A 115,343-nucleotide genomic window follows, 5' to 3' on the forward strand; every position below is an offset into this window, starting at 1 on the left:
GTTCCGACGATGGCGGCGGATCAAACAACATTGATGTCGCCTGATGCACCGCCATCGTCGGAACGCCGCCCGCAGCAAGCCGGCTCCTACAAAGGGATCGGTGTTTCACGGGCGTTGAAGGGCCTTGAGCAAGTTCTGCGCCAAGGGCTGGAACGCCCGCCCGGCAAGGGGTTGGGCGGGGTGGTGTTGCTGGGGAAGCAATGCCGGGGAGGCGACTGCTCGGCCAGCAGCAGTCGCCGCGCAATGCTGCTGGCAGGCCAGCAATCAGTGTCGGTTGTTTGCTCGGTGCCAGGCGCAAAGCCCCGTAAACCGGGCGTTTCAGCTCTTGGCACGGGCGCTGCAATAGCTCCGGCAACAGACACTTGCCCAACCACGGAGCTGCCCATGACGCTTGCTGCCAAACAATCCCGACCCGCTGCCCCGGCTGAACTGGAGCAGATCTGGTTCACCCGTTGCCCGGTGCCGACCGCTTCCGGCATCGCCTACAAACTCGGCTGGCTCAGCGAAGAATTCGCCGCTGACGGCCTGCCGGTGTCGACCTTGCAGGAGGCCCGGCAACTGGGGCATCACCACTACGATCACGAGTTGCCGGGCCTGTTTCGTGAAGGCGGCAACGTACCGGCCCTGGCGGCACGCGCCGCTGGTGCGCCGAGTCGCCTGATCGGCCTGACCTGGATCGAAGAGTGGCAAACCATCCTGGTTCGCCAGGACTCTGGCATTCGGCGTCCGCAAGACCTCAAAGGCAAGCGTCTGGCGCTGCCGGCCTGGGGTGAAACCCGCCCCGGCAGCATCGCTCGGGCCATGAGCCTGCACGGCTACAAAGGCGCGTTGAGCCTGGCGGGGCTGGGCTTCGATGACGTCGAACTGGTGGAAGTGGCGCTGCAAAACCAGGAGCAGGCGGCGAATCCTCAAGAGGGCTTGCAACGCCTGTGGTCGGGCCTCGATTACCTGGTGCGCGGTGAAGTCGACGCGGTGTACGTCAAAGGCGCGTCCGCCGCCGATGCCGCGCGGCGTCTGGGCCTGGTTGTGGGCATTGACCTCGACCTGATCGCCGAGCCGCGCTATCGCATCAACAATGGCACGCCGCGCCCGATCACGGTCCACCAGAGCCTGCTGGACAACCATTTCGACCTGGTCGTGCGCTTTCTCGCGCAAACCCTCAGTGCCGCCGATTGGGCAGCGAACAATCGCGAGGCGCTGAACGCGATTCTCGAAGAAGAAACCCGCGCCGGCAGTGCCGGTGTCGCCGAAGCCTATCGCGGTGAATTCCACACCACGCTGGCGCCTGACCTGTCGGCACAGCGTCTGGAATTTCTCGATACCCAGAAAGATTTCCTTTACCTGCACGGCTTCCTCGAACGCGATTTTTCCATCGCAGACTGGGTCGATCCGCGCCCGTTGCAAGCCGCCCATGAACTGTTGGCCAAGCGCCGCGCCTGACTCTGGAGAATTGCCATGACCGTCCTCATCAACGAACAACTGATCAGCGAAGAACTGAAGAACTTCATCGACAAGGTGCTGATCGAGGCTGAGGAAGCCTTCACCGTGTTCCGTGAAACCAACACCATTACCGCCAACGGCACCGTTGGTTTCATCGAGCGCGTACCGGGCCAGGAGCTGCTGGTGTCGGTGAACTACGGTGGCCCGTGGAATTACCGCAAGCCGCTGCAAGCCACGGTCACCGACTTCGAAGGCAAGGTGATCTTCGGCAAAGGCAAGGGAGGGTTGGGGCGTTACACCAAACTGTTCCAGCAACATGCCGATGTGACCACCGTGTCCCATGTGCACTCGCCATACCTCGGCGCCTGGGCGCAAACCCACCGCACGCTGCCGTTCCACTACGTGCCGGTGCAGCGTTATCAGCTCGCCCGGGAGTTGCCGGTGTACATCGACCGCCGGCAGCCGGAAGTCGATTTCATCCTCGACAAGATTGCCGAAAACCCCTTCAACCTGGCGATTCTCGAAGCCAACGGCGGCTCCACCGTGTGGGGCAAACAAGGGCTGCGCGCCACCGCCGAATTCATCCTGTTGCTGGAGGAGGGCGCGCAACTGCAACTGCTCGCCGACGCCCTCGGCGGCTCCCGTGGCTATGGCCCTGGCGTGTTGACCCAGCAATGGAAAATGAGCGGCCTGTACGACAAAGCCACCGAGCTGGGCCTGGTGCCAGCCATCGACCGGCGCAGTTAACAATCTCCAGGCCACCACCATCCCCTGTAGGAGCCGGCTTGCTGGCGATAGGGCCTCGAGCCTTGCACCGATTTCACTGACGCCATCGCCAGCAAGCCGGCTCCTACAAAGGTGCATTGCCCCTACAAGGAACACACCCATGGCTGTAAAAATTCTCTGGTACCTCACCACCCCCGACGGGCCTTATCCGTGGGAACCCGAAGGCCGCTGGACAACCGATTTCGAACATCTGAAACAACTCGCCGTGGCCAGCGACCGTCTCGGTTACTACGGTTCGCTGCTGGGTTCCAGCCCCAACGAAAGCCTCGCTGTCTCGGCCGCGCTGATCGACGCCACGAAACGCCTGCGCTTCCTGGTCGCGCAACACCCCGGCGAACTGTCGCCAGCCGTGTTGGCCAAGTGGGCGCTGACCTTCGATCAATTCTCCAACGGCCGCCTGCTGTTCAACGTGGTCAACGGCAATGACGCCGGCCTGGCCACCCTCGGCGTGCATTACCCCCACGACGAACGTTATGACTTCAGCCTCGAATACTGGCGTGCGTTCCAGAGCTTCTACGCCGGGGACACCTCGGGGTTCGACGGCCAGTACGTCAAGCTCGCCCCCCGTTCAGCGGCTGCCGCGAGTCATCCGTTGGGTGGCTGGCATCCGCCGAAGCAAAAGCCTGGCATTCCACTGTGGGGCGCGGGCACGTCGGGGCCGGGTGTCGCGCACTCGGTGCAACTGCTCGACGTGTACCTGAGCTTCGCCAACACCCCGCCGAAACTCGGCGAGAAATTCCGCAAGGTCGCAGCAGAAGCCGCGAAAATCGGCCGCGAGCTGACCTTCGGCACGCGCCTGCAAATCATCGTTCGCGAAACCGAGGAAGAGGCCTGGGCCCACGCCGAGAAACTCTTGCAACGTACCTCGCTGCAAACCGCGCGCACGGCCATCGAACGTCAATTGCCGCCCGGCGAAACCCTGGAAAACTTCCACAGCGACGATCCGCAGATCCAGCGCAACGTCGAGGCCATTCGCGCCGGCCGTTTGCCCAAGGCCCGGGATCTGGAGATCTACCCGAACGTCTGGCTCGGCCCGAGCTTGTTCGGCTTCAACATCCTCGGCCCGGCAGCCGGCACTTACCTGGTGGGCAGTGCTGAGCAGGTCGCCGAGCGAATTCGCGAATACGAAGCGCAGGGCACATCGGCATTCATTCTGTCCGGTTTCCCGCTGATCGATGAAGCGCACCGGGTGGCGGATCTGCTGTTCCCGTTGCTCGATCTGGATCACGGTTTCGAGGTGCCGAAACTGGGTGTCAGCACACCGGCACCACAGCGTGTAGCGCAGGCCGAGCGAGTCTGAGGAGACAGCGATGAACGAATTTTCCCGTCGCCGGTTTCTCGGCAATGGCCTGGCGGTCAGTGGCGGCTTGTTGCTCGGCAGCAGCCTGCTCAGCGGATGCGACAGCGGGGCTCAGGTCAACGGTGCGGCCGTTTTGTCCAGCACCCCGGTGCGCGGCGGTCGCTTGCGGGTCGGCATCATCGATGGCGATCAGTCGGGCAACCTCGACGCGCACAAACCGGTGGGCGGCGGGATCATTCGCGGCTGGGCGCTGTACAGCAAGTTCTGGGAATGGAACACCGACGTCAGCACGCGCCTGGCCCTGGCCGAGTTTGCCGAGCCGAACGCCGACGCCAGCGCCTGGACCATTCGCATCAAGCCGGGCCTGGAGTTCCATCACGGCAAGAGCATCGGCGCCGATGACATGCTGTTCTCGATCCTGCGCCTGACCGACCCGAAACTGGCGTCGCCGTTTGCCGGTCTGGTGGGCGCGATCGACCGCAACGCGTTGCGCAAACTGGATGCGCGCACCATCGAAATCCGCTTCAAGGAAGGCCAGAGCTTTTACCCGCTGGATGAAACCCTGATCAGTTTCGGCGGCATCGTCCCCACCGATTATGACCCCGTCAGCAACCCGGTCGGCGCCGGCCCTTACAAGCTCAAGAGTTTCATTCCCGGCCAGCGCTCGCTTTATCAGCGCTTCGAGAATTACTACAAACCCGGCCAACCCTATGCCGATGAACTGGAGATCATCGAGTTCAAGGACCAGGTGTCCCGCGCCGCCGCCCTGCGCGCCGGGCAAATTGACGTGGCCAGCGGCGTGCAAGCCGAACACAGCGCACTGCTCAAGGCTGACTCGCGGCTGAGGTTGTACGCCTCGCCGAGCACCTCGTTCACCGGGTTCAATCTGAATCTGGCGAAGCAACCGTTTCAGGATCAGCGGGTGCGCCAGGCGTTCCGCCTGTTGGCCGACCGTCGCGAGTTGGTGGACCGTGGCCTCAACGGTTTCGGGCGCATCGCCAACGACCTGTATTCGCCCCACGACCCCACCTACAACCACAGCATTGCCCAGCGTCCCTACGACCTGGAACAGGCGCGTTCGCTGTTGCGCCAGGCCGGGCAGACCGACCTGCGAGTGGAGCTGACCACCACGCCGGGGCCGGGTGTCAACGCGGCGCTGGTGTTTGCGCAACAGGCGAAAAAAGCCGGGGTCGAGATCAAGGTCACCCAGGTCGATGGCTCGGTGTTCAACGGTCCACAACGGGAAAACTGGCTGCTGTCGCCGGGCTCCACACCGGCCCGGGGTTTTCTCGCGTCGGCGCTGCACAACGATGCGCCACAGGCCATCTACAACCGCAGCAACTTCCACGATGAACGCTTCAGCGCGCTGTACCGCCAGGCGCTGGCGCAACCCGACCTTGAGCAACGCAAAGTGCTGGTGCACGAAGCGCAAGGCATTCAACACGAACGCGGTGGCTTGTTGATCTGGGGCTTCAACGATGTGCTGGACGCAGCATCGGTGCGGGTTGGCGGTTTGCAACCTGAACAGACCACATTTGCCTCTTGGCGTTTTGATGAATTGTGGGTGAACCATGCCTGAGCCTTCTTGCAAAGAACCCCGCACGCCAGCCTGGCTGTCGTGGTTTATCGGGCGCCTGGCTTACGGATTGCTGACGGCGTGGGTCATCAGCCTGGTGGTGTTCATCGCCACGCAGGCGCTGCCCTCGGACCCGGCCCGGGTGATTCTCGGCCCCGACGCGCCGCTGGAAAGCATCCTCACCTTGCAACGCCAGTTGGGTCTGGACCGGCCGATTCTCGAACAGTACCTGCGCTGGCTCGGGCATGCCCTGAGCGGCGAACTCGGTGTGTCGCTCGACTCCAACGCGCCGGTCGGCAGCATTCTGTTCGGCCGTTTCGGCTACACCCTGGCGCTGCTCGCCGGGGTCATTGCGGTGGTGGTGCCGGCGGCGTTGTTGCTCGGCGTTTCCCTGGCGTTGCGCCGTGACAGTCGGCTGGATCGCTGGAGCCTGTCGCTGCTGATCTTCCTTAAAGCCACGCCGGGGTTTCTGTTGGCCATCGGTCTGGTGCTGCTGTTTTCCATGCCGCACATGGACCTGCTGCCGGCGGTGTCGATCCTCGATCCGGACAAGTCGCTGCTGCGTCAATTGCAGTTCCTGGTGTTGCCGGTGTTGGCCCTGAGCCTGTCGGCATTGCCGTACCTGACGCGCATGGTGCGGGCATCGATGATCGAGGCGCTGGAGTCCGACTACGTAATCGCTGCGCGCCTGCGCGGCATTCCCGAGTGGCGCATCGTCTGGCGCCACACGCTGCCCAACGCACTGATCCCGGCGATTCAAGGCGTGGCGTTGACGCTGAGAACGCTGATCGGCGGCGCGCTGTTGGCCGAGGTGATTTTCAGTTACCCCGGCATCGGCACCTCGTTGAATTCGGCGATTCAGATGCGCGACTTGCCGATGGTCCAGGCCATCGTGCTGGTGATCACCCTCGGCGTGGTGTTGATCAACCTGCTCGCCGATCTGCTGACCGTGCTGCTTACGCCAAAACTGCGCACCGCCCGCCGCGTGACCATGATTCAGCGTAACCGCCGGGGCATTCAGCCGTGGTGGCGACGCTCCCCATCCAAGGCGCCTTGAGAGGTAAAACATGACTGACTCCCGATGTTCGCGCTGGCAGGTATGGCTGGCGGAACCGCAAACCCGCAAGGGCGCGCTGATCACTGCGCTGGTGGTGACACTGGCGTTGTCTGGCCCGTGGCTGGCGCCGCACAGCCCGACGGAAATGCTCGGTTCGGTATACGGCGCACCGGTTGGCGCGGCGTTGCTGGGTTATGACTTTCTCGGGCACGACGTGGTGTCACGCTTGCTCAGTGGCGGCCTCTCGGTGTTGTGGATGTCCGTTGCGGCGGCCTCGATTGCGCTGTTGACCGGTAGCACCTTGGGGTTGCTGGCGGGTTTTTCCCGGCGCCGGCTCGACCAGTTGATTACCTGGCTGGCGGACGTGTCGCTGGCCTTTCCCGACCTGATTCTGGTGTTGTTGATCGTCTCCATGCTCGGCCGCGCGCCGTGGTTGATTGTGCTGACCGTGGCCATCGCCTTCACGCCCGGAGTGATCCGCCTGGCCCGTGGCAGTGCGGTGGCGGTGGCGGGGCAGGAGTTCGTCGAGGCCGCGCAGATGATGGGCTACTCGCGGCGGCGGATTCTGTTCAGGGAGATCCTGCCAAACATCCTCACGCCGCTGCTGGTGCATTTCGGCAACATGCTGACCTGGGGCGTCGGCATGCTCTCGGGCCTGAGTTTTCTCGGCTACGGCGTGGCACCGCCGACCGCCGATTGGGGGCTGATGATCAATGAAAACCAGGCCGGTTTGCTGGTGCAGCCGTGGGCGGTGCTGGCCCCGGCGATCCTGATCGGCATTTTCGCCTATGGCACCAATATCCTCGCTGAAGGCATCGGCCGCAGCAGTTCACGGATCGGAGAAAAGCAGCCATGAATGCGATTGCCGGGATCGAGTCCCGCCCGCCGGTGACCACTGCCGGGGTGTTGCAGGTGCGGGATTTGCGGGTCGAGTTGGCGGGACAGATTGACGTGCTGTCCGGGGTTTCGTTCAGCCTTGAGGCCGGCGAAATTCTTGGGTTGGTCGGCGAGTCTGGCTCCGGCAAGACGACCCTGGCCACCGCGTTGCTCGCCCATGCCCGACGCGGGGCGCGGATTGTCGGCGGGCAGGTCGAGGTGTCGGGTCATTCGTTGTTGACGCTTGAGGGCGAAGCGTTGCGCCGGGCCCGTGGCAGCCTGATCGGCTACGTCGCGCAGGACCCGGCGACGGCGCTGAATCCGGCGCTGCGCATCGGCAGTCTGCTGCGCGAAACCCTCGGTGCGCATCAGATTGAACTGGATCGTGCGGCGCAACAGCAGCGCATCGTCGATACCTTGCGTGATGTTGGCTTGCCAGATGATGCAGCGTTTTTGCGGCGCTTCCCCCATCAGCTCTCCGGTGGGCAGCAGCAACGGGTGATGCTGGCGCTGGCGTTTGTCCTGCGTCCGCAGTTGATCGTCCTCGATGAACCGACCACGGCGCTGGACGTCACCACTCAGGCGCACATCCTCGCGACCTTGCGCCGCTTGTGCAAAAGCCTCGGCGTGGCGGCGGTGTACGTGTCCCACGACCTTGCGGTGATCAAGGACCTGGTCGACCGGGTGATGGTGATGTATGCCGGGCGCATCGTTGAAGTCGCCGACCGTGAAGCGTTATTCACGCGGCCGGCTCATCCGTACACCCGAGGCCTGCTGGCGGCGATTCCCGATGTGGCGCAGCGTCGCGATTTGCAGGCGATCCCGGGGCATGCCCCGGCACCGGGGCAGCGGCCGCACGGCTGTGCTTTCGCGCCCAGGTGTTCGCGTCGCGCCGCCGATTGCTCGCAGGCTGAGCCGGCCTTGCACGACCTGTCTTCAGCGCAGCGAGTGGCGTGTCTCGATCCGCATCTACAGGCCTTGCAGCTAGTTGCCCAGGCGCCGGTGTCGGCTGTCGGTGTGCCGGTGGAGCGGGCGCCGCTGCTGGAGATCAAAGACTTGAACGTGGCCTACGATCGACAGGTGTTGTTCGACGTTTCTCTGCGAGTGGCCGCCGGGGAATGCCTGGCGCTGGTGGGCGAATCCGGTTCTGGCAAGACCAGCCTGGCCCGGGCCATCGCCGGGCTCGGGGAAAACGCCGAGGGCGACTTGCACTATACGGGTGTGCCGCTGAGCTTGTCGGCCCGCCGACGTGACGGGCGGCAACGGCATCAGATTCAGTACATTTTTCAGAACCCGTACCGGGCGCTGAACCCGCGACAGACCGTTTACCAGACCCTGAGTGCGCCGCTGGAACACTTCTTCGGCATCAAGGGCAACGTTGCGCGCCAGCGCGTGGATGCGGTGCTCAAGCGGGTGTCGCTGCCAGCGTCGGTGGCCGATCTGTATCCGCACAGCCTGTCCGGCGGCGAGCGCCAGCGCGTGGCCATTGCCCGGGCGCTGGTGTGTGAGCCGAAACTGCTGATCTGCGATGAAATTACCTCGGCGCTGGACGTGTCGGTGCAGGCCTCGATCCTGGCGTTGTTGCGGCAATTGCAAATCGAAGGACTGACCCTGTTGTTCGTCACCCACGACCTCGGCGTGGTTCGCGCGATTGCCGACCGGGTGTTGGTGCTGAAGCTGGGAAGGGTGGTGGAACAGGGGGCGGTGGACGATGTGCTGGATCAGCCGCAGGCGGCGTATACGCGTACGTTGCTGGAGAATTCGCCGACGTTGGGCGGTGGATCTTTGTAGGCAGCTACCATCGCCATCGCCAGCAAGCCGGCTCCTACAGAGTATGTGTGTGTACGCAGAAATGTGGCGCGACACAAACCTGTAGGAGCCGGCTTGCTGGCGATGGCGATCGTCCAGACACATTCAGAACTGAACTTTGGCATCGATCATGACTTCCGCGCACTAGCCTTGTGTTTCTCCCAAAAACACAGGAGGGCAATGGAATGCCCGATCTTCCCCACGCTAACCACCTGCGCGCCGGGCGCTATTCCGAATCCGGTCAAATCTACCTGCTCACTGCCGTTACCCATAACCGTGATCCGGTCTTCGCCAATTGGCGCGTGGGACGCTTGGTGGTGGAACAGTTTCGCCAGTCCCAGACAGAAGAATGGGCTGACTCACTGGCATGGGTGGTGATGCCCGACCATTTCCATTGGCTGGTCGAATTGAAGAACAGCACATTGCCGGCGTTGATGTTGGCGACCAAATCGCGCAGTGCCAGGGCGGTGAATGCACGTCTGCAACGCAGGGGGGCGCTTTGGCAAAGAGGCTTTCATGATCGGGCGATTCGTCGGGAGGAGGATTTGTTGGCGGTGGCCCGGTACATCGTTGCCAATCCATTGCGCGCGGGGCTTGTCACGCGGGTGCATGATTATCCGCTGTGGGATGCCAAATGGTTGTAGCCGGGATAGTCGGTGGTGGTTGTCAGGCCGCCATCGCCAGCAAGCCGGCTCCTACAGAGTCCGTGTATGTACGCAGAGTTGTGGCGCGACACAAATCTGTAGGAGCCGGCTTGCTGCGGGCGGCGTTCCGACGATTCGATGGTGAACGTTACGTCACCCGCGCCTTGCGCCGCCGTGCTTCCTCGCGCACCGCCGGGATGATCCAGCGGCCGTAATCGACGGTGTCGTACAACGGGTCATAACCACGATTGAGGAAGGTGGTCACGCCCAGGTCGACGTAATCGAGCAACGCCTGGGCCACGGTTTCCGGGGTGCCGACCAGGGCGGTGGTGTCGCCGTAGGCGCCGACGGCGGTGGCGGTGGGCATCCACAGGGCGCGGTCGTGACGATCACCTTGTGCCGCAGCGGCGAGCAAGCGTTCGGAGCCGGTGCCCTTGATGCGTTTTTGCCAGGGGCTGCCGGCGGCGAACTGTGGATTGGCCTTGATCTGTTCCAGAATCTGCTCCGCCCGCTGCCACGCCAATTCTTCAGTCGCCCCCAGAATCAAGCGCACGGACAGGCTCACCCGTGGCGCCTCCACGCCCGCCGTACTTGCCGCCGCGCGCAGTTTGCCGATCTGTTCGGCGACGCCGCTCAGCGGTTCGCCCCACAGCGCATACAGGTCCGCGTGTTTCACCGCGATCTGATAGGCAATGTCCGACGACCCGCCAAAGGAAATCGGAATGTGCGGCTGCTGCAATGGCTTGACCGGCGAGAAGGCGCCCTTGATGTTGAAATACTGCCCCTCGAAGTCGAACGGTTCTTCAGCCGTCCAGATGCGCCGGACGATCTCCAGGTACTCATCGGTGCGCTTGTAGCGTTCGGTCTTGTCCAGCAGGAAGTCGCCTTCCTGGGGTTCGGCGGTGATGCCGGTAATCGCATGCAGGCGAATTCGCCCGCCGCCGGTGGTGTGATCGAGTGTCGCGAAGGCTCGGGCAGCGGCGGTGGGGGCGTTCAATGCCGGACGATGGGCGATCATGAAACCCAAGCGCTCGGTGTGCGCCGCCGCGTAGGCCGCAATCTGCAAACTGTCCGCGCTGCCCGGGCCGCTGGCGATCAGCACCCGGTCGAAGCCTGCGTGTTCATGGGCGCGGGCGTGATGGCGGATAAAGTCCAGATCGAAATCCGCGCTGCGAATGCCACGGGTCTCGGACCACTGGCGGGGGAAAATCATGCCGACAAATTCAATGGACATGGAACACTCCTGATAGCGATAGGTGCCGCTGCGTTAAAACTGGTAATCCACCTGGGCCAGCAACGTGCGGCCAGGCATGGGTTGCAAAAAGGTATTGGTGGAGCCGGCCAGGCCACTGACGAAGTTCAGCTCGTTGGTCAGGTTGAGCACCCGCAACGTGGTGCTCCATTGCGGCTGGCGGTAATACACCGCGAGGTCGAGGTTGTACTCGTCGGGGATTTTCACGGTCTTGCTCAGGTTCAAATACCAGCTGCTGGTCCACCAGCCGGACAGCTCGGCGCCGAAGCCCGAGTCGAAGCGATAGTCGACATAACCGCTGGCGGTGTACTCGGGAATCTGCACCGCGTCGAAGCGCCCGGACGGCCGCTGATTGAGGCTGTTGTTGTCGCCGAACACCGTGCCGTTGTCGGGCACAAACCCGGCCGAGGCGAAACCGGCCTGTGAGGCAAACTCGTTGTAGGCGCTGAGTTTTGACAGGTTGAGGCCGCTGCGCAGGTGATTGTCCGGCTGGTAGCGAAGGGTCGATTCCACGCCCTTGATCACCAGTCGGGCAATGTTGTTATTGCTGTCGGGCGATTGATCCCGAGCCTGCTTGAACGCGGCCAGGGTCATGAACAGTTCGTTGGGCACCGCTTCGACTTTCAGCCCGACTTCGTGCAACACGCTGAGGCTCTGGAAGGCCAGCGGGTTGAGCTGATTGGCACCGGCGCCGCTGCCCCAGCCGAGGCCGTTGGAGAAGAACCCGGTATTGACCGCCAATGAGCGATCGAAGGTGTAATACAGCGTGCTGTTTTCGGTCGGTTTGATGTACGGGCTGACCTGAAACGCGAACAGCCGATAATTGTCGCTGTCCTTGCGCGGATTGCCGCCGGCCAGCACGAACGGGTTCTCGATTTCAGCGTCGATCCAGCTGCGGCTGGCGCCAATGTTCAGACCGACACTGTCACCGAATCGCAGGTTGTGCTGGCTGAACAGGGTCTTGGTGGTCCAGGTGCTTTCGGCGGTGTAGGGCGCCACCGACTCGGCGTATAAACCGTGGCCCGCCGGGTACATTGCCGGCAGATTCAGCCAGCCGTAGTAGTTGGAAAACTGCGCCACGCCGGGCTGGCCGATCCACGCGCCATTGCCGCCGGCGGGATTGGAGCCGGTCAGGCCCAGCAAAGTGCCGGGATTCTTGCCCGACGGGTCCTGGGTCAAGTCATAGGCGTTGATGGTCGAGCCGAAATTGTTGTTGGCGGCGATCGACTGGTTGAACTCGCGGCGGTAGATCACCCCGGTGTTGCTGTCATCGCGCAGGGTCAGGCCGCCGAGCTGCACTTCGTTGCGCGAGCGGAATTCGAAGCGGTTATCGAACAGGTTGTCCTTGGACTGCACCTGGAAAGAACCGACCGCATCGGTCATGTCTTTGGAGCGCTGGTAGAAGGTGCTGTTGGCCAGGGTGATGGTTGGTGTCAGATCGGCTTCGACCCGCAGCTGTGTGGTGAAGCGCCGCGAGCTGTTTTCATCCTCGTCGCGCTGGCCGGTTTGTGATGACAGGCTGGTCAGGCCATTGCCCGTCAATGTCGGGTCATACACCCAGCCGCGCAAACTGCCGGGGTTGCTTTGGGTGTTGGGCGAGGCCGTCTGGAAGCTGCCGTTGACCACGCTGTATTGACCCTGTGCGTTGCGCTGGCGTTTGACCCAGCCGAGGGTCGGCGCATCGGCCGCGCCGGACGCCAGCACCGGCGACCACAGGGTGTTGCCGTTCTGGATGATCGGCGTGGCGCGCCCGGCGTAGTACTTGCCGCTGTCCACCAGTTCCTGGTTGGCGCGGTTCCAGCCGTGGGTGATGTTGTAGTCGTAGTAATTGTCGTAGCTGGCGTTCCAGTCGACCCGCACATTGTCGTTGCGCCAGGCGAGCGCGCCGTAGAACGCGTCGAAGTTGTTGTCGACGTTGTCGTAGAAGTCTTCCTGGCGCTGTTTGGTGATGCTCAAGCGATAGGCGAGGTTGTCGGTCAGCGGACCGGTGTTGTCGATGCTGAATTTACTGGAATCGCGGGATTCACCGTCCGGCACCCAGGCGCCCAGTTCGCCGCTGAGTTTGGTTTTGAATTCGTTGAAATTGGGCTTCTTGCTCAGGTAATTGACGTAGCCGCCACTGCCCGACACCGAACCGTAGGTCACCGAGGACGGGCCGGCGACGATGTCGGCGCCTTCGTAGGCGTTGAAGTTGGCCGGGTGGCGCACGCCGTATGCGCGTTGCCCGTCCTGGAACACTTCGGAACCCTGGGCGCGGAACTGCGGGGCGAGGCCGGCGTTCTGGCCGCCGCCGCGGGTAATGCCGGGGGCGTATTTCACCAGGTCATCGGCGCTGCGGATCGAGTCGCTGGCCAGTTGCTCGGCGTTGATCTGGGTGATGGAGCGCGGCGTGTCGAGCACCTTGGTTTCGATGCCGCCGTAGACCGACGTGGGTGGCCGGGTGGGCAGCGCGTCATCGTCGGAATCGCTGGCACTGGCCTGGACGGTGACGGTTTGCAGTTGGGTGTCGGCGGCGAAGGTCGGCATCGACAGGGTAGAAACCATGACCAACGCCAGGGCGTGGCCAGAAGCGGGACGAACGGAGCCGATAGAGGGCATGAAAATGTGCCTCGATAGATAAATTTATGGAATTGCCTAAACACAATTCGACTGACACTCCACCGACTCTGTAGGAGCCAGCTTGCTGGCGATGGCGGCCGTTATGACGCTATCGCCAGCAAGCTGGCTCCTACAGGTCCGTGTGGCATCAGGTGGACCACGCCGCATGATTCGCCGGGGTGTCAGGCAGGCCGTTTCGTGTCAATCTCCAGCGCTGGTGCGGATCAGGCGGTGTCTTTCAACCAGAGCTTTTCAAACCGCCAGGTGCTGAACAGCGACTCTTCCGCCGCCGCGCCGCCTACGCGGTTGGCCACGCTGTCGAGCAGGTCGGCGTAGCCCCAGATCAGCATGCCGCCGCGTTCGTACTGGATCTGTTGAACCTGATGCACCAACGCTTTGCGTTTCTCCAGATCGGGTTGGGCCATGGCCGCCAGAAACAGCTCGCTGAACTGCGCATCCTTGAAGTGCGTCTTGTTGGCCACGGCAAACGGCGCGTCGGTGTGGATCGCACTGGCCAGGAACGGCGCGCCGATGCTGCCGCCGGTGCTCAAGGTCCAGTCGGTGCGCAGCGGTCCCTGGAACGTGGCCAGGTCCACTTGCTTGACCTTGAGTGTGACGCCAATGCGCTTGGCCTGTTCGGCCAGCACCAGCGCCGACGTCAGCCCCGGCCCCGGCGTGGTCACCAGTTCCAGTTCAAGGTTTTCGTAGCCCGCCTCCTTGAGCAATTGCGCCGCGCGCTGCGGATCGTGGGGACGCGGCCCGAGCGTGTGGTTGAAGGTCGGATCGCTCGGCGCATACAGGTCGTTGGCCACGCGGCCCTGACCGTTGAGCGCCCGGCGCACCAGTTCTTCGCGATCCGCCAGCAGGCGAAAGGCCTCGCGCACCCGTGGATCGTTGAACGGTGGCTTGTCGAGGTTCATGTCGAACGACAACCAGTTGCCGGTCACCGATTTCAGCACCTTGAGCCGAGGGTCGTGCTGCAGCACTTCCAGCTGTTCGGTGGGCATCACGTTGGCCATGTCGATCTGCCCGGAACGCAGGGCCGCCAAGCGCGAAACCTGATCCTTGAAGTCGATGATTTCCAGTTCGTCGGCGTAGGGTTTGCCGTCCTTGTAGTAGTTCTCGAAGCGGGTGAACAGCGAGCGCTGGCCGGGGGTGAAGCTTTTCAGTTTGTAGGGACCTGCGCCCACCGGGTTGCTCACCGGGTGATAGTCCACCGGCACGATGCCGCCGAAGTTGACCCAGGTTTCCGCCAGCGGCATATAGCTGCGGCCTTCACGGAAGTTCAGGCGCACGGTGCGCGAGTCAAGCTTGACCAGATTGTCGCGGTCCACCCAGTGCAACAGCGCGGCATAGGGCGAGGCCAGTTGCGGGTCGGTGAGGCGGCGGATCGAGAAGATCAGGTCATCGGCATCGATGGTCTTGCCGTGGTGGAATTCCAGCCCGGGGCGCAGGCGCAACGTCCAGCTGCTGGCATCGGCATTCGGCTCGGCGAACTCGGCGAGGGCCAGGCGCGGCTGCATCTGTTCGTCCCATTCCCACAGCTTGCTGTACAGCGCAAAGCCGCGAACGATGCCGCTGCCGATGGGTTTGTGCGCATCGAGGTTGCCGCTCTGGTTGCCGTCGAGAATCCCCAGGCGCAGGCGTCCGCCATAACGCGGCTGATCGTCGGCAGTGGCAATCGTCGCCGCCGTTTTTTCGCCGCTCGGGCCACACCCGGCGAGCAGGCCGCCACCGAGCAGCAAACCGCCGCCGAGCAGTGCGCTGTGACCGAGAAAGTCCCGGCGACTGAACAATGAATGATCCTCGCTCATGGCATCAGGCTCCGGCCGGGCCGTTGGCGGAACGCAGTTCCAGCGGCGCCGGCAGCGGGCGGCTCAGTTCGGCGCGTTCGCCGCGAAAGTGCGGCAGGATGTGCTCTCCCAGGCGATAGGCTTCTTCCAGATGCGGGTAACCGGCGAGGAAGAACAGGTCGATGCCGATGGCGTTGTACTCGCGAATCCGCGCCACGACATTTTCATAACTGCCCACCAGCGCGCAGCCCGGCGGAATGCCGATGTAGCCGAAGCCGGTCCACACATTCGGGTGGATGAAAAAGTCATCGAAACTCTGGGTTTCCGTCTTCTGCGCGAACTCGTTTTCATAGCTAAGTTTGCGCGCGGTGCGCAGCCCGGCATGCGCGGCCACGGCCTTGACCGCGCCCCTGGCGATGCCTTCATCGAAGAAGCGCCTGGCTTCGGTGCGGGCCAGTTCCTCGGTTTCGCGGGTGATGACGTCAATCGACAGACCGAAGCGAATGTCGCTGCGCCCGTACTTCAGCGCGCGCTCGCGAATGTCGGCGATCAGCGCGGCAATTTCGTTCGGGTGCTCGGCGCGCATCAGGTAGAAATCAGCGTGTTTGGCAGCGAATTCCCGGGCTGGAATCGACGAGCCGGCGGTGCAGATCAGCGGCAGTTCGGCTTTCTTCAACGGCCCGCGCAGACCACCGCCCTCGGCCTTGTAGAATTTGCCCTCGTAGTGGAAATTCTCGTTGTGCCAGTAACCCTTGACCACGTCCATGAACTCGATGGCGCGCTCATAACGCTCATCGTGATCACTGAAATCGCCGACCTGGCGCTGAATCGCATCCGAACCGCCGTTGATGATGTTCCACACCAGGCGGTTGCCGGTCGCCCGTTGATAGGTCGCGGCCTGCTGCACCGCCACCCACGGCGTGTAGTGGTAGGGCTGGAACGCGGTGACGAATTTCAGCGTGCGGGTTTCCCGGGCCAGCAGCGAGCAGACCGTCCACGGTTCCTCGCCGGAGGGCGCGTTGACCATCAGCGCACCGCCGAAACCGTTGATCTCGGCAGCCTTGGCGATCTGCCCGAGGTAGTCGATGTAGGTGAAGTGATCGCCGACGCTGAACCCCGAGACGGCGCCGGTGCTCGGGCCGCCACGGTGCCAGTCGCCACGGTTGCGCGGGTCGCCGGGGAGGAATTGGGTTTCGCCATGCAGGGGCAGGCGGGTGAAGAATTCAATACTCATGTCGAAGGCTCCGTCTTACTGCACGCTGGGGCTGCAGATCGGGGTGATGGGCTGGTCGTTGATGACCTTGTGCGCGAACGGCACCGAGTCCTTGAGCGAGGCGTTGACCGTTTCGCTGTGGCCCAGCCCTTTGTAGAGATGGCCTTCAACCACCGAGCCGGTCTTGCAGGCGTCCTGCATCAGCGCGACCTGTGTCGAGGCGGCCGGGGTTTTGTCTTCGGCGCCGGTGCCGATGAAGATCGGCTGGGCCAGTTTCAGCGTCGGGTAGGAAACCTGTTTTTGCCATGCGGCGAGCTGGTCGCCCTTGTAGTCTTTCTTGGCATTGGCCGGGGTCAGGCCGACGCCGACCACATCGCTGACCAGCGCTGCCAGGCAACTGGTGCGCGCTTGCTCGAACAGCGGCAGGGCCTTGTCGGTGTAGAAATCCTTGGGGTTGATACTCGGGTCGTATTGCTGGGCCGCGAGCAGGGTGTAGAAGCCGTAGGCGAGGGACGCATCGACTTTGTTGACGTCCTGTTCGCCGACGTTTTTCGCGCCGACGGTGTAAATAACACCGGTGCCGATGCTGCCTTTGACGCCGAGGTCCGGCGCGTAGGTCGGGGCATAGGCCGCCGAGGCGAAGGCGCCCGCGCCACCCTGGGACTGACCGACGATCAGCACTTTGTTGGCCAGCCCCGGAACGCCCGCAACCACGGCTTTTGCCGCGTCGAGAATGCCGTAGGCGGCCATGCGATTGTTCAGCAGCGGGTGACCGCCGGGGACGCCGAGGCCCTGATAGTCGGTGGCGACGATGGCATAACCTTCATCCAGCCAGCGGCTGAGGTATTGCACGTCACGGTAGGAGCGACCTTGCCAGGACGGCGCGCACACATCGGCCACACCGACCGTGCCATGCCCCCAGCTGGCGACCGGCCAACCACCTGCGGGCGCCTTGCCTTTGGGCAGGAACAACGTGCCGGAGACCACGATCGGCGTCTTGTTGTCGATGCCGTCGGTGGAGGTGTAGAGAATCCGCTGCGCACTGGTAGCGTTGGGCAGGCTCAGGGTTTTTTCCAGCGGCTCGCTGCGCAGCAGTTTGCCTGGCGTGGCCGGGATCACCTCTTGCCAGGTGTAGAACGCCGAGACGCGGCCATCGCCTTGCTGCGGGTCGGGTTTGGGGGTGTGGGCACCGGCGGCCATGGCACTCATGGACAGCGCCAGGACGCTCAGACCGAAAACGAATTGTTGCGGCAGTTTCATCTGGATTTCCCTATTCATGGATTGTTGCTGACCTGGCCGCGCAGGGCCGGCCAGTAGTCGGTGAGTTTCAGATCGATCAGCGCCTGGTTGGTGAAACCGGTGGCCAGCGAAGGGGTGATGTCGTAGGTGTCGCGAATCAGGTGGTTGGCCAGCGCATAGGCGGTCAGCGCCTGATAGTGGGCCTTGAGTTGCTGGTCGCTTTTCGGCGCCCAGCGGTCTTTCCAGGCCACGGGATCGTTCTGGTCGTCACGGCGCAGCACGCTTTCAGCGGTGCCGGCGCGGGAGGAGAGTTCGTAGTAGGCGTCCTGGTTTTGTTCCTGGGAGATCCACCAGGCGGCTTTGATCCAGGCGGTCGCCAGCAGTTGAGTAATGTCCGGGTGCTGCGCGACAAAACTGTCGGTGCCCCAGAGGTCGGAGACCAGACGCCAGTCGTTGGCGCCTTGCTTGGTCGACCAGATGATCTTGCCGACGCCTTTGTCTTCCAGCGCATAGGCTTCGCTGAGCAATACGGCCGCATCGACTTTGCCGGCGGACACCGCTGCGGCGCCGACTTGCGGATTGAGGTTGGCGATCTTGAAATCGTCGAGCTTCAGGCCCTTGCTGGCGAGGAAGTTGCTGAACGCGAACTCCCACGGACGACCGCGATGCAGGGCCAGGCGTTTACCCTTGAGGTCGTCGATGCTGTTGGCGCTGGAACCGGCGGGCACCACCAGATAGATGTTGTTGCCGCTGCCCCCGGGCACGATCAGCTTGCCCGGCACGCCGCCAGCCCCGGCAATGACGGAAGGCAGGTCGCCGCGCACGGCAAAGTCGATGCTGTTGTTGCTGAAACCTTCGTTGATCTGTGGCCCGGCGCCGGCGTGGGGTAGGGCGATCCAGTCGAGCTTCACGCCGCGCTGCGCCAGTTGCTGTTCCAGCCAACCGTCCTCGATCACCCGCCCGGCGATCCCGCCGAATACCGGTTTGCCACCCTGCGTATACGCGACGATAGCGATCTTCACCGACGCCGGTGCCTGTCCGGCCAGCGCCGTGGCACTGAGCAGAAACCCGGTCAAGGCGACCAGGCTGTTGCGCCAGAAACGTTTCATTTAACTCTCCCTAAATGGCTATTGGCGAAACACGGTCTTTGTAGGAGCCGGCTTGCTGGCGATGGGGCCTTCAAACCTTGCGGCGTTTCTGCGGACGTCATCGCCGGCAAGCCGGCTCCTACAGGGTTTTGCGGTGTGCTCACGTTCCAGCGTTGTGAACCCAATCCTTGTAGGAGCCGGCTTGCCGGCGATGGGGCCTTCAAACCTTGCGGCGTTTCTGAGGACGCCATCGCCGGCAAGCCAGCTCCTACAGGGTTTTGCGGTGTCCGATGCTGCTGCGTTGTGAACACAGTCTTTGTAGGAGCCGGCTTGCCGGCGATGGGGCCTTCAATCCTGGCGGCGTTTCTGAGGACGCCATCGCCGGCAAGCCAGCTCCTACAGGGTTTTGCGGTGTCCGATGCTGCTGCGTTGTGAACACAGTCTTTGTAGGAGCCGGCTTGGTGGCGATAGGGCCTTCAAACCATGCGACGTTTCTGAGGGCGCCATCGCCGGCAAGCCAGCTCCTACAAAGTTTTGCGCTGTACATGGGAGAGAGCAGATTGCATGCCACTGCGCTGAAAACGCGCTGCAGGCCGCGCAGGGACTGGGTTTCAGGGCGAGGGGAGGGAACTGCCGGGAGCGTGGGGTGTTGATGTGCAAGCAGGCCGGTGCGTGCCAATTGCTGCTCCAGCAGCAGGCTGGCAGCAGTTGTGTTGCATATGGTTTTTGGGAATATATAAATACTAATTAAGAATTTTTTAGTCTAAACAACTTCATGCACTATTGAGCACGCGCTTTTACTGCCAGGAATGCACCATGTCGCTGATCACTCATCCAAACGCTCGCGAATTGACCAAGTCGGTGCGGGCCACCGTCCTGGTGTTCAAGGACCCGCGCTCCCAGGAATTGCTCAGCCGCATCGAGCGCCTGGCGCCCAGTGAAGCCAACACATTGATCATTGGCGAGACCGGCACCGGCAAGGAACTGGTCGCCCGGCATATCCACAATTTGAGCCGCCGCGGACGCGAACCCTTCGTGGCGGTGAACTGCGGAGCGTTTGCCGAAACCCTGGTGGAAAGTGAGCTGTTCGGCCACGAAAAAGGCGCCTTCACCGGCGCCACGACGAACAAGGCCGGGTGGTTCGAAGCGGCCAATGGCGGCACGCTGTTTCTCGATGAAATCGGTGATCTGCCGTTGAACATGCAGGTCAAACTGCTGCGGGTCTTGCAGGAGCGCGAAGTGGTGCGCCTGGGCTCGCGCACGCCGATCCCGATCAACGTAAGGCTGGTGGCTGCAACCAACGTCAACCTTGCGGATGCGGTCGTCGCCGGGCATTTTCGCGAGGACCTGTTTTACCGTCTGCACGTCGCGACCATTCGCCTGCCGCCTTTGCGCGAACGACCGGGCGACATCCTGCCGCTGGCCGAGTTTTTCCTCGAAGAACATTGCCAGCGTCTGGGCTACAACCGCGCGTCATTGAGCGTCGAAGCCGAACGCAAGCTGCTGGAGCACAGCTGGCCAGGCAACATCCGCGAGCTGGAGAACTCCATTCACCACGCGTTGCTGGTGTGCCGCAATCAGCGGGTCGCCCCGGCGGATCTGCACCTGGTGGACATGCGTTCCTCCGGCATCCGCCAGGAACAGGCCAGCCAAACCAGCCACGCCGTCGCCGGCCCGGTGGACCTGGAAGCCGCCCTCAACGCGCTGTTCGAACAGAACATCCCGGACCTTTACGAACATATCGAAGAAACCATTTTCCGCGCGGCGTACCGGTTCTGCCACGGCAACCAGTTGCAGACCGGACGCCTGCTGAACATCAGCCGCAACATCGTCCGGGCGCGGCTGGAGAAAATCGGGGAGTTGAACAAGACACTGGCGGTGGAGGAATAGTCCTCGTCGTCGCTTTATTTCTGATTCGTCCACTCACAGCGAGCATTTCATGGCAATTCCCTACAAGCGTTCAGCGTTGACCCTCCTGGCAGCCTCCCTGGCGGCGATGAGTGCGTTACTCAGTCCCGGCGCGCAGGCCGAAGGCAAGATCAGCATCGCCCAGCAATTCGGCATCGGTTACCTGATTCTGGATGTGGTCCGCGACCAGCAACTCATCGAGAAGCACGGCAAGGCCCAGGGCCTCGACATCAAGGTCGACTGGAACAGCATCTCCGGTGCCACGGCGATGAACGAAGCGCTGTTGGCCGGCGCGCTGGATGTGGTGTCGGCGGGCGTGCCACCGATGTTGACGATCTGGGATCGCACCAAGGGTAAACAGAACGTCAAGGCGATTGCCTCGCTGGGCTCGATGCCCAACTACCTGCTGACTAACAACCCGAATGTGAAGAGCCTGAAGGACTTCACCGAGAAGGATCGCATTGCCGTGCCTGCGGCCGGGGTAGGGTTCCAGTCGCGCACCTTGCAGATCGAAACGGCCAGGCAGTTCGGCAATGACCACTACAAGAAATTCGACGACATCTCGATCAGCCTAGCCCACCCGGATGCGACGGCGGCGTTGATCGCCGGGGGTTCCGAGATCAACGCGCACTTCTCCAGCCCGCCGTTCCAGTATCAGGAATTGCAGAATCCCAACGTGCACAAGGTGCTGAGTTCCTACGACGTGCTGGGTGGCCAGGCTACGTTCAACGTGCTGTACACCACGGAAAAATTCCACGACGAAAACCCGAAAACCTACAAGGCGTTTTACGACGCATTGGCCGAAGCGGAAAAAATCATCAAGGCCGACAAATCCGCCGCCGCCCAGACCTACATCCGCGTCGAACAATCGAAGCTGGCCCTGCCGCTGGTTGAGAAAATCGTCAACGATCCAGAGATCAACTTCACGGTGGTGCCGCAGCGCACGGCGGTCTACGCCGAGAAACTGCAGGAACTGGGTGTGCTGAAGAACAAGGCCGCCAGCTGGAAGGACTACTTCTTCGAAGAAGCACACGGCGACGCCGGCAGCTAAACACACCACAAAACCACTGTAGGAGCCGGCTTGCTGGCGATGGCGTCCTCAAATCCACCGCAACGTTTGAAGGCCCTATCGCCAGCAAGCCGGCTCCTACAGGTCCGTGTTTTCACGCTGTCGCGGTGGCAAATGCCGGCCATAAAACTGACCTGAATCAACCCGAATGGCACGGCAATACACAGGGGGATGGCCGTTTGTCATGCGTATGGTTATGCTCGCATCGTTTTGCATTTGCCAATCATTAACAACCACAGTGATGTCATGAGCCAATCAGAGACGCGTGCGACTGCCCTTGCGCTGTATCCGGAAGATTCCCGCGAGGCCGCGGCGCTGCTCAAACAAGCCATTCCGCTGATGGTTCGTCACAACATCCCGCCCAATCCGGTGCATTACGCGCTGTGGTACACCTACAGCAAAGGTCTGGACCCCGAACTCAATCGTCACCTGGACCGGGTGGTCAAAGACTTCGATTGCTTCCCGCCGGAATCCGCCACCCGGCTTTTCCGCGACTACATCATTCGCGACGAGCTGGAAGAGGCCCGCGCCGGGCAGCAACAAGCGATCAATCTGGTGGACGACATGCAGCGCGACGTTTCGCGCAGCGTCGAGGGCAATCTCAACTTTCAGAGCAGTCTGGGACGTTGCCTGGAAATGCTCGAGTCGCCCGTCAACGAGCGATTGCCGGGCATTTTGAGTGAGCTGCAACAAAGCACCCAACTGATGCACAGTCAGCAGGAACAGTTCCTCACCCAACTGCACTCCGCCCAGAGCGAGATCAAGAGCCTGCGCAGCAAGCTTGAGCGTGCACAACTGGCGGCCACGCTCGATGGCCTGACCGAACTGCTCAATCGCACCGCGTTTACCCGTTTGCTGGAGCAGGCGCTGAGCAATGAATCCCAGGGCGTCGCGCTGGTCATGCTGGATATCGATCACTTCAAGCAATTCAATGATCAGTACGGTCACCCATTGGGCGACCGAGTGCTGCAGCATGTCGGGCAGGTGTTGCGCAGTTCGCTGCCACCCCAAGCCACGGCGGCGCGTTATGGCGGTGAAGAGTTCTGCGTGATTCTGCAACACTGTGCCGACCTGGCGAGTGCCGCTGTTTTCGCTGAGCAACTGCGGGTGAAAATCCAGTCATTGCGGATCAAGGCGCGGGTTGATGGCAAGGTGCTCGATACGATCACGGCATCCTTTGGCGTGGCCTTCGCGCAACCCGGCGAGCACCTGGACAGCCTCCTGACCCGAGCCGATGACGCGCTCTACCAGGCCAAGCGCGCTGGGCGGAACCGGGTGCATCGCTAAGCACTGAAACGCCTTTCAAGCCGCCGACCCGATCCATTTGGTGACGGTGGGCGCTTGCCACTGTTCGAGCGCGTCGAGCAGTGCCGCCGGGTCGGTATTGAACATCAGCATCTGGCTGTGTTCGGTCTTCATGAAGCCTTCGTTCACCGCATGGTCTAGCAGGCTGCGCACCGGGTCGAAAAAACCGCCGATGTTCAGGCAAGCGACGCCTTTGTGGTGTTCACCCAATTGGGTCAGGGTTGCCGCTTCAAACAACTCCTCAAACGTCCCCAGCCCGCCGGGCAATGCGATGAACGCATCCGCCGATTCGCTCATGCGTGTCTTGCGGCTGCGCATGTCTGGCGTCACTTCGTGTTCGGTCAGACGGTCATGAAGATGCCCAAGGTCGAACAGCAAGCGCGTGATGATGCCGAGCACTTCACCGCCCTCGGCGAGTACGGCATCGGCCATCACGCCCATTAAACCCTTGTCGGTACCGCCATAGACCAGGCGTATGCCGCGTCGGGCGATTTCCCGGCCGAGGGCCTGGGCGCCTGCCACGTAGTCGGGGTTGAAGCCATAGTTGGAGCCGCAGAACACAGCGATGCTGTGGAGTGGGGAAGAGCTGGGCATCGGATTATTCCGGGTGGTGGTCGGTGGCCGATGATGCGGTGAGATGGGTAAGGCGGACAGGTCCATGAGTCAGCCGCTTGATTGGGCCATGACTGGTTTTTTGTGTTGTTCTCAAGGCCGCCTTCGCCAGCAAGCTGGCTCCTACAAGGGTTTTGCGGTGCACGCAAAACCCTTGTAGGAGCCGGCTTGCCGGCGATAGGGCCCTGGAATCTGGCCCCTACATCAACGCCAGTATCCGTTTTCCCAACTGCTCGGCAGTCTCTTGCGAATCAATGTTGGCAAACCCGAGCAACAGCGCGGAATCGGTCTCGTCATGCACACGCCAATCGGTCAACGCTTCAGCGTAGAGACCGGCCGCCAACAAGCGCTCGACCAGCAATCGGTCGGACTGTGCCTCCATCAGCCGCAGAATCAGATGCATGCCACCCGGCTGCGGATCGATGCGGATGCGTTCACCCAGGACTTTCTTCAATCCGCGCGCCGTCGCTTCCCGGCGTTCGCCGTAGAGCTTGCGCATGCGCTGGATATGGCGCGCGAAATGCCCCTCGGTCATAAACGTGGCGACGATGGCTTGGGTCAGTTCCGGACAACCGCCGAGAAAGGTCTCGCTGACGTGTTCGAAGCGTTCGACCTGCGCTGGCGGCACCACCAGGTACGAAAGGCGGATCCCCGGAAACAGTACCTTGCTGAACGTGCCGGCGTAGAGCACCCGGCCATCACGGTCCAGGCTTTTCAGCGCGGGCAGGGGACGGCTGACGTAGCGGTATTCGCCGTCGTAATCGTCCTCGATAATCCAGGCCTGCTGCCGGCTGGCCCACTCAAGCAATTCCAGTCGGCGCGGCAGTGACAGCGACACGCACAGGGGACTTTGATGTGCCGGTGTGACCACCGCCGCTCGTGCGTCCATCGCGCTGCTCACCCCTTGCGCGACCTGCATGCCGTCCTGATCCACCGGCACGGGGGCAACCTTGATCTGAAGATGCGCCAGCAACTGGCGGGTCGGCAGGTAGCCGGGGTCTTCCACGAGCACACGGTCGCCGGGCTTGAGCAGCGTGTGAGCGATCAGTGCCAGTGTGTTGCGGTATCCCGAGGTGATGAACACTTGCGCGGGCGAGCAGGTAATGCCCCGTGAGACTTGCAGGTAAGTGGCAATCGCCGTGCGCAACGATTCCAGCCCCAACACCGACGGATTGGCCATGTCGGGAATGCGCGTGGCGCGCACGCAGCGTGCGCCGATCTGCGACCAGATCTTTCGCGGAAAGGCATCCAGCGCGGGCAAGGCCATTTGAAAGGGCAGGACCGCTGCCTTGTGCCTGATCGAGGCGCTGGCGGTCGCATTAAACGGGTGTTCCGTACGCGCCGAAGGCTTCCTGCCGCTGACCCCCGGCGCCACCACGGTGCCCGCCTGACCCCGCGACAGCAGATAGCCCTCCGCCGTCAGCAGTGAATACGCGGTGTCGATGGTCCCCCGCGCCAGACCAAGCTCTTTTGCCAGTGCCCGGGCCGCAGGAATCCGGTCCCCGGGGGCGAGCAGTCCGTCACTGATCGCGCCGCGGAATCGCCAGTAGATTTGCCGGTAGATCGGCTCCGACGAGGTCGGATCAAGGGGTGAGAAGTTTTTGATTTGAAGGGTCATTGGCCTCGCCCGTGTCGTGCGCAGAAAAATGCGCTTGTAGTGCCTGGCCCGCCTTGTCCCTGGCGGCGGCGACGGCCTCCGGGCCCATGGCGGTTCCCTCTACGGAGAAAAAATTCACGTCGTGCAGCCCGATCATACCCAGCACGGCGGTCAGGTACGGCGTGAGAAAGTCCGGTTGCCGCGGGGTCATTCCGGAAAACCTGCCGCCAGAGGACACTGCAACATACACCGGGCGGTCCTGCAGTAGGCTGGTTTTGCCTTGCGCACCGACATTGAACGTGCGTCGGACCCGAGCGATGTGATCGATCCAGAGCTTGAGTGTCGAAGGCACGGTGAAGTTATGCATCGGCGTACCAATCACCAGCATATCGGCACTGTGCAGCTCCTCGATCAGCGCTTCGGATCGGGCGATAGAGCCTGTCTCTGTGACATCGGCGGACGCCTGTTGGGAAATCGCGTAAGGCTCGTCGATAGGGGACAGCGCGTCACCACCGACCACCCGCTCGATCACGGTTGCCGCTGGATGGGCCTTCAGCAAAAAGCCAATGATGTTTTTCGACAGCCGATAGCTTTCGGACGCTTCGCCGTGAGGGCTGCAAGTAACGTGGAGGATTTTCATGATTCACCCGGTTTGAACTGTGTGGAGGGAATCATTCTATGAAGCTCATGACCCAGGCCAAAGGTCCATGAATCCGGTTAATCACTGGGCCATGATTGCCGAATCATGGCCCATGACTCAAGGCCGATCATGGACCTTATCAACAAGGCCAAGACACGACACGATGAAGTCCCTCAACCAGCAAACACAAGGACTCATCATGAGTAATCGTCTCGACTACGCCAAGGCTTCACCTGAAGGTTACAAGGCTTTCGGCGGGGTTTATGTCTACCTGCAGAACAGCGGTCTTTCCCACGAGCTGATTGACCTGGTCTATCTGCGGGTGTCGCAAATCAACGGCTGCGCCTTCTGTATAGACATGCATTCCCGGGACCTGCTCAAGCTCGGCGTCAGCGTAGAAAAACTGGTGTTGGTGCCGGTATGGCGTGATGCCGGTTCAGTCTTCAGTGCCCGCGAACGCGTTGCGCTGAGCTGGGCGGAAACGGTGACTCGCGTGGCGGAAACCGGCGTTCCCGATGCCGACTATGCCGCTGCGTCTGCCGAATTCGGCGATAAGGAATTGGCAGACCTGACGTACGCGATCGGCCTGATGAATGCTTTCAACCGGTTCGGCGTGACGTTCCGGGCGAAACCCGCCGCTGCCAACAACGCCTGAACCATCCCCTTGAATCAATAGAACTCGCCGGGTGGTCACGCTCGGCGGGTTAACCAAAGGAGTTAACACCATGGCTTGGTCACTGCTTGGCATCGCCGGCATTCTCGAAATTGCCTTCGCGTTTTTCATGAAGGGCTCAGACGGATTTACCCGATTGACCCCGGGACTGCTGGCAGCCGCGACCGGTTTGTCCAGTGTCTTTCTGCTTTCACTGTCGCTGCGAACCCTGCCCGTCGGCACCGCCTACGCGGTGTGGACCGGAATTGGCGCGGCGGGCACCGCGATACTGGGGATGGCGGTGCTGGGCGACGCCACCACACTGCTGCGGATACTGTGCATCCTGGTCATCCTGGGTGGTGTTATCGGACTCAAGCTGGTCACGGGAAACTGAGAAGCTTTGAAATAAGGCATTTTGCTGGCCCCGAAGCCCGAAAGTTACAGACAGAATCACTTTAATTTCAGGTGGTTAGGGCTGGCTTTAAATGCGCAATGTATGGATTACGCTGATTTCGTTAGGCTTGGCTGGCATCGCCGTCTCCGCCCAGGCCAAAGACCTTCAAGCCAATGACCGGTATATGTGCAGCTGGGGCGCGGGCACTGCAGCCAGAGCCCAGGAACTCAAACTGGCCGGCGTTTCGCTGTACGCCGCCCGCCAGAAATTGCAGACCTACAAGTTCAGCAAACCGTGGATGCGCATGACGGCCATGGGTATTACCGAGCAAACCTACGACAGCCCGTCGCGGATAAAACCCGCAGCACTGCGCCAGAGTTTCTACGAAGATTGCGTGCGCTTTAAGTTGGCGCGCAAATGACTGAGTGACCTACAACCCGTCTTCCATCAGCTTCAGATACTCCGGGCTGTCGGAGATCGAATTGTGCCCCACGCCCGGAATAACGTTCAGGGTCGCCACACCTTTGGCGAAATGCCCGTAGAGTTTTTCCGTGCTGGAGGGCGGGATGACTTCATCTTGCCCGGCCGCCAGCAACAGCGTCGGTATCGAGATGTGCTCGGCGTATTTCCACGATTCGAACTTGTCCTGCAACAGCCACTTCACCGGGAATATCGGGTACTGGCGGACGGCGAGCTCTTCAAGGCTGTTGTAGGGGGTGATCAGGATCAGTCGGGAGGCCGGGCGCTGGCTGGCGAGGCGCACGGCGACGCCCGAGCCAAGGCTGCGGCCGACCACGGCGATGTGGGGATGGGTGTCGTAGACTTTGTCGAACAAGGTCAGGGCATCGCGGGAAATCGCCTCTTCGGAAGGTGAGCCGGTGCTGCCACCGAAGCCCCGATAGTGCAGCAAGTACAGGGCATGGTCGGGGAATGCCTGGGAAAATACGGGCAGGTTGCGCGAAACGTCCTCGGCATTTCCACCAAAATAGATCAGTGCATTTGGTCCGTCGTGCGGTTTGACGGTGACCTGCACCTGTGCGTCCGCCACCGATAGCGTGAGCAGCGATTCGGGCGCTCCGAGCGCGGCGGGTTGCGGGAAGTAGATGAGGGCACGCTGGAACACGAACAGCGCGATGCAGAGCGCCAGGTACAACGCGGTAACGATGACGATGAGATACATCAGGGTGCGTGACATTCGGCTAGCGTGAGTGGGTGGCATTGACTGCTCTGGGCCTGACGACCGCGACGGCTTGATCGCTTTCAGAGTGTAGTTGAATCATGGCGGGGCCCTTTGGGGTGTGGTTTTTGAGGGGGCGGGGCATATCCGTTGCTGCGGTAACGGCTGCGTATGGTTTCGCCCTTACGGCGAGTCACTTTCGAAAAGCGCGAAAGTAACCAAAGCGCTTTTGCCCCTTTCGTTCGGTGGCTCGCTAATGCTCGCCATGCCCTCGCTCCGGTCCTGCTCCGTGGGCCCGCCGCGATCGGCCATCCCTGGCCGTGCGCGGCTAACCCGGCATCCATGCCGGGTTGCCCACTGCGCAGAACCTCCACTCGGCCTCTCGAGGGGGCGACTACCGCCACCGCCGCCGAGGCGGCCTGAAAGCCGACCTGGCTCTTTGGTGCACGCGTTCCCTCATTCCGGATATGTACACCGATCCCCCTGTAGGAGCCGGCTTGCTGGCGATGGCGTCCTTTCAGGCGATAGATGTGTCGACTGACCCACCGCTATCGTCGGAACGCCGCCCGCAGCAAGCCGGCTCCTACAAGGGATCGTATTTATCCAAACACCTATGCATTTTCCTTGTAGGAGCCAGCTTGCTGGCGATGGACGCCAACGATAACGCGGGGTGTCTGAATGAACGCGTTGTCCAATCGCTTTTCGCCAGCAAGCCGGCTCCTACAGTTGATCGTATTTATCCAAATGAATATGCATTTCCCTTGTAGGAGCCAGCTTGCTGGCGATGGACGCCAACGATAACGCGGGGTGTCTGAATGAACGCGTTGTCCAATCGCTTTTCGCCAGCAAGCCGGCTCCTACAGTTGATCGTATTTATCCAAATGCATATGCATTTCCCTTGTAGGAGCCAGCTTGCTGGCGATGGACGTCAGCGATAACGCGGGCTGTCTGAATGAACACGTTGCCCAGACGCTTTTCGCCGGCAAGCCGGCTCCTACAGTGGATCGTATTTATCCAAATGCATATGCATTTCCCTTGTAGGAGCCAGCTTGCTGGCGATGGACGTCAGCGATAACGCGGGGTGTCTGAATGAACGCGTCGCTTAGACGTTTTTCGCCGGCAAGCCGGCTCCTACAGGGAATCGCGTTTGCTTTTGATTTTCACCACTCATCAGGCCGAGCGTTAGCTCGCCTTCCGCTTTTGATCTGAGCGCCCCCTCGAGAGGCCGAGTGGAGGTTCTGCGCAGTGGGCAACCCGGCATGGATGCCGGGTTAGCCGCCCCCGGCCATGGATGGCCGATGGCGGCGCGCCCACGGAGCAGGACCGGAGCGAGGGCATGCCGAGCACTAGCGAGGCACCGAACGAAAGGGGCAAGAGCGCTTGGTTACTTGGCGCTTCTCCAAGTGACTCGCCGTAAGGGCGAAACCGCCAGCCGCCATCACAAAAATAATGGATATACACCCAAGCAATTGCTGCCACCCCCCAGCACTTGAGACCTCGTTGTATTTCAAGCAAGGACGAATTGCCGCCGGCAGCTATTCTCTTGGCTAGCAGAGGACTCGTGACGCTGGTGATCGCGCCGTTTGCCGCGCAACAAGCGCAAAAGAGTGGAAGGACACCACCATGAGCCACACTGATGGATACACGCGTCGACGAATACTCACGCTGGCTGCCGGTGCTTCGGCGGTGCTCACTTTCGATCCGGCCTTTGCAGCCACCGCGCCGTCGAAGGAAACAGGAGGCAAGAACATGCTGACCCGCGCCATTCCTTCCAGCAACGAGCCATTGCCCCTTGTCGGCGTGGGCACCTATCGCGGCTTTGATGTCGCACCTGCCGATCCGGCCTACAAAAACCTGCCGGCCGTTCTCAGCGCGTTATTTGAAAAGGGCGGCACGGTGATCGACAGCTCACCCATGTATGGCCGCGCCGAGCAGACCATCGGCGAACTGCTGTCGATCCACAAGCCGCGTTCACCCGCGTTCCTGGCCACCAAGGTGTGGACCCGTGGTCGCGAAGAAGGCATCGCGCAGATGGAGCAATCCTTCAAACTGCTGCAGACCGACCGGATCGACCTGATGCAGATCCATAACCTGCTGGACTGGAAAACCCATTTGCCTACATTGCGCAAATGGAAGGAAGAAGGGCGGATTCGCTACATCGGCATCACCCATTACACCGCGTCGGCATATGAGGAAGTGGAAGCGGTGCTCAAAGCCGAGCCACTGGATTTCTTGCAGATCAACTATGCGCTGGACGATCGCGGGGTCGAGAAACGCATCCTGCCGCTGTGTCGCGAACGCGGCGTGGCGGTGATCTGCAACCGGCCATTTGGCGGCGGTGATTTGCTTGCCCGCTTGAAGGGCAAACCGCTGCCCGGCTGGGCCTCGCAAGTCGGCGTCACCAGTTGGGCACAGTTGGCGCTCAAGTATTTGCTGGCGCATTCGGCAGTGACCTGCGTCATCCCCGGCACCGGCAACCCGCGTTACATGGCGGACAATGCCGGTGCCGGTTTCGGCCCGATGCTGACGGGGGCGCAACGCGAGCAGTTGATCGATGTGGTCGGATAACCGCAGGTGCCGTCAGTTTTTTTTCTTGATGAGTTTGTTGAGGTAGTACTTGAGGCTCAAGCGATCCTTGGGCCTTGGTTTGTAGTGGGTTTTGTTTCTTTGCGCAGGATCAGCCACCACGGTTGCTGCGGTGTAGTAGTACAGCGCGATGGACCGGCGTGTAATGTGCTCCGGCGTCGTCAGAGGCTCCGGGTGTCCATGATTGCTGTCCTTGTCGGTGTTGAAAATGACACAGCGGTTGTAGATCGGCAGGACTTTCTTGAGGCACGTCTTCATCCCGACGTCCCATAGTTCCAGGTTGCCGCCGTACGCCTCTTGCCAATCCTGATTCAGATAAATAATGGCATTCAGTCTGCGCTCGATATTCAACTTTTTGTTGAGCCGGAAGTCCGAGTGCACCCCCAGAAACCCACCCTTTTTCGTTTCGTGCAGTCCGCCGCCGGTAAAGTAAGGATCGGGAATCAAACCCTCGATACCTGTGAGTTTTTCAAGAAACTGCAACATGGGCGCCGAGTTGAAGGCGTTGAAAACCGTCTTCAAGTAGGGATCGCACTCGTTGGGGCTGACTTGCCGTTTGTGCTGACCCTTATAGCCACGCTCATAGAGCATTTCGTTGTTGGTTGGCTCGACGGGAAAATGCGCGCAGATGCTCGCAATCAGGTCCTGCGGTAAAAAATCGTCAATGACGATGTGTGGAAAGGGGGTGGCTTGAGCATAAGTACTGGCTAGCGAGTGACCGAAAGTGCTGGCAGCGTTCTGGTCAAAATCCAGCTCCGGGGTGGTGACGATGGGAAGTGTCTGAGTGATCGGTGTCATTACCGCTCCAATAGTCTGTTCATAACAACCTGCGAGTGCTTCCTGCAAGAGGGGCGCGCTACTTGTGACGCGCTGCCGATACCTGGTTGTTGTCGCCCTTCAAACGTTTAAGGATGTCGTTGTACATCTTCGTTCGTCTGTGCGTTGTCGCATAACCGCCAGCGGCCGCGACGGTGCCCGCTTGAATATGGTCGAGGTAGCTGAATATCTTGCGCGGGGACAACAGTTCAACAACATAGCCCAACTGGGTCATGCGGTCCTGGAGGGTATAACCGGGTACGCGCTCATCCATCAGGAAATGCATGCCGTGTTGCTTCATCAGCTTGCAGTTCCATAAGGTACAGAAGCTTTTCAAATAAACTTCCCTGTAGGGCTTTGGCTCTCTGGAACGTAGTCCCAGGGACAGTTTCAGGCGTCTGACGTGATGTTTTACCAGTCGTGAGCTAAAGCGCCAAAGGGTTCTGGTGGTGCCGCGGTTAAGTTGTTCTGTGCACCCGACGGCCACGACATTCGGGTTTTTAATGCACTTGTTCAACATCATTGAAAATACATTTTTGTCGAAAATAAACGTATCGGTGTGCAGCAGGAACAGAAAGTCGGTCTCAACCCGTTCCAGCACCAGGTCGAGTGCTTTGCCATGCGCGATATGACCATGCTCCGGCTCGGGAGCTTTTCGCTCAATCAGGTTGATCCAGTCCAGTGTGCGCAGATAGTCGGTGCTTTCATCGGCCGAGTCGTTATCAACCACCCAGACCGGAATGTTGCTGTCGCCCAGGTGCTGATGTAGCAGGTCGAGGCAAATCCGGGTTATTTCGATGGTTTTGTAGTTGACCAGGACAATGCTGAAGGGTGGTTTCTGTTGCGACAGAAAATCATTGTTATTCATGTGTGATGCACTCTTTAAAAACCTGGAAACAGCAATAAAAATTCAAGACCACTTATTGCTTGCGGCGCTAAGACAGGTATCGCCGGAACCAGTTTAGCGTCCTTTCCCAGGCAAGTTTGGCTGCGGCCTCATCGAATCGAGGCGTGGAATCGTTATGGAAGCCGTGGTTGGCACCGGGGTAGATGTAGGCTTCATAGGTTTTGCCGGCTGCTTTTAATGCCTGCTCGTAGGCGGGCCATCCTTCGTTGATGCGTGTGTCAAGTTCGCCAAAGTGAAGCATCACCGGCGCCTTGATCCGGGGGACATCCCTGGCGTCTGGTTGCCGTCCATAGAAGGACACGGCAGCCCCGAGTTCGGGATAGGCCACGGCAGCCGCGTTGGCGACGCCACCGCCATAGCAGAAGCCGGTGATGCCGACTTTTCCGGTGGTCGTATCGTGTTTCATCAGCCACTCGATCGCGGCGAAAAAGTCATTCATGAGCTTTTCAGGATCAACGGTCGCCTGGAGTTCCCGGCCTTTGTCGTCGTTGCCGGGATAGCCGCCCACTGACGTCAGGCCATCGGGGGCGAGGGCGATGAACCCGGCCTTGGCCACGCGTCGGGCAACATCTTCGATGTAGGGGTTGAGCCCGCGGTTTTCATGCACGACGACCACGGCCGCCACTTTGCCGGTGGCTTTTGCCGGACGCACCCGATAGGCCCGAACCTGCCCGTGGCCCTTGGGCGAGGGGTAGGTGATGTACTCGGCGATGATGTCCGGGTCGGTAAACGCCACTTGTTCGGCCAAGGCATAGTCGGGACTCAGGGCAGCGAGGAGCGCACTGGCGGTCAGGCCACCAAGGGTGAATAACGCCGCCCGGTCGAGAAACTCTCGCCGGTTGATCTTGCCGTGGGCGTAGTAGTCGTAGAGTTCGAGCAGCTCAGGGGCAAAGTCTTTCGCAGTAAGACGATTCATCTTTGCGCTTCCTTTGAAGTGGGCGGTTGCTCTGTCAGTTCGAAAAAGCGGCGACAACTATCAATTCTAGCCGCGCATAAAAAAAGAGACGTAAGTCTCTTTTTTGTTTCTTCTGATTACGTTCCTCGAGCACGGTTCACTTCAGGCATTGCGCCCCGGCGCTCGCCACTTGTGCATCCTGCTCGGCTTTTACGCCGGACACGCCAACCGCACCCACCACCTGACCGTCGACGATGATCGGCACACCGCCTTCCAGGGATGTCAGCAAGGGGGCCGACAAAAACGCGAAGCGCCCGCCGTTGACCATGTCTTCATAACCTTTGGATTCGCGCCGGCCCAACGCCGAGGTGCGCGCCTTTTCGGTGGCGATGTACGCGCTGATGGGCGCGCAGCCGTCGAGGCGTTCGAGGGCTAGGGGGTGGCCGCCGTCGTCGACGATCACGATGGTCACGGCCCATTGGTTATTTTGTGCTTCGGTGCGTGCGGCCGCGAGGATCCGGCTGACTTCGGTCTGGCTCAGGACGACTTTGCTTTTCATGGGGAGTCTCCGGTGATCGATGAGGGCAGCGCCGCGTCGAGCAGTTCGATCCAGTGCCGGACCGGGGTCCGGCCCGCGCCGTCGAGATGCGACTGACAGCCGATATTGGCGGTAACGATAACTTCAGGATGGCCACTTTCCAGCGCATTCAGTTTGTTGTCGCGCAGTTGCCGGGACAGTTCGGGTTGGGTGATCGAATAAGTGCCCGCCGACCCGCAGCACAAATGGCTGTCGGGCACAGGTGTGAGGTTGAAACCGAGGCGAGCAAGGAGCGCTTCCACCGCGCCGCCGAGTTTTTGCGCGTGCTGCAAAGTGCAGGGGCAATGGAAGGCCAAGCGCTGGTCACTGTGGATGCCGAGTGTTTCCAGCGGTTCGTCGCGCAACACTTCCACCAGGTCCCTGGCCAGCGCGCTGACCCTTTTTGCCTTCTCGGCGTAGGCCGGATCGCGTTCGAGTAAATGGCCATAGTCCTTGATGAAGGCGCCACAGCCACTGGCGGTTTGCACGATGGCTTCTGCACCGTTCTCGATACTCGGCCACCACGCATCGATATTGCGGCGAGCGCGGTCGAGGCCGGCTGCCTGAGCGTCGAGGTGATAATCCACCGCGCCGCAACACCCGGCTTCGCTGGACGGGGTGACACTGATACCCAGTCGATCCAGCACCCGCGCCGCTGCCGCATTGGTGTTGGGCGACAGGCTCGGCTGTACGCAGCCTTCGAGCATCAACACCTGACGGGCATGGCGGGTGGTGGGGCGTGGCCGGGGGAGATAAACATGGCGAGGCAACTTTGCCTGCAAGGTGTTGGGCAGCAGTGCCCGAAAAACCTGACCGCTGTTGATCAGTGCTTTGAACAGTCCCGGATTAAGGACGACGCTGCGCAATCCCTCACGCAACAGGCGTTGGTCGATGGAGCGCGGCACCGCCGCATCGACCACTGCCCGGCCGATGTCGAGCAAGTTGTGATAATCGACTCCGGAAGGACAGGTGGTTTCGCAATTGCGGCACGACAGGCAGCGGTCCAGATGCTGTTGGGTTTTCTGCGTGACCTCGTTGCCTTCCAGCACCTGTTTGATCAGGTAGATGCGGCCCCGTGGCCCATCGAGTTCATCGCCGAGCAATTGATAGGTCGGGCAGGTGGCATTGCAGAAACCGCAGTGCACGCAGGTGCGCAAAATGCTTTCGGCTTCTTCGGCGCGGGGCAGCTGCCGGGCGGTTTCGCTCAGGGTTGTCTGCATGGTTCAAAGCTCCGCGTACAAGCGTGCCGGGTTGAAAATGCCCCGTGGGTCGAGTTGTTGCTTGAGGCTGCGGTGGTAGCGCATCAACGCGGCAGGCAACGGCTGGAACGGGCTGTCGATCAGGCCATGGCTGTAGCAGGTTACATGGCCGCCGACCTCATCCACGACCTGGCGAATGAACGCCGCTTCGGCGTCAGACTTGAGCCAGCGCTGGGCGCCGCCCCAGTCGAGCAGTTGCCGGCCGGGCAGGGACAACCGCGGCGTGTTGTGCGGCACGGACAGGCGCCACAGTGGCTGGCCCTCGTCGAAGAAACTCAGTCGGTGCTCGTTGAGATCCGCCCAATATGAGGCGTCCAGAAGCTCACCGCCCAAACGGTCATGAGCCGCTGCCACCGAGCCTTCGCCGCCCTCAAGCCGCAAGTGCAGGCGTTGCCCGTCGTGGCACGCGGCACTGATCGGCAACGGCTGCTGGCCCCATTCCGCGAGACGCAGCAAGGCACGATCGCTATCCATTTCCAGGCTGATGCTCAGGGTTTGCCGTGGTTTGGGCAGGACCTTGAGCGAGACTTCTGTGATCACCCCAAGGGAGCCGAAACTGCCGGCCATCAGGCGCGACAGGTCGTAACCGGCGACGTTTTTCATCACTTCGCCGCCAAAGCGCAAATGCTTGCCGTACCCGGTGATGACCCGTGTGCCGAGGACGAAATCGCGCACCGAGCCTGACCAGGGACGACGCGGTCCCGACAGGCCACTGGCGATCATCCCGCCGACGGTGGCATCGTCGCCAAAGGAAGGCGGCTCGCAGGGCAGCATCTGCTGCGCTTCATCCAGCACGTGCGCCAGTTCGGACAAGGGTGTGCCGCAGCGGGCGGTGATCACCAGTTCGGTCGGGTCGTAGCTGACGATGCCTCGGTGGCTGCGCGTGTCGAGTACTTCGCCCGCAACGATGCGCCCCAGAAACGCCTTGCTGTTGGAGCCCTGAATGCGCAGCGGCGTGGCGTTTTCCAGCGCTTGATTGACCTGCTCCAGCAGCACGCCGCTGTCATCGATATCGAGTTCGCTGCGCATCAGAATCGCTCCAGATCAGGGAAGGGCAACTGACCCAGGTGCACGTGCATGGCGCCAAATTCGGCGCAGCGGTGCAGCGTCGGAATGTTCTTGCCGGGGTTGAGCAAACCGCCGGGATCGAACGCGGCTTTGACGGCATGAAACAGCGTCAGCTCATCGGCGTTGAACTGCGCGCACATCTGATTGATCTTCTCGCGGCCCACGCCGTGCTCGCCGGTGATGCTGCCGCCGACTTTCACGCACAATTCGAGGATCTTGCCGCCCAGCGCTTCGGCGCGGTCGAGCTCACCCGGTTGATTGGCGTCGAACAGAATCAGCGGGTGCATGTTGCCGTCACCGGCGTGGAAAACGTTGGCGACGCGCAAGCCATACTCGGCGGACAACGCGGCAATGGCGCGCAGCACGCCGGGCAACTCGCGGCGCGGGATCGTTCCGTCCATGCAGTAATAATCCGGCGAGAGCCGACCCACCGCCGGAAAGGCATTCTTGCGTCCGGCCCAGAAACGCACGCGTTCGGCTTCATCCCTGGCCTGGCGCACTTCGGTGGCGCCAGCCTGTTCCAGCACCTGGCGCACGCGGTCGCAGTCATCGTGGACATCGGCTTCGACGCCATCGAGTTCGCACAGCAGGATGGCTTCGGCGTCCACGGGGTAGCCGGCGTGGATGAAGTCTTCAGCGGCGCGAATCGCCAGGTTGTCCATCATTTCCAGACCGCCCGGAATGATGCCGGCGGCGATGATGTCACCTACTGCTCGCCCAGCTTTCTCGACGGAGTCGAACGCCGCCAGCAGCACCTTGGCGGACTGCGGTTTGGGCAGCAGTTTGACGGTGACTTCGGTGATCACCCCGAGCATGCCTTCGGAACCGGTGAACAGTGCCAGCAGGTCGAAGCCGGGTGAATCGAGGGCATCGGAGCCCAATGTCAGGTGCTCGCCGTCCACGGTCAGGATGTCGACCTTGAGCAGGTTGTGCACGGTCAGGCCGTACTTCAGGCAATGCACGCCGCCAGCGTTTTCGGCGACATTGCCGCCGATGGAACAGGCGATCTGTGAGGAAGGGTCGGGCGCGTAGTACAGGCCGAAGGGGGCTGCTGCCTGGGAAATAGCGAGGTTGCGTACGCCGGGCTGGACCCGTGCGGTGCGGGCGGCGGGGTCGATGTGCAGGATGTTGTTGAAGCGCGCCATGACCAGCAGCACGCCTTTTTCCAGCGGTAACGCGCCACCGGACAAACCGGTGCCGGCACCACGGGCGACCACCGGCACATGCATTTCATGGCAGAGCCGGAGCACGCCTTGTACTTCGTCGAGATGGCGTGGCAGGACCACCAGCAGGGGCGTGGTGCGATAGGCCGAGAGTCCGTCGCATTCGTATGGCTTGAGTTCTTCTTGCTGATGCAGCACTTCCAGGGCCGGCAAACGGGTTTGCAGGGCTTGCAACAGTGCTGACTTGTTGACGTCGGGCAGCGCTCCGTCAACGCGTTCATCGTAGAGAATGTTCATGGTCGTTTTACGATACTCCGTTCGTGTGCGGCCGGGCAGCGGTCTGTTTACTTAGGTTTTGTGTGTGTATCCGTTATTTTGGTGATGGCTGATATTGGTTTCGCCCTTACGGCGAGTCACTTTCGAAAAGCGCGAAAGTAACCAAAGCGCTCTTGCCCCTTTCGTTCGGTGCCTCGCTGTGGCTCGGCATGCCCTCGCTCCGGTCCTGCTCCGTGGGCCCGCCGCGATCGGCCATCCTTGGCCGTGCGCGGCTAACCCGGCATCCATGCCGGGTTGCCCACTGCGCAGAACCTCCACTCGGCCTCTCGAGGGGGCGTGTACCGCCAGATCAAAAGCTGAAGGCGAGCTAACGCTCGGCCTGATGAGTGGTGAAAATCAAAAGCAAACGCGATTCCCTGTAGGAGCCGGCTTGCCGGCGAAAAACGTCGGGGCAACGCGTTCATTCAGACAGCCCCGCGTTATCGTTGACGTCCATCGCCAGCAAGCTGGCTCCTACAAGGGAAATGCATGTGTGTTCGGAACATACACGATCAACTGTAGGAGCCGGCTTGCTGGCGATGGCGTCCGTTCAGTCAACAAACAGGTGTCTGACCCTCCGCCATCGCCAGCAAGCCGGCTCCTACAGGGGAATGTGCAAACATCGAAAATTAGTGCGGCAGCCACAGTGCGGGAGTGTGCACACGTCAGAAGAGCCAGGTCGGCTGGCAGGCCGCCTCGTTTTTGCTTTTGCGGTACACGCCCCCTCGAGAGGCCGAGCGCAGGTTCTGCGCAGTGGGCACCGCGGCAAGGATGCCGCGGTAGCCGCCCCCGGCCATGGATGGCCGATGGCGGCGGGCCCACGGAGCAGGACCGGAGCGAGGGCATGGCGAGCATTAGCGAGCCACCGAACGACAGGGGCAAGAGCCCTTGGTTACTTGGGGCTCTTCCAAGTGACTCTCTGTAAGAGCGAAACCGCCAGCCGCCATCACCGCAGAAACGGATATGCCCCCAGCGCTCAATGCCCACCCACCACCATATGACTAAACGGCGCCACATAAGCCTGCAACGTCACCAACCCCCCCACCAGAATCGCCAGAATGACGGAATGGAAGAACACATAACGCAGAATTTCCCCCTCATGCCCATACCAACGCGTAGCAGTGGAAGCCACCACGATCGACTGCGCATCGACCATCTTGCCCATGACCCCACCGGAACTGTTGGCAGCAGCCATCAACACCGGACTAAGCCCCAATTGCTCAGCCGTCACCCGCTGCAGCCCGCCGAACAACACGTTGGACGCCGTGTCCGACCCCGTCAGCGCCACGCCGAGCCAGCCGAGCAAGGTGCCAAACATCGGGTAAAAGATGCCCGTCGCAGCGAACGCCAGGCCCATGGTCGCGTCCAGCCCCGAATAACGGGTGAGGAAGCCGAGCGCGAGCATCGCGACGATGGTAATCAGCGAGTAACGCACGACCCAGATCGTGCGCAGATAGTGTTTGACCAACTGCGGGATGGAGTAACCCATCAACAGTCCGCCAAAGATCGCCGCCAGCAAGATGCCGCTGCCGGTGCTGGTCAGCCAGGTGAACTTGTAGACCGCGTCCTCGGTTTTAGGCGCAGGCACCACCGGCGGGACCTTTTCGATTTGCTGGTGGATCGTGCCGAAGGTGACGACCGGCGCAAAGATCGGGTTCGCTTCGCGCAGCGGTTTGCCTTGGGGATCGAGCTTGGCCGAGTGGGTCACGGGATCAATCGCCGGGCGGGTATCGAACAGGTTTTTGAAGCCTTGGGTGCCCCAGGCGAACACGAACACCGTGAGGATGATCCACGGCATCCACGCGCGCATGACCGCAGGCTTGGCATCGCTGGCGAAGGTCGCGCTGGCGATGGGTTTCTCGTCATGTTCTTCGGCTATTTTGGAGTTGTCGACGCGCCCGGACAGCGCGGCGGAGGTGTGCACGGTCGCGGGTTTCCACACCTTGAGAAAACCGGTGAGGCAGGCCATGGAAATCAGCGCGGCGATCACGTCCACCAGCATCGGCCCGTGATAGTTGGACACCAGGAACTGCGGCACGGCGAAACTGACCCCGGCGACCAGGATGGCCGGCCAGATTTCCAGCATCTTGCGCCACCCGGCAAAGGCCCAGATCAACCAGAACGGCACGATCACCGAGAAAAACGGCAATTGCCGACCGACCATCATCGACAGTTCCATTTCGTCCAGGCCGGTCACTTTGGCCAGGGTAATGATCGGCGTGCCGAGGGCGCCGAACGCCACGGGCGCGGTGTTGGCGATCAACGCCAGGCCCGACGCCGCCAGTGGCGAGAAGCCCAGGCCAATCAGAATCGCGCCGGTCACCGCCACGGGTGTGCCGAAACCGGCAGCCCCTTCGAAGAAGGCACCGAAGCAGAAGGCAATCAGCAGCAGTTGCAGGCGGCGATCGTCGGTAATGCGCGCCAGCGAGTCCTGCAGCACTTTGAATGAGCCGTTTTCGGTGGTCAGCCGGTGCAGGAAGATGATGTTCAGCACAATCCAGCCAATTGGCAGCAAGCCGTTGGCGGCACCGTATAGGGCGGCCGAACCTGCCATGTTCGCCGGCATGCCGAAGGCGAAAATCGCGATGACCAGCGCCGAGGCGAGGGCGAGCAAGGCTGCCAGATGGGCCTTGATGTGGAAAAAGGCCAGGGCTGCGAGCATCACCACGACCGGCACAGCGGCCATGATGGTTGAAATGACCGGGTTGCCGAACGGATCGTAGATTTGCTGCCAGACCATGTTCCACCTCTGCTTTTTATTGTTGGGATTGCAGACCCCGAGGGGGCGGTGGCTTGTAGTATAGGTGGCATTACGCCGCTGTCTTGTGCCCCATAAATCACGCCTTTTGGCGGATGGGTCGAACTTGAAACAGGGACGGCAGATCGCCTTTACTGGATTCAATCACCCGGAGGAACGCGATGATGACTGAGCGCCACATGGTTCATACGGAAACGCTGTCGAACGATTGCAGCATCAAGGTCAAGGCCGAGATCCTGCGAGACGGTTCGTTGGGAATGTTCATCGGGGTATACCGACCCGATGGCTCTGCCATTGAGGAGAATGATCACCCGGCGTTGCATTTTCTCGACATGGAGGCCGCGATGGAGTGGGGGATCGAGAAAGCCAAGGATATCGGCAATGGCCAGCGGACGCTGTAGGGCCTGACTCCGGATGTGCGGTATGCCGGGCCCCGTGATAAAGGGGAGCTGACTGGCGGGCCTTGCCATAAAAAAGTCAAAAGAGTACAAATGTACTCCATGACGACTTTAACTCCCCGCCGTACTGCCATCCTGACGTTTATCCGTGATCGAATCGCGGAGCACGGTCAGTCCCCGAGCCTCGCTGAAATCAGCGAGGCCTTTGGTTTTGCCTCCCGCAGCGTGGCGCGCAAGCATGTGCTGGCGCTGACCGACGCCGGTTTTATCGAAGTCAATCCGCATCAGGCCCGAGGCATTCGTTTGCTTGGGCAACCGGCGCGCCCCGAGCTGCTGGACATTCCGGTCCTCGGCCGGGTGGCGGCAGGGGCGCCGATCGGTGCCGATGCCGAGGTGCACAGCCGCTTGCTGCTCGACCCGTCGATCTTCTCCCGGGTGCCGGATTACATGCTGCGGGTACAGGGTGATTCGATGATCGAGGACGGCATCCTCGATGGCGACCTGGTGGGCGTGCATCGCAACCCCGAAGCGCTCAATGGCCAGATCGTCGTGGCGCGGCTTGACGGTGAAGTCACCATCAAGCGTTTCGAGCGGGTCGGCGATGCGGTGCGCCTGTTGCCGCGCAACCCGGCCTATAAGCCGATCATCGTCGAGGCCGATCAGGACCTGGCCATCGAAGGGGTGTTCTGCGGTCTGGTGAGGCAAGGGTGATGGGCGCCGTCGTTGCGCTGGACACGCTGTTCAATGGCGGCCAGGTCTGGAAGGGCCGGCCTGCGCCACCGACGGTCAGCCCGCAACCCACCGGGCATGCGGCGCTGGATGCGGCGTTGCCCACTGGCGGCTGGCCGGAGGCGGCGCTGACCGAAATTCTCCTGGCCGGGCAGGGCGTCGGCGAGTTGCAACTGGTGTGGCCGGCGCTGGCGCGGTTGTCGGCGGCGGGTGAGCGCATCGTGCTGGTGGCGCCACCGTACGTGCCGTATCCGCAAGCCTGGCAGAACGCCGGGGTTGATCTGCGCCAGTTGTCGATCATCCAGGCCAGCGAGCGTGATGCGCTGTGGGCGGCGGAACAATGCCTGCGTTCGGGCAGTTGCGGCGCAGTGCTGTGCTGGCCGCACAAGGCGGATGACCGCGCCTTGCGGCGCTTGCAGGTGGCGGCGGAAACCGGCTCGACCCTGGCATTCGCCTACCGCTCGATCCATGAAGCGATCAACCCGTCACCGGCCGCGCTGCGCATCGCCATCGATGCCAGGCCTGCGCAATTGCGCGTGCTCAAGTGCCGGGGCGGGTTGGCCCGCTCGGCGCCGATTGCCTTCCCTGTGGGGCATTGAGGTTGCCATGCGCTGGGTGTGCATTCTCTTCCCGCAATTGGCGCTGGACGCGGTACTGCGTCAGCGCCCCGATCCCGATGAGCCGCTGGCGCTGCTGACCGGTCCGGCGCAGCGTCGGGTGTTGCAGGCGGTCAACGCTTCGGCGCGGGCGCTGGGCTTGCGCCCCGGCATGTCGATGACTGCCGCGCAGGCCTTGAGCAAAGACTTTGTCACGGCGGAATACGACGCCGCCGAGATCGAGCACTGGCAGCAGTTTCTCGCGGCCTGGGCCTACCGCTTCAGCTCCCAGGTCAGCGTGCATTACCCGCGTGCGGTGGTGTTTGAAATCGAGTCCAGCCTAGGATTGTTTGGCGACTGGCCGCAATTCGAAGCGCGCTTGCGCACCGAACTCGGCGAACTGGGCTTTCGTCATCGGATTGTTGCCGCGCCCAACCCGGTGGCGGCGCGGGTATTGGCCAATGCGTATGACGGTCTGGTGGTGCCGGACGCTCAAGCCTTGCAGCATCATCTGGGGCAATTGCCTGTCGACCGGATCGCTCTGGAGCCAGCGGTGGCCACGGCATTGTCGCGTATGGGGTTGCGCACCTTGAGCCAGGTGCAGGCGTTACCGCGACAGAGCCTGGCGCGGCGTTTCGAGGCCCAGGTGCTCAAGCATCTGGACGCGCTGTCTGGCGAGCGACGGCTGGCGTTGGCGTTCTACCTGCCGCCGGACCGCTTCGATGTGCGCATCGAGCTCAATTTCGACGTGCAATCCCATCAGGCGCTGCTGTTTCCGTTACGCCGGCTGACCGGCGATCTGTCGGCGTTCCTGTGCGGTCGCGACAGCGGTGTGCAGCGTTTTGACCTGCACCTGGAACATGCCGGCTTGCCGGACAGCGTGATCAAGGTCGGCCTGCTCAGCGCCGAGCGCGATCCGGCGATGCTCTTCGAACTGGCCCGAGGGCGGCTGGAACAGGTTCAGGTCGAGGCGCCGGTGCGCGGTTTTCGTTTGCGTGCCGAAGACTTGCCGGCCTTCGTTCCGCAGTACCAGGAACTGTTCGATGATCGCCCGCAGCAGTCCTTGCCCTGGGAACAACTGCGCGAACGCTTGCGCGCACGGTTGGGGGATGACGCGGTGCAGGGCCTGCGGTTCCAGGCCGATCACCGGCCGGAGTGCGCGTGGCAGGCCAGTGCCGAGAGCCAGCGCTGCGCGGTGATGCCTGGCGTGCAGCGTCCGGGCTGGTTGCTGACGGAGCCGCAAGCGGTACACGAAGGTTCGACGCGCATCCTCATGGGGCCGGAGCGCATCGAGTCCGGTTGGTGGGACGGCGCCGACGTGCGCCGCGACTACTACTTGGTCGAAACCCGTTCCGGCCAACAGGGCTGGGCCTATCGTACGGTCGGTGAGGACGGCCCGTTGTGGTTGCAGGGCTGGTTCGCATGAGCATTGATTATGCCGAGCTGCACTGCCTGTCGAACTTCAGTTTCCAGCGTGGCGCCTCCAGTGCCCTCGAACTTTTTCAGCGGGCGAAAAAACTGGGCTATCAGGCGCTGGCGATCACCGACGAATGCACGCTGGCGGGCATTGTCCGCGCCTGGCAAGCGGCCAAATCCGTGGAGCTGTCACTGATCATCGGCAGCGAAGTGCGCATCGAGGACGGTCCGAAACTGGTGCTGCTGGTGGAGAGCCTTGAGGGCTACCAAAACCTGTGCCGGCTGATTACCCGGGCGCGGCGTCGTTCGCAGAAAGGCCGGTATCAGGTGTTGCGGGAGGATTTCAGCGCGCCTTTGCCGGGGCTGTTGGCGTTGTGGGTGCCGGATGCGCCGGATGATTTTCAAACCGGTCACTGGCTGAAGCAAACCTTCGCCGAACGCCTGTGGCTGGCGGTCCAGTTACATCGCGGCCAGGACGATACCGGGCGATTGAGTGCGCTGATGACGTTGGCAAGGGAGCTGCGAATCCCGGCAGTGGCCAGCGGCGATGTGCACATGCACACGCGTGGGCGGCGCGCCTTGCAGGACACCATGACCGCAATCCGTCATCACCTGCCGGTGGCCGAGGCCGGGTTGCGCCTGCACCCCAACGGCGAACGGCATCTGCGCAGCCTCGACGTGTTGCAATCGATCTACCCGCAAGCATTGCTCGATGAAACCTTGACCATCGCCCGGCGTTGCACCTTTGACCTTGGCCAGTTGCGATATCAGTATCCCCGCGAACTGGTGCCCGAAGGCCAGACGGCCTCGTCCTGGTTGCGTCATTTGACCGAAGAGGGGATCACATGGCGCTGGCCAAAAGGCCCGCAAGCCAAGGTGCTCAAACAGATCGACAAGGAACTGGAGCTGATTGCCGAACTGGGCTACGAAAGTTACTTCCTGACGGTTCACGACATCGTCCGGTTTGCTCGTGAGCAAAAAATCCTCTGTCAGGGCCGTGGTTCAGCCGCCAACTCGGCGGTGTGTTATGCCTTGGGAATCACGGAAATCGATCCGGATCGCACCACGCTGTTGTTCGAGCGCTTTCTCTCCAAAGAGCGCAACGAGCCGCCGGACATCGACGTCGATTTCGAGCACGAGCGACGCGAAGAAGTCTTGCAGTACGTGTTCCAGCGTTATGGCCGGACCCGTGCGGCGTTGACGGCGGTGGTCAGCACCTACCACGCGGCCGGCGCGGTACGCGATGTGGCCAAGGCGTTGGGTTTGCCGCCGGACCAGGTCAATGCCCTGGCCGATTGCTGCGGCCACTGGAGTGATGAAACACCACCGGTGGAGCGCCTGCGTGAAGGCGGTTTCGATCCCGAGAGCCCGGTGTTGCGCCGGGTGCTGAGCCTGACCGGGCAACTGATCGGTTTCCCCCGGCACCTGTCCCAGCACCCGGGCGGTTTCGTCATTTCCGAACAGCCGCTGGACAGTCTGGTGCCGGTGGAAAACGCCGCCATGGCCGAGCGCACCATCATCCAGTGGGACAAGGACGATCTGGACGCGGTCGGTTTGCTCAAGGTCGATATTCTTGCGTTGGGCATGCTCAGCGCCATCCGCCGCTGCTTTGATCTGCTGCGACGGCACCGCAACCTTGATTTAAGCCTGGCGACGATCCCGTCCGAAGACCCGCAAACCTACGACATGATTGGTCATGCGGACACCATTGGCGTGTTCCAGATCGAGTCCCGGGCGCAGATGTCGATGCTGCCGAGGCTTAAACCCCGGAAGTTTTATGACCTGGTGATCGAAGTGGCGATCGTCAGGCCGGGGCCGATCCAGGGTGGCATGGTGCATCCGTACCTGCGACGGCGGAACAAACAGGAGCCCGAGACTTACCCGTCTCCAGAACTGGAAGCGGTACTCAAGCGCACGCTCGGCGTACCGCTGTTCCAGGAACAGGTGATGCAGATCGCCATCGTTGCTGCCGACTACAGCCCCGGTGAAGCCGATCAATTACGCCGTTCCATGGCCGCCTGGAAACGCCATGGCGGACTGGAACCACACAAGGATCGCCTGGCCGCCGGAATGAAGAAAAACGGCTACACACCCGAATTCGCCGCGCAGATTTTCGAGCAGATCAAAGGCTTCGGCAGCTACGGATTTCCCGAGTCCCACGCCGCCAGTTTTGCCTTGCTGACCTATGCCAGTTGCTGGTTGAAATGCCACGAACCGGCGGCCTTCGCCTGTGCGCTGATCAACAGCTGGCCCATGGGTTTCTACAGCCCGGACCAGATTCTGCAGGATGCGCGCCGGCATCATTTGCAGATCCGCCCGGTGGACGTGCGTGCCAGCGACTGGGATTGCAGCCTCGAACCCGTCATCGGTGCGCAGCCGGCGATTCGCATGGGGCTGCGGATGATCAAGGGTTTTCGCGAAGACGATGCGCGGCGTATCGAAGCCGCGAGGTCCAAGGGGGCGTTTATCGACATCGCCGACCTCGGCGAACGGGCGCGGCTCGATGCCCGTGCGCAGGAGCAACTGGCCGATGCCGGCGCGTTGCGTGGGCTGGCCGGTGATCGTCATCGAGCACGCTGGGAAGTGGCGGGGGTGCAGAAGCAATTGGGGCTGTTCGCCGGTTTGCCGAGCCAGGAAGAGGACGCGGTGGCATTGCCCGAACCCACGGTGGGCGAAGACCTGCTGGCGGATTACAACAGTCTCGGCACCACCCTCGGCCCGCATCCACTGGCCCTGTTGCGGGGTGAGTTGAAAGCCCGGCGCTGTCGCAGTTCGCGGGAGTTGCTGGACGTCGAGCATGGCCGCCCGGTCAGCGTCGCCGGGCTGGTGACCGGTCGGCAGCGTCCGGGCACCGCCAGTGGCGTGACTTTCGTCACCCTCGAAGACGAGTTCGGCAACGTCAACGTGGTGGTCTGGCGCGACCTGGCCGACCGGCAACGGCAGGTGTTGGTCGGCTCGCAGTTGCTCAAGGTCGACGGGCGCTGGGAGAAGGAAGGCGAGGTGCGGCATTTGATTGCCGGACGCTTGAGCGACCTGAGTCCGCTACTGGATGGCATCAACGTACGCAGCCGGGATTTCCACTGAAGTAATCACACCTGTAGGAGCCGGCTTGCCGGCGATGGCGTCATCACGGCCACCACCGCTTCGCCAGCAAGCTGGCTCCTACATGATTGTGGGTATGCCGTTAATATTTCGCACAACACCGAACCTGTAGGAGCCGGCTTGCCGGCGATGGCGTCATTACTGCCAACACCGCTTCGCCAGCAAGCCGGCTCCTACAGGTTGTGGTGACTTTCTGATTATTTAGCCTCTGGCCAAAACCGTTCGCCACCGCCCGGCGCATCCGTCCACGCCTGCAACGACCGGGTCGGCAAATCGAAATAATCCCGCGTACGCGCATACCCATGTCCACCCATTCGCCCGATCGCATCAAGCCCGAGCTGATCGATGTACAGGGTTTTCGGGTCGATCAGTTCATCCCGCACATGCGCCATCAGCACTTCGCCGAAAATAATCTCCCGCGACTGCCCGATGGACAGCGCCATCATCCGTCGGCATTCCAGCGCCACGGGCGCCTCGCCGATCCGCGGGCATTTGACCGTGGTGCCGGGAATCGCGGTGAGTCCGGCGGCGGTCAGTTCGTCGAACCCGGGAGCGAAAGGCACGGCGCAGACATTCATCGCTTCCACCAGCGCATCACTGACGATATTGACGGTGAATTCCTGATTGAGCTGGATATTGCGCGTGGTGTCCTTGGGGCTCTGGTCCCCATAGTTTTCCACGCCCAGTGCGAGGATCGGCGGGTCGGCGGACAGCGCATTGAAGAAGCTGAACGGCGCGGCGTTGATCCGTCCTTCGCCATCAATCGTGGTGACCAGCGCGATGGGCCGAGGCACTACGCTGCCGATCAGAATCTTGTATTTGTCCCGCGCACTGAGGGTGCTGAAGTCGAAGCTTTGCATGGGCAGAAATCTCTAAGGAAGGGGATCAATCGCGCTCAGCGGCGCTTGTGCGCTGTAGTCATCGGCGAACGGGATGGCCGGTTTGAACAGGCTTTTCCAGTCCGGTCGACCGAAGGCTCGATCGCTGTGGCTGCGCATCAGTGTTTCGAATTGTCGTTGGGCCTGGCGTTGCAGGGCGGGGTAGTCGGCGCCTTGAACCTGTCCGTCCTGCATCACGCAGCGGCCATCGATGTAGCTGGCGATGCAGTCGTCACCGCGTCCGGCCAGCACCAGGTTTTTCAAGGGGTCGAATAGCGGCCCGAGGTGCAGACCGCGAAGGTTGAACACCGTGATGTCGGCCTTGGCTCCCGGTGCCAGACGACCGATGTCGTCACGCCCCAACGCCTTGGCGCCCCCGAGTGTGGCCGCGTTGTAAAAATCCAGGGCGCTGGTCAGCGAACCGCCGCCCTCCATCAAGCGAGCGATGTTCAACCCCTGACGCATGTTCTCCAGCAGGTCCGCCGGCCAGGTGTCGGTGCCCAGCGCAAAGTTGATGCCCTTGGCCCGATAGCGTCCGAACGAGTTCAGCGCCTCGCCGTCCCGGGCAAACACCACCGGGCAATGCACCAGGCTCGCGCCGCCATCCACCAGCCGTTGCAGGTCTGCATCACCTTGGGTGTAAATGCCGTGGGGCAGCAGGCTGCGCGGGGTCAGCAGGTTCAACTGCTCCAGCCAGGCCAGCGGCGAAACGCCCCGCAACTGGTCGACCATCGCCACTTCGCCGAGGCCCTGACAGCAATGCAAGCGCATCGGCGCGTTCAGTTCGCGGCTCAGCGCGGCGGTGCGTTGCAGCAGCGCCGGGGTGCAGGTCTGGATGCGATCCGGCAGCAGCGCGCCGCGAATCAAACCGTCATGTGCACCGTCGAAATCCTGGAAAAAACGGGCCGCAGCGTCGAGCCCGGCCAGGCCCCGCGCTTCATCCCAGTGATGCCCGAGGCTGCCATTGGCGCGCCAATAACTCATGCCACTCATGTAGCAGGGCCCGAGGTAAGTCCGCAGTCCCAGCTCGGCCGCCACGCCAGCCACCGCAGAAAATTCGTCGTAGGTCTCGGCCCACTCGCGGTAATACATCGAGGTGATCGGCATGGCGGTGGTGATGCCATTACGGATCAGTTGCGTGAAGGCGTAGCGGTATTTGAAAACCTCTTCATCCGCGCTGTAACTCTCCCGCGGACCTGCCGCCAGATAGTCCTCGGACCACATCCGCCCCATGTCGCGTTCATCGCCGTTGTCCAGCGTCAGCACCGTGGAATCGAGGTCGCCGAGTGCATCCAGATCGATGAAGCCGGGACCGATCAGCGCGTTGCCGTAATCGATCCACTGATCCACCGGCCCCGAATAACCACGCCCGACAAACACAATGCGCGAGCCCTCGAACACCACTTCGCCGTCGCGCCACAGCACATGCTGCGTGCCGTCGAAGCCGACCACGCAGCTGCTTTTCAGGGCGATGCGCTTCACAACCGGCTTTCCAGCAGTCGACCACCTGCGGCAATCAGCTCGCCGCGCCGATAGACCTGTCGCAGCGGTCGAGCCACCACGGCTTCACCCAGCGTCTGCACCGGCATCAACAGGAAGTCCGCCGGTTGACCGAGCTCCACGCCATAATCCTCGCAGCCCAACGCCAGCGCACCATTCACCGTCGCCGCTGCAAACGCCGCCGCCAGTTCCTCGTCCTTGTTCAAGTCGAAACGGAACGCCAGCAGCATCGCCCGTTCCAGCATGTCGCCGTTACCCATGGGCGACCAGGCGTCGCGGATGCCGTCCGAACCCAGGCACACGTTCACCCCGGCCTCGCGCAACGCCAGGAACGGCGGCACCGCGCAATCGGCCGGTGCCGAACTCATCAACGAAATGCCCAGCGCCGCCAAGCGTTCGGCCACGGGTTTGACCTGGCTCCAAGGCAACATCCCGAGGCAATAGGCGTGGCTGATCATCACTCGGCCATGGCGCCCGAAATGCTCGGTGTAATCGGCGATCAGCGCGATTTGCCACAGGCCCAGTTCACCTTTGTCGTGCAGGTGAATATCGACACCACGGTCGAATTCGCTGGCCAGTTTGAACACGAAATCCAGTTGGGCGACGGGGTCGTTGTCGATGCCGCACGGGTCGAGCCCCCCGACGTTTTCCACGCCCAGGGCCATGGCCTCGCGCATCAGCTCGGCGGTGCCCGGGCGGCTGATCAGGCCGGTTTGCGGGAATACCACCAGTTGCAGGTCGATCAGGTCGCGGTAGCGTTCGCGCAGTTGTTGCATGGCTTCGACATGACGCAGGCCGAAATCCGGGTCGATGTCGACGTGGCAACGCATGGTCAGCGAACCACGGGCGATGCAGTTTTCCAGCAGGGCGCCGGCTCGCTCGGCGATGGGGCTCTGAACTTCACGCAGCACGCGGCGCTCGTTGGCGATGTAGTCCTTGAGCGTCGGCCCGGCGCTGTTCGGGCGCCAGGGTTGGCCCCAGAGGGTTTTGTCGAGGTGGACGTGGCTTTCCACCAGGGCCGGGGTGAGGAGCTGGTTCTGGCCGTCGATGTCGGTGGCGGTCAGTGGTGCGGACGATGCCGGGCGACGTTGTTTGAACAGGCCGTTTTCGATCAGCAGGTCTTCAGCGTTGGAACCGTAGGGCCGCACGTTGCGCAGCCAGCGGGGGGCATTCATTTCAAACCTCAAGCTTTGTGGTGTTTGGGCAGGCCTCTTCGCGGGCAAGCCTCGCTCCTACAGGTCCTGCGCTGCTCTTGTAGGAGCGAGGCTTGCCCGCGAAGGCCGCAACTCGGTCTCAAGCCGAGCAATCAGCCCTTGAGCTTCGACCAGATCCGGTCCTGCAGCTCACGCGCCTTGTTGCTGCACTCTTTCTCAGGGCGCAGGCGCGAGGCGAACTCGTCGGGCATGTTGATCGCGTCCATCACCCGCCATTTGGCGTCGATCAGCTTGTCGCTCTGAATGCCGTTGGCATAGGCGATCGCATTGGACACGGCGGCGGCGTTTTCCGGTTTCATCATCCAGTCGATGAAGATCTTCGCGTTGCCGGGGTGCGGCGCGCTTTTCGGTACGGCGAAGTTGTCCTGGAACATCGCCAGGCCTTCACGCGGATACACGTACTTGATGCTGCTCTTCTGCAACGTGGCCCGGGCGGTGGAGCCGTTCCAGTTCTGCATCATGATCACTTCACCAGAGGCCATGCGGTCGACGGTGTTGTCCGAGCTGTACATCTTCAGGAACGGTTTCTGCTTTTGCAGCAGTTCCAGAATGCGCTTGGCGTCCTGCGGGTTTTCGCTGCATTCGTCGACGTTCAGATAGTGGCTGGCGGCGTTGATCACGCTGCTGGAGGTGTCGAGCGCGGCGAGTTGGCCTTGCAGTTCCTTGCGTGGCTCGAAGAACTCCTTCCACGAATCGTCCAGTTTGCCGCCCGGCACGCGTGCGCTGTCATAGGAGAACCCGGTGGTGCCCCACAGGTACGGCGCCGAGAACTTGCGACCGGGGTCGAAGCTCGGGTCGCGGAACGCCGGTTTGACGTGCTGGAAATTGGGCAGGGTCGATGCGTCGATTTCCAGCAGCAGGTTCTGATTGATCAGCGTGCGCATGATCGACTGCGACGGCACGATCACGTCATACGCCGCACCACCGGCCTGCAATTTGGCCAGCAGGGTTTCGTTGCTGTCGTAACCGTCCATGGTGACCTTGATGCCGGTCTCCTTTTCGAATTTGGCCAGCAGGTCCACCGGGTAGTAATCGGTCCAGTTGTAGAAGAACAACTCCTTGGGCTCGGCGGCCTGTACGCTGAACGCGGTGAAGCAACTCAGGGCCAGACCGGTGACGGCGAAACACAGTTTTTTCATTTTCATGTTTTTGTGCGCTCCAGGATTTATTGGTTTTTGCCGCGCTGTCCCAGCCAGAAGGCCAGCACCACCAGCACGATGGAAATCACCAGCATCAGGGTCGAGATCGCATTGATCTCCGGCGTCACGCCGGCCTTGATCGCCGAGAAGATGTACACCGGCAAGGTGGTTGAACCCGGCCCGGCGACAAAGAACGTCATGATGAAATCGTCGAGGCTGACCACGAACGCCAGCACCGAACCGGACAGCACCGCCGGCCACAGCAACGGCAGCGTCACCCGGCGAAACACCTGCCACGGGTTGGCGTACAAATCGTTCGCCGCCTCCAGCAGGCTTTTGTCGAGATCATTGAGCCGTGCACGAATTGGTAGGTACGCGAAGGGAATGCAGAAGCCGACGTGCGCGACAATCACCGTCAGCAAACCGAGCTTGATCCCCAGCGCCATGAACAGCAGCAGGGTGGCAACAGCGGTAACGATCTCCGGCAGGATCAGCGGCAGGTTGATCCCGCCCTCGACCATTTTCTGTCCATAGAACGGCCGGTAAGTCGCCAGCGCCGCGAGCAGCGCAATGGCCGTGGCGCAGACCGTGGCGATGCTGGCGACGATGATCGAGTTCAGCGCTGCGGTCTGGATCGACGGGTTGGCCAGAATCCGCCCGTACCAGGCGAATGAAAACTCGGTCCACACCGTCGCCGAGCGGTTGGCGTTGAAGCTGTAGGCGATCAGCACGAAGATCGGTACGTACAGGTACGCGAGGATCAGCAGGCTGACTTCGCGGGTCAGCGGCAGTTTTTTCAGGTGCAGGGCGATCATGCGGTGGCTCCCCGACGTAGAGTTTTGGCGGCGCTGCGGCTATAGAGGGCGTACCCCACCAGCGACAGCAGCAGAATCCCCAGCAACAGGAACGACAGCGAACTGCCCAGCGGCCAGTTGCGCGCGGTGCCGAACTGTTGCTGGATCAGGTTGCCGATCATCAGCGTCTTGCCGCCGCCGAGAATCGCCGGGGTGATGAAGGCGCCGAGGCTCGGCACGAACACCAGCAGCGCGCCGGCAATCACGCCGGGCATCGACAGCGGCAGGATGATTCGCTTCAGCGCGTGCCAGCGGTTGGCGCCCAGGTCGTAGGCCGCTTCCACCAGGCGCCAGTCGAGTTTTTCCAGGGTCGAATAGATCGGCAAAATCATGAACGGCAGGAAGCTATAAACCAGCCCGACGCTGACGGCGAAGTCGTTGTAGAGCAGGGTGATGCCGCCCGCCTGCGGGAACAGCGTGTTGAGGCTCTGCGCGACCCAACCGTGTTCACGCAGGATGATCAGCCACGCGTAGTTGCGGATCAGCAGGTTGGTCCAGAACGGAATGGTGATCAGCAAGACCATGAGGTTGCGCCGGCGCGGGGTCAGGCTCGACATCCACAACGCCACCGGGAAGCCGAACAGGAAACACAACAACGTCGTGCCGCCGGCCTGGAACACCGAGCGCAACAAGGCTTGGGCGTAGACCCAGTTCAGCTCCAGTTCACCGTCGAATCCTTCCTGGAAAAACAGCTGCACGTAGCTTTGCAATTGCCAGTTGGCTTGCCAGTCGACGCCGCCGTAGACGTTGCGCGGCAACAGGCTGATGTAGCCCATGATGCCCAGCGGAATTGCGATCAGTGCCAGCAAAGTCAGAACCACCGGGCTGAGCAACAGCGCGCGGTTGAGAGCGGGGGAAGTGCTGCTGACGCTCATCTCAGGCCTCCATCAACAGGCAGGCGTGGGGCGGCAGATTGACCGCGACACGATCACCCACCACCCGGCCACGGTTCAGGCCTTCGTTGTTCTCGCGCAACATGACCTTGATGTCGTTGTTCAAGCGGCACTGATAAAGCGTCGCGGTGCCGACATACAACACTGCTTCGATCACGCCGCGCAGGTGATGAGGCTGCCCGACGTCGACCAGTTGCGAGCGCTCCGGGCGGAACGCCAGTTGCACGTTGTTGCCGTCGAAACCCTGGGCCGGGCAGGGGATCTCCACCGGCATGCCGCTGGGCACGAAGAGCTTTTCGTTCTGCTGGCCGCGCTTGAGATGACCGGGCAGAAAATTGATGTCGCCGATGAACTGGGCGACGAACTGATGCTGCGGCCGTTCGTAAATATCGTTGGGGGTGCCGATCTGCAGGATCTTGCCGGCGGACATCACGGCAATGCGGTCAGACAGGGTCAGGGCTTCTTCCTGATCGTGGGTGACGAAAATGAAGGTGATCCCGGCTTCCTTCTGCACGCGCTTGAGTTCGACCTGCATCTCTTTACGCAGCTTGAGGTCGAGCGCCGACAGGGGTTCGTCGAGCAGCAACACTTTCGGTTTTGGCGCCAGGGCGCGCGCCAGAGCCACGCGTTGTTGCTGGCCACCGGACAACTCGGCGGGTTTGCGCCTGGCCAGGTGTTGCATTTGCACCAGCGCCAGCATCTCATCGACACGCCGAGGAATAACCTTGTGATCAAGGCCCTGCATCTCGAGCCCGAAGGCGATATTCTGCGCGACGCTCATGTGTGGAAACAGCGCATAGCTCTGGAAGACGGTATTGACCCGGCGCTTGAACGGCGGCAGGTCGTTGACCGGTTCGCCGGCGAGACGGATCTCGCCATCGCTGACGTGTTCGAAACCGGCGATGGTGCGCAGCAGGGTGGTTTTGCCACAGCCGGACGGGCCGAGCAGGGTGAAGAATTCGTTGTCGGCAATGTCGACTGACACGTTGTCGAGGGCTGGAGCCAGCCCCGGATCGTCGGAATACCGCTTGGAGACGTTACGCACTTCGATAGCTATTGGTTGACCCATAATGGTGCAATCCTCTAATTATTGTATGCAATATCTGGATGCAATCTACAAATAACCGGATTAATCTGCTCGTGCAACCCCCTTTTTCAAAGGCTGCTCATCGCCTGGGGCCGGTTGTTTAGCGCTAAAGGAGTGTTGAGATGACCGAGAAGAAACTCGAGACCACGGTCGACCGCGTCTACCAAGGGGTTTACGAGGCGATCAGTAAGCGTTCGCTGCGTCCTGGCATGAAGCTTGGGGAGACTTCGCTGGCCGAACTTTTTAATGTCAGCCGAACGTCGGTTCGTGCCGCGCTCAAGCAATTGGAGGCGGATGGATTGGTGACGACCGAGCCCAATAAGGGTGCATCGGTGTCGTTGCCCAGCGATGAAGAGATCCGTTCGCTGTTTGAAACGCGACGCCTGATCGAGATCGGCATCGTCACTGAGCTCTGCCGGCGTCGTGACACCGCCGTGACCCGGGACCTGCGCGATCACCTGTTGCTCGAGGATGAAGCGCATCGCAACGGCGACCATGAACGGCTGATTCATCTGCTCGGCGAGTTCCACATCAAACTCGCGCAAAGCCTGAACAACCCGGTGTTGCTGGACTGGTTCCGCAAACTGATCTCCCGCGCCTCGCTGTACGCCGCCGCGCTGGACGACGACAGCCACGAAGCCTGCCGCGACGATGAGCACCTGCGCCTGATCGAGTACATCGAGGCCGGCAACCAGAGCGCCGCCATCGAACTGACCTGCATCCATTTGAACGGCATCGAGAAGGCGATCCTGGACGTCGCCGCCACGTTGAAGACTGGGTATCACCCGCTCAAACACCTGATTGAGGTTTGATCACAAAACTCAAACCTGACTTGGTACCTGTGGGAGCGAGCCTGCTCGCGATAGCGGTGTAACAGTCGATGAAGATGTCGAGTGTCACGCCCTCATCGCGAGCAGGCTCGCTCCCACAGGGATTTGTAGCAGCCGCAGATTCCCGGTCCCTGAGGGGACCGCGAGAATCAGCTAACCTCTATGAAACCATTGGCATCCGCAGTGCTCGAAACAAACGGGCGCCAATCACAGGACACAGAGCCAGTCGATGCAGTTTCTAGACGATAGCCACGGGTGTGCTGGATGGAACGGTGAAATGGCCGGACGCATCCGTGCGTTCGACTGGAGTCGCACCGAACTGGGAAGCCTGGAGACCTGGCCCGCCAGCCTGTGCAGCGCGGTGCAATTGCTGCTCGCGTCGCCGCTGCCAATGGTGATGCTCTGGGGCCGCCCCGGCTACATGATCTATAACGATGCGTACTCGTCGTTCGCCGGTGGCCGACATCCTTATCTGTTGGGCTCCCCGGTGGAGCTGGGCTGGCCGGAAGTCGCCGATTTCAATCGTCATGTGGTTGACACCTGTCTGGCGGGTGGCACGTTGTCCTATCGCAACAAAGAGCTGGTGCTGTTGCGCGACGGCGTCCCCGAAAACGTCTGGCTGGACCTGTATTACAGCCCGGTGGCGAATGACGAGGGGATGCCGGCCGGGGTCATGGCGATGGTGGTCGAAACCACGGAGCATGTGATCTCCGAACGCCGGCGCCAGGAGGCCGAAGACGCCTACCACGCCGACAATGAACGGGTGCGCCTGGCGTTGAACGCCGGTGCCTTGCTCGGCTCGTTCGTCTGGGACATCAAAGGCAATCGGCTCTCCGGCGATGAACGCTTTGCCCGGACCTTTTCCTTCCCGGCCGAGCATGACCTGGGCAACCTGCCAACGGAATTCGCAGAAGCGCGGATTCATCCCGACGACCGCAGTTGGGTCAATGAGCAAGTCAATCAATCCATCACCACCGGTGAACCTTTCAACGCCGAATATCGGGTCCTGCGTCCCGACGGCAGTTACCTGTGGGTGCAGGCCAGCGGTTGCTGCGAATTCGATGAGCAGGGTGAGCCGTTCCGCTTTCCCGGCGTATTGATCGACATCCACGAACGCAAGACCGCCGAAGAGTCCCTGCTCAAATTCACCCGAAACCTGGAGCAGCGCGTCGCCGACGAAGTCGAAGCGCGGCTGGCGGCGGAAGAGCAACTGCGCCAGTCGCAGAAGCTCGAAGCCATTGGCGGTCTCACGGGGGGCGTGGCCCATGACTTCAATAACCTGCTGCAAGTGATCGCCGGCAACCTGCACCTGCTGGCGCGGCATGAACCGGACAATGCCAACGTGCAGCGTCGGGTCTCGGCGTCGATTGCGGCGGTGGAGCGGGGCGCGAAACTGTCTTCGCAATTGCTCGCCTTCGCCCGCCGTCAGCCGTTGTCGCCGGCGGTCTGCGACCCACGACAGATCTTCGAAGGCCTGGGCGAGTTGCTGCAACGGGCGCTGGGCGAAACCATCCAGATCGATGTGCGGTTGCCTCAAGCGTCCTGGCACATCAACGTCGATCGAAACCAACTGGAAAACGCCATTCTCAATCTCGCGATCAATGCCCGTGACGCCATGGCGGGCGAAGGCACCATTGAGTTGAGCGCCGAGAACGTTACCCTCGACCGCAAGTTTTGCGCGGGCAAAGGTATTTCGCCTGGCGATTACGTGCGTGTCGCCGTCGCGGATACCGGCCTCGGTATGCCACCGCAAGTGCTCGCGCAAGCGTTTGAACCGTTTTTCACCACCAAGGCCGATGGTCAGGGTACGGGGTTGGGGTTGAGCATGGTGTTCGGTTTCGTCAAACAGAGTGACGGGCACATCGAGATGTCCAGCGTCGAGGGGCAGGGCACGCGCGTGCAGTTGTATTTTCCACGCAGCCTGCGCCCGTTGCTCAGTGAAACAGCGACCCATGACACGCAGCAACGCGGTGGGCATGAAACCATTTTGGTGGTCGAGGACAATGAAGCGGTGCGCGCTTCGGCGGTGGAATTATTGAGCGAGGAGGGCTATCAGGTCCTGACCGCCGCCAACGGTGATGCCGCCATGCAGATGTTGCTCGATGGCGTGGTGGTTCAGCTGATTTTCACCGACGTGGTCATGCCCGGCCTGATCAAAAGCTCGGACCTTGCCGCCTGGGCCAAAGTGCAAACGCCACCGGTGGCCGTACTGTTCACGTCCGGCCACACTCGTGACATTATTTCGCGCAATCACCAGCTCAGCCCCGATACCTTTTTGCTGAGCAAACCCTATGGTCCCGAGGCGCTGACCCGAATGGTCCGCACCGTCCTCAACGGCTGAACCCCGATCCAATTGTAGGAGCCGGCTTGCCGGCGATGGCGTCCTGCCAGCCGATAAAGATATCGCCTGACACACCGCTATCGCCGGCAAGCCGGCTCCTACAATTGGATTCGCGTAAATTCCTGGCAATGCGTTAATCCTTCGAACTTTTTGATCAAGGCCACCTGATGACTTCAAAGCGCACCTCCAATCCTCCTTCCGGCATGGTCAGGGTACGCGGGGCCCGTGAACACAACCTCAAGAACATCGACGTCGATATCCCCCGTGATGCGCTGGTGGTGTTCACCGGCGTCTCCGGTTCCGGCAAGTCATCCCTGGCGTTTTCGACCCTGTACGCCGAAGCGCAACGCCGTTATTTCGAATCCGTGGCGCCGTATGCGCGGCGTCTGATCGACCAGGTTGGTGTGCCGGATGTCGACTCCATCGAAGGCCTGCCGCCAGCGGTCGCCTTGCAACAACAACGGGGCACGCCGAGCACGCGGTCTTCGGTGGGCAGCGTGACCACGTTGTCGAGCCTGATCCGCATGCTGTATTCGCGCGCCGGCAGCTATCCGCCGGGGCAACCGATGCTCTACGCCGAAGACTTTTCACCGAACACGCCCCAGGGCGCCTGCCCTGAATGTCATGGTTTGGGCCGGGTCTATGAAGTCACCGAAGCGCTGATGGTCCCGGACCCGAGCCTGACCATTCGCCAGCGCGCGGTCGCTTCCTGGCCCACGGCGTGGCAAGGACAGAACCTGCGGGACATCCTCGTGACCATGGGCTACGACGTCGATAAACCCTGGCGCGACCTGCCGAAAAAGCTGCGCGACTGGATTCTTTTCACCGAAGAAACCCCGACCGTTCCGGTGTATGCCGGGCTCACACCCGAAGAAACCAAAGTCGCGCTCAAGCGCAACATGGAGCCGAGTTACCAGGGCACCTTCACCGGTGCCCGGCGCTACATCCTGCACACGTTCACCCACTCGCAAAGTGCGCTGATGAAGAAGCGCGTCTCGCAATTCATGCTCGGCAGCCCTTGCCCGCTGTGCGACGGCAAGCGCCTGAAACGCGAGGCGTTGTCGGTGACCTTTGCCGGTTACGACATCGGCGAGTTGGCGCAAATGCCGTTGCTGCAAGTGGCCGACGTATTGAAACCAGTGGCGGCGCACAGTTACCTCGACCAGGCCGATGAGGCGGGCGAGGTCTTGACCCACGAGCAGACCCGCGAGGCCCGTGAGCAGCGAGTGGCCCACGGCGCCAGTGGTCACGCCCATGCACCGGATGTGCGCCATACGCCGAACCTGTCGGTGGAAAAACGCCTGGCCGCGCAACGCATCGCCCAGGATTTGCTGGAGCGGGTCAGCACGTTGACGGACCTGGGGCTCGGTTACCTGGCACTGGAGCGCAGCACGCCGACGTTGTCGTCCGGCGAGTTGCAGCGCCTGCGTCTGGCGACGCAATTGGGTTCGCAGTTGTTCGGGGTGATTTACGTGCTGGACGAACCGTCGGCCGGTCTGCACCCGGCGGATGGCGAAGCGCTGTTCGAAGCCCTGCAACGTTTGAAAGCGGCGGGCAACACGCTGTTTGTGGTCGAGCATGATCTGGAAACCATGCGCCGCGCCGACTGGCTGATCGATGTCGGGCCGGCGGCGGGTGAGCATGGCGGCCGGATTCTGTACAGCGGTCCACCGCAGGGCCTGGCCGACGTAACGAACTCGCAGACCCGCGCCTACCTGTTCGCCGATCAGGTCAGGCTGCCGCGAGCCAGCCGCAAGCCGGCCGATTGGCTACGGCTGGAAGGCATCACTCGCAACAACCTGAATAACCTCAGCGTCGAGTTTCCGCTGGGCTGTTTCACCTCGGTGACCGGCGTCTCGGGCTCCGGCAAATCAAGCCTGGTCAGTCAGGCATTGCTGGAAATAGTGGGCGCGCATCTCGGGCGCGCCGCCAGTGACAGCGAGGCAGAAGAGTTGAGCCTTGAGGACGATGCACCGCAAGTCAGTGGCGGTCAGGTCAGCGCAGGGCTGGAGTCGATCAAGCGGCTGGTGCAAGTCGATCAGAAACCCATCGGCCGTACGCCGCGTTCTAACCTGGCGACTTACACCGGGCTGTTCGACAACGTGCGCAAACTCTATGCCGCCACGCCCGAGGCGCAAGCCAAGGGCTACGACGCCGGTCAGTTCTCCTTCAACGTCGCCAAGGGTCGCTGCCCGACCTGCGAAGGCGAGGGTTTTGTCAGCGTCGAATTGCTCTTCATGCCCAGCGTCTACGCACCATGCCCGACTTGCCATGGCGCCCGCTACAACCCCGAGACGCTGGCGATTACCTGGCAGGGATTGAGCATTGCGCAGGTATTGCAATTGACGGTGGATGAAGCGGTCGAAGTGTTTGCCGAGCAATCGGGTATTCGCCGCTCACTGGAAGTGCTGCGCGATATCGGCCTGGGTTACCTGCGGCTCGGCCAACCGGCGACCGAGTTGTCGGGCGGCGAAGCCCAGCGCATCAAACTGGCCACCGAACTGCAACGCAACCAGCGCGGGGCAACGCTTTACGTGCTTGACGAGCCCACCACCGGGTTGCACCCGCGGGATGTCGATCGCCTGCTCGAACAGTTGAACACGCTGGTGACGGCGGGGCACACGGTGATCGTCGTCGAACATGAAATGCGCGTGGTAGCCCAAAGTGACTGGGTGATCGACATCGGACCGGGGGCCGGGGATCAGGGCGGCAAGATTGTGGTGGCGGGCCCGCCGCAGAAAGTCGCCAGCAGCAAAAAAAGCCGGACCGCGCCGTTCCTCGCCAGAACCCTCAATACGTAGTGCCAGGACGACGAACGGACACCGCTGGTCTGATAGGCGGTCGACAGAACCCGCTAACCGAGGCCATTCTGATAGTTGGTGAACGCAATCGATCGCGTTTGCCGCCGATCAACAAACGGAGGTGTTCCATGCCGGTGCCACACGACCTTTATCAGGATTTGAAACTTTCAAAGGAAGATATCCAGCAAAAACGCACCAAGGATCCGTTACTGGATTCACTGATCAACAAGTATTCGCAGGCGGATGCCGAAGTGGTGAAGGCAGAGCAGGCCAAGTCCAGCGATGACTCAGTGAAGAAGCTCAAGGAGAAGCGCTTTCAGGTCAAGGAGAAGATCGTCCAACAGCTTCAGGTCCCGTCCTGACGTGTCGCTCCCGAAAGGAAACCGACAACGCAGAACCCCATAGCGAATGGATCCCCGTTAACTTTTGAACGACACCGAACCTGTAGGAGCCAGCTTGCTGGCGAAGCGATGGTGGCCACGATGACGCCATCGCTGGCAAGCCAGTTCCTACAGGTCAGTTCGACAACGCGGTGGCGAGCGGCAATCGCACCATGTGTCTGGCCTTCAACGAGCCGAAATACAACCACTCCCCATATTCACGCACCGTGGTGATCGGTGAGTAGTTGCCGCTGCTGCCATCCTGCAGATTGGCGATCACCTTTCCCTCCAGATCCAGTCCCAGGACAAACCCACGTTTCTCTATGGGTTTGGGCAGGACCGTCATCGCCCGCACAATCATCTTGCGCACGAAGGGATGCGGCGCCGTGGCATCGAGCAGGGCGTTGCGCGGTGCATACAGCGCCACCCAGAAACGGTCTCGGCCATTGAACGCCAGGTTGTCCGGCAAGCCCGGCAAATTGTCGATAAACAGATCGTGGGTGCCTGCCTTGGGTCCGCTCAGCCAGTAACGGCTGATGCGATAGGCGCCGGTCTCGTTCACCAGCACAAAGGCATCGTCCGGGCCCAGCGTCACGCCGTTGGCAAACTCCAGCTTATCCAGCAGGACCGTGGTTTTACCGGTCTGGAAGTCATAACGCAGCAAGCGACCGTCGCCGCCATGCTCGATGATCGCGTCGCCATCGCTGCCATAGCCGAAGCGGCTGGAAGCATCGCTGAAATAGGCGTAGTGCCCCGACTTGTCGATGACCACGTCATCAGTGAAGCCGAAGGGCACGCTGTTGGCCTCTGTGGTCAATGGAATCAAGCGACCCTGGGCGTCCAGCGACAGCAAGCCCTTGATCCCGTCGGCGATCACCAGCAAACCATTGGGGTGACGCGCCAGGCCCAGCGGTCGGCCGCCGGTATCGGCCAGCACCTTGGTGGCTTCGCCGTCGAGGCTGGTGCGGATCAGACGGCCGTCATGCAGGCCCGTAATGAGCGCATTGTTCTCCAGCAGCAACGCTTCCGGCCCGTCGATATCCGCCGCGCCGACACGCTCCACACCTTTGAGGCGTTGATTGTCGGCGTAGGGGCCGCTGGTGAGGGACGGTGCCGGCGGCGGAGTCCAGGCCACCGGTTGCACCTTGGTCGGCATCAGCAGCAGAAAGGCCGCGATGGCCACGATCACCAACAACACGACATGACGAAACTTGACGGTTCGACTCACGCGTTGGCTCCTGCGGTGGCCAGGTGTTTGTGCGTCATCTCGCGCAAGGCCTGCATCGATGCTGCCGATTCACGGTCAATGCGCCGCTTGAGCAACAGTCGATTGGCGATGCGCATTGCCAGGCCGCTGAACTGATAATCCAGGGTACGGACAAACCGCGTGCCATCGCCCTCGGCCGTGCATTCGTAAGTCACCACCAGCGACAGTCCGTTGTCACCATGAGCCCGCGCGATCCAGCGGCGACCGGGCAGGTACTCGTCGACCACCCAGCTCAGATGCCCCTCGCGCCCGCCGGCGCGGATGTCTTCCTCGAACCGCGCCCCGGCATGCAGCGAGCCGCCCGGACCATCGACCTTGAGCGACGACGGGTGCCATTCGGGCCAACGGGTCACGGTGCTGGCGTAGGCGAGCACGTCAATCGGGTTGCCGGCAATGTTGATCTGATGCTGCATGCTGGTCATGGGCGCTCTCGTCAGGTAGGTCGGCTCGGGCTCCCAATAGAGCGTGCCGAACAGGTAGTCCATCAGCGGAAAAACGATGTTGAAGTTGCGTTCCTGCATCAACTCGCGACGGTGATGCAGCTCATGCAGACGGCGCATCTGGCGGATCCACGGCAAGCGTGTGACCGGGTTCTCGGGCGGCAGGTGCTCGCAGGCATGAAACACTTCATAAGTCAGGTAACCAAGGACCAGGCAGCCACCGAAAAGCCCGGCGACGTTGGCATCGAACTGCTCAAGCAGCCACCAGACGGGCAGGGTAATGACGAGTGTGTGGACCACGATCAGCCACGCCGGAAACAGGATTACCCGCCAGTCACGGGCACTGTCGTAGGTCATGTGCCCGGGCGCAAAGAAGCTGTGATGGTCACCGGCGTGACGGGCATAGAACATCCGCGCGAAGCTCTTTTTGTGATGCCCCAGGTGGCGATGCACCATGTACACGCCAAAGTTGAAGAACAATAACGTCAGCGGCACCGCCAGCCATTCCAGCGGTTGCACCTGGTGCACAGTGCTCCAGAACAACCCGATGGCCAGCAAACCGAACAGCAGCACAAAGGCGCCGTGCAACCAGGGGTTGTAGAGGGGATGAATGTCTGCGCGATAGCGGTTGCGAAAAGCCTCGGTGGTCTGCCTCACTGCGGTCACCTGTGGTTATTGTTGTCCCAGCAGATTAGACGATCCCGCCGTGCAAGGCGGGCCGAAGCTTGAGGACACAAACGCCATGATCCGGTGTAAAGCGGACTCAGGTCAGCGGGTTCCAGCGTTGCGACCAGTCTTCATCGGACTGGATGACTTGACGCAGCAGGTCGAAGGCCCGTTGCAGGGTTGCCGAGTCGCGGTCGCGGGAATAGACCAGATAGGTCGGGTAGCTGAATTCCGGGGCCTTGGGCACCTGTTCCAGTACGCCGCTTTCCAGATAACTCTGCACCACGCGGGTACGGAAATAGCCACTGCCGCCGTTTTCAAGGATGTATTGCAAGCCCAGCGGGCCGAGGTTGAAGCTCAGGGCGGCCTTGGCTTTTTCCGGTAGGGCCGCATCGTGCTGGCGACGGAAATCCGGGCCCCAGTCGATGTAGACATAGGGATCGGGTTTACCGGGAAACCGCACGAGGACCAGTTTTTCCTCCAGCACCTGTTCTACTTGCAGGCGCGGCCAATACTCCGGTTGGTAGACCAGCGCCGCGTCCAACACCCCCAGTTCCAGTTGGCGCAGCAGGTTTTCGCCGTCGCGGATCTCCATGCGCAGCGCGTGGCTGGGAATCTTCTCCCGCAGCTCGCCGGCCCAGCTGAGCATCAGCGGGTTGCACAGGCTGACTTCGCCACCGATGTGCAATACGTCGTGGTAACCCTCAGGCAACGGCAAGTCCCGTCGCGCGGCGTCCCAGGTTTCGACCAGTTGATTGGCGTACACCACAAATGCTTCGCCGTTCGGAGTCAGACGGGCGCCGGCGCGGTTGCGCACGAACAATGTGCTGCCCAGTTGGCTTTCGAGTTTCTGCACGCGTGCGGTGATCGCGGTCTGGGTGACGTGGAGTTTTTCAGCGGCCGCGGCGAGGCTGCCGTGGCGGACGATTTCCAGAAAGGTGCGGGCGAGGTCGATGTCCATGGGGCGGCCGGTGCGGGAGGTGTGGGCATTGTAAACGGATACTGTGGGGCTCTCATTTTTTGATTGGGTGTATATCCGTTGTTGGGGTAACGGCGGCTATTGGTTTCGCCCTTACGGCGAGTCACTTTCGAAAAGCGCGAAAGTAACCAAAGCGCTTTTGCCCCTTTCGTTCGGTGCCTCGCTAATGCTCGGCATGCCCTCGCTCCGGTCCTGCTCCGTGGGCCCGCCGCCATCGGCCATCCATGGCCGGGGGCGGCTAACCCGGCATCCATGCCGGGTTGCCCACTGCGCAGAACCTCCACTCGGCCTCTCGAGGGTGCGCTTAGATCAAAAGCGGAAGGCGAGCTAACGCTCGGCCTGATGAGTGGTGAAGATCAAAAGCGCACGCCGATCCCTGTAGGAGCCGGCTTGCCGGCGAAAAACGTCTAGGCGACGCGTTCATTCAGACAGCCCGCGTTATCGTTGACGTCCATCGCCAGCAAGCTGGCTCCTACAAAGGAAATGCATATGTATTTGGATAAATACGATCAACTGTAGGAGCCGGCTTGCTGCGGGCGGCGTTCCGACGATAGCGGTGGGTCATCCAACATATTTATTGACTGAACGGACGCTATCGCCAGCAAGCCGGCTCCTACAGGGGGATGCGTACGAGCAAAGAACCAGGTCGGCTGGCAGGCCGCCTCGCTTTTGCTTTGGTTTTTGATCTTGATCTGCCCCGTCGGAAGGCCGAGTGGAGGTTCTGCGCAGTGGGCAACCCGGCATGGATGCCGGGTTAGCCGCCCCCGGCCATGGATGGCCGATGGCGGCGGGCCCACGGAGCAGGACCGGAGCGAGGGTATGGCGAGCCTTAGCGAGCCACCGTACGTCAGGGGCGCGGGCGCTTGGTTACTTGGCGCTTTTCCAAGTAACCCGCCGTAAGGGCGGAACCAATAGCCGCCGTCACCCCAGTAATGGATATGTACACCATCAAAAAACTCGTCGCCTGATACGCAGCCATCGCTGGCAAGCCAGCTCCTACAGGGTCCAAGGTGACCCCCGTGAGAGCAACGCCAATCTCAGGCCAGGCTTTCGCCGTTCAATTCAAAACGCAAAACACGAACAACCAAACGCCCCCCAAAATCCCTGAAAATCACTCACCGGCGCCGAAGACAACCGCGCCCGCTCATGGCTATGGGCATGCACGGCGCAAGCCCCGACACACTGATGAACCTGCGCCGTCATCGGCGCCAACGGTTTCCAATGGCCCGGCACGTTCACCACCGGTGACCATTCCGGCACCACCGGCACAGGCGGCGGCCCGAGTTTCTCGAACTCGGCGGTGCCATAGACAATCTTGCCGTCGACAATCGTCAGCACCGACTCGATCCATTTGACCGCTTCATCCTCGATGTGGAAATAGTCCGCCGACAGCGCAATCAGGTCCGCCAGTTGCCCGACCTTGATCTGGCCTTTCTTGCCCTGCTCGGAAGAGAACCAGGCGCTGCCGTGGGTGAACAACTCCAGCGCCGTGTCGCGGCTCAAGCCTTGCGGGTACAGCGCCAGACCACCGACAGTGCGGCCGCTGACCAGCCAATACATCGAAGTCCAGGGGTTGTAGCTCGACACCCGCGTGGCGTCGGTGCCGGCACCGACCGGTACACCTTCGGCGAGCATGCGCGCGATGGGTGGTGTGTGTTCGGCAGCCTTGGCGCCGTAGCGGTCGACGAAGTACTCGCCTTGAAAGGCCATGCGGTCCTGAATCGCAATGCCGCCGCCCAAGGCTTTGACGCGCTCGATGTTCTGCGGGGTGATGGTTTCGGCGTGGTCGAAAAACCATGGCAAACCGTCGAACGGGATGTCGCGATTGACCTTCTCGAACACATCGAGCATGCGGCTGATGGATTCGTTGTACGTGGCGTGCAGGCGGAATGGCCAACGCTGCTCCACCAGATGCCGGACCACTGGCTCCAGTTCCTGCTCCATGGTTTGCGGCAGGTCCGGGCGTGGTTCCAGGAAGTCTTCGAAATCCGCCGCCGAAAACACCAGCATTTCCCCGGCACCGTTGTGCCGCAGGAAATCGTCGCCCTGGCCGTAATGCGACGTGCCGGTCCAGTTTTTGAAGTCGGTCAGCTCTTCCTTGGGTTTCTGCGTGAACAGGTTATAGGCGATCCGCACCGTCAGCTGTTGGTCTTTGGCCAGTTGCTGGATCACCTGATAGTCGTCCGGGTAATTCTGATAACCGCCGCCGGCGTCGATGGCGCTGGTGACGCCGAGGCGATTGAGTTCGCGCATGAACTGCCGGGTCGAGTTGACCTGGTACTCCAGCGGCAGTTTCGGGCCCTTGGCCAGGGTCGAATACAGAATCATCGCGTTAGGGCGCGCGATCAGCATGCCGGTCGGGTCGCCGTTGGCATCTCGCTGGATTTCACCGCCCGGCGGGTTCGGCGTGTCGCGGGTGTAGCCGACTACTTTCAACGCGGCGCGGTTGAGCAGGGCGCGGTCGTAGAGGTGCAGCACGAACACCGGCGTATCCGGCGCGGCTTTGTTCAGTTCATCAATCGTTGGCAGGCGCTTTTCGGCGAACTGGAATTCGTTCCAGCCGCCGACCACCCGTACCCATTGCGGCGTGGGTGTGCGGTCGGCCTGATCCTTGAGCATCCGCAAGGCATCGACCAAGGACGGCACGCCTTCCCAGCGCAACTCAAGGTTGTAATTCAAGCCGCCACGGATCAAGTGCAGGTGCGAGTCATTGAGGCCGGGAATCACCGTGCGACCGTGCAGATCAATGATTTGCGTGCCGGGACCTTGCAGGGCCATGGCCTGAGCGTCGCTGCCGACCACCACGAAGCGTCCGTCTTTGATCGCGACGGCGCTGGCCTGGGGTTTCTTGCGATCGACGGTGTGCAGGCGTCCGTTGTACAGAATGAGGTCGGCCGGGGCATCTGGCATGGTTTTACTCCCTGCGATTAGCGGGCTGATCCAGGCGCCGACGGCACCTGCCGTAAGGCCTTGCAGTACACGTCGACGGTTGAAACCGTCGTGCTCGTCAGGTGGGCTCATGCAGTGTTCTCCGCTCGGTTCTTTCATAGAAGAAAAAGGGGACAGAACAGCCGATGTCTGACGCATGCGGCCAGAAGGAATATAGACCGCAAATTCACCGACAGCCGTTTTCCAAAGGTGAAAAACGACGAATCCCGCCACAAGGGGCGGGATTCGTATGCAACCAGAGAGGCTCCCGAGCGCGGGAACCGCCGTCTTAGCTTGGGAACAGCTCGGACAGTTTCATGGCCAGCATCATGTCGCCTTCAGCGCGCAGTTTGCCGCCCATGAACGCTTGCATGCCGTCGGTCGAACCGTCAACGATGCCTTCCAGGGTTTCGCCGTCCATCACCAGAGTGACCTGGGCGTCCGGGTTTTCGCCTTCTTGCAGTTCGCAGGTGCTGTTCTTGACGATCAGCGAGAAGTTCTTGGTGTCGTCGATGCGGAAACCGAAAACCAGGTCCAGGCCGGCAGCAGCGGCTGGGTTGAACTTGGCTTTCATTGCTTGTACGGCATCAGCTACGGAGGTCATGGTTCGATCCTTTCTTGGGTAATTAGAGCTGGGTGATTACAGCCAGGGTCACAATAGTCCGGACTCAGCGAAACGTGATGAGTTCCGGTGCTTTCAACAGTTGCAGGTGCGCATGACTGTTGAAAGAAGCCAGTGCCACCTCGCGGCCACGGAATTTCAGCTGGTTGAGCGAGGTGTTGACGATTTGCCAGTTCAGTTCAAAGGCCTGCCTGGCGGGCATTTGCGTAATGAGGTGGAGCAGGGCAGTGATGGTGCCGCCGGAGGTGAACACGGCGATTTTCTGGGTGTTGTCGGCGCTTTCGAGGATGCGATGCAGGCCGGCCTGCACCCGCTCGACAAAGCCCAGCCAGCTTTCCAGGCCCGGCGTGTCATACGTACCGGCCAGCCAGCGCTCGATGATCAGCGCGAAAATACGCTGGAACTCGGCGCGGTTTTGCGCGGCATTGCGCAGGATGTCCAGCGCTTCGGGCTCATCATCGAGCATGGCCGGCAACAGCGCGCGGATGACCGCGTCGGCGTCGAATTCGTTGAACGCGGAATCGATTTCCACGGTCGGCACCGGCAGGCCCACGGCCGCGAACTGTTCCAGCGCGCTGTTGGCCGTATGCTGCTGACGGCGCAGGTCGCCCGACAGGCAGCGGTCGAAGCTGATACCCAGCTCGGCGAGGTGCCGGCCGAGGACTTCTGCCTGGCGAATACCGGTCGGCGACAGGACGTCATAGTCGTCTGCACCAAAGGAGGCCTGGCCATGTCGAATCAAATAGATAGTGCCCACGTCCGCGTCTTCCCGGTACGTTGAAGGTTCGGCGAGGTTATGAGGATGGCGGTGAGCTGTCAATGAAAAAACATACGCTTGTTTGAAATGCCCGTTACAGGCCTGTTGCCAGAGGTTTCACGGCTGGCCGCCGAGCCGGCGCATGGGTATGCTGATGGTATCCCGCGCGCGTTTATGCAGCGCATTGTATTGAAGGAGTGACTGTGGATTTTCTGTCCGAGTACGCCAGTTTCCTGGCTAAAACCGTGACACTGGTGATCGCCATTCTGGTGGTCCTGGCCAGTTTCGCGGCATTGCGCAGCAAAGGTCGACGCAAGTCGGCCGGCCAGTTGCAAGTCAGCAAACTCAATGATTTCTACAAAGGGCTGCGCGAACGCCTGGAGCAGACCTTGCTCGACAAGGACCAGCTCAAGGCCTTGCGCAAGGTCGAGGCTAAATCCGAGAAAAAGCAAAAGAAGAAACCCGAAGCAAAACCGCGGGTGTTCGTGCTGGATTTCGACGGTGACATCAAGGCATCGGCCACTGAAAGCCTGCGTCACGAGATCACCGCGCTGCTGACCCTGGCCACGCCAAAGGACGAAGTGGTGCTGCGTCTGGAAAGCGGTGGCGGCATGGTTCACAGCTACGGCCTGGCATCCTCGCAACTGGCGCGCATCCGCGATGCCGGCGTGCCTTTGACCGTGTGTATCGACAAGGTCGCGGCCAGTGGCGGTTACATGATGGCGTGCATCGGCGAGAAGATCATCAGCGCGCCGTTCGCGATTCTCGGCTCGATCGGCGTGGTGGCGCAGTTGCCCAACGTCAATCGCCTGCTGAAAAAGCACGACATCGACTTTGAAGTCCTGACCGCCGGCGAGTACAAACGCACCCTCACCGTGTTTGGCGAAAATACCGAGAAGGGCCGTGAGAAGTTCCAGGAAGACCTGGACATCACTCACCAGCTGTTCAAGAACTTCGTTTCCCGCTATCGCCCGCAACTGGCCATCGACGAAGTGGCGACCGGCGAAATCTGGCTCGGCATTGCGGCGCTGGACAAGCAACTGGTGGACGAGCTCAAGACCAGCGATGAATACCTCGCCGAGCGCGCGAAGAAATCGGAGCTTTATCACCTGCACTACGCCGAACGCAAAAGCCTGCAAGAGCGCATCGGCATGGCGGCCAGCGGCTCGGTCGATCGCGTATTGCTGAGCTGGTGGAGTCGGTTGACCCAGCAACGCTTCTGGTGATTTTTCAAAACACCGTCGCCTGAAAAATGAAACCGTGGATAGCCTCCACGGTTTTTTTTTGCCTTTCGCAAGGCCGCGCTTTCCGTGCGCATGCAGCGAAATTTCCTATCGTCACTGTCAATCGGTCCGGCTTTTTCGGCAGCCCGGGTTGGGTAGGGTGGTGTTCCTGAAATGATTGCAATGGAATGCACCATGAAAGAGCTCCCTCATAACAACGCTGCCGGCCCGCATCCTGCGCCCTCTGCACGAATGCGAGACGAACTGAAAGCCGCGCTGGATATCGCGCTGCCCCAGACCCCCGGTCAGTTTGGCGAACACCTGATCAAGGAAAAATGGGGCCAGGGAATTGATCCGCAGACAGCCTTGCTGGTTACGCTTGATTACAACTACAAGGGCCATCCAGCAGAAAACGGTATCGAGCAAGGGCAAGTGGCGAGTTCCCGCTCGCTGCTGCAAACGTTGTTATCCAACTATCAGACTGTGGGTGACGGGCGTTTCGCTGAAACAGCGTTCGGCCTGTACACGCCGCCGGATATCGGGCCTGCCGTACGCATTGTGAAAAACGTCGATGAGTTCGCCGATCACGGCAGCGGCAATCACCAGATGTATGAAGGCATCTATCGCCAAACCACACCGCAAGTTTACGGGCCTTCAACACAGATCAACCTGAGGCCTGCCGATTATAAGAAATGGGTCTGGGAACTGGAACTGAAGGACTTGTACGAAGCGTATCTCGGTCAAGCCTGGCCAGCCGATGACGTACTTGTTGCAGCCGAACCTTACGCGCTGAGGACGTCGGTCAAAGCGGCGTTCGCCATGGCCGCCTGGTTGCAGTTTCACGAACAACGCCTGTCGCCAAAAGGCCTGGAACTGGCGATGCGAGCGGCGGGTTTACCGCCCGATCAGCCATGGGAAACACTCACCACCGAGCAACTGCAAGCACCGACTCACGCGCCTTCCTCGGTCAGGATCGGCCGGTTAAAGCTCTACCGTTATACCGCGACCGATATCTGGGCCTTTCGCGACACAGCAAGCGCCAGAGTGCTGTTGTACATTCCCGGCAACTCTTCTCCGCTGCACGAATTCGTCGATGCCAATCAACTGCACCAGTGGATTGCCACTCAAGGCCGGGTGAGTGAGACCAGGCAGGCATTGGCCGCCCACTTTGTTGAAGATGACCGCGAAGACGGTACGTTTCATGCCGGTGTTCTGACGGCGCTGGATGGCATGGCGTTGTATCCGGCAAAACACTGGCTGACGAACAATGCCGGTTTTTTCAACAACGACGGCTACTGGGACCCGGACGAGTACATTGGCTACGACGATCCGGCATCTGACACCGATCCGTTTGCCCAGTGCGTGCTGACGATGAAGCAGGCAGCCCGGGCCAGCATCAAAAGCATCCGTGACGATGCCCAGGTCAATCGTGACAATCTAAGCGCGGTCGTTGAGCCGCTTGTGCAGTGGGTCAACCGCTTTGGGCCCTTGGCGTTGTTCGTTCCGGGAGGCGAGGGGATATTGGCGTTGGCCGGGCTTATCGATGCGGGCTACGGCATTGATCAGGTGGTCAACGCTAAGACATCCAGCGAACGGTCTGAGGGCGTGACGCGCACTGTTTTTGGCTTGCTCAATGCCTTGCCGATCGTCGCGGAGGTGGCGCAAAAAGGTGACGCAGTCATCGTCGATTCAGTAGAGGAAGGCGCAAGGCCCGTGCCGGAAGTGGCTGTTGCTCCAACTCCAGGCCCTTCGAACGTGGTGCCGGCGACCCGCGTCGAACTCATTCGCGCAATTGGCCCCTCTGTGGCGTCGTTCAGCGATGAAGTGCTGGCGCAGATCGGCAAGGTCAGCACGATTGACGACGACATGCTGCGGTTGATCCAGACTGGCCGCTCGCCGACGCCCTTGTTGGCTGACACCATCAATCGCTTCAGGATCGATCAGGAGCTCGGGCCGGCCGGGGACCCGGTGCTATTCGGCCAACGTTACGCTGAACTGCAACGTTCAGAGCTTGAATGGGTCCGGTTGTTCCAGGAGCAGTACCCGGACCTGCCAACCAGCGCAATCGAACAAATGCTCGACCGCTATGGCGTGGATATCCAAAGAGCGCCCGAGATGGCCGAGGCCAGGCAGGTTTTCGCACGTCTGGACAGCAAGGCACGGCAATACCAACAGCATGTGCGGCTCAATCGCGCCTATGAAGGCTTTTATCTGCGCTCGGTGGTGAACGCCGAGATGGACAGGCTGGCGTTGCACTCCCTGAAAAACCTGCCCGGCTGGCCCTTGGACTTGCGGATCGAGGTCCTCGACGGTTCGTCCACTGGCCGGGTGCTTGACCGTTGCGGTCCCCTCGATACCCCGCACTTCCGATACGTCATCAAGGTGGGAAACCGTTACCTGCGGCAAGGCCGGCAAACGGATTTCTACGACGCGATCCTCGGCGTGCTGTCGGAGGAGGAGCGCTCACTGTTGCATCTCACGTCGCTGGATCCAGCCAGCGAGTTGCGGCTCAGCCTCAGCGATCATGCATTGTCCCGAACCGAAACCCTGCTTGGCTTGCAAAGGCTCGACTCCGGGTTGACCTTCGAGCGGCAGGGGCTGCGCGGTGGAGGCTACCCGACGACGCCTCAGGGTGACGCCATGAAACTGCAGGCCACCCGGTTACAGATCAAGGACATTTACCCGGACTTCACCGACGCGGACGCGGATCAGGTCATACAGCGTGCGGGTGTATCCGTGCAGGCGCACATCGACGGGCTGAATCTTCAGTTGCACCAACTCAACACCGAGTTGATGGAATGGGTCGATCAAGCCGCGCAAGACATTGAACACATCGAACTTCCCTTGCTGGCCATGGGCGACGAAGCCGCTGCGGGTATGAGCCATGCGCAAATCGCCGTGCACAATGCGCATGTCCTGCAAACGGGGTTGAATGAGGAGCGAGCGATCAGGACTGAGCTTGCCGTAGAGCTTGTCGCTATCTGGCAAAAACGCGGGCCACCGCTAAATCGCCTGTACTCAGGCGAGCAGCTGCACGGCGTCAGGCTCGATCTTGCCTTTGAGAACTATCACCGATTGCCCACCCTGAGTGTCCGGTTGGACGATGTGCTCGAATTGTCGATGCAAGGCTTCCATCTGACCGAGGAGGGCAGTTTGAACGGCTTTCTCGAAAGCTTCCCGAATCTTGAGACGTTAAATCTGGAAAACGTCGACTTGCGTCATTTCTCCGAGGACGGCCACGAGGGGTGCGCCTTGCCTCCTTCCCTTTGCGGGTTGAGACACCTGTCCTCACTCAATCTGCGCGCCACCCAACTGGTATTCAGTGAGCGCGCCGCTTCACAACTGACCGATCTGACCAGTCTGCAAAGCCTCGACCTGAGTGACAACCCGTTGGGCGTACCGCCGATGGTGCTCGGCTTGAATAACCTGCGTCAGCTCAACCTGAGGAATACCGGAATAAGTCGATGCCCGGTCGGGATCACGCATGAGCCGTACCTGACCTCCCTGGATTTGCGCGATAACCAGATCACGCGGGTCCCCCAGGCGGTGCTGAACCAGGCCATCGCCAGGGATCGAGTGCTGCTGTGGAACAACCCGTTGACCGACGAAGACACGTTGCGGCGTCTGATTACGCATCGAGAACAAACGGGGATCAACTTGTGGTTGAGTGCGGCGGGGCCTGACTATGGGAATCCGGCGGCCTGGTTGAACGGGACTGAAGCAGGGCTGCTCGATGCCCGGCTGCAAATCTGGCAGCGATTGGCGCTCAAGCCAGGTGGCGGGCGGTTTTTAGGGACCATGAACACATTGACGCTCACCCCGGATTTCCAGGTCAACTATCCGGACCTTCAGGCACGGGTATGGCGACTGTTGACGGAAGCAGACGCTTCGGACCAGTTGTGGGGGCGATTGAGCAGGAATACACCTATGCCGGAGGGCGCTTTCGACAACCCTCTTGCGGTTTTCGCGGTGCTGGAAAACCGTGCGCAGCTATACCGGGACTGGGTGGCCTTGGGGCAACCGATTCCGATCGAGCGATAGCAGATTGGTGGAGCTGATAAAGCCCTGATCCCATGGGGTCAGGGCTTTATGTGGTCAGCGGCGACGGAACAGCGGCAGCGGTTCGTCGGTGGCGGCCTGATAGGTCACCGAGAAGTCCTTGAGACCTTCCAGGGCTTCGTACGGGTCTTTATCGGCGCGCACTGCAAAGGCGTCGAAACCGCAGCGATGCATGTAGAACAACTGGTCGCGCAGCACATCGCCGATCGCCCGCAGTTCGCCTTTGAAACCGTAACGGTCACGCAGGAGGCGGGCGTTGGAGTAGTTGCGGCCATCGGTGAAGGCCGGGAAGTTCAAGGCGATGACCTGGAAACTCGCCACGTCCTCACCAATTTCTTCGGCTTCTTCATCGGCATCCAGCCACACGCCCAGGCCGCCATCGCGGGCCTTGAGCATACGGCTGTGCTCGCGCCACAGCTGCAAAGGGACGATGTAATCGTCGCAGTTGGTGATCTCGTCGATACTGAAATCCTTGGGCAGCAAGTGCCAGGTTTCGTCGACGACTTCGTTGTTCTTAATTATTCGCTGCATAGACGCGTTCCTTGAAGAGGTCGATGCCAATACGCTGATAGGTGTCGATGAAACGCTCGTCTTCGGTACGTTGTTCGATGTACACGTCGATCAGCTTCTCGATCACGTCTGGCATGGCGTCCTGGGCAAAGGACGGGCCGAGGATCTTGCCCAGGCTCGCATCACGGCTGGCGCTGCCGCCGAGGGATACCTGGTAGAACTCTTCGCCTTTCTTGTCCACCCCGAGAATACCGATGTGGCCGACGTGGTGGTGACCACAGGCGTTCATGCAGCCGGAGATGTTCAGGTCCAGTTCACCGATGTCGAACAGGTAGTCCAGGTCGTCGAAACGGCGCTGGATCGATTCGGCGATCGGGATCGACTTGGCGTTGGCCAACGAGCAGAAATCGCCGCCAGGGCAGCAGATGATGTCGGTCAGCAAACCGATGTTCGGCGTGGCGAAACCTTGCTCGCGCAATTCGCCCCACATGGCGAACAGTTGGGACTGTTCGACGTCGGCCAGAATGATGTTCTGCTCGTGGGACGTACGCAGTTGACCGAAGCTGTAGCGATCGGCCAGGTCGGCCACGGCATCGAGCTGCTTGTCGGTGATGTCGCCCGGCGCAACGCCGGTCGGCTTCAGGGACAGGGTCACGGCAACATAGCCCGGCTTTTTGTGCGCCAGGGTGTTGCGGGTACGCCAGCGGGCGAAGCCCGGGTGCTGCTTGTCGAACTCGGCCAGCTCGGCGGTCTGGTTGTCCAGCGCCTTGTAGTCCGGGTCGACGAAGTGTTTGGCGACGCGATGCACTTCGGCTTCGGTCAGCGTGGTCTGGCCACCGCGAAGGTGTTCCATTTCCGCGTCGACTTTCTGCGCGAAGACTTCAGGTGTCAGGGCCTTGACCAGGATCTTGATCCGCGCCTTGTACTTGTTGTCCCGACGGCCATAGCGGTTGTACACGCGCAGGATGGCGTCGAGGTAGCTCAACAGGTCTTGCCACGGCAGGAACTCATTGATGAACGCCCCGACCACCGGCGTACGACCGAGGCCGCCACCGACCAGCACACGGAAACCCAGTTCGCCAGCGGCGTTGTGCACCGGCTCAAGGCCGATGTCGTGGACTTCGATGGCCGCACGGTCGGAAGTCGAACCGTTGATGGCGATCTTGAACTTGCGCGGCAGGTAAGCGAATTCCGGGTGGAACGTGGTCCACTGGCGGACGATCTCGCACCATGGGCGCGGATCGATCAGCTCGTCGGCAGCGACACCGGCGAACTGGTCGGTGGTGACGTTGCGCAGGCAGTTGCCGCTGGTCTGGATCGCGTGCATCTGCACGGTCGCCAGTTCGGCAAGGATGTCCGGGATGTCTTCCAGCGCCGGCCAGTTGAACTGCACGTTCTGGCGGGTGCTGATGTGGGCGTAGCCCTTGTCATAGTCGCGGGCAATCTTCGCCATCATTCGCGTCTGGCGCGAAGTCAGCTGGCCGTAAGGCACCGCCACTCGCAACATCGGCGCGAAGCGTTGGATGTAAAGCCCGTTTTGCAGACGCAGAGGGCGGAATTCTTCTTCGCTCAGCTCGCCTGCCAGATAGCGTCGGGTCTGATCACGGAACTGCTTGACGCGGTCCTCGATGATCCGCTGATCGTACTCGTCGTATACGTACATATAAGTCCTGTTCTCAGGCTTGGGCCGGTCGGATCCAGTTGCGTTTTTCGCCTGGAAAGTCTCCGATACTGCCTCGGCAATTCTGCGCGCACGGCCGCGCACTCCCAACGGAGCCGGGGCAAGATACCAGTTTGGAGTTATGCGCAAAAGTGATGTTTGAGTATATGTAAAGAACCAAATCGACTAACGAGAATCGTTATTACTAAACCCGTATTTGTGGTGTGGGCAATCATCGTCTTAACTGTGGTCGAGTCTTTATGCAATCACCGATAAAACCGACAAGAGGCGATGCAATGAGCAACCCTACCAAAGCTTCAAAGCCTGACAGTACGGTCGATGCTTGGGCCATTCTGTTTCTGATCATTCTGGTCGTGGGGACAGCGGTATTCTGGGTCAGCCATCAATAACCGACCCCGTCCGGGCCCGGCCCCGACAATTGTCGGACAAAAACTGTAATAAACGCCGTTTTACGGGTGTTCGCTGGCTATAATGCGCGGCGAATTTCCGGGGGCTCGGACGATCCATGTTGAAGTTTTTCTACACCTTTCTGTTGCTGCTCGGCACGGTTTACGGCCCTGCTGCGCGAGCGGAATCGGTGTTGTTCCTGAATCCCGGGGAAACTGACGAAGCCTTCTGGGTCAGCTATTCGCAATTCATGCAAGCGGCCGCCACGGACCTGGGTATCGACCTGCGGATTCTCTATTCCCGGCGCATGCCGGAACTCACGCTGGCGCAAGCGCGCCGTGCGCTGCAAGGTCCCGATCGTCCGGACTATCTGATTTTCGCCAACGAACAGTACATTGCCCCGCAAGTGTTGCGCCTGGCGCAAGGCAGCGGCGTGAAACTGTTTATGGTCAACGCGTCGCTGACGGCCAACCAAATGAGCCTGCTGGGTGAACGCCCTGATCGACTGGGCAGCCTGGTGCCCAACGACGAGGAGGGCGGTTACCTGATGGCCAAGGAGCTGATTCGCCAGCATCCGCCCGTGGCGCCCGGCCAGGTGATCGAGTTGCTGGCGTTCTCCGGTCTGAAGATCACGCCGTCGGCGCAACTGCGTGAGCAAGGCATGATGCGAGCGCTGGCCGAGCACCCGCAAGTGCGTTTGCGGCAACTGGTTTACAGCGGTTGGACCCGCGAACGTGCGTATGAACAGGCAAAGTTGCTGTTCCGGCGCGACCCGAAAGTCTCGCTGGTGTGGTCAGCCAATGACGAAATGGCGTTTGGCGCCATGCAGGCCTATTCGGAGACGGGCGGTGTGCCCGGAAAGGACGCATTGTTCAGCGCGGTCAATACCTCGACGGCCGCGTTGCAGGCAAAGGTCGACGGAAAGTTGAGCGTATTGTTGGGCGGACATTTCACTTTGGGCGGTTGGGCGCTTGTGCAGGTGCATGACCTTGATCGGGGCGTGGACATCAGCCAGTACGGCGGCCGTGACCGCCAGATCCCGCTGCTGCAACTGGTCGACAGGGCAACCGCCAGGCGAATGCTGGCCATGGGTGAGTCGCCGGACTACGGCGTGAACTTCCGCCGAATGTCGGCCAAGGGCCGGCCTGTGTCCTATCGTTATCCGTTCAGCCTGCAAACCCTGATGCGCTAAACCCCGGCCAGCATGATCACCAGTTGCACGATGCCGTAGAGCGTCAATGCAAACACCGCCGTGAACAGAATCCCCAGAATCACGAAATGACTCGGCTTGCCGTGGGTGAAATCCCGCGCACGGTTCTTTCCGCTTTGCACCCCGAACGCCGCCGCCATGACGCTGTGCAGCATCTGCCAGAAAGTAGGCGGCTTGTTGTCGACTGGATCGTCCATAAACCCCTCGTCACTTGTGTGTGAATCGTAAGCATAGACATTCCAACCGGATCCTGTTGGAGCGAGGCTTGCCCGCGAAGAAGCCACCGCAGTCCTACAGGAAAACCGCGTCATCGTTCTTCGCGGGCAAGCCTCGCTCCTACAGAGGCGATGCTCAGCGCGAAGAGTGGTTAGTTGTCGTAACCCAGGTTCGGCGCCAACCAGCGTTCGGTCACGCTCAACTCCTGACCTTTACGCGAGGTGTAGCTCTGCACCTGATCCTTGTCGATCTTGCCCACTGCGAAGTACTGCGCCTGCGGGTGAGCGAAGTACCAGCCGCTGACCGCCGCCGCCGGGAACATCGCGTAGTGTTCGGTGAGGAACACGCCGCTGCGGCCGGCGCGCATTTCGGCGGCTTCGGGGTCGAGCAGCGCAAACAGCGCGGCCTTCTCGGTGTGATCGGGGCACGCCGGGTAGCCCGGAGCAGGGCGGATGCCGGTGTATTGCTCTTTGATCAGCGCCTCGTTGTCCAGCGTCTCGTCCTTGGCATAACCCCAGTAATCCTTACGAACCTGCTGGTGCAGCCATTCGGCACAGGCCTCGGCCAGACGGTCGGCCAGGGCCTTGACCATGATCGAGTTGTAATCGTCGCCGGCGTCCTGATACGCCTTGGCCACTTCTTCGGCACCGATGCCGGCGGTGGTGATGAAACCTCCCACGTAGTCGGTGATTTCGCTGTCCTTCGGTGCAACGAAGTCAGCCAATGAGAAGTTCGGCTTGCCGTCGGTCTTGATGATCTGCTGACGCAGGTGATGCAGCTTGGCCAATGGCTTGCCGTCATCGCCGTAGACTTCGATGTCGTCGTCACGCACCTGGTTGGCTGGCCAGAAGCCGAACACTGCGCGGGCGCTGATCAGTTTCTCGTCGATCAGTTTGGCGAGCATTTCCTGGGCATCGGCGTACAGCGCGGTGGCGGCTTCACCGACCACTTCATCCGTGAGGATGCGCGGGAACTTGCCGGCCAGGTCCCAGGAGATGAAGAACGGCGTCCAGTCGATGTATTCGGCCAGGACTTTGAGGTCGATGTTGTCCAGCACTTTGGAGCCGGTGAACGTTGGCTTGACCGGCGCGTAGGTGCTCCAGTCGAACTGCGGCTTCTTGGCGATGGCTGCCGGGTAGCTCAGGCGTTCGGTGCGGGCGCTGCGGTTGGCAGTGCGTTCGCGAACGTCGATGTATTCCAGACGGGTCTTCTCGACGAAACCGGCTTTCAATTCCTTGGACAGCAACTGCGTCGCCACGCCCACGGCGCGGGAAGCGTCGGTCACGTAGATCACCGCGTCGTTGCTGTACTTCGGCTCGATCTTCACCGCCGTGTGTGCCTTGGAGGTGGTCGCGCCGCCGATCATCAACGGCAGGTGGAAGTCCTGGCGCTGCATTTCGCGGGCGACGTGGACCATTTCATCCAGCGACGGCGTGATCAGGCCGGACAGGCCGATGATGTCGCACTTCTGCTCCTTGGCCACTTGCAGGATCTTCTCGGCCGGCACCATCACGCCGAGGTCGACGATGTCGTAGCCGTTGCAGCCGAGTACCACGCCGACAATGTTCTTGCCGATGTCGTGCACGTCGCCTTTCACCGTTGCCATCAGGATCTTGCCCTTGGCTTCCGGCTTGTCACCTTTTTCCAGTTCGATGAACGGGATCAAGTGGGCCACGGCCTGCTTCATTACACGAGCGGATTTCACCACCTGCGGCAGGAACATTTTACCGGCGCCGAACAGGTCGCCGACGATGTTCATGCCGGACATCAGCGGGCCTTCGATCACCTCGATCGGGCGGGCGAACGACTGGCGCGATTCTTCGGTGTCTTCGACGATGTGCGTGGTGATGCCTTTGACCAGTGCGTGCTCAAGACGTTTGTTGACCTCCCAGCCGCGCCACTCTTCGGTCTCGGCTTCCTTGACGCTGCCGTCGCCCTTGTACTTGTCGGCGATGGCGAGGAGGGCGTCGGTGCCTTCCGGGGTGCGGTTGAGGATCACGTCTTCGACGGCGTCGCGCAATTCCACCGGGATCTGGTCGTAGATCTCCAGTTGGCCGGCGTTGACGATACCCATGGTCAGGCCGTTGCGGATCGCATACAGCAGGAACACCGAGTGAATCGCCTCACGCACCGGGTTGTTGCCGCGGAACGAGAACGACACGTTCGACACGCCGCCCGAAGTCAGCGCGTACGGCAGTTCGTCACGGATGTAGGCACAGGCGTTGATGAAGTCCACAGCGTAGTTGTTGTGTTCTTCAATACCGGTGGCCACGGCAAAGATGTTCGGGTCGAAGATGATGTCTTCCGGCGGGAAGCCGACTTCGTTGACCAGAATGTCGTAGGAGCGTTTGCAGATTTCTTTCTTGCGCGCTTCGGTGTCGGCCTGGCCGGCTTCGTCGAAGGCCATCACGACGACTGCAGCGCCATAGCGCTTGCACAGCTTGGCGTGATGGATGAACTGCTCGACGCCTTCTTTCATGCTGATCGAGTTGACGATGCCCTTGCCCTGGATGCATTTCAGGCCGGCTTCGATCACTTCCCACTTCGAGGAGTCGATCATGATCGGTACGCGGGAGATGTCCGGTTCGCCGGCAATCAGATTGAGGAAGGTCACCATGGCCTTCTTCGAATCGAGCATCCCTTCGTCCATGTTGATGTCGATCACCTGGGCGCCGGCTTCGACCTGCTGCAGGGCGACTTCCAGGGCTTCGGTGTAGTTGTCTTCACGGATCAGGCGGGCGAATTTGGCCGAGCCGGTGATGTTGGTGCGCTCGCCGACGTTGACGAACAACGAGCTGCGATCGATGGTGAACGGCTCCAGGCCCGAGAGGCGGCAAGCCTTGGGAATGTCCGGGATTTCACGCGGTGCATAACCGGCCACGGCTTTGGCGATGGCTTCGATATGGCCCGGCGTGGTGCCGCAGCAACCGCCGACGATGTTGAGGAAGCCGCTTTGGGCGAATTCTTCGATGACCTTGGCGGTTTGCGACGGCAGTTCGTCGTACTCGCCGAATTCGTTCGGCAGGCCGGCGTTCGGGTGCGCCGAAACGTGGGTGCCGGCCTTGTTCGACAGCTCTTCCAGGTACGGGCGCAGTTCGCTGGCGCCGAGGGCGCAGTTCAGGCCGACCGAAATCGGTTTGGCGTGGGCCACGGAGTTCCAGAACGCTTCGGTGGTCTGGCCGGAAAGGGTACGGCCGGAGGCGTCGGTGATGGTGCCGGAAATCATGATCGGCAGCTCGATGCCCAACTCTTCGAACACCCCTTGCACGGCGAAGATCGCGGCTTTGGCGTTCAGGGTGTCGAAAATGGTTTCGATCAGGATCAGGTCGGCGCCGCCTTCGATCAGGCCTTTGGTGGCCTCGGTGTAGTTTTCCACCAGTTCATCGAAGGTCACGTTGCGATAGCCGGGGTTGTTCACGTCCGGGGACAGCGAGCAGGTGCGGCTGGTCGGGCCGAGCACGCCGGCGACGAAGCGCGGCTTGTCCGGGTTCTCGAGGGTCTTCGCATCGGCGATCTTGCGGGCCAGGCGAGCGCCTTCTACGTTCAGTTCGTAGGCCAGTTCTTCCATGCCGTAGTCGGCCATGGAAATCCGCGTGGCGTTGAAGGTGTTGGTTTCCAGAATGTCAGCGCCGGCATCCAGGTAGGCTTTTTCGATGCCACCGATCACGTCCGGGCGCGTCAGCACCAACAGGTCGTTGTTGCCTTTGACATCGCTTGGCCAGTCGGCAAAGCGTTTGCCACGGTAATCCTGTTCTTCGAGCTTGTAGCTCTGGATCATCGTGCCCATGCCGCCATCGAGAATCAGAATGCGCTCTTTGAGGGCGTGCTTGAGGGCTTGAAGGCGAACACTGCGATCGGACATTGGGACTACTCGGAAAGACCATGACGAAGGGGCGGAATCATAGCAAACCTGTGCGGTTTTAGAGCATGTCGGGGAATTGCATGAATATCGCTCATGTTGGTCGGCGCGCTGTCCCGGTAGAATCGCTGCGTTTTTTCAAGGATCGGGAACAGGGACATGTCGTATCGCGTCGTCATCAGCAGCGTACTGCTGTTTTTAAGCTGGGGCGCCGTGGCGCAGGGCCTGGCGCCTTCCGCTGGCATTTCCTACACCCGCGACATCCAACCGATCTTCACCGAAAAGTGCGTGGCCTGCCATGCCTGCAATGACGCCGCCTGTCAGCTCAACCTGGGCAGCGGCGAAGGCGCGGCACGCGGTGCGTCGAAAGTCCCGGTTTATGACGGCGACCGCAGCCAGGCGGCCGCGCCGACCCGGTTGTTTTATGACGCCTTCGGCAAGCACGCCTGGCAGCAAAAGGGCTTCTATCCGGTACTCGACGCCCAGGGCAGCCAGGCCGCGTTGATGGCGCGGATGCTGGAACTGGGTCACAAAACGCCTTTGACGCCCAATGCCAAATTGCCGGAAGACATCGTCCTGGGCCTCAATCGTGAAAACATGTGCGCGATGCCGGCCGAGTTCGACGGTTACGCGGGCGCTCATCCGAAGGAAGGCATGCCGCTGGCGGTCACCGGCCTGACCGATCAGCAGTACCAGACGCTGCAACGCTGGCTGGCCTCGGGTGCGCCGATCGATGAACAAGGCCTGGTGCCTTCGGCGAAAGAAGCCTTGCAAGTGGTGCAGTGGGAAAACCTGCTCAACTCGCCGGGCGCCCGGCAGAGTCTGGTGGGGCGCTGGTTGTTCGAGCACTGGTTCCTTGCCCACATTTACTTCAAGGACGGTGAGCCGGGGCATTTCTTCCAGTGGGTGCGTTCGCGCACGCCGACCGGCCAGCCGATTGACCTGATCAACACCCGCCGCCCGAATGACGATCCGGGCACGCAGGTGTATTACCGCTTGTGGCCGGTGCAGGGCGTGATCGTGCAGAAGACCCACATCACCTACCCGCTGAGTGCGGCGAAGATGGCGCGGGTCAAAAGCCTGTTCTACAACGGCAACTGGCAGGCCAATGCCTTGCCGGGCTACGGTCCGGAACGCCGGGCCAATCCGTTTGCCACGTTCGAGGCGATTCCGGCGCAGGCGCGCTATCAGTTCATGCTCGATAACGCCGAATACTTCGTGCGCACGTTTATCCGTGGGCCGGTGTGCCGTGGGCAGATCGCCACGGATGTGATTCGCGATAACTTCTGGGCGCTGTTCCAGGCGCCGGAACACGATCTCTACATCATCGACCCGATCTACCGCGGCCAAGCCACGCCGTTGCTGGCCATGCCGGGGCAGAACGACGATGTCGGCAGCGTGCTGAGCCTGTGGCATGACTATCGCGACAAACGTAACGAGTATGAAGTGCTGCGCCGCGACAACTACGCTGACGCGCCCGCGCCGAGCTGGTCGACTTTGTGGGCCGGCAACGACAATGCATTGCTGACCATCTTCCGGCATTTCGACAGCGCCTCGGTGAACAAGGGCCTGATCGGCGATGTGCCGCAAACGATGTGGCTGTTCGATTTCCCGTTGCTGGAGCGCACGTATTATCAGTTGGCGGTCAACTTCGACGTGTACGGCAACGTTTCCCATCAAGCGCAGACGCGCCTGTATTTCGACCTGATCCGTAATGGTGCCGAGCAGAACTTCCTGCGCCTGATGCCCGCCGATTCACGCGACGACTATCTCGACGACTGGTACCAGAGCAGCGGCAAATTCAAGATGTGGCTGGATTACGAGGCCATCGACAACGACAAGCCGACGGCACTGAACCTCGACGAAAAAGACCCGAAACGCGACTTTTCCATGCAATTGCTGGCCCGTTACGGCGAGCTCAATGCCAAGCCCGATCCGATCAACCGCTGCGACGGGGCCTATTGCTCGCGGCCGAACATCGACCCGGATTTGCAGAGCGCCGAGCAGGCCTTGAGTCGCCTGACCTCACGGCCCGCCGCCGGGTTGAAGGTCATTGATCAACTGCCGGAAGCGACGATGCTGCGTATCGAAGCCGCGAGCGGCAAACGCGAGGTTTACAGCCTGTTGCGCAATCGCGCGCACAGTAACGTCGCATTCCTGCTCGGTGAGTCGCTGCGTTATCAGCCGGGGCTCGACACGCTCACGATCTTTCCGGGTGTGCTCAGCAGCTATCCGAACTTCATGTTCAACATTCCCGCCGATCAAGTGCCAGCCTTTGTCGAGGCGATGGAAAACGCCAAGGATGCCAATCGCTTCGAGAAAATCGTCGAACGCTGGGGGATTCGCCGCAGTCATCCGCAATTCTGGTTCTACTTCCATGACCTGAGCCGGTACGTCCACGAAACCGATCCGGTGGAAGAGGGCGTGCTGGACATGAACCGCTACGAGAATCTTTGATTGGTTACAGTTCCCCCCTGTGGGAGCGGGCTTGCTCGCGAATGCGGTGTGTCAGACACATTAATGTCAACTGACACACCGCATTCGCGAGCAAGCCCGCTCCCACAGGGGGTATTGTCGTAATCTTTCCCGACAAAAATACTAGGACTTTGTGCGGCGCGATGATTGGCGTAAACTGCGCCCAAGCCTGCGAGGAGTTTCCATGACCGCTATTACCATTACCGACGCCGCCCACGATTACCTGGCTGATCTGCTCTCCAAGCAGAACACCCCGGGCATCGGCATCCGCGTCTTCATCACCCAGCCTGGCACCCAGTACGCCGAAACCTGCATTGCTTATTGCAAGCCGGGCGAAGAAAAACCCGAAGACACCGCGCTGGGGCTGAAAAGCTTCACTGCTTACATCGATTCGTTCAGCGAAGCTTTCCTGGACGATGCGGTTGTCGACTACGCCACCGACCGCATGGGCGGCCAACTGACCATCAAGGCGCCAAACGCCAAAGTCCCGATGGTCAACGCCGACAGCCCGATCAACGAGCGCATCAACTATTACCTGCAAACCGAGATCAACCCGGGGCTCGCGAGCCACGGCGGTCAGGTCAGCCTGATCGATGTGGTCGATGATGGCATCGCCGTGTTGAAGTTCGGCGGCGGTTGCCAGGGCTGCGGCCAGGCAGACGTCACCCTGCGTGAAGGCATCGAGCGCACCTTGCTCGAGCGCATTCCCGAGCTCAAGGGTGTTCGTGACGTGACTGACCACACGCAGAAAGAAAACGCCTACTACTAAGGCGTTCGCTGCGAAATGAAAAACGGCGCCCCGTGAGCGCCGTTTTTTTATGGGTGAAATTCATTGGCCCCATCGCGAGCAGGCTCGCTCCCACAGGGGATTTGTGTCCGGCACAGATCTAATGTGGGAGCGAGCCTGCTCGCGATGGGGCCCTATGGCCGATACAAATGCGCATGCCCGGCACGATACAGCGACGACTCACTGAACTGATCACTGCCCAACACCCGACCCACCAGAATCAACGCCGTGCGCCGAAACCCCTTCGCCTCAACCTTTCCGGCAATATCCGCAATCGTCCCCACCACCCAATCCTGATCCGGCCAGGTCGCCCGGTGAATCACCGCAATCGGGCAGTCCGCGCCGTAATGCGGCAGCAATTCAACCAGGATTTTCTCCAGGTGATTCACCCCCAAATGAATGGCCATGGTCGCCCCATGCTGCGCCAGGCTGCCCAGCTCTTCACCGGCCGGCATCGCGGTCTTGTCGGCGTAGCGAGTCAGGATCACGCTCTGTGACACGTCCGGCAACGTCAGCTCCGCACCCAACAGCGCCGCACACGCCGCCGTCGCGGTAACACCGGGAATGATTTCAAACGCAATATCGAGTTCGCGCAGGTAACGAATCTGCTCGCCAATCGCGCCATACAGGCTCGGATCGCCGGAATGCACCCGCGCCACGTCCTGACCGTTGGCATGGGCGGTTCTGATCAGCTCGATGATCTGTTCCAGGTGCAGTTCGGCGCTGTTGACCACCTGTTCGGCGTTGTGGCCTTCCAGTACGGCGGCGGGCACCAGTGAGCCTGCGTAGATGATTACCGGGCAGCTGCGGATCAGCCGCTGGCCTTTGACGGTGATCAGTTCCGGGTCGCCAGGACCTGCGCCAATGAAATAGACGGTCATCGTCGTTTCCTGTCAAAAAAGAGGGCTGGGCAAGGCTTCAGATGAAGATTGCTCATGATCGAAGGCGAGGATTATCGGGGATTTTGCGCCGCGCAGGCCAATGCCAGGGTCGCCTGGGCATATTTTTGTCGGGAAATCAGCAGTTTTGCCGGCGCCTGGGCCAGTTGTTCGGCAAGGGCGAGGGCGGCGCTTTCTGCTACGCCGTAGCAGCCGGTGCGCTCAAAAGCGATTTCCGAACGGTGGCTGAGTTGCGGTTGATAACCGGCCAATTCTTCACTGCTGAAGTACGTCAGCGGCAATTCGAGTTGCGCGGCAAGCTCGATCAGGCCCGGTTCGTCGCGCTTCAGGTCGATGCTGGCCAACGCCGAGATCTGCTGAAGTCCGATTTGATGCGCCTGTAATGCCTGATCGAGTAACGCCCGAAGCGTGCTGACGGGGCAGCCGCGCTGGCAGCCCAGGCCGACCACTAACGTCGGCGCTGTGCTGGTGTCGCTCATGCGTGGTATTGACCATCGCTTTTACGGCGGAACAACCAGGCACTGATCAGGCCCAGGGCCAGCCAGAATCCGAGGTTGGTCAGCTGCGAAGCGATTTTGAACTGCGTTTCCAGGGCTTGGGGCGCGAGCATCGAGTGCACTTCCGGTTGTGGTGCACCGATCACGTGAGGGACGGCGAGAATCGCCACGCCCAGGATCTTCATCAGCCAGTGGCGGCTGAAAGCGATCAGCGCGATGCCGACGGCGGTGGACGCTGCAGTGCCGATCCACCAGATTTGCCGTTGTGCCAGGTCAGCCGCAGCTGTGCCCGGCAGTTCCGGCGGCAGGCCGAGGGTCGGTGCCAGTACAAACGTCGCGTAACCGGCCAGGCCCCAGAGCAAGCCCTGCGAGGTTTTGGTCGGCGAGCGCAGCGTGTAGAGGCCCGCGAGCATCAGGGCAAAACCGACAGCCACTACCAGGTTGCCGCCAGTCGTCGACAGCACGCGCTGCCAGCCGTCTTCCGGCTCCCAGGCTTCTGCATCGTGGGTGTGAGCGGCGGCACCGGCGGCGTGTTCATGAACTTCAACAGCGGCCGGCTCGGATTTTTCGTAAGTCTCGGCCTGCAGAATCAGCGGAGCGACCCAGAAGCTTTGCAGCAGGGTCAGCAACAGGGCGGCCAGCAGCCCTGTGAAACCTGCGGTTTGCGCAATACGCTTGATCATGTCGACAGGTCTCAATGGCACGGGAAGGCGGAGCTGTGTCGGGTATCGTGCGCAGCGTTGTGCACCGCTTCGATGTGCGAGAAACCGGCGAAATACACCAGGCACGCGCCTAGGATCGACGCGCAGACGGCGGCGGTCAGGCGTTGAGCCAGGGTGGTCGTGGTGGTGCTGGTGGATGTGTGGCCGGTGCTGCTGATGATCGACATGGCGCTTCCCTCTGGTCTGTCAGCGGGTGAATAGAGCGCATGGAAGACCCCTGCGAATCGGGCTCGCAGAGATTCAAACAGCGCCCGCCCACCGCGGGTTTGTTATTCAGTGAACGTAAATCGTCACTTTGTGTTGCGGGCCGGTCTCCGGGCTCACGAGGGGCTTTGGCGTCAGCCGAAACCTGCAAGCGTCACCTTCCCATGCCGAACTGCTGGCACAGTGGATCTGACGCTTCGCTCGCTTACCGTTGCGGGGGCAGCACCGGACTGACATGGCTTTGAGTAAAGCACATGAATCACCGGTTTCCCGTTTCACCCTGTGAAGGGCACCCGTAACAAGGTGTGTAGGAGAGCATGGGCGGGGGTTGGGCGTCAATTGGCAAGGGTTCTCAACTCCTAACCGAGTCGCCCCTTTCGCGGGCAAGCCTCGCTCCTACAGGGGATCGCATTTCTCTGTAGGAGCGAGCGATGCGGTGACCCGACTTGCCCGCGAAGGGGCCCGTGCGGCTACCACAAGACATTGACCCGCCCCCACACCATGCGTAGCCTTGCGCATTCGAGGTTCTTCGGCGTTTGCCGGAGCTAAGAAGGGAACGCGGTCGATGCCGCGGCTGCCCCCGCAACTGTGAACGGTGATGTTCGCTGCCACGCCACTGCAAACCTGTCCAACGGGTTCGCGGGAAGGCGCAGCCAACGCCAGTCTCGCGACAGGCACACCGTCAGCCAGGAGACCTGCCTCGACACGAATTCTCACTACAACCGGGCGGGGTGATCCGGTGGCGAACTCTTCCGCGCGCCTGTCGCTGCGGTCGTCGTCCCGCATGCCCGCCACCTTGCCAAAGGGCATCCGATGAAAACACTGGCCAAACTCCCCGTCACCATCGTTACCGGCTTCCTCGGCTCGGGCAAAACCACCTTGCTGCGGCACATGCTCGATAACGCGCAGGGCCGCCGCATCGCGGTGATCGTCAACGAGTTCGGCGAGCTGGGCATCGACGGCGAAATTCTCAAGCAGTGCTCCATCGGTTGCACCGAAGAAGAAGCCAACGGCCGCGTCTACGAACTGGCCAACGGCTGCCTGTGCTGCACCGTCCAGGAAGAATTCTTCCCGGTGATGCGTGAACTGGTGGCCCGTCGCGGCGACCTCGATCACATCCTGATCGAAACTTCGGGCCTGGCCCTGCCAAAACCTTTGGTCCAGGCCTTCCAGTGGCCGGAAATCCGCAGCGCCTGCACCGTTGACGCGGTGATCACCGTGGTCGACAGCCCGGCCGTGGCGGCCGGCACGTTCGCCGCGTTCCCGGACCAAGTGGATGCCCAGCGCAAACTCGACCCGAACCTGGACCACGAATCGCCGCTGCACGAGCTGTTCGCCGACCAACTGGCCAGCGCCGACCTGGTGATTCTCAACAAGGCCGACCTGATCAGCGCCGAAGACCTGGCCCGCGTACGCCTGGAAGTCGCCGAAGAACTGCCGCCCGCCGTCAAAGTCATCGAAGCCAGCAGCGGTCGCCTGCCACTGGACGTGCTGATCGGTCTCGGCGCCGGCTCCGAAGTACACATCGACAGCCGTCATAGCCACCACGATCATCACCACGACGGCGATGACCATGACGACCACGATCACGACGCGTTCGACTCCATTTCCATCGAACTGCCACAAGCCGACGAAAGCCTGCTGATGGACGCGCTGACGCAATTGGTGGTCAAGCACGGCATCCTGCGGGTCAAGGGTTTCGCGGCGATCCCGAACAAGCCGATGCGCCTGTTGATCCAGGGCGTGGGCACGCGTTTCGACAAGCATTTCGACCGTCAGTGGGGCGCCGACGAAGCGCGCACCACGCGTCTGGTGCTGATCGGCCAGGCGCTCGACGCCGCGCAACTCGAAGCGCAACTGCGCGCCGCGCTCAGCGTTTAACCCATGCATCTGCTCAGGACCCAGCCCGGCGGTTTCGTCTCGGATGACAACATTGCCGATCTTGGACAAACCCCTGCCGAGCTGGTGATCCTGTGCAGCGGCGATTCCAGCCTCGCGCTGCTCGCCGAAGCCGCGCAACAGCTGCCGGACGATTACCCGAGCGTGCGTCTGGCCAACCCGATGCAGGTGCAGAACCACGCCTCGGTCGATTTGTATGTCGACGAAGTGCTGCGCCACGCCAAGGTGATTCTGATCTCGCTGCACGGCGGCATTGCGTATTGGCGTTACGGCGTCGAGCGGTTGGTCGAGCTCTCCCAGCGCGGCGTGCAGCTGATTCTGGTGCCCGGCGATGATCGCCCGGACCCGGAACTCAGCGACCTGAGCACGGTGGTTGCCGAAGACCGCGACCGGCTTTGGCATTACTTGCGTCAGGGCGGCATGGCCAACGCGCTCGATCTGTTTCGCTGCCTCGCCACTCGTTGGCTGGAGCGCGACTACGCGTGGGCCGAACCGCAAACCCTGCCGCGCACAGCGATTTACCACCCACAAAAAAGTCCCGCCGCACTGCAGGATTGGCTAGCCGACTGGCAGGCCGATCAACCGGTGGCGGCGGTGCTGTTTTACCGCTCGCATTTGCAGGCGGCGAACACCGCTTTCATTGATGTTTTCTGCCAGCGTTTGCAAGCGGCGGGGTTGAATCCCTTGCCGATTGCCGTGGCCAGTCTCAAAGAGCCCGGCTGCCTCTCGGTGGTCGAGGACTGGCTGGATGAAGTCGAAGCCTCGGTGATTCTCAACACCACCGGCTTCGCCCAATCCAGCCCCGAAGCGCCGCACTTGCGACCGTTTCGACGCAACATTCCGGTGATCCAGGCCATCTGCGCCCAGGACAACGAACCCGGTTGGCGTGCCAGCGAGCAAGGCCTCGGCCCGCGGGATCTGGCGATGCACATCGCGCTGCCGGAGCTGGACGGGCGGATCATCAGTCGCCCGATCAGCTTCAAGGACCTGGCGTGGCGCAGTGAGCGCAGTCAGTCCGACGTGGTGTGCTATCGACCACAACCGGAACGCATGGATTTTGTCGCCGAACTGGCGCGGCGCTGGATCGATCTGGCGCGGGTGCCGAACAGCGAAAAACGCATCGCCCTGATCCTCGCCAACTACCCGACCCGCGACGGGCGCATCGGCAACGGCGTGGGCCTAGACACACCGGCCGCCGCGCTGAATATTCTGCGTGCGCTGCATCAAGAAGGTTACCCGCTGCCGGCCGAACTGCCGGGCAGCGGCACCGAACTGATCCAACAATTGCTCGGCGGCGTCAGTAACGATCTCGACACCCTCGATCAGCGCCCGTGCCAGCAAAGCCTCGCGCTGGATGATTACAACCTGATGTTCAACGCCTTGCCCGAGGCTAATCGCCAGGCAGTGCTGGAACGTTGGGGCACCGCGCAAAACGATCCGATGTTCCGTGACGGGCGAATGATGATCGCCGGCCTGCGTTTCGGCCTGACCTTCGTCGGCATTCAACCGGCGCGCGGTTATCAGGTGGACCCGAGCGCGGTCTATCACGACCCGGACCTGGTACCGCCCCACGGTTATCTGGCGTTCTATTTCTGGTTGCGCAACACCTACGGCGCCCACGGCGTGATCCACGTCGGCAAGCACGGCAACCTCGAATGGCTGCCGGGCAAAGGCGTCGGACTGTCCGAGCATTGCTGGCCGGACGCATTGCTCGGGCCGCTGCCGAACATCTATCCGTTCATCGTCAACGATCCGGGTGAGGGCGCCCAGGCCAAGCGCCGCACGCAAGCGGTGATCATCGATCACCTGATGCCGCCGCTGACCCGCGCCGAAACCTACGGTCCGCTGCGTAACCTCGAGCTACTTGCCGACGAGTATTACGAAGCGCAATTGCTTGACCCGCGTCGCGCTCGTGAATTGCAGCGCGACATTCTGCAATTGGTGCGCGACACGCACATCGACCGTGAGTTGCAACTGGACGAGAAGCTCGACAGCGACGCCGATGCAGCGATCTGGCTGCCGCGCCTGGACACGTATTTGTGCGATCTGAAGGAATCGCAGATCCGCGATGGGTTGCACATCTTTGGTGAATCGCCGACCGGGCGTCTGCGCATCGACACGTTGTTGGCTTTGTTGCGGATTCCACGGGGCGATGGCCGTGGCGCGCAGTCGAGTCTGCTGCGGGCGTTGGCCAAGGCGTTTGGATTGGGCTTTGATCCGCTGGATTGCGCGTTGGCTGAGCCTTGGGTTGGGCCGCGACCGATTGAGCTGCAATCGCTCGACGATGAAGTCTGGCGAACTGCCGGCGATACCCGCGAACGCCTCGAACTGTTTGCCGCTCAACTGATTTCACAAGTTTTAAATGCCACCCCCAAACCCTGTGGGAGCGAGCCTGCTCGCGAAAGCGGAGTGTCAGTCGACATTGATTTGCCTGTCACACCGCATTCGCGAGCAGGCTCGCTCCCACAGGGGCCGGGGTGGTCTGATGTGAGCGCCATCCTCGACAACCTGCGCGAAGTCGTTGCGCCACGGCTCGACGCCTGCGGCCCGTCGGAAATGCGCGGCTTGCTCGACGCCCTCAGCGGTCGTTTCGTCCCTGCCGGCCCCAGCGGCGCGCCGAGTCGCGGGCGGCTGGACGTGCTGCCGACCGGACGCAATTTCTATTCGGTGGACGTGCGCAACCTGCCGACCACCACCGCGTGGCGCATCGGTTTCCAATCGGCGAACCTGATTCTCGAGCGGCACTTGCAGGACCACGGCGATCACCTGCGTCAGCTCGGCCTGTCGGTCTGGGGCACCGCGACCATGCGCACCGGCGGCGACGACATCGCGCAAGCCATGGCGCTGATGGGTGTGCGCCCGGTCTGGGCGACGGGCAGTCAGCGGGTCGATGACTTCGAAATTCTGCCGCTGAGCCTGCTCGACCGCCCACGCGTGGACGTGACCTTGCGCGTGTCCGGATTCTTCCGTGATGCCTTTGCCAATCTGATCCGCTTGTTCGATGCGGCGGTGCAGGCAGTCGCTGCGCTGGATGAACCGGACGATCTCAATCCATTGGCGGCCAAGGTCCGCGCCGAGCGCGAGGCGTTGCTGCAATCGGGCCTTGATGAAGAAGCGGCCAAACGGCAGGCCGGTTGGCGCATCTTCGGCGCCAAACCCGGTGCTTACGGTGCTGGCGTGCAAGGGGCAATCGATGGTCGTTTGTGGCAGAGCCGCGAAGACCTGGCCGAGGTTTACCTGAATTGGGGCGGCTACGCTTACGGCGGTGCCGACGAAGGCACTGCGGCCCGCGAGCAGTTCGCCCAGCGCCTGAGCCAGGTTCAGGCCGTGCTGCAAAATCAGGACAACCGCGAGCATGATTTGCTCGACTCCAACGACTATTACCAGTTCCAGGGCGGTATGCTCGCGGCCGTGGAAAGCCTCAGCGGTGCAGCGGCGGCCAGTTACCATGGCGACCACAGCCAACCGGACTTGCCGAAAATCCGTACGCTGAAGGAAGAACTGAACCGGGTGATCCGCTCGCGGGCGGCCAATCCGAAGTGGATCGACGGCGTTAAGCGCCACGGCTACAAAGGTGCGTTTGAACTGGCGGCGACGGTCGATAACCTGTTCGCGTTCGACGCGACGACGCAGTTGATCGACGATCACCAATACGCGTTGCTGGCCGATGCGTATTTGCTGGACCCTGCAACCCGGGATTTTGTGCGCGAGCACAATCCCCATGCGTTACGCGACATGACGGAGCGCATGCTGGAAGCACAGCAGCGCGGGATGTGGCAAGAGCCCGGCGCCTATAAAGAAGCACTGGAAAACCTGCTGCTGGACATAGAAGAAGACACCTGACACACCGTAGATCCCCTGTAGGAGTGAGACCGGCTTGCCGGCGATAGCGTTGGGTCAGTCAATATTGATTTGCCTGACACACCGCTATCGCCGGCAAGCCGGTCTCGCTCCCACAGTTAGAAGCATTTCACCGACCATGACCGAGATTTGATAATGACCGACACCCCGCATTTCCCGCTCTCCGCCGTGGTCGGCGCCGACGATCTCAAACTCGCTTTGTACCTCACCGCCATCGACCCGAAAATCGGCGGCGTGCTGATCGAAGGTCCACGCGGCATGGCCAAATCCACCCTGGCCCGAGGCCTCGCGGACCTGCTCGCCAGCGGTCAGTTCGTCACCTTGCCGCTGGGTGCCACTGAAGAACGCCTGGTCGGCACCCTCGACCTTGATGCCGCCCTGAGCGAAGGTCGTGCGCAGTTTTCGCCCGGCGTACTGGCCAAGGCTGACGGCGGCGTGCTCTACGTCGATGAAGTCAATCTGCTGCCCGATCACCTGGTGGACTTGCTGCTCGACGTCGCCGCCAGCGGCACCAACCTGATCGAGCGTGACGGTATTTCCCATCGGCATTCGGCAAAGTTCGTGTTGATCGGCACCATGAATCCGGAAGAGGGCGAGTTGCGTCCGCAACTGCTCGACCGCTTTGGCCTGAACGTCGCCCTCAGCGGTCATACCGCACCCGCCCAGCGTGGGCAGATCATCCGTCGGCGGCTGGATTTCGACAGCGATCCGCAACGCTTCTGCGCCGAGTGGGAAAGCCAGCAGCAGTCTTTGCGTGAGCGTTGCCAGACAGCGCGCAGCACACTGGCGAGCATCCCCCTCGATGATGAGGCGCTGGCACAGATTACCGAGCGCTGTTTTGCCGCCGGTGTCGATGGGCTGCGCGCCGATCTGGTCTGGCTGCGTGCCGCCCGTGCCCATGCGGCGTGGCGGGGGGCGAGCGCCATTGCCGAGGAAGATATCGATGCCGTTGCCGAGTTCGCCTTGCGCCATCGTCGTCGCGAACAGTCGCCACCGGCGCCTCAACAGGCCCGGCAACCCGCCCCGCAACAATCCAGCCCGAGCGAAGGCCAGGGCCAATGGGGCGAAATGCCGGCGCAGGCGCTGCCGGTCGGTGCTCGACGTGAAGTGCCGAGCTGGCCAAAAAAGCCCTAGGCATTCGCCCTCGATCTGACGCGGGGGCGAATGCCAAGCCCCGCGCCGGACGGCTGGACCACGGCAAGCAGGGTAAGCGTCATGCCGCCCGCAACGGCTCGATCAATTGGCCCGGCACCTTGCTCAACGGCCGCCCGCGCCAACGCCAGGATGTGTTGTTTCAATTGCGCACCCGTTCGCCCCATGAACTGTGGCTGGTGATCGTCGACGCCTCGGCCTCGACGCGCCGCCACCAGGCCTTGAGCGACGCCAAGGGGCTGTTGGCGCAGTTGTTCGACGACGCTTATCGCCAGCGTGCGCACCTGGCGTTGCTGACGGCCAGCGGCCATGCGCCGAAGTGGCAAGTGCAAGGGTTGAAAGCTTCCAGCGGGTTGCGCCACTGGCTCGATGGCCTTGGCGCGGGCGGCGGTACGCCGTTGCTGGCGGCACTGGGCGAAGCGGGGAGATGGCTCGCGGTCCGGCAAAAACGCTTTCCGGCGGAGCAGCAACGGTTGTTGCTGGTGACCGATGGGCGGTTGAAGGAGTGGTCGGGGTTGCCGGCGCTGGCGTGTCCGGGGCTGCTGATCGACATCGAGCGTGGACCGATCCGGCTGGGGCGGGCGCGGCAGTTGGCAGCGGAGCTGCAAACGGATTATCGGCATATTGATGAGCTGGTTTCAGGCTGAGTTTGCAGTGTCTGTGCTGGCCTCTTCGCGGGCAAGCCTCGCTCCTACAGGGACAATGCGTAACCTGTAGGAGCGAGGCTTGCCCGCGAAGGCATCACCTCGGTTCCGGATAATCCGGTTAATCTGCAGCGCTGCCCTATGCTATCCAGGCAAGCCATTCACAGGAGTGAAGCATGCGTGTTCTAGCCACAAACAGTCAGGACGATTTCCGCGTCAAAGCCTACGCCGGTACCAACGGCGTGCTGCTGGCCATGGATCTGGCCGAATCCCGCCGCAAGGGCCTTCTGGGTTTCGCCATCGAAAAACAGCAAGGCAGCAAACCCTGGTTGTTCCTGTTCAATAGCCTGACGTTCCCCGGCAAGGCTCATACGTTCCCGCAGTTTCACGCCACCCCGAGCGACCTCGCGCCGTTGCAGAAATTTCGCTGGGCCGATTATGCGGTCAATCCGGGGATGACGATCCATTACCGAATCCACCTCGCCTATGGCAGCGCTGATGCACCGCAGCTGGGCGAATTTCTGGAGGTGACCGTCACGTCCGACAACGGCCTGCCGCACAATCAGAGTGTGATTTTCAACCGCGCGGTGGCCGCCAGCCAGGCATTCCAGCGCAAGTTTCCCGACCTCGACGCGTTGATCAGCGCCAACAAGAACCTGCCCATCGAGGCCTGGCCCGATGCGCCGCGCCAGTGGCTGGAAAACGGTTTGCTCGGGCGCTTGCTGGGGTTTATCGAACGGGCGCTGGATGGTCAGTGGGCGCTGGACATTGCCATTTACGAGTACGAGTTGCAGGTGATCGTCGATGCCGTCAACGCGGCGTTCGAACGGGGTGTGAAGGTTCGCGTGCTGTATCACGCACAACCCGACGATGACGACACCGTCATCAACCAGGCCAGCCTGGAAAAAATTCCGGCGGCGAACAAGCGCGGGCGTGTCACCCATAACATCTTCCACAACAAATTCATGGTGCTGAGCCAGGTCGATGCCGCCGGGCAGCTTCAGCCTGAAGCGGTGCTGTGCGGCAGCACCAACTTCACGCCCAATGGCGTTTATCGACAGGCCAACGTGGTGCATGTGCTGGACGACGCGCGCATCAGCGCCAGCTATCTGCAGACCTTCGAGCAAGTCTGGGCGACACCGGACGACGTCGGCGCCACCCGGCAATGGATCACGCAACACAACCCGATAGACCCGCAGCAGCCGTTGTTCGCCGGGTTCTCACCGCGTTCGGGGCAGGGTGATTTGCGGGCGTTTGTCGAGATCATCAACGCCGCGAAAAAGGACGTGCTGTTTGTCACTGCGTTCGCCTTGCCCGATGACATTCTCAACGCGCTGCTTGGCCAGCCCCACGACGACATTTTGCGTTACGGCCTGCAAAACACCGCTAGCCGCATCACCGGTTTTCACGCTGATCGCAGCGCCGAATTTGCCGCGACTGCGCTGCTCAACACCGGGCTGGAAGGCTGGCTTCGAGAGAACATGAAGGGCCAGAAGGGCAATTTGCTGGTGCACACCAAAGCCGTGGTCACCGACTTCACCAGCGACGCGCCGACGATCATCAGCGGCAGCCACAACCTCAGCGCTGCGGCCAGTAACGGCAACGACGAAAACTACCTGATCGTGCGCGGCGATACCGATCTGGCTGATCGTTATGGTTTGGAGTTGCTGCGGTTCTACGAGCATTACCGCTTTCGCTACTTCGCCAAGAAGCTCGCGCTCAAACAGGTGCAGCCGTTGAGGGCGGATGACAGCTGGACTGATGATTATTACCTGGCGGGGGATTTGCGGCAGCTGTCGCGACTGCGATTCTCCGGACGGTAAATCAGTGTATCCAATGGCCCCATCGCGAGCAGGCTCGCTCCCACATGGGATTTGTGTACGCCACCGACCAAATGTGGGAGCGAGACCGGCTTGCCGGCGATGGGGGCGACACGGTCTCCCCGCGTCAGTGGAACTTTGAACTTCCCCCCGATTACTTCCCCATCGCCTGTCGGTACTGCCGCGTACGCCGCCCAATGTACAAACGGTCAAGGATCAGCGCCCAGACTGCCGAAACCTCAGGCCGGGGCTTGCGGCCACGGCTCAGGCGCTGGAGCTGGAATTTCACCACAGCCATGCTCGCCAATGCCGCCAGCGGTTTGCGTTTCCAGTGGATCGGCGGCAGTTGCGGATGGCTGTTCCGGCCTTCGCGCCAGTGTTTGACCAGCTGCGGTTCGAGGGCCAACGCCGTGCCGATGCCGGCCATGGCGATGCCGCTGTCGAGCACTTGTTCGACGATCGCCAAACGCCGAATCCCGCCGGTCACCATTACCGGCATACGCGCCACGCTCGCCAATTCGCCGGCCATTTCCAGAAAGTACGCTTCCCGCGCCAGGGTCCGGCCATCGCGTGCCTCGCCCTGCATGGCCGGTGCTTCGTAGCTGCCGCCCGACAACTCAAGCAAATCGATCGGTTGCTCGTTGAGCCACTGGATCACTTGGCGGGCATCGTCGGCGTCGAAGCCACCGCGCTGGAAGTCGGCCGAGTTGAGTTTTACCGAGACGCAGAATTTCGGTGATACGGCTTGGCGAACGGCGCTGATCACGTCGAGCAACAAGCGTGCGCGGTTCTCCAGCGAGCCGCCCCAGCGGTCGGTGCGGCGATTGGTCAATGGCGACAGGAACTGGCTGATCAGGTAACCGTGCGCCGCATGAATCTGCACGCCGGTGAAACCGGCCTTTTCGGCGAGGGCAGCGCTGGTGGCGAAGCGCGTGATTACCTCGGCGATATCGCCCTCGGACATCGGTTTGGGTTCGGCAAACATCTTGGAAAATGAACCGAGATCCAGCGCCACCGCCGAGGGCGCCCACGCTTGCTGGCCGAGGTTGGCCATGGTCTGGCGCCCCGGATGATTGAGCTGCATCCAGAATTGCGCGCCACCGGAGCGGCCAATCGTTGCCCATTGGCGAAAGCGTTCCATGTCGCGTTCATCTTCCAGCACCACGCCACCGGGGCCGGTCATGGCGCGGCGGTCGATCATCACATTGCCCGTCAGCAACAACCCGGTTTCGCCCCCGGCCCAGGCCTGGTACAAGCGAAACAGTGCATCGGACGGCGCCTGCCCGGTGTCGGCAAGGTTCTCTTCCATCGCCGCTTTGGCAATGCGATTGCCGATTGTCTGGCCGTTGGGCAAATTCAACGCTTGGAAGGGCGACATGCTTGACTCCTCATCAGTGAAGATCAGAGGCTAAGCTTAAAGCTAACTTTAATGTCAAGCAGGAAAACGAGACCGGGATGAAAATTGGTGAATCGGCTCTGGCGCCGTTCAAGCCTTCGCGCTGATGGCGGCAGCCGATGGGGCGGGAATCGGATTGCGCATCAGCGTGCCCACCACCAACGCCCCGAGCAATGCGAGTAATCCGGCGACCAACAACAAGAGACTGAAGCCGCCGACGAACGCCTGTCGGGCCAACGGTTCGACCACGCTGCGCGCGGCTTCCGGCAACAGCTCCAGCGCTGCCGGCATGTCACCGGCCACCACCCGTGACGCGATGCCTTGGGTCTGGGCGAGCCATTGCGCGCCTTGTGCCGACAAATCTGCGCGCAACAACTGTTCGGCATGGCTGGACAGCAACGCGCCGTACACGCCGATCGCCAGCACGATTGCACTGAAACGCATGGTGGTGCTCATGCCCGAGGCCATCCCGGTGCGCTCCCTGGGCACGCAGGCCATGATGTTTTTCTGCGTGTCGCCGTTGAGCAGCCCGGCCCCCGCGCCGGTGACGGCAATCGCCAGGGCAAAAGGCAGGTAACCGCCGCTGCTGACCGCCCAGGCACTGAGCAGATTGCCGCTGCCGACCAGGGTCAAACCGGTCGCCATCAACGTGGCCGGGGCAAATCGACTGGCCAGGCGCACGCCGATACGCGGGCAAATCAACATGGTCAGGGCAAACGGCAACATGCCCAACCCTGAGGCGATGGCCGAGAAACCCAGGCCGTTTTGCAGATAAAACGGCAGCAACGTCATCATCACCTGCGCGCAACCGGCGTAGGCAAACATCCCCAGCAGCGCGCCAATGAAGCGCGGATGTTTGAACAATTGCAGGTCGACCATCGGCCGCCGCTGCATCCGCTCGATCACGACGAACAACCCCAGTAACAGCGCGCCGCCGATCAGTCGGGCGTAAGTGGTGGGGTTGTTCCAGCCGATCCGGTTGGCCTCGATCAGACCCCAGATCAGGCACAACAAACTGCCACTGAACGCCAGGCTGCCCCACGGATCGAGGCGTGCGGATTGAGGGTCGCGGGATTCCGGCACCGCACGCCAGACCATGACCATCAGGAACAGGCCCACCGGTAAATTGAGGTAGAAGATCCAGCGCCAGCCAATGAATTCAGTGATTAAGCCACCAACGGTCGGCGCGGCGGTCATCGCCACGCCCATGCACGCGCCCCAGAACGCCCAGGCCTTGGCCCGTTCCACTTCATCGTGAAACGTATGGCCGATAGAGGCCAGGGCCGAGGTCAGCAGCAACGCCGCGCCGACCCCCTTGATCGCCCGTGCGATGTCGAGGAACAACGCGTTGGGCGCAGCGCCGCAACCGATGGACGCCAGAATAAAAATGCCCAGGCCGCAGAGCAGGGTTTTCTGCCGGCCGAAGCGGTCGGCGATGCTGCCCGCCGGCAGCAACAGGGCGGCGAAGGCGAGCATGTAGGCGCTGACCACCCATTCGATGTCAGCAAAATTTGCGCCCAGGTCCCGGGCGATCGTCGGCAGGGTGACGGCGACGATGTTGGTGTCGAGAACGATCAACGAACACACGCCAGAGGCGGTCAGCAATGTGAGGCGCGGATTGACGCGGCTCATGAGCGGATTGCCTTTTGCACAAGGCTGCTTTCTTTAACGGCGAAAAGGGGTTTGACGTACATGCTGTGGGCTCTCTACTGTGATTGCCGAATGAGCTTATCGCGACCGCTTGTGCGCTTCGTTAGCCGAAAACCGGCACTTCATTACCTTTGAGCTAATGCGTCCATGGACATACGGCATTTCCGCTACTTTCTGGCCGTTGCCCGGCAAGGCAACTTCACGCGTGCTGCCGAACAACTCGGTATCGCACCGCCGACCCTGACTCGACAGATCCAGGACATGGAGAACGAACTCGGCACGCGACTGTTCGTGCGCCAGACCCGTGAAGTCAGCCTGACCGAAGCCGGCGCCGCACTGCTGATTGAAGCCGAGGCGACGGTGCGGCAATTCGAGTACGCCCAACGCAACGCCCAGCGCGCCGGGCGAGGGGATATCGGTCATATCGAGCTGGGTTACGTGGCTTCTGCGGTGTACTCGGGCCTGCTGCAAAAGCAGGTGCAGGCGTTCAGCCGCGAATGCCCGGACGTCAGCCTCAACGTGCGCGAAAGCCCGATGGCGAGCTTGCCGGCGATGGTCCTCGAAGGCCGGTTCGATATCGGTTATGTGCGTTCACCCATGACGTTGCCCGAGGGGCTGGAAGCCATTCGCCTCGACGCGGAAGGTTTTGTGCTGGCGCTGTCGAGCGAGTCGTGGCTGTGCCGTTTGACCGAGATCGGCCCGGAGCATTTGCAGGGTGAGACGTTCATTCTGCCAGAGCAGATCAGCGGCACCTTGCAAGTCGCCGCCGAGGGCGGGTTTGCGCCGAAACTCGGGGCGCAACCCGGCGGGCTGGTGGCGGTGCTGGCGCTGGTGTCGCTGGGGCAGGGCGTGGCGGTGGTGCCGGAGTCGGTGGTCGGGCACGTCGGGTTGCCCGGTGTGGTTTACCGGTCGATCAAAGGGTGTGAGGCGAGCTCGTGGCTGTCGTTGGTTTATCGGCGGTTTGAGAAGTCAGCGGCGGTGGTGCGGTATATCGAACGGGTGAAAAACCGTTAAAAGATCGCAGCCTTCTACAGATTTTGTAATGATTTCTGGCTGTAGGAAAAGTCGCTTTCACCTGTACGCTCCAAGGCCTTTTTCCTTTCAGGACTTGCATGAACACCCTCTCGGAGCCCCCCAGTTATCCTTCCCTTCAGCGCCATCGTGCGCGCCTGATACACGCGAAACACCCGGTCTTTCGCCTTCCGAACACCCTTGTCATTGCAGCTCCACGGCCTCTGCGCCGCGCCTTGCCGTGCCCGGCATTCTGAATTCACTGAAGAGATCGAGACGTTTTTATGGAATGGATAGCTGACCCCACCGCGTGGCTGGGCCTGTTGACGTTGATCGTGCTGGAGCTGGTGCTCGGCATCGACAACCTGGTGTTTATCGCGATCCTGGCGGACAAACTTCCGCCCGAGCAGCGTGACCGTGCGCGAATCATCGGTTTGTCCCTGGCCTTGCTGATGCGCCTGGGCCTGCTGGCGAGTATTTCCTGGCTGGTGACCCTGACCCAGCCGCTGTTCGAGGTGTTCGAGCACAGTTTCTCCGGCCGTGACCTGATCATGTTGTTCGGTGGTGTGTTCCTGTTGTTCAAAGCGACGATGGAATTGCACGAGCGACTTGAAGGCCATGTTGGCCAGCGCTCGTCCAACACGGCTTACGCGCTGTTCTGGCCGATCGTCGCGCAGATCGTGGTGCTCGACGCGGTGTTCTCCCTCGACGCGGTGATTACCGCCGTGGGCATGGTCGATGAGCTGGCGGTCATGATGATCGCGGTGATCATCTCCATCGGCCTGATGATTGTCGCCAGCAAGCCGCTGACCCGTTTCGTCAACGCACACCCGACGGTGATCATGCTGTGTCTGGGCTTCCTGATGATGATCGGCTTCGCGCTGACCGCTGAAGGCCTGGGCTTCCATATTCCGAAGGGCTACCTGTACGCGGCCATTGGTTTTTCGATCCTGATCGAGTTGTTCAACCAGATCGCCCGGGCGCGCCGCAAAAAGTCCATGCAGGGCCTGCGACCGATGCGCGAGCGCACGGCCCATGCGGTTTTGCGTTTGCTGGGGGGGCGCAAACTGGCGGTGGAAGAGGTCGGCGAAGAGATTGCCGACATGCTCGACAACGGCGAGGCGCCGAGCGAAGAGCTGTTCGACCGTCGCGAGCGGGTGATGATCAGCGGCGTGCTGCAACTGGCCGAGCGCCCGATTCGCACGTTGATGACGGTCCGTGCCGACGTCGATCACATCGACCTGTCCGACGACGCAGAAGCCATTCGTACACGGCTGATGCATTCGTCCTACTCGCGCCTGCCGTTGATACGCGACGGTGCGGTGGATGAGCCGCTGGGCTTCGTGCACAAGAAGGAATTGCTCAAGGAATACCTGGCCGGCAACGAGCCGGACCTTGAGCATCTGGCGCGCAAGACCATCAACCTGCTGGACAGTTATTCGATCCTCAATGCCCTGGAACAGATGCGCCAGGCCTCGACGCACATCGCCTTTGTGGTCAATGAGTTCGGTGACTTCGTTGGCGTGCTGACCATGACCGACATTCTTGAATCGATTGCCGGCGAGTTGCCCGACGCCAGCGAAATCGAGGGGCCGGACGTGGTGGAAGAGCCGGGCGGGTTCAGGGTCAATGGTGCGTTGAACCTGATGCGGGTTCGCCAGCGTACCGGGTTCGCCGTAGAGCCGACCGAGGACTATCAGACCTTGGCGGGGCTGGTGATGAGCTTGCTGGATCGTCTGCCGATGATTGGCGACAGCCATGAGTGGGAAGGCTGGCGCATGACGGTGATGGCGGTTGAGGAACGGCGGGTGACGCGGGTGTTCCTGACGCGGATCGGCGGGTGATTATTCGCTGAGTTTGAGGGCCTCATCGCGGTGAGGCCCTCACATTCACCTCAACCCTTCGCGGATTGCTCTTCCAGCTGATCCGACTCAAACAGCTTCGCCAGTTCCGCCCTGGCTTCCTGTGCGGTCTGCAATACCTTCGCCGCATCGTCATACACCGCATGCTGCGCTTCCAGCACTTGCTCGTCGTGATGCTGGAAACGCTTGATCCGTGCATCGGCCTGCGCCTGGGTCAGGCCCAATCCCACCAGCGTGCGCCGGCTCATTTCCAGGCTCGAATAATAGGTTTCCCGAATCGCCTCGGCCCCCAGGTCCACCAACCGGTGCACATGCTGACGGTTACGGGCGCGGGCGATGATCTTGATGTGCGGATACAGCCGGTGCACGACCTCGGCGGTCTTGATGTTGGTGTCCGGGTCGTCGGTGGCGATGATGAAATATTCCGCCTGCTCGACCTTGGCCGCGCTGAGGATTTCCGGGCGCATCGGGTCGCCGTAGAACACCGGCACGCCGCCAAAGCTGCGCGACAGTTCGATGGTTTCCACCGAGGTGTCGAGGGCGACGAACTTGATGTTCTGCGCGCGCAGGATACGGGCGACGATCTGCCCCATCCGGCCCATGCCGGCAATCACCACACGCGGCTCGTCGGTGTCGATCTCGCGGAATTTCTCCGGCACCACCACCGGCTGCACCTTGGGGCTGACCAGTCGCGCGCAGATCAGCAACAACAACGGCGTCACCGCCATGGACAGGGTGATGGTCAGCACCAGCAGATCGTACAGGCGCGGTTCGAACAAACCCTGGTCGCGACCGATCTTGAACACCACAAACGCAAACTCACCGCCCGCCGCCAGTACGATACCGAGACGAATCGCACTGACCTTGCCCAAACCGCCAGCCAGTCGCCCCACGACAAACAGCAGCGGCAACTTGATGGCGATCAGCAGCAGGGTCAGGCCCAGCACCGTGATCGGTGCGCTGAGCAGCAGGCTGAGATTCGCGCCCATGCCGACGCTGATGAAAAACAGCCCCAGCAGCAGGCCCTTGAACGGCTCGATCTGCGCTTCCAGTTCGTGGCGGTATTCGGAATCCGCCAGCAGCAAACCGGCGAGGAACGCGCCCAGCGCCATCGATACGCCGACCAGATCCATCAGCCACGCCGTGCCGATCACCACCAGCAACGCGGTGGCGGTGGAAACCTCCGGCAGACCGGTGCGGGCGACCACGCGGAACACCGGCCGCAGCAGATACCGTCCGCCAATCACCACCACGGCGATGCTGCCCAAAACGCGCAAGCCGTGGTTCAAATCCTCAGTCGCGGTGGTGGTGTGATCGCCGCCCGCCAGCAACGGCACCATGGCGATCAGCGGGATCGCTGCGATGTCCTGGAACAGCAGAATCGCGAATGCCAGACGCCCATGGGGGCTGGTCAATTCCTTGCGTTCGGCCAGGCTTTGCAGGCCGAAGGCCGTCGAGGACAGTGCCAGGCCCAGCCCCAACACAATCGCACTGTTCAACGGCTGGCCAAACACGAACAGCGCCACCACGCCAATCACCGATCCGGTCAGCAGCACCTGCGCCAGACCGACGCCAAACACCGATTTGCGCATCACCCACAAGCGTCGCGGCGACAGCTCCAGGCCGATGATAAACAGCAGCAACACCACGCCGAGTTCGGAAATATGACTGACGCTTTGCGGATTGCCGATCAGCCCCAGTACCGACGGCCCGATGATCACCCCGGCAAACAGATAACCCAGCACCGCCCCGAGTTGCAGGCGCTTGGCTAAAGGAACGGTGAGCACCGCCGCGAACAGGAACACGACAGCGGCTTGCAACAGGTTGCCTTCATGGGGCATGGGGAAACTCCAGAACTCGGTACGGCGGGGGGTACAAGGATAAAGGCTGAGACGACGGGCGCAAGCCAGGCCTGCAATGATTGTATGGATGGCGCGTTGTTGCGTATTTCACCTGCAACAAAGCCGATGAACAGAAACCCCCAATGTTTATTCAGTTCCTTTTTAGTTGAGAACGAGGGATTTCAACGTGAGGAAAAATGCCGTCCCATTGCGCATCGATCCGCCGGATTCGCTCACTCAAATCAGGATGGGTTGCAAATAAACGATCCATTGCCGACGACACGCCAGTATTGAAATACAGGTGACTGAACTCACCCGCCCTGGCGGCCTTGATGTGCGAGCCTTGTGCATGACCGCCAATTTTTTTCAGTGCGCCGGCAATGCTTTGCGGATTTCGGGTGTACTGCACCGCTGTGGCATCGGCCAGAAATTCACGTTGCCGACTGACGGCGGCCTTGATCAGACTGCCAAAAAAACTCCCGGCGAATCCGGCTATACACAAAAAAATGCCGATCAGTACACCCGCCAGTTTCAGTCGTTGGTCACGGTGGTTGCTCTGACTCGCTTTGACCAATATCAGGCTGCCCGCCAGTCCGAGCACCAGCAGTCCGCTAATGATTGCCAGCATGTGCATGTTGAGGCGCATGTCCCCGTTGTAGATATGGCTGAACTCATGGGCAATCACGCCTTGCAGCTCTTCTCGCGTGAGCAGCGATATCGCACCCTGCGTCACGCCGATCACTGCATCTTCGGGGGTGAACCCGGCCGCGAAGGCGTTGATGCCCTCATCCGGTAACAGATAGACCGTCGGCACAGCGATGCCTGAGGCAAGCGCCATTTCCTCGACGATGTTGATCAGACGTTGCTCTTCGAGCGTTCGCCCGCCGTGATTGATCAGACGTCCGCCCAGTTTTTCTGCGATGACCTTGCCGCCGGCCCGGAGCTCTGCGTACTTGACCAGACTGCCCAGCAGAACAACGCCGATGATTAACGGCGCCACAACCCCGACGGCTTGCCAGTTGAGGGTCAATCTGCGGCTGCCGTCATTCGCATGGTCAAGACTGAATGCGAGGCAGGTTATGGTGATCAGGCTTAGCACCGACAGGATCATCAATAGGACGAGCAGCGCCGTTCGGTGTCTGGCCTGGCGCTGTTGCTCAAAAAAATTCATCGGACCATCCGTGGGCAAAGCGTTTTAGAAGGAAACCTGAGGTGCTTGTTGAATAGACGCGGTGTCGGGGAATTCCAGCGGGGTGGCATCGGCGGCATGGCCGAAGCGAGCGGCCAGTAGCACGGCGGGGAAGCTTTGTTTGAGATTGTTGTAGGTCAGCACCGCGTCGTTGAACACTTGGCGGGCGAAAGTCACTTTGTTTTCAGTGCTGCTGATTTCTTCACTGAGTTGCTGCATGGCCTGCAAAGCCTGGAGTTCCGGGTAGGCTTCCAGGGTGACATTCAGTCGCCCCATGGCGCTGCTGAGTACACCATCGGCCAGACTCAGTTGAGCCATATTTCGCGCGTCGCCCGGTTGAGCCTGGGCGGCCTTGAGCCCGGCCAGTGCGTTGTTGCGCGCGGCGATGACGGCCTCGAGCGTCTCGCGCTCATGGGTCAGATAACCTTTGGCAGTTGCTACCAGATTGGGGATCAGGTCATAACGGCGCTTGAGTTGCACCTCAACCTGCGCGAAGGCATTTGCTATTTCATTGCGGCGGGCGACCAGGCTATTGAAGAGCCCGATGACGTACAGAATGCCTAGAACCAGAACGGCCAAAATGACCAGCAAGACGATGCTGTTAGTGCTCATGGTGTGATGTCCTTGTTCACGGAAGGAGATTTTGCGCAGGATGTTAACGGAAAACCCAAGGCTTGACTGCTTTCGGCCAAGTCAGGTTGATCGTGCAGCTTCATGTCGGCCAGTGGCGCGTCAAAGCCTATTCGCTGTGAACCCGCACCGGGGGCTCGGTGCCCAACCGATACTGATTATTCCCGCTGCGCTTGGCCTCATACATCGCCAGGTCCGCAATATGAATCAACCGGTCCATGCTCGGCGCATGATCGGGGAACACCGCGACGCCCAGGCTGGTGCCGATGTGGCGCTGGTCGTTGCCGATGGTCACGGGGGGTGAGAGTTCGACGAAGATTTTCTGGCAGATGTTGCGGGCTTCGTCTTGCAAACTGCCGCCTTGCGGCAGGCCCTGGAGGATGACCACGAATTCGTCGCCACCGATGCGGGCGACGGTGTCGGTTGAGCGCAGGATTCGCTTCAGGCGCGTGGCGGTGGTGACGAGTACGCGGTCGCCGGCGGCATGGCCGTAACGGTCGTTGATGGCCTTGAAACCATTGAGGTCGACGAACACCAGCGCTACTCGGGTGGCGGTGATTCGGGCTTGTTCTAGCGCTTCGGACAAACGCTCTTCGAGCACCAACCGGTTGGGCAGGCCGGTCAACGGGTCGAAATGGGCCAGGTGCTGCAGGTAACTGGCGGAGGCTTTTTCCTCGGTGATGTCGCGGACCACGCCCATCATCTTGATCGTTTCATCGTGGTTGTTTTTCACCACGTTGCCGGTCTCGCGCAACCAGCGGATGGTGCCGTCGGGCCAGATGACCCGGTATTCCTCGTCATGGTTCTCGCCGGTTTCCAGGCAACGCAGCTCACCGGCCCGCACCCTGACCCGGTCGTCGGGATGCACGCAGGCGCAAAACAAGGCGTAGGAGGGCGTCACTTCGCCGATCTTGAAGCCGAACATGCCGTAAATCGCGTCCGACCAGTAGAGCCGATCGGTGTCGACATCCCAGTCCCAGGTGCCGATTCGGGCGAAATACTGGCTGCGTTTGAAGCGTTCGGCGTCGCTGTCCTGATGGATGTTTTGTCGTTCGGACAGGTGGGTGATGAGCACGCGATATTCGTCGAGCTGCTTTCGCAGCGAACGCTCGCGACAGATCAGCGCGATAATCAGGGCAAGCAGCAACGCGCAAATGGCTGCGCCGGTCCAGACATGAATCATGCAGAGGTTGCCGTCATGGCGTTTTGATTCCTAGGGTAGGTGCTGCATATCTTAGTTCACGCCTAGTGACAGAAACAGGCCGTATGGGTTGCCAATCGCGCACGTTTCTGGGAAAACGGCGCCGTTACGTCCAATTGGGCGAATGAACAATAGAGTGAACATGATGAATGATGAACTGCAGGTAATCGATCTTGAAGCGGGCGACGGCAAAGCTGCCGTCAAAGGTGCGCTGATCACCACCCAGTATCGTGGCTGGCTGGAAGACGGTAGCGAGTTCGATTCTTCCTACAGCCGGGGCAAACCTTTCCAGTGCGTGATCGGCACCGGACGTGTGATCAAAGGCTGGGATCAGGGGATCATGGGGATGCAGGTCGGTGGCAAGCGCAAATTGCTGGTGCCGGCACATTTGGGCTATGGCGAGCGCACGATGGGGGCGATCCCGCCGAACTCGAACCTGATTTTCGAGATTGAATTGCTGGAAGTTTTGACGCGGGATGATTGATTTGTTGGTTGTGGCCTGAAAACACAAACCTGTCATCCAGATTAGAGGTGATGGCAGGTTTTATGTTCTGCTGGGAGGATTTCCGGTTTTTATTTAGCGAGTCAGATGAAAGTTTCAATATCATCTAGCGTGTCAGCAACGGTCGCTTCAAGTGCCGGGAATTTTGTTTTCGCAGTATCGAGGGCGGGAAGCACTGCGTTCATATCCAATGTTCCGTGTCTGCGGGCTATATGACCGAGCGACGTGATAGCCGATGCCACGACTCGCTCGCTGCCACTGTCGAGATATTTCAAGCAAATGGTCTGGGCCCAAAATCTATCCTGCTCATTCAAGCCAATGGAAATCAGCGCGGTGACAATACTTGTTTCTAAGCCGGTATCAAGAAGACTGACCGCTTCGTCGTGGCTCATTGATGGATCTTGATAGAGAAGACTCACCTTTCAACCCCCAGAATATTTCCTTTGTTGTCGGCTTTTTTAGCCTTGATCAGAGCATTTTTCATATCTTGATGGAGTTTATCCCAAGGCCTGACATGGCCGTGGTAAATGTCCCCTCCCGTACGATCAAAGACGACAAATTCTTTGGTTTCTGGATCAACACCAATCCGACGTGCCGATGTAGGTTTTACCTGCACTGAGTTGTCGAGCGCTTCCTGTCCATTGGCGGGTCCCTTGCTTTTCACTGGGGTATCCGTTTTTCCATGGTAACTGGCTGCATCGAACTCCAGGGTTAAGACGATGTAAAGAGGCTTGATGCCAGAATCAGCCGGGAATACAAGAATGAAATCCTTATACTCAGGCGGGTAGATCGGATTAACGATGATGCTGTCTGCGGCTGGCGTAGGCGGATAAATCCAGATGTGCGGGACTTGTGGAGCACCTTCCAGCGGTGGGATTCCCGAATTGCTGGACGGGTCTACGGCAGGTGTCCATATCAGCGTTGTCCCGTTGCCAAAGTCAGCCACCTGTTGAGAGCCTTGAGCCACGAACTGCACGACGGGAATCATTTCCCAGTCGCTGCGCTTCTGGGTGTTGTACCCATAGCCCTTTAAAATTCCATCGGCCTGTTGTTCTACATGCAGGCGGACACGTGTACGACCTTCCTTGAGTGTCTTGAGCTGTTCCTCTGAGTATAGGGAACTGTCCCCAAGACTGGACGGCCAGAGCAGTGCAACGACGCCCGCTAACGCGCCGGCAGCAACACCAGCAGTTATTACCCCTGTACCACCGGCAACTGTGGTCCCGAAACCAGCCGTTCCAGCCCCGCCCAAGAGAAGCGTTCCAAGAGAGCCAGGTAACGCACTACCGCTGATTTTTTTGAGAGGAATGTTTCCTGCCGCGTCCCTTTCGCGACCACCCAGAAGAGAGAAGTTTCCGTAGTCAGCCAGTTTCTCGACAGGAACAAACCCCGCTGGGTTGTCGTGGTCGATTACTCCGTACGGGAGGTTGCAGCTTTTGGTGAACACGCAACCCTTAGTGGGTCGATTTTCCTGCAGAGGTTGCCTGACAATACGATCTTCGTAAGCCTGCTGGCGGGCCATCATGTCGTCATAAGATTTTTGTCTGGCATCCCGCTCCGCCAGTTCGGTTGCGGTCATATACCGGCTGGTGACGTGATGTCCGTCCCCTGAGGGTGGGTTTTGAATCCGTGGAATGTCTGTTTTGCGAGACATGAGCGTCCTTGTTACATCCTTTGAAAGCGATGCGGACGTTATCTCGTGAAGGCTATGCCTGGCTGTAGGACGGATCTGAAAACATGCCTGTTGTTACAAGATTGACTCAATTGATCTTTCCTGAACGGACGTAGTTGTTGGCAATGGTGCTGGGTGTTTTGTTCTTAGATGTTCGCGCGAAAACGATGTTGGTTGTCATGCCGCCATCGCCGGCAAGCCGGCTCCTACAAAGGGCGTTGTAGGAGCCGGCTTGCCGGCGATGAACGATAACGCGGTCGATCAGGCGTTCGGCGAATTGGGGCTAACCCTGAAACGTCTCCCGGTACGCATACAACCCCGGTGTCCCGCCCGTCATCACAAACAACACGTTGTCCCCGGCGCGAAAACGTTCTTGCTTGAGATCCGCCACCAGGCCGGCAAACGCCTTGCCGGAGTACACCGGGTCGATCAACAGACCTTCAGCGCGAGCCATCAACCGTACGGCGACTTGCATGGCTTCGGTAGGCAGACCGTAACCTTCGCCCAACTGACTGCCGTCAACGACGATCTCTTCGGGTCGTACGCTGGTATTGCCGCCGAGTAATGCCAGCGTATCCTGGGTCAATTTCAGGGTTCTGGCGGCTGACGATTCCCTATCTGACAACACCGAGTAAGACTTGACCATCGAGGCCCCTCGGTCCAGCAACTGGAAGCCTGCCGCGAGCCCGGCGTGGGTGCCGGCGCTGCCGTTGGGCACCACGACCTGATTGAAGAGCAGGCCGAGTGCCGTCTCCTGCTGCGTGATTTCTGCGGCACAACGCGCATAACCGAGACTGCCGAGGGGCGTTGAACCGCCCATGGGAATCACCAGCACCTTGTGCCCCGCGTCCCGAAGTTGCGCCGCGCGAGCCTCGGCCCGGGCGAGCGAGTCGGTGCCTCCCGCCAGCACTTGCAGTTGCGCGCCAAACAATTGGTCGAGCAGCACATTGCCGTTGAGTTCGTAATCCACATCAGTCTTGGGGACCGAGCGCGTCAGGATCAATTCGCAGGCGATGCCCAGGCGTGCGCAGGCTGCGGCGGTCAGGCGCGCATGGTTGGACTGCACGCCGCCGACAGTAATGACCGTATCAATGCCGGCCTGCTGCGCCGCACCGATATGGAATTCGAGTTTGCGCAGTTTGTTGCCGCCACCGCCCAGCAACATGTGATCGTCGCGTTTGAGAAACAGGCGAATTCCCCGCGCCCCCAGGCCCAACAGCTGTTCGAGGCGTTCGGCTCGTTGAATGGGCGTGGGGCCTTGCAGAAGGTCTGCTCGCGCAAATGCGCTCAGGGCTTTGTCCAGTTGGGTTTGCATCGATGGCGCCTCGCTGACGTTTATCAGAGTGACTCTAGGGAGAAAGTCACTCGCGATAAACGCATTGCCAGTCATTACACCCTTAACCTGATGTAACAAATGCGCCGGCATGCTCTTCACGAGAACAGCGGGATTCGGCCATTCAAGGAAGGGCGGTAGCGCCAGGTCAAGTGCTCCAGCGCGGGCTTCAAGGCCAGAATCTGCCTCAGCGTGGCGCTGGCGATACTCATGGCCAGCACCTGCCCCGGGCATTGATGACGACCGGCACCGAAGGTGAAACTGCGTCGCTGCGGGCGTTCAAGCATGAATGCATCAGGCTGCTCATTGAACTGCGGATCGCGATTGGCCGACGCCAGCATTACCAGGATCACATCGCCCGCATTGAAGTTCATACCCTCGATTTCACAGGATGCGGCGACGAAGCGACGGGTGTTCTGTACCGGCGGATCGAAGCGCTGGACTTCGGCCAACAGGTCGTCAATGTTGATCGAATCGTTCAGCCACTGCGGATGTCGAATCAACGCCAGTAACGCATTGCCGATCAGCCCGGCGGTGGCTTCATAGGTTTGGGAGAACAGGCCGATGAGGTTGGCAATCAGGGCTTCGCTGTCGGCGGAGGTTGCCGAAAACCGCTGGCGGATACCGGCAAGAAGGGCGCTTTGATTGTCCGGGTCGTCCAGCAACTCAATGAAATAACCGCGCAACTGTTCCGCCGCCGCATGGGCAGCGTCCAGTTGTGCCTGAGCGCTGAGGGGCGACAGGCACGCGACGAAATCCCCGGTCAGCTCGCTGATCACCCGAGCCTGTGCGGGCGAAAAACCCAGCAACGCCGCCACTACGCACACCGGGCCAAGAAACATTGCCTTGTGCAGCCCTTCGGCGTCGGGGCTGAGCAACCGCGCACCGACCAACGCATTGACTTCCTCCCCGTCAATAAGCGCCACCTCCGGCTGGATCGCCGATCTTGGGCAACGCTGGCGTTCGCCCTCGTTCATGCGCATCAACTGACTGAAGACCTTGCCGGCTATGCCACTGGCAATGGCCTTGGGCACTGGTTCGTGAGTCGGCCGCACGTGACAGTCAGGATGCGCCAGCACCGCCGCCACGGCTTTGGCGCTACTGGCCACCCACAGTTTCAGTCCCTGGTGAAAAACCAGTCCGCCTTGAGCGCGCAGTTGCGCGTAATAAGGATAAGGATCGGCATGAGTCGCAGCGATGATCGGGTCCATGGGTCGCAGCCTTGTTCGTGGTGGGAAAAGTGTTGCTACTATCTCCAGTCCGAAAAGGGCTTGATTCGTCCGGGAGCGAAATATGAACGCAGAACCACACGACCTCGGTGTTTCACAGGTGGCGGCGGCCATTGCCGAACCGGCCCGGACCAAAATGTTGTGTTCTTTGATGGACGGCCACGCCCGCACCAGCACCGAGTTGGCGGCGATTGCCGAAGTCAGCGCTTCCACTGCCAGCGCGCATCTGGCCAAACTCAAGGACCTGGCGCTGCTGCGTCTGCATGTTCAAGGGCGTCACCGCTATTACAGCCTCGCGGACAAACGCGTGGCCCAGGCGCTGGAAGCGTTGATGGTGATCGGCCAGAACACCGCGCCGACGTTCAACCCACGCACTCCGGACCGCCTGCAATTTGCCCGCACGTGCTACGACCACATGGCCGGCACGCTGGCGGTGTTGCTGCATGACCGGCTGCTGGAAAAAGGCTGGTTGCTGGAAACCGATGAACAGGCTTATCGGTTGAGTGACAGCGGCGAGGCGTTGTTCGAAGGGCTGGGCATTGAAGTCAACGACCTGACCACGCAGCGCCGACGGTTTGCCTGCCCGTGCCTGGACTGGAGCATGCGCCGCCCGCATCTGGGTGGTTCGTTGGGCGCGGCGTTGCTGCAAACGGCGATCAAGCGCAAATGGGTGACGCAGGATCTGGACAGCCGGGCGCTGACGTTGACCGCGTTGGGCCGCAAGGAAATCGGCGCCCGGTTTGACCTGAAGCAAAGTCTGCCCGTAGGCGAGCTGATTCCGGGATTGATCACCCAGGCCGGTCAGGTCAGCGGCATCAAGGGCAGGGTGGGCAAGCGGATCGCGCTGGCGAACGGAGTTCCTGACACGGACTCTCGGGAAACACAGAACCTGTAGGAGCCGGCTTGCTGGCGATGGACTCCAGTGCACCGCGGTGAACCAGTCAGTAAGCGTTATCGTTAACGACCATCGCCAGCAAGCCGGCTCCTACAGTTCTGAGGCGAATGGAATGTCTGGCTCATAAAAAAGCCCCCCATCGCCAAGACGATGGGGGGCTTGGATGCAGCAGAGGTCAGATCAAACCTTGACGATCCAGCCTGCTGGCGCTTCGATCTCACCGGTTTGCACGCCGGTCAGCTCTTTGTAGAGCTTCTGGGTGACCGGGCCGACTTCGGTTTCGCTGTGGAACACGTGCAGGTGGTCGTTGTAGCTGATGCCGCCGATCGGGGTGATCACGGCAGCCGTACCGCAAGCGCCGGCTTCCTTGAAGTCGGACAGCTTGTCGATGAACACGTCACCTTCAACCACTTCCAGGCCCAGACGTGTCTTGGCCAGTTCGATCAACGACAGACGGGTGATGCCCGGCAGCACCGACGGCGAGTTCGGGGTGACGAACTTGTTGTCGTGGGTGATCCCGAAGAAGTTGGCCGAACCGACTTCTTCGATTTTGGTGTGGGTCATCGGGTCCAGGTAGATGCAGTCGGCAAAATGCGCCTTCTTGGCCTGGGAACCAGGCATCAGACTGGCGGCGTAGTTGCCACCGACCTTGGCTGCGCCGGTGCCTTGTGGGGCGGCACGGTCGTAGCTGGAGATCAGGAAGTTGTGCGGGGTCAGGCCACCTTTGAAGTAAGCGCCAACCGGGATGCAGAAGATCGAGAAGATGAACTCGGGTGCGGTACGCACGCCGATGTTATCACCCACGCCGATCACGAACGGCCGCAGGTACAGCGCGCCGCCGGTGCCGTAAGGCGGGATGAAACGCTCGTTGGCGCGGACCACTTCCTTGCACGCTTCGATGAACTGCTCGGTCGACACATGCGGCATCAGCAGGCGGGCGCAGCTGCGCTGCATGCGGGCGGCGTTCTGGTCCGGGCGGAACAGGTTGATCGAACCGTCCTTGCAACGGTAGGCCTTCAGGCCTTCGAAGCATTGCTGGCCATAGTGAAGGGCAGTCGAGCCTTCGCTGATGTGCAGCACATTGTCTTCGGTCAGGGTGCCTTTGTCCCACTCGCCATTACGCCAGTGCGACAGATAGCGCTTGTCTGTCTTGATGTAATCAAAACCCAGCTTGTCCCAATTGATGCTTTCGTTACCCATGACACCCTCTATCACTTAACAACCGTCGAAACGGTTCAAGGCTTCTGACGTTTTTTGGATGGGGACAACAATACTTCATTCCGGGCCTAAATCGCAGCCCGGACTATCGGATGACAGACAGATAAATTGTGTTGGCCTCAAGAAATCGCTAGCAGGCTAGCTCCCACAGGAGAACGCATTCCAAAGTGGGAGCTAGCCTGCTAGCGATGGGGCCATCTCCGCCGCCATCCATTGTTCTGAATTACAGGTGCAACGCATGCCCCAACGCACGCAACGCCGCTTCCTGGACGGCTTCGCCCAAGGTCGGATGCGCATGGATGGTGCCGGCGATGTCTTCCAGTCGGGCGCCCATTTCCAGGCTTTGGCCAAACGCAGTCGACAATTCCGAAACACCCACGCCAACGGCCTGCCAGCCAACAATCACGTGATTGTCCCGACGAGCGACCACTCGCACGAAGCCACTTTTCGATTCCAGCGTCATCGCCCGGCCATTGGCCGCAAACGGGAAGCTTGAAACGATGCAGTCCAGGCCCGCTGTCTTGACCTCGTCCGGGGTCTTGCCGACCACCACCAGTTCCGGGTCGGTGAAGCACACGGCAGCGATAGCGGTAGGGTTGAACTCGCGGGTTTTACCGCTGATCAGCTCGGCCACCATCTCGCCCTGAGCCATGGCCCGGTGCGCAAGCATCGGTTCACCGCTGAGGTCGCCGATGGCGTAGACGTTGCGCATGCTGGTCTGGCAACGGTTGTCGATCTTGATCGCCGAGCCGTTCATGTCCAGATTCAGCGCTTCGAGGTTCCAGCCCTGGGTGTTGGGTTTGCGGCCAACGGCGACCAGTACCTGATCGGTTTCCAGGTTCAGGGTTTCGCCGTTCGGTTCGAGAACCTGCAACGTATTGTTATTAGAATCAAAGCCTTGGACGCTGTGCTTCAAGTAAAGCTTTACGCCGAGTTTTTTCAATTCATCATGAACAGGCTGGGTCAGTTCAGCGTCGTAGGCCGGCAGGATGCGATCTTGCGCCTCGACCACACTGACGTCGGCGCCGAGCTTGCGATAGGCAATCCCCAGTTCCAGACCGATGTAACCGCCACCGACCACCACCAGCCGTTTCGGTACCGATGTGGGTGCCAAGGCTTCGGTGGAGGAGATGATCGGCCCGCCAATCGGCAGCATCGGCAGGTTGACGCTTTTCGAACCGGTGGCCAGCACCAGGTGCTCGCACTGAATGCGCGTGTCGCCGACTTCTACGGTTTTACCATCGATAACTTTCGCAAAACCTTGAATAACCTGAATTTTGTTCTTTTTCAGCAACGCCGAAACGCCTGTGGTCAGGCGATCAACGATGCCGTCCTTCCACTCGACGCTTTTGCTGATATCGAGGGTCGGCGCCGACACGCTGATGCCCAGCGCAGAGTGCTGGCTGTGGTGCTGCGTCTGGTG

Annotated in this window: 89 protein-coding genes and 2 riboswitches (1 of these 91 running past the window's edge); of the genes, 38 read left to right on the forward strand and 51 right to left on the reverse strand. The window is 61.1% G+C overall.

All coding sequences use genetic code 11. The annotated features are described in order from the left end of the window. Positions 1-384 precede the first annotated feature (384 nt). The 8 genes from IB246_RS26720 (at position 385) to IB246_RS26755 (ending at position 9,488) form a co-directional block, all read left to right on the forward strand. Positions 385-1,440 (forward strand): ABC transporter substrate-binding protein, encoded by a 1,056-nt coding sequence (locus IB246_RS26720; protein WP_008042549.1) that lies wholly within the window; start codon positions 385-387, stop codon positions 1,438-1,440. Between the two features lie 15 nt (positions 1,441-1,455). Then, the gene (locus IB246_RS26725) at positions 1,456-2,187 is read left to right on the forward strand and encodes a class II aldolase/adducin family protein (protein WP_008042548.1); all 732 of its coding nucleotides are present in this window, start codon (positions 1,456-1,458) and stop codon (positions 2,185-2,187) included. A gap of 139 nt (positions 2,188-2,326) precedes the next feature. After that, the gene (locus IB246_RS26730) at positions 2,327-3,526 is read left to right on the forward strand and encodes an LLM class flavin-dependent oxidoreductase (protein ID WP_008042546.1); all 1,200 of its coding nucleotides are present in this window, start codon (positions 2,327-2,329) and stop codon (positions 3,524-3,526) included. A 10-nt stretch (positions 3,527-3,536) separates the two neighbouring features. After that, positions 3,537-5,105, forward strand: a complete 1,569-nt coding sequence (locus tag IB246_RS26735) for an ABC transporter substrate-binding protein (protein ID WP_008042544.1) — start codon at positions 3,537-3,539, stop codon at positions 5,103-5,105. Next, positions 5,098-6,159, forward strand: a complete 1,062-nt coding sequence (locus IB246_RS26740; RefSeq protein WP_008029155.1) for an ABC transporter permease — start codon at positions 5,098-5,100, stop codon at positions 6,157-6,159. Before IB246_RS26735 ends, IB246_RS26740 begins: the two co-directional genes overlap by 8 nt. 10 nt (positions 6,160-6,169) lie before the next feature. Next, positions 6,170-7,015 carry an ABC transporter permease gene (locus tag IB246_RS26745; RefSeq protein ID WP_008042542.1) on the forward strand — a complete coding sequence of 282 codons (846 nt, stop codon included), beginning with the start codon at positions 6,170-6,172 and terminating at the stop codon, positions 7,013-7,015. Beyond that, positions 7,012-8,826 (forward strand): ABC transporter ATP-binding protein, encoded by a 1,815-nt coding sequence (locus tag IB246_RS26750; protein WP_008042530.1) that lies wholly within the window; start codon positions 7,012-7,014, stop codon positions 8,824-8,826. Before IB246_RS26745 ends, IB246_RS26750 begins: the two co-directional genes overlap by 4 nt. Positions 8,827-9,029: 203 nt before the next feature. Beyond that, positions 9,030-9,488: an REP-associated tyrosine transposase gene (locus tag IB246_RS26755; RefSeq protein ID WP_008042528.1), complete on the forward strand. Its 459-nt coding sequence runs from the start codon at positions 9,030-9,032 to the stop codon at positions 9,486-9,488. A gap of 148 nt (positions 9,489-9,636) precedes the next feature. On the opposite strand, the gene IB246_RS26760 is transcribed toward IB246_RS26755, so the two are convergent. From IB246_RS26760 to IB246_RS26785, 6 genes are all read right to left on the reverse strand, one after another. After that, positions 9,637-10,722: an LLM class flavin-dependent oxidoreductase gene (locus IB246_RS26760; RefSeq protein ID WP_008042525.1), complete on the reverse strand. Its 1,086-nt coding sequence runs from the start codon at positions 10,720-10,722 to the stop codon at positions 9,637-9,639. A 33-nt stretch (positions 10,723-10,755) separates the two neighbouring features. Continuing rightward, on the reverse strand, positions 10,756-13,338 hold the full coding sequence (locus tag IB246_RS26765; RefSeq protein WP_008042516.1) for a TonB-dependent receptor plug domain-containing protein: 2,583 nt from the start codon (positions 13,336-13,338) through the stop codon (positions 10,756-10,758). 224 nt (positions 13,339-13,562) lie between these two features. Then, a complete protein-coding gene (locus IB246_RS26770) occupies positions 13,563-15,152 on the reverse strand; it encodes an ABC transporter substrate-binding protein (RefSeq protein ID WP_008042500.1) in 1,590 nt (529 codons plus the stop codon). A gap of 4 nt (positions 15,153-15,156) precedes the next feature. Then, positions 15,157-16,365: an LLM class flavin-dependent oxidoreductase gene (locus IB246_RS26775; protein ID WP_008042497.1), complete on the reverse strand. Its 1,209-nt coding sequence runs from the start codon at positions 16,363-16,365 to the stop codon at positions 15,157-15,159. A 15-nt stretch (positions 16,366-16,380) separates the two neighbouring features. Continuing rightward, entirely contained in the window at positions 16,381-17,604 is a 1,224-nt protein-coding gene (locus IB246_RS26780; RefSeq protein WP_032832728.1) for a lipase family protein, read from the reverse strand. 14 nt (positions 17,605-17,618) lie between these two features. After that, on the reverse strand, positions 17,619-18,692 hold the full coding sequence (locus tag IB246_RS26785) for an ABC transporter substrate-binding protein (protein ID WP_008028127.1): 1,074 nt from the start codon (positions 18,690-18,692) through the stop codon (positions 17,619-17,621). A gap of 795 nt (positions 18,693-19,487) precedes the next feature. Here IB246_RS26785 and IB246_RS26790 point away from each other — a divergent pair. The 3 genes from IB246_RS26790 to IB246_RS26800 all read left to right on the forward strand — a co-directional run bounded on the left by IB246_RS26790 (position 19,488) and on the right by IB246_RS26800 (position 22,935). After that, positions 19,488-20,561: a sigma-54 interaction domain-containing protein gene (locus IB246_RS26790; RefSeq protein ID WP_008028129.1), complete on the forward strand. Its 1,074-nt coding sequence runs from the start codon at positions 19,488-19,490 to the stop codon at positions 20,559-20,561. A gap of 49 nt (positions 20,562-20,610) precedes the next feature. Continuing rightward, entirely contained in the window at positions 20,611-21,630 is a 1,020-nt protein-coding gene (locus tag IB246_RS26795) for an ABC transporter substrate-binding protein (RefSeq protein WP_008041137.1), read from the forward strand. A 264-nt stretch (positions 21,631-21,894) separates the two neighbouring features. Further along, positions 21,895-22,935 carry a GGDEF domain-containing protein gene (locus IB246_RS26800; protein ID WP_225609154.1) on the forward strand — a complete coding sequence of 347 codons (1,041 nt, stop codon included), beginning with the start codon at positions 21,895-21,897 and terminating at the stop codon, positions 22,933-22,935. 15 nt (positions 22,936-22,950) lie between these two features. On the opposite strand, the gene IB246_RS26805 is transcribed toward IB246_RS26800, so the two are convergent. The 3 genes from IB246_RS26805 to IB246_RS26815 all read right to left on the reverse strand — a co-directional run bounded on the left by IB246_RS26805 (position 22,951) and on the right by IB246_RS26815 (position 25,802). After that, the gene (locus IB246_RS26805) at positions 22,951-23,547 is read right to left on the reverse strand and encodes a TIGR00730 family Rossman fold protein (protein ID WP_008041144.1); all 597 of its coding nucleotides are present in this window, start codon (positions 23,545-23,547) and stop codon (positions 22,951-22,953) included. Between the two features lie 217 nt (positions 23,548-23,764). Then, positions 23,765-25,183, reverse strand: coding sequence for a PLP-dependent aminotransferase family protein (locus tag IB246_RS26810; RefSeq protein WP_008041145.1), 1,419 nt, complete (start codon positions 25,181-25,183; stop codon positions 23,765-23,767). Continuing rightward, the gene (locus IB246_RS26815) at positions 25,149-25,802 is read right to left on the reverse strand and encodes an FMN-dependent NADH-azoreductase (protein ID WP_008041146.1); all 654 of its coding nucleotides are present in this window, start codon (positions 25,800-25,802) and stop codon (positions 25,149-25,151) included. The genes IB246_RS26810 and IB246_RS26815 overlap by 35 nt, the downstream gene beginning before the upstream one ends. Positions 25,803-26,001: 199 nt before the next feature. Between IB246_RS26815 and IB246_RS26820 the strand changes: the two genes are divergently transcribed. From IB246_RS26820 to IB246_RS26830, 3 genes are all read left to right on the forward strand, one after another. Then, positions 26,002-26,457, forward strand: a complete 456-nt coding sequence (locus IB246_RS26820; protein ID WP_008041147.1) for a carboxymuconolactone decarboxylase family protein — start codon at positions 26,002-26,004, stop codon at positions 26,455-26,457. A 70-nt stretch (positions 26,458-26,527) separates the two neighbouring features. After that, positions 26,528-26,848, forward strand: coding sequence for a DMT family transporter (locus IB246_RS26825; RefSeq protein WP_008041149.1), 321 nt, complete (start codon positions 26,528-26,530; stop codon positions 26,846-26,848). Positions 26,849-26,939: 91 nt separating this feature from the next. Further along, positions 26,940-27,269 carry a hypothetical protein gene (locus IB246_RS26830; protein ID WP_008041150.1) on the forward strand — a complete coding sequence of 110 codons (330 nt, stop codon included), beginning with the start codon at positions 26,940-26,942 and terminating at the stop codon, positions 27,267-27,269. A gap of 9 nt (positions 27,270-27,278) precedes the next feature. Here IB246_RS26830 and IB246_RS26835 read toward each other — a convergent pair whose 3' ends face one another. Then, entirely contained in the window at positions 27,279-28,067 is a 789-nt protein-coding gene (locus IB246_RS26835; RefSeq protein ID WP_008041151.1) for an alpha/beta hydrolase, read from the reverse strand. A 1,581-nt stretch (positions 28,068-29,648) separates the two neighbouring features. Here IB246_RS26835 and IB246_RS26840 point away from each other — a divergent pair. Further along, positions 29,649-30,593 carry an aldo/keto reductase gene (locus IB246_RS26840; RefSeq protein WP_008043900.1) on the forward strand — a complete coding sequence of 315 codons (945 nt, stop codon included), beginning with the start codon at positions 29,649-29,651 and terminating at the stop codon, positions 30,591-30,593. Positions 30,594-30,605: 12 nt separating this feature from the next. Here the strand turns inward: IB246_RS26840 and IB246_RS26845 are convergent, their stop codons facing one another. The 8 genes from IB246_RS26845 to IB246_RS26880 all read right to left on the reverse strand — a co-directional run bounded on the left by IB246_RS26845 (position 30,606) and on the right by IB246_RS26880 (position 40,351). Further along, positions 30,606-31,409, reverse strand: coding sequence for a 2OG-Fe(II) oxygenase (locus IB246_RS26845; RefSeq protein WP_008043901.1), 804 nt, complete (start codon positions 31,407-31,409; stop codon positions 30,606-30,608). Between the two features lie 58 nt (positions 31,410-31,467). Next, positions 31,468-32,295, reverse strand: a complete 828-nt coding sequence (locus IB246_RS26850) for a glycosyltransferase (protein WP_008034047.1) — start codon at positions 32,293-32,295, stop codon at positions 31,468-31,470. Positions 32,296-32,362: 67 nt separating this feature from the next. Beyond that, positions 32,363-33,250 (reverse strand): YghX family hydrolase, encoded by an 888-nt coding sequence (gene yghX, locus IB246_RS26855; protein ID WP_008043907.1) that lies wholly within the window; start codon positions 33,248-33,250, stop codon positions 32,363-32,365. A gap of 136 nt (positions 33,251-33,386) precedes the next feature. Further along, a complete protein-coding gene (locus IB246_RS26860) occupies positions 33,387-33,788 on the reverse strand; it encodes a heme-binding protein (protein ID WP_008043909.1) in 402 nt (133 codons plus the stop codon). After that, positions 33,785-35,026 carry a glycolate oxidase subunit GlcF gene (glcF, locus tag IB246_RS26865; RefSeq protein WP_008043911.1) on the reverse strand — a complete coding sequence of 414 codons (1,242 nt, stop codon included), beginning with the start codon at positions 35,024-35,026 and terminating at the stop codon, positions 33,785-33,787. The genes IB246_RS26860 and glcF overlap by 4 nt, the downstream gene beginning before the upstream one ends. Before the next feature lie 3 nt (positions 35,027-35,029). Further along, a complete protein-coding gene (gene glcE, locus IB246_RS26870) occupies positions 35,030-36,094 on the reverse strand; it encodes a glycolate oxidase subunit GlcE (protein ID WP_008043912.1) in 1,065 nt (354 codons plus the stop codon). Then, entirely contained in the window at positions 36,094-37,593 is a 1,500-nt protein-coding gene (gene glcD, locus IB246_RS26875) for a glycolate oxidase subunit GlcD (RefSeq protein ID WP_008043914.1), read from the reverse strand. Before glcD ends, glcE begins: the two co-directional genes overlap by 1 nt. A gap of 994 nt (positions 37,594-38,587) precedes the next feature. Next, a complete protein-coding gene (locus tag IB246_RS26880) occupies positions 38,588-40,351 on the reverse strand; it encodes an L-lactate permease (protein WP_008042563.1) in 1,764 nt (587 codons plus the stop codon). 182 nt (positions 40,352-40,533) lie between these two features. Here IB246_RS26880 and IB246_RS26885 point away from each other — a divergent pair, with 182 nt between their 5' ends. The 5 genes from IB246_RS26885 to IB246_RS26905 all read left to right on the forward strand — a co-directional run bounded on the left by IB246_RS26885 (position 40,534) and on the right by IB246_RS26905 (position 46,592). After that, positions 40,534-40,770 carry a hypothetical protein gene (locus IB246_RS26885; protein ID WP_032832733.1) on the forward strand — a complete coding sequence of 79 codons (237 nt, stop codon included), beginning with the start codon at positions 40,534-40,536 and terminating at the stop codon, positions 40,768-40,770. A gap of 90 nt (positions 40,771-40,860) precedes the next feature. Beyond that, positions 40,861-41,478 carry a transcriptional repressor LexA gene (gene lexA / locus IB246_RS26890; protein WP_008042565.1) on the forward strand — a complete coding sequence of 206 codons (618 nt, stop codon included), beginning with the start codon at positions 40,861-40,863 and terminating at the stop codon, positions 41,476-41,478. Then, a complete protein-coding gene (imuA, locus tag IB246_RS26895; protein WP_008034486.1) occupies positions 41,478-42,095 on the forward strand; it encodes a translesion DNA synthesis-associated protein ImuA in 618 nt (205 codons plus the stop codon). The genes lexA and imuA overlap by 1 nt, the downstream gene beginning before the upstream one ends. Positions 42,096-42,102: 7 nt before the next feature. Next, a complete protein-coding gene (locus IB246_RS26900) occupies positions 42,103-43,518 on the forward strand; it encodes a Y-family DNA polymerase (protein WP_008042567.1) in 1,416 nt (471 codons plus the stop codon). Further along, complete coding sequence (locus IB246_RS26905; RefSeq protein ID WP_008042569.1) at positions 43,494-46,592, forward strand: error-prone DNA polymerase; 3,099 nt, start codon at positions 43,494-43,496, stop codon at positions 46,590-46,592. Before IB246_RS26900 ends, IB246_RS26905 begins: the two co-directional genes overlap by 25 nt. 215 nt (positions 46,593-46,807) lie before the next feature. Here the strand turns inward: IB246_RS26905 and IB246_RS26910 are convergent, their stop codons facing one another. From IB246_RS26910 to IB246_RS26940, 7 genes are all read right to left on the reverse strand, one after another. Next, on the reverse strand, positions 46,808-47,470 hold the full coding sequence (locus IB246_RS26910) for a flavin reductase family protein (RefSeq protein ID WP_008031517.1): 663 nt from the start codon (positions 47,468-47,470) through the stop codon (positions 46,808-46,810). A gap of 12 nt (positions 47,471-47,482) precedes the next feature. After that, the gene (locus tag IB246_RS26915; RefSeq protein WP_008042571.1) at positions 47,483-48,970 is read right to left on the reverse strand and encodes an amidohydrolase family protein; all 1,488 of its coding nucleotides are present in this window, start codon (positions 48,968-48,970) and stop codon (positions 47,483-47,485) included. Further along, positions 48,967-50,163 (reverse strand): amidohydrolase family protein, encoded by a 1,197-nt coding sequence (locus tag IB246_RS26920; RefSeq protein WP_008042572.1) that lies wholly within the window; start codon positions 50,161-50,163, stop codon positions 48,967-48,969. The genes IB246_RS26915 and IB246_RS26920 overlap by 4 nt, the downstream gene beginning before the upstream one ends. 131 nt (positions 50,164-50,294) lie before the next feature. Beyond that, the gene (locus IB246_RS26925; protein WP_008042573.1) at positions 50,295-51,347 is read right to left on the reverse strand and encodes an extracellular solute-binding protein; all 1,053 of its coding nucleotides are present in this window, start codon (positions 51,345-51,347) and stop codon (positions 50,295-50,297) included. A gap of 20 nt (positions 51,348-51,367) precedes the next feature. Next, on the reverse strand, positions 51,368-52,156 hold the full coding sequence (locus IB246_RS26930; RefSeq protein ID WP_008031524.1) for an ABC transporter permease: 789 nt from the start codon (positions 52,154-52,156) through the stop codon (positions 51,368-51,370). After that, positions 52,153-53,070 carry an ABC transporter permease gene (locus IB246_RS26935; protein WP_008042584.1) on the reverse strand — a complete coding sequence of 306 codons (918 nt, stop codon included), beginning with the start codon at positions 53,068-53,070 and terminating at the stop codon, positions 52,153-52,155. Before IB246_RS26935 ends, IB246_RS26930 begins: the two co-directional genes overlap by 4 nt. Position 53,071: 1 nt before the next feature. Beyond that, complete coding sequence (locus IB246_RS26940) at positions 53,072-54,157, reverse strand: ABC transporter ATP-binding protein (RefSeq protein ID WP_008031528.1); 1,086 nt, start codon at positions 54,155-54,157, stop codon at positions 53,072-53,074. 140 nt (positions 54,158-54,297) lie between these two features. Here IB246_RS26940 and IB246_RS26945 point away from each other — a divergent pair, with 140 nt between their 5' ends. The 4 genes from IB246_RS26945 to IB246_RS26960 all read left to right on the forward strand — a co-directional run bounded on the left by IB246_RS26945 (position 54,298) and on the right by IB246_RS26960 (position 60,509). Beyond that, the gene (locus tag IB246_RS26945) at positions 54,298-54,987 is read left to right on the forward strand and encodes a GntR family transcriptional regulator (RefSeq protein WP_008031530.1); all 690 of its coding nucleotides are present in this window, start codon (positions 54,298-54,300) and stop codon (positions 54,985-54,987) included. Positions 54,988-55,282: 295 nt separating this feature from the next. Then, a complete protein-coding gene (locus IB246_RS26950; RefSeq protein ID WP_008042587.1) occupies positions 55,283-57,346 on the forward strand; it encodes a PAS domain-containing sensor histidine kinase in 2,064 nt (687 codons plus the stop codon). A gap of 167 nt (positions 57,347-57,513) precedes the next feature. Beyond that, the gene (locus tag IB246_RS26955; RefSeq protein ID WP_008042595.1) at positions 57,514-60,147 is read left to right on the forward strand and encodes an excinuclease ABC subunit UvrA; all 2,634 of its coding nucleotides are present in this window, start codon (positions 57,514-57,516) and stop codon (positions 60,145-60,147) included. A gap of 128 nt (positions 60,148-60,275) precedes the next feature. Then, a complete protein-coding gene (locus IB246_RS26960) occupies positions 60,276-60,509 on the forward strand; it encodes a hypothetical protein (protein ID WP_008031536.1) in 234 nt (77 codons plus the stop codon). A gap of 154 nt (positions 60,510-60,663) precedes the next feature. Here the strand turns inward: IB246_RS26960 and IB246_RS26965 are convergent, their stop codons facing one another. The 6 genes from IB246_RS26965 to IB246_RS26990 form a co-directional block, all read right to left on the reverse strand. Beyond that, positions 60,664-61,755 carry an SMP-30/gluconolactonase/LRE family protein gene (locus IB246_RS26965; RefSeq protein ID WP_008031538.1) on the reverse strand — a complete coding sequence of 364 codons (1,092 nt, stop codon included), beginning with the start codon at positions 61,753-61,755 and terminating at the stop codon, positions 60,664-60,666. After that, positions 61,752-62,891, reverse strand: a complete 1,140-nt coding sequence (locus IB246_RS26970; RefSeq protein ID WP_008042596.1) for a sterol desaturase/SRPBCC family protein — start codon at positions 62,889-62,891, stop codon at positions 61,752-61,754. Before IB246_RS26970 ends, IB246_RS26965 begins: the two co-directional genes overlap by 4 nt. A 106-nt stretch (positions 62,892-62,997) precedes the next feature. Further along, positions 62,998-63,861: a LysR family transcriptional regulator gene (locus tag IB246_RS26975; RefSeq protein ID WP_008031541.1), complete on the reverse strand. Its 864-nt coding sequence runs from the start codon at positions 63,859-63,861 to the stop codon at positions 62,998-63,000. 1,080 nt (positions 63,862-64,941) lie between these two features. Next, on the reverse strand, positions 64,942-66,789 hold the full coding sequence (locus IB246_RS26980; RefSeq protein WP_032832524.1) for an amidohydrolase: 1,848 nt from the start codon (positions 66,787-66,789) through the stop codon (positions 64,942-64,944). Positions 66,790-67,096: 307 nt separating this feature from the next. Continuing rightward, on the reverse strand, positions 67,097-67,411 hold the full coding sequence (locus IB246_RS26985; RefSeq protein WP_007976511.1) for an SCP2 sterol-binding domain-containing protein: 315 nt from the start codon (positions 67,409-67,411) through the stop codon (positions 67,097-67,099). A 64-nt stretch (positions 67,412-67,475) separates the two neighbouring features. After that, on the reverse strand, positions 67,476-68,186 hold the full coding sequence (locus IB246_RS26990; RefSeq protein ID WP_008035704.1) for a histidine phosphatase family protein: 711 nt from the start codon (positions 68,184-68,186) through the stop codon (positions 67,476-67,478). A 203-nt stretch (positions 68,187-68,389) separates the two neighbouring features. Between IB246_RS26990 and sohB the strand changes: the two genes are divergently transcribed. Then, positions 68,390-69,412 (forward strand): protease SohB, encoded by a 1,023-nt coding sequence (gene sohB / locus IB246_RS26995; protein ID WP_008035703.1) that lies wholly within the window; start codon positions 68,390-68,392, stop codon positions 69,410-69,412. 192 nt (positions 69,413-69,604) lie between these two features. Further along, positions 69,605-73,450 carry a dermonecrotic toxin domain-containing protein gene (locus tag IB246_RS27000; RefSeq protein ID WP_008040084.1) on the forward strand — a complete coding sequence of 1,282 codons (3,846 nt, stop codon included), beginning with the start codon at positions 69,605-69,607 and terminating at the stop codon, positions 73,448-73,450. A gap of 54 nt (positions 73,451-73,504) precedes the next feature. Here the strand turns inward: IB246_RS27000 and IB246_RS27005 are convergent, their stop codons facing one another. Together IB246_RS27005 and IB246_RS27010 are read right to left on the reverse strand one after the other, a co-directional pair. After that, the gene (locus IB246_RS27005; protein WP_008040083.1) at positions 73,505-73,999 is read right to left on the reverse strand and encodes a DUF934 domain-containing protein; all 495 of its coding nucleotides are present in this window, start codon (positions 73,997-73,999) and stop codon (positions 73,505-73,507) included. After that, positions 73,983-75,641 carry a nitrite/sulfite reductase gene (locus IB246_RS27010; RefSeq protein WP_008040081.1) on the reverse strand — a complete coding sequence of 553 codons (1,659 nt, stop codon included), beginning with the start codon at positions 75,639-75,641 and terminating at the stop codon, positions 73,983-73,985. Before IB246_RS27010 ends, IB246_RS27005 begins: the two co-directional genes overlap by 17 nt. 523 nt (positions 75,642-76,164) lie before the next feature. Here IB246_RS27010 and IB246_RS27015 point away from each other — a divergent pair. Further along, the gene (locus IB246_RS27015; protein WP_008040078.1) at positions 76,165-77,238 is read left to right on the forward strand and encodes an ABC transporter substrate-binding protein; all 1,074 of its coding nucleotides are present in this window, start codon (positions 76,165-76,167) and stop codon (positions 77,236-77,238) included. On the opposite strand, the gene IB246_RS27020 is transcribed toward IB246_RS27015, so the two are convergent. Both IB246_RS27020 and metH read right to left on the reverse strand, forming a co-directional pair. After that, positions 77,235-77,453, reverse strand: a complete 219-nt coding sequence (locus IB246_RS27020; protein WP_008035799.1) for a DUF2970 domain-containing protein — start codon at positions 77,451-77,453, stop codon at positions 77,235-77,237. The genes IB246_RS27015 and IB246_RS27020 overlap by 4 nt on opposite strands. 170 nt (positions 77,454-77,623) lie before the next feature. Further along, positions 77,624-81,334 (reverse strand): methionine synthase, encoded by a 3,711-nt coding sequence (gene metH / locus IB246_RS27025; RefSeq protein WP_008040076.1) that lies wholly within the window; start codon positions 81,332-81,334, stop codon positions 77,624-77,626. Positions 81,335-81,490: 156 nt separating this feature from the next. Here metH and IB246_RS27030 point away from each other — a divergent pair, with 156 nt between their 5' ends. Then, positions 81,491-83,788, forward strand: a complete 2,298-nt coding sequence (locus tag IB246_RS27030; protein WP_008040074.1) for a fatty acid cis/trans isomerase — start codon at positions 81,491-81,493, stop codon at positions 83,786-83,788. A 202-nt stretch (positions 83,789-83,990) separates the two neighbouring features. Further along, entirely contained in the window at positions 83,991-84,575 is a 585-nt protein-coding gene (gene nfuA, locus IB246_RS27035; RefSeq protein WP_008035804.1) for a Fe-S biogenesis protein NfuA, read from the forward strand. A 152-nt stretch (positions 84,576-84,727) separates the two neighbouring features. Here nfuA and cobM read toward each other — a convergent pair whose 3' ends face one another. The 4 genes from cobM to IB246_RS27055 form a co-directional block, all read right to left on the reverse strand. Then, positions 84,728-85,474: a precorrin-4 C(11)-methyltransferase gene (cobM, locus tag IB246_RS27040; RefSeq protein WP_008040071.1), complete on the reverse strand. Its 747-nt coding sequence runs from the start codon at positions 85,472-85,474 to the stop codon at positions 84,728-84,730. Between the two features lie 71 nt (positions 85,475-85,545). After that, positions 85,546-85,971, reverse strand: a complete 426-nt coding sequence (locus IB246_RS27045) for a cobalamin biosynthesis protein (RefSeq protein WP_008040070.1) — start codon at positions 85,969-85,971, stop codon at positions 85,546-85,548. Next, positions 85,968-86,672 carry a CbtA family protein gene (locus tag IB246_RS27050; RefSeq protein WP_008040067.1) on the reverse strand — a complete coding sequence of 235 codons (705 nt, stop codon included), beginning with the start codon at positions 86,670-86,672 and terminating at the stop codon, positions 85,968-85,970. Before IB246_RS27050 ends, IB246_RS27045 begins: the two co-directional genes overlap by 4 nt. An 11-nt stretch (positions 86,673-86,683) precedes the next feature. Beyond that, positions 86,684-86,878, reverse strand: coding sequence for a CbtB domain-containing protein (locus tag IB246_RS27055; RefSeq protein WP_008040066.1), 195 nt, complete (start codon positions 86,876-86,878; stop codon positions 86,684-86,686). Positions 86,879-86,998: 120 nt separating this feature from the next. Beyond that, positions 86,999-87,227, reverse strand: a riboswitch (cobalamin riboswitch). Between the two features lie 193 nt (positions 87,228-87,420). Further along, a riboswitch (cobalamin riboswitch) is annotated at positions 87,421-87,633 on the forward strand. Positions 87,634-87,728: 95 nt separating this feature from the next. On the opposite strand from IB246_RS27055, the gene cobW reads away from it, so the two are divergent. From cobW to IB246_RS27080, 5 genes are all read left to right on the forward strand, one after another. After that, a complete protein-coding gene (gene cobW, locus IB246_RS27060; protein WP_008040062.1) occupies positions 87,729-88,796 on the forward strand; it encodes a cobalamin biosynthesis protein CobW in 1,068 nt (355 codons plus the stop codon). 3 nt (positions 88,797-88,799) lie between these two features. After that, on the forward strand, positions 88,800-92,657 hold the full coding sequence (gene cobN / locus IB246_RS27065; RefSeq protein WP_008040061.1) for a cobaltochelatase subunit CobN: 3,858 nt from the start codon (positions 88,800-88,802) through the stop codon (positions 92,655-92,657). Between the two features lie 153 nt (positions 92,658-92,810). Beyond that, complete coding sequence (locus IB246_RS27070; protein WP_008040060.1) at positions 92,811-93,809, forward strand: ATP-binding protein; 999 nt, start codon at positions 92,811-92,813, stop codon at positions 93,807-93,809. A gap of 53 nt (positions 93,810-93,862) precedes the next feature. Further along, entirely contained in the window at positions 93,863-94,474 is a 612-nt protein-coding gene (locus IB246_RS27075; RefSeq protein ID WP_081500207.1) for a vWA domain-containing protein, read from the forward strand. Positions 94,475-94,647: 173 nt separating this feature from the next. Then, entirely contained in the window at positions 94,648-96,294 is a 1,647-nt protein-coding gene (locus tag IB246_RS27080) for a phospholipase D-like domain-containing protein (protein WP_008040056.1), read from the forward strand. Positions 96,295-96,445: 151 nt separating this feature from the next. Here the strand turns inward: IB246_RS27080 and IB246_RS27085 are convergent, their stop codons facing one another. Continuing rightward, a complete protein-coding gene (locus IB246_RS27085; RefSeq protein ID WP_008040054.1) occupies positions 96,446-97,669 on the reverse strand; it encodes an NADH:flavin oxidoreductase/NADH oxidase family protein in 1,224 nt (407 codons plus the stop codon). Between the two features lie 108 nt (positions 97,670-97,777). Beyond that, the gene (locus IB246_RS27090; RefSeq protein ID WP_008040052.1) at positions 97,778-99,319 is read right to left on the reverse strand and encodes an MFS transporter; all 1,542 of its coding nucleotides are present in this window, start codon (positions 99,317-99,319) and stop codon (positions 97,778-97,780) included. Positions 99,320-99,484: 165 nt separating this feature from the next. On the opposite strand from IB246_RS27090, the gene IB246_RS27095 reads away from it, so the two are divergent. Both IB246_RS27095 and IB246_RS27100 read left to right on the forward strand, forming a co-directional pair. Next, positions 99,485-100,351 carry a LysR family transcriptional regulator gene (locus IB246_RS27095; protein ID WP_008040050.1) on the forward strand — a complete coding sequence of 289 codons (867 nt, stop codon included), beginning with the start codon at positions 99,485-99,487 and terminating at the stop codon, positions 100,349-100,351. 281 nt (positions 100,352-100,632) lie between these two features. After that, positions 100,633-102,192 carry a TerC family protein gene (locus tag IB246_RS27100; RefSeq protein ID WP_008040048.1) on the forward strand — a complete coding sequence of 520 codons (1,560 nt, stop codon included), beginning with the start codon at positions 100,633-100,635 and terminating at the stop codon, positions 102,190-102,192. A 50-nt stretch (positions 102,193-102,242) separates the two neighbouring features. Here the strand turns inward: IB246_RS27100 and IB246_RS27105 are convergent, their stop codons facing one another. The 4 genes from IB246_RS27105 to IB246_RS27120 all read right to left on the reverse strand — a co-directional run bounded on the left by IB246_RS27105 (position 102,243) and on the right by IB246_RS27120 (position 107,053). Beyond that, on the reverse strand, positions 102,243-104,051 hold the full coding sequence (locus IB246_RS27105; protein WP_008040046.1) for a monovalent cation:proton antiporter-2 (CPA2) family protein: 1,809 nt from the start codon (positions 104,049-104,051) through the stop codon (positions 102,243-102,245). A 151-nt stretch (positions 104,052-104,202) separates the two neighbouring features. After that, positions 104,203-105,222: a M48 family metallopeptidase gene (locus IB246_RS27110; protein ID WP_008040045.1), complete on the reverse strand. Its 1,020-nt coding sequence runs from the start codon at positions 105,220-105,222 to the stop codon at positions 104,203-104,205. Between the two features lie 24 nt (positions 105,223-105,246). Further along, positions 105,247-105,852 carry a LemA family protein gene (locus tag IB246_RS27115; RefSeq protein WP_008040042.1) on the reverse strand — a complete coding sequence of 202 codons (606 nt, stop codon included), beginning with the start codon at positions 105,850-105,852 and terminating at the stop codon, positions 105,247-105,249. 127 nt (positions 105,853-105,979) lie between these two features. Then, positions 105,980-107,053 (reverse strand): sensor domain-containing diguanylate cyclase, encoded by a 1,074-nt coding sequence (locus tag IB246_RS27120; RefSeq protein ID WP_008040041.1) that lies wholly within the window; start codon positions 107,051-107,053, stop codon positions 105,980-105,982. A gap of 163 nt (positions 107,054-107,216) precedes the next feature. On the opposite strand from IB246_RS27120, the gene IB246_RS27125 reads away from it, so the two are divergent. Continuing rightward, the gene (locus tag IB246_RS27125) at positions 107,217-107,555 is read left to right on the forward strand and encodes an FKBP-type peptidyl-prolyl cis-trans isomerase (RefSeq protein WP_032832522.1); all 339 of its coding nucleotides are present in this window, start codon (positions 107,217-107,219) and stop codon (positions 107,553-107,555) included. Between the two features lie 101 nt (positions 107,556-107,656). On the opposite strand, the gene IB246_RS27130 is transcribed toward IB246_RS27125, so the two are convergent. From IB246_RS27130 to IB246_RS27145, 4 genes are all read right to left on the reverse strand, one after another. Next, positions 107,657-107,965 (reverse strand): hypothetical protein, encoded by a 309-nt coding sequence (locus tag IB246_RS27130; protein ID WP_219739876.1) that lies wholly within the window; start codon positions 107,963-107,965, stop codon positions 107,657-107,659. A 23-nt stretch (positions 107,966-107,988) separates the two neighbouring features. After that, positions 107,989-109,227: an S-type pyocin domain-containing protein gene (locus tag IB246_RS27135; protein WP_008040039.1), complete on the reverse strand. Its 1,239-nt coding sequence runs from the start codon at positions 109,225-109,227 to the stop codon at positions 107,989-107,991. 301 nt (positions 109,228-109,528) lie between these two features. Beyond that, positions 109,529-110,560 carry a D-cysteine desulfhydrase family protein gene (locus tag IB246_RS27140; protein WP_008040037.1) on the reverse strand — a complete coding sequence of 344 codons (1,032 nt, stop codon included), beginning with the start codon at positions 110,558-110,560 and terminating at the stop codon, positions 109,529-109,531. A 116-nt stretch (positions 110,561-110,676) separates the two neighbouring features. After that, the gene (locus IB246_RS27145) at positions 110,677-111,789 is read right to left on the reverse strand and encodes a cytochrome P450 (RefSeq protein WP_008040036.1); all 1,113 of its coding nucleotides are present in this window, start codon (positions 111,787-111,789) and stop codon (positions 110,677-110,679) included. Between the two features lie 82 nt (positions 111,790-111,871). On the opposite strand from IB246_RS27145, the gene IB246_RS27150 reads away from it, so the two are divergent. Then, a complete protein-coding gene (locus IB246_RS27150) occupies positions 111,872-112,702 on the forward strand; it encodes an ArsR/SmtB family transcription factor (RefSeq protein WP_008040035.1) in 831 nt (276 codons plus the stop codon). Between the two features lie 180 nt (positions 112,703-112,882). Here IB246_RS27150 and IB246_RS27155 read toward each other — a convergent pair whose 3' ends face one another. Both IB246_RS27155 and lpdA read right to left on the reverse strand, forming a co-directional pair. After that, a complete protein-coding gene (locus tag IB246_RS27155; RefSeq protein WP_008034076.1) occupies positions 112,883-113,902 on the reverse strand; it encodes a branched-chain amino acid aminotransferase in 1,020 nt (339 codons plus the stop codon). 241 nt (positions 113,903-114,143) lie between these two features. Continuing rightward, positions 114,144-115,343, reverse strand: the 3' portion of a protein-coding gene (gene lpdA, locus IB246_RS27160) for a dihydrolipoyl dehydrogenase (protein WP_008040034.1). The gene runs 183 nt beyond the window's last position; 1,200 of the gene's 1,383 nt are visible here — the last part of the coding sequence; the start codon falls outside the window, past its right edge; the stop codon is at positions 114,144-114,146.

Source organism: Pseudomonas sp. PDM01, assembly GCF_014852325.1.
GTDB classification, from domain to species: domain Bacteria; phylum Pseudomonadota; class Gammaproteobacteria; order Pseudomonadales; family Pseudomonadaceae; genus Aquipseudomonas; species Aquipseudomonas migulae.

Excerpts from the sequence above, each read along its gene's own strand:
- IB246_RS27110 (WP_008040045.1), bottom strand. The coding sequence starts at position 105,222 with ATGAATTTTTTTGAGCAACAGCGCCAGGCCAGACACCGAACGGCGCTG.
- IB246_RS26795 (WP_008041137.1), top strand. The coding sequence starts at position 20,611 with ATGGCAATTCCCTACAAGCGTTCAGCGTTGACCCTCCTGGCAGCCTCC.
- IB246_RS26750 (WP_008042530.1), top strand. The coding sequence starts at position 7,012 with ATGAATGCGATTGCCGGGATCGAGTCCCGCCCGCCGGTGACCACTGCC.
- IB246_RS27090 (WP_008040052.1), bottom strand. The coding sequence starts at position 99,319 with ATGAGCCGCGTCAATCCGCGCCTCACATTGCTGACCGCCTCTGGCGTG.
- IB246_RS27050 (WP_008040067.1), bottom strand. The coding sequence starts at position 86,672 with ATGATCAAGCGTATTGCGCAAACCGCAGGTTTCACAGGGCTGCTGGCC.
- IB246_RS26845 (WP_008043901.1), bottom strand. The coding sequence starts at position 31,409 with ATGACACCGATCACTCAGACACTTCCCATCGTCACCACCCCGGAGCTG.
- imuA (WP_008034486.1), top strand. The coding sequence starts at position 41,478 with ATGGGCGCCGTCGTTGCGCTGGACACGCTGTTCAATGGCGGCCAGGTC.
- IB246_RS26945 (WP_008031530.1), top strand. The coding sequence starts at position 54,298 with ATGACCGAGAAGAAACTCGAGACCACGGTCGACCGCGTCTACCAAGGG.
- IB246_RS26755 (WP_008042528.1), top strand. The coding sequence starts at position 9,030 with ATGCCCGATCTTCCCCACGCTAACCACCTGCGCGCCGGGCGCTATTCC.
- IB246_RS26860 (WP_008043909.1), bottom strand. The coding sequence starts at position 33,788 with ATGAAAAGCAAAGTCGTCCTGAGCCAGACCGAAGTCAGCCGGATCCTC.
- IB246_RS26760 (WP_008042525.1), bottom strand. The coding sequence starts at position 10,722 with ATGTCCATTGAATTTGTCGGCATGATTTTCCCCCGCCAGTGGTCCGAG.
- IB246_RS27135 (WP_008040039.1), bottom strand. The coding sequence starts at position 109,227 with ATGTCTCGCAAAACAGACATTCCACGGATTCAAAACCCACCCTCAGGG.
- IB246_RS26745 (WP_008042542.1), top strand. The coding sequence starts at position 6,170 with ATGACTGACTCCCGATGTTCGCGCTGGCAGGTATGGCTGGCGGAACCG.
- cobM (WP_008040071.1), bottom strand. The coding sequence starts at position 85,474 with ATGACCGTCTATTTCATTGGCGCAGGTCCTGGCGACCCGGAACTGATC.
- nfuA (WP_008035804.1), top strand. The coding sequence starts at position 83,991 with ATGACCGCTATTACCATTACCGACGCCGCCCACGATTACCTGGCTGAT.
- IB246_RS26830 (WP_008041150.1), top strand. The coding sequence starts at position 26,940 with ATGCGCAATGTATGGATTACGCTGATTTCGTTAGGCTTGGCTGGCATC.
- IB246_RS27125 (WP_032832522.1), top strand. The coding sequence starts at position 107,217 with ATGAATGATGAACTGCAGGTAATCGATCTTGAAGCGGGCGACGGCAAA.
- lexA (WP_008042565.1), top strand. The coding sequence starts at position 40,861 with ATGTACTCCATGACGACTTTAACTCCCCGCCGTACTGCCATCCTGACG.
- IB246_RS27020 (WP_008035799.1), bottom strand. The coding sequence starts at position 77,453 with ATGGACGATCCAGTCGACAACAAGCCGCCTACTTTCTGGCAGATGCTG.
- IB246_RS26900 (WP_008042567.1), top strand. The coding sequence starts at position 42,103 with ATGCGCTGGGTGTGCATTCTCTTCCCGCAATTGGCGCTGGACGCGGTA.
- IB246_RS27120 (WP_008040041.1), bottom strand. The coding sequence starts at position 107,053 with ATGATTCATGTCTGGACCGGCGCAGCCATTTGCGCGTTGCTGCTTGCC.
- IB246_RS27100 (WP_008040048.1), top strand. The coding sequence starts at position 100,633 with ATGGAATGGATAGCTGACCCCACCGCGTGGCTGGGCCTGTTGACGTTG.
- IB246_RS27085 (WP_008040054.1), bottom strand. The coding sequence starts at position 97,669 with ATGTCGCCCTTCCAAGCGTTGAATTTGCCCAACGGCCAGACAATCGGC.
- IB246_RS26880 (WP_008042563.1), bottom strand. The coding sequence starts at position 40,351 with ATGGTCTGGCAGCAAATCTACGATCCGTTCGGCAACCCGGTCATTTCA.
- IB246_RS27150 (WP_008040035.1), top strand. The coding sequence starts at position 111,872 with ATGAACGCAGAACCACACGACCTCGGTGTTTCACAGGTGGCGGCGGCC.
- cobN (WP_008040061.1), top strand. The coding sequence starts at position 88,800 with ATGCATCTGCTCAGGACCCAGCCCGGCGGTTTCGTCTCGGATGACAAC.
- IB246_RS26935 (WP_008042584.1), bottom strand. The coding sequence starts at position 53,070 with ATGAGCGTCAGCAGCACTTCCCCCGCTCTCAACCGCGCGCTGTTGCTC.
- IB246_RS26835 (WP_008041151.1), bottom strand. The coding sequence starts at position 28,067 with ATGCCACCCACTCACGCTAGCCGAATGTCACGCACCCTGATGTATCTC.
- IB246_RS27155 (WP_008034076.1), bottom strand. The coding sequence starts at position 113,902 with ATGGGTAACGAAAGCATCAATTGGGACAAGCTGGGTTTTGATTACATC.
- IB246_RS26925 (WP_008042573.1), bottom strand. The coding sequence starts at position 51,347 with ATGAAAATGAAAAAACTGTGTTTCGCCGTCACCGGTCTGGCCCTGAGT.
- IB246_RS27015 (WP_008040078.1), top strand. The coding sequence starts at position 76,165 with ATGTTGAAGTTTTTCTACACCTTTCTGTTGCTGCTCGGCACGGTTTAC.
- IB246_RS27070 (WP_008040060.1), top strand. The coding sequence starts at position 92,811 with ATGACCGACACCCCGCATTTCCCGCTCTCCGCCGTGGTCGGCGCCGAC.
- glcD (WP_008043914.1), bottom strand. The coding sequence starts at position 37,593 with ATGAACATTCTCTACGATGAACGCGTTGACGGAGCGCTGCCCGACGTC.
- IB246_RS26780 (WP_032832728.1), bottom strand. The coding sequence starts at position 17,604 with ATGAAACTGCCGCAACAATTCGTTTTCGGTCTGAGCGTCCTGGCGCTG.
- IB246_RS26800 (WP_225609154.1), top strand. The coding sequence starts at position 21,895 with ATGAGCCAATCAGAGACGCGTGCGACTGCCCTTGCGCTGTATCCGGAA.
- glcE (WP_008043912.1), bottom strand. The coding sequence starts at position 36,094 with ATGCGCAGCGAACTCGATATCGATGACAGCGGCGTGCTGCTGGAGCAG.
- IB246_RS26725 (WP_008042548.1), top strand. The coding sequence starts at position 1,456 with ATGACCGTCCTCATCAACGAACAACTGATCAGCGAAGAACTGAAGAAC.
- IB246_RS26955 (WP_008042595.1), top strand. The coding sequence starts at position 57,514 with ATGACTTCAAAGCGCACCTCCAATCCTCCTTCCGGCATGGTCAGGGTA.
- IB246_RS26785 (WP_008028127.1), bottom strand. The coding sequence starts at position 18,692 with ATGAAACGTTTCTGGCGCAACAGCCTGGTCGCCTTGACCGGGTTTCTG.
- IB246_RS26735 (WP_008042544.1), top strand. The coding sequence starts at position 3,537 with ATGAACGAATTTTCCCGTCGCCGGTTTCTCGGCAATGGCCTGGCGGTC.
- IB246_RS27140 (WP_008040037.1), bottom strand. The coding sequence starts at position 110,560 with ATGCAAACCCAACTGGACAAAGCCCTGAGCGCATTTGCGCGAGCAGAC.
- IB246_RS26985 (WP_007976511.1), bottom strand. The coding sequence starts at position 67,411 with ATGACCTCCGTAGCTGATGCCGTACAAGCAATGAAAGCCAAGTTCAAC.
- IB246_RS27130 (WP_219739876.1), bottom strand. The coding sequence starts at position 107,965 with ATGAGCCACGACGAAGCGGTCAGTCTTCTTGATACCGGCTTAGAAACA.
- IB246_RS27005 (WP_008040083.1), bottom strand. The coding sequence starts at position 73,999 with ATGCAGCGAATAATTAAGAACAACGAAGTCGTCGACGAAACCTGGCAC.
- IB246_RS27145 (WP_008040036.1), bottom strand. The coding sequence starts at position 111,789 with ATGGACCCGATCATCGCTGCGACTCATGCCGATCCTTATCCTTATTAC.
- IB246_RS27115 (WP_008040042.1), bottom strand. The coding sequence starts at position 105,852 with ATGAGCACTAACAGCATCGTCTTGCTGGTCATTTTGGCCGTTCTGGTT.
- yghX (WP_008043907.1), bottom strand. The coding sequence starts at position 33,250 with ATGAATCGTCTTACTGCGAAAGACTTTGCCCCTGAGCTGCTCGAACTC.
- IB246_RS26770 (WP_008042500.1), bottom strand. The coding sequence starts at position 15,152 with ATGAGCGAGGATCATTCATTGTTCAGTCGCCGGGACTTTCTCGGTCAC.
- IB246_RS26730 (WP_008042546.1), top strand. The coding sequence starts at position 2,327 with ATGGCTGTAAAAATTCTCTGGTACCTCACCACCCCCGACGGGCCTTAT.
- IB246_RS26790 (WP_008028129.1), top strand. The coding sequence starts at position 19,488 with ATGTCGCTGATCACTCATCCAAACGCTCGCGAATTGACCAAGTCGGTG.
- IB246_RS27055 (WP_008040066.1), bottom strand. The coding sequence starts at position 86,878 with ATGTCGATCATCAGCAGCACCGGCCACACATCCACCAGCACCACCACG.
- IB246_RS27000 (WP_008040084.1), top strand. The coding sequence starts at position 69,605 with ATGAAAGAGCTCCCTCATAACAACGCTGCCGGCCCGCATCCTGCGCCC.
- IB246_RS26775 (WP_008042497.1), bottom strand. The coding sequence starts at position 16,365 with ATGAGTATTGAATTCTTCACCCGCCTGCCCCTGCATGGCGAAACCCAA.
- IB246_RS26720 (WP_008042549.1), top strand. The coding sequence starts at position 385 with ATGACGCTTGCTGCCAAACAATCCCGACCCGCTGCCCCGGCTGAACTG.
- IB246_RS26820 (WP_008041147.1), top strand. The coding sequence starts at position 26,002 with ATGAGTAATCGTCTCGACTACGCCAAGGCTTCACCTGAAGGTTACAAG.
- IB246_RS26910 (WP_008031517.1), bottom strand. The coding sequence starts at position 47,470 with ATGCAAAGCTTCGACTTCAGCACCCTCAGTGCGCGGGACAAATACAAG.
- IB246_RS27080 (WP_008040056.1), top strand. The coding sequence starts at position 94,648 with ATGCGTGTTCTAGCCACAAACAGTCAGGACGATTTCCGCGTCAAAGCC.
- metH (WP_008040076.1), bottom strand. The coding sequence starts at position 81,334 with ATGTCCGATCGCAGTGTTCGCCTTCAAGCCCTCAAGCACGCCCTCAAA.
- IB246_RS26950 (WP_008042587.1), top strand. The coding sequence starts at position 55,283 with ATGGCCGGACGCATCCGTGCGTTCGACTGGAGTCGCACCGAACTGGGA.
- glcF (WP_008043911.1), bottom strand. The coding sequence starts at position 35,026 with ATGCAGACAACCCTGAGCGAAACCGCCCGGCAGCTGCCCCGCGCCGAA.
- cobW (WP_008040062.1), top strand. The coding sequence starts at position 87,729 with ATGAAAACACTGGCCAAACTCCCCGTCACCATCGTTACCGGCTTCCTC.
- IB246_RS26975 (WP_008031541.1), bottom strand. The coding sequence starts at position 63,861 with ATGGACATCGACCTCGCCCGCACCTTTCTGGAAATCGTCCGCCACGGC.
- IB246_RS26815 (WP_008041146.1), bottom strand. The coding sequence starts at position 25,802 with ATGAAAATCCTCCACGTTACTTGCAGCCCTCACGGCGAAGCGTCCGAA.
- IB246_RS27105 (WP_008040046.1), bottom strand. The coding sequence starts at position 104,051 with ATGCCCCATGAAGGCAACCTGTTGCAAGCCGCTGTCGTGTTCCTGTTC.
- IB246_RS27095 (WP_008040050.1), top strand. The coding sequence starts at position 99,485 with ATGGACATACGGCATTTCCGCTACTTTCTGGCCGTTGCCCGGCAAGGC.
- IB246_RS26960 (WP_008031536.1), top strand. The coding sequence starts at position 60,276 with ATGCCGGTGCCACACGACCTTTATCAGGATTTGAAACTTTCAAAGGAA.
- IB246_RS26980 (WP_032832524.1), bottom strand. The coding sequence starts at position 66,789 with ATGCCAGATGCCCCGGCCGACCTCATTCTGTACAACGGACGCCTGCAC.
- IB246_RS26805 (WP_008041144.1), bottom strand. The coding sequence starts at position 23,547 with ATGCCCAGCTCTTCCCCACTCCACAGCATCGCTGTGTTCTGCGGCTCC.
- IB246_RS26885 (WP_032832733.1), top strand. The coding sequence starts at position 40,534 with ATGACTGAGCGCCACATGGTTCATACGGAAACGCTGTCGAACGATTGC.
- IB246_RS27030 (WP_008040074.1), top strand. The coding sequence starts at position 81,491 with ATGTCGTATCGCGTCGTCATCAGCAGCGTACTGCTGTTTTTAAGCTGG.
- IB246_RS26825 (WP_008041149.1), top strand. The coding sequence starts at position 26,528 with ATGGCTTGGTCACTGCTTGGCATCGCCGGCATTCTCGAAATTGCCTTC.
- IB246_RS26765 (WP_008042516.1), bottom strand. The coding sequence starts at position 13,338 with ATGCCCTCTATCGGCTCCGTTCGTCCCGCTTCTGGCCACGCCCTGGCG.
- IB246_RS27010 (WP_008040081.1), bottom strand. The coding sequence starts at position 75,641 with ATGTACGTATACGACGAGTACGATCAGCGGATCATCGAGGACCGCGTC.
- IB246_RS27045 (WP_008040070.1), bottom strand. The coding sequence starts at position 85,971 with ATGAGCGACACCAGCACAGCGCCGACGTTAGTGGTCGGCCTGGGCTGC.
- IB246_RS26810 (WP_008041145.1), bottom strand. The coding sequence starts at position 25,183 with ATGACCCTTCAAATCAAAAACTTCTCACCCCTTGATCCGACCTCGTCG.
- IB246_RS26930 (WP_008031524.1), bottom strand. The coding sequence starts at position 52,156 with ATGATCGCCCTGCACCTGAAAAAACTGCCGCTGACCCGCGAAGTCAGC.
- IB246_RS26840 (WP_008043900.1), top strand. The coding sequence starts at position 29,649 with ATGAGCCACACTGATGGATACACGCGTCGACGAATACTCACGCTGGCT.
- IB246_RS26850 (WP_008034047.1), bottom strand. The coding sequence starts at position 32,295 with ATGAATAACAATGATTTTCTGTCGCAACAGAAACCACCCTTCAGCATT.
- IB246_RS26740 (WP_008029155.1), top strand. The coding sequence starts at position 5,098 with ATGCCTGAGCCTTCTTGCAAAGAACCCCGCACGCCAGCCTGGCTGTCG.
- IB246_RS26920 (WP_008042572.1), bottom strand. The coding sequence starts at position 50,163 with ATGAATGCCCCCCGCTGGCTGCGCAACGTGCGGCCCTACGGTTCCAAC.
- IB246_RS26940 (WP_008031528.1), bottom strand. The coding sequence starts at position 54,157 with ATGGGTCAACCAATAGCTATCGAAGTGCGTAACGTCTCCAAGCGGTAT.